Origin of the sequence: Caulobacter sp. Root343 (assembly GCF_001425745.1) — a bacterium.
Classification (GTDB): domain Bacteria; phylum Pseudomonadota; class Alphaproteobacteria; order Caulobacterales; family Caulobacteraceae; genus Caulobacter.
The window spans coordinates 165190-273690 of record NZ_LMDF01000001.1; the positions used below are offsets into that span (position 1 = coordinate 165190).

General features: G+C 67.9%; 114 protein-coding genes, 2 tRNA genes and 5 pseudogenes (2 of these 121 cut by a window edge). 63 read left to right on the plus strand and 58 right to left on the minus strand.

Annotated features, from left to right (window positions below):
* From ASC70_RS00830 to ASC70_RS00850, 5 genes are all read right to left on the minus strand, one after another.
* On the minus strand, positions 1-1718 hold the 5' portion of the coding sequence (locus ASC70_RS00830) for a TonB-dependent receptor (RefSeq protein WP_056045475.1). It extends 1180 nt beyond the left edge of the window; only the first 1718 of its 2898 coding nucleotides appear in the window; it begins with the start codon at positions 1716-1718; its stop codon lies beyond the left edge, outside the window.
* Between the two features lie 840 nt (positions 1719-2558).
* Positions 2559-3497: a prephenate/arogenate dehydrogenase family protein gene (locus ASC70_RS00835; RefSeq protein ID WP_047412646.1), complete on the minus strand. Its 939-nt coding sequence runs from the start codon at positions 3495-3497 to the stop codon at positions 2559-2561.
* Entirely contained in the window at positions 3498-4619 is a 1122-nt protein-coding gene (gene hisC, locus ASC70_RS00840; RefSeq protein ID WP_056045478.1) for a histidinol-phosphate transaminase, read from the minus strand.
* 44 nt (positions 4620-4663) lie between these two features.
* Positions 4664-5464 carry a chorismate mutase gene (locus tag ASC70_RS00845; protein WP_056045481.1) on the minus strand — a complete coding sequence of 267 codons (801 nt, stop codon included), beginning with the start codon at positions 5462-5464 and terminating at the stop codon, positions 4664-4666.
* 103 nt (positions 5465-5567) lie between these two features.
* Positions 5568-6590, minus strand: coding sequence for a DUF2125 domain-containing protein (locus ASC70_RS00850; protein WP_056045484.1), 1023 nt, complete (start codon positions 6588-6590; stop codon positions 5568-5570).
* 29 nt (positions 6591-6619) lie between these two features.
* On the opposite strand from ASC70_RS00850, the gene ASC70_RS00855 reads away from it, so the two are divergent.
* Positions 6620-7168 carry a gamma-glutamylcyclotransferase gene (locus ASC70_RS00855; RefSeq protein ID WP_056045487.1) on the plus strand — a complete coding sequence of 183 codons (549 nt, stop codon included), beginning with the start codon at positions 6620-6622 and terminating at the stop codon, positions 7166-7168.
* On the opposite strand, the gene ASC70_RS00860 is transcribed toward ASC70_RS00855, so the two are convergent.
* From ASC70_RS00860 to ftsE, 5 genes are read right to left on the minus strand one after another with little or no spacing between them, the layout of a single operon-like run.
* Positions 7165-7506 (minus strand): hypothetical protein, encoded by a 342-nt coding sequence (locus ASC70_RS00860; RefSeq protein ID WP_056045490.1) that lies wholly within the window; start codon positions 7504-7506, stop codon positions 7165-7167. The two genes, ASC70_RS00855 and ASC70_RS00860, sit on opposite strands and share 4 nt — an antisense overlap.
* Before the next feature lie 2 nt (positions 7507-7508).
* Positions 7509-8213: a 1-acyl-sn-glycerol-3-phosphate acyltransferase gene (locus ASC70_RS00865; protein WP_056045494.1), complete on the minus strand. Its 705-nt coding sequence runs from the start codon at positions 8211-8213 to the stop codon at positions 7509-7511.
* The gene (locus ASC70_RS00870; RefSeq protein WP_056045497.1) at positions 8210-8830 is read right to left on the minus strand and encodes a YdcF family protein; all 621 of its coding nucleotides are present in this window, start codon (positions 8828-8830) and stop codon (positions 8210-8212) included. Before ASC70_RS00870 ends, ASC70_RS00865 begins: the two co-directional genes overlap by 4 nt.
* A gap of 13 nt (positions 8831-8843) precedes the next feature.
* Complete coding sequence (locus ASC70_RS00875) at positions 8844-9737, minus strand: ABC transporter permease (RefSeq protein WP_056045500.1); 894 nt, start codon at positions 9735-9737, stop codon at positions 8844-8846.
* Positions 9734-10441 (minus strand): cell division ATP-binding protein FtsE, encoded by a 708-nt coding sequence (gene ftsE / locus ASC70_RS00880; RefSeq protein WP_162247163.1) that lies wholly within the window; start codon positions 10439-10441, stop codon positions 9734-9736. The genes ASC70_RS00875 and ftsE overlap by 4 nt, the downstream gene beginning before the upstream one ends.
* 58 nt (positions 10442-10499) lie before the next feature.
* Between ftsE and ASC70_RS00885 the strand changes: the two genes are divergently transcribed.
* Both ASC70_RS00885 and ASC70_RS00890 read left to right on the plus strand, forming a co-directional pair.
* The gene (locus ASC70_RS00885; protein WP_162247164.1) at positions 10500-11447 is read left to right on the plus strand and encodes an MJ0042-type zinc finger domain-containing protein; all 948 of its coding nucleotides are present in this window, start codon (positions 10500-10502) and stop codon (positions 11445-11447) included.
* Positions 11389-11970, plus strand: a complete 582-nt coding sequence (locus tag ASC70_RS00890; RefSeq protein WP_162247165.1) for a phosphoribosyltransferase — start codon at positions 11389-11391, stop codon at positions 11968-11970. The genes ASC70_RS00885 and ASC70_RS00890 overlap by 59 nt, the downstream gene beginning before the upstream one ends.
* 139 nt (positions 11971-12109) lie before the next feature.
* Here ASC70_RS00890 and lysA read toward each other — a convergent pair whose 3' ends face one another.
* Genes lysA through argH form a run of 3 tightly spaced genes read right to left on the minus strand, consistent with a single transcriptional unit; the run spans position 12110 to position 15108 of the window.
* Positions 12110-13375 carry a diaminopimelate decarboxylase gene (lysA, locus tag ASC70_RS00895; protein ID WP_056045509.1) on the minus strand — a complete coding sequence of 422 codons (1266 nt, stop codon included), beginning with the start codon at positions 13373-13375 and terminating at the stop codon, positions 12110-12112.
* A gap of 9 nt (positions 13376-13384) precedes the next feature.
* Complete coding sequence (locus ASC70_RS00900; RefSeq protein ID WP_056045512.1) at positions 13385-13708, minus strand: hypothetical protein; 324 nt, start codon at positions 13706-13708, stop codon at positions 13385-13387.
* Positions 13687-15108 (minus strand): argininosuccinate lyase, encoded by a 1422-nt coding sequence (argH, locus tag ASC70_RS00905; RefSeq protein ID WP_082539661.1) that lies wholly within the window; start codon positions 15106-15108, stop codon positions 13687-13689. Before argH ends, ASC70_RS00900 begins: the two co-directional genes overlap by 22 nt.
* Between argH and ASC70_RS00910 the strand changes: the two genes are divergently transcribed.
* From ASC70_RS00910 to ASC70_RS00930, 5 genes are all read left to right on the plus strand, one after another.
* A complete protein-coding gene (locus tag ASC70_RS00910; protein WP_056045516.1) occupies positions 15109-15741 on the plus strand; it encodes a TlpA disulfide reductase family protein in 633 nt (210 codons plus the stop codon). It begins immediately after the preceding gene.
* On the plus strand, positions 15738-16466 hold the full coding sequence (locus ASC70_RS00915; RefSeq protein WP_056045518.1) for a GNAT family N-acetyltransferase: 729 nt from the start codon (positions 15738-15740) through the stop codon (positions 16464-16466). Before ASC70_RS00910 ends, ASC70_RS00915 begins: the two co-directional genes overlap by 4 nt.
* Before the next feature lie 110 nt (positions 16467-16576).
* A complete protein-coding gene (locus ASC70_RS00920; protein WP_056045521.1) occupies positions 16577-17794 on the plus strand; it encodes an acyltransferase in 1218 nt (405 codons plus the stop codon).
* A gap of 32 nt (positions 17795-17826) precedes the next feature.
* Complete coding sequence (locus ASC70_RS00925; protein WP_082539662.1) at positions 17827-18459, plus strand: hypothetical protein; 633 nt, start codon at positions 17827-17829, stop codon at positions 18457-18459.
* Positions 18460-18465: 6 nt separating this feature from the next.
* Positions 18466-18777 carry a transcriptional regulator gene (locus ASC70_RS00930; protein ID WP_056045526.1) on the plus strand — a complete coding sequence of 104 codons (312 nt, stop codon included), beginning with the start codon at positions 18466-18468 and terminating at the stop codon, positions 18775-18777.
* Here the strand turns inward: ASC70_RS00930 and gluQRS are convergent.
* Both gluQRS and ASC70_RS00940 read right to left on the minus strand, forming a co-directional pair.
* The gene (gene gluQRS, locus ASC70_RS00935) at positions 18774-19613 is read right to left on the minus strand and encodes a tRNA glutamyl-Q(34) synthetase GluQRS (protein ID WP_056045529.1); all 840 of its coding nucleotides are present in this window, start codon (positions 19611-19613) and stop codon (positions 18774-18776) included. The genes ASC70_RS00930 and gluQRS overlap by 4 nt on opposite strands.
* 18 nt (positions 19614-19631) lie before the next feature.
* On the minus strand, positions 19632-20261 hold the full coding sequence (locus ASC70_RS00940) for a TetR/AcrR family transcriptional regulator (protein WP_047412690.1): 630 nt from the start codon (positions 20259-20261) through the stop codon (positions 19632-19634).
* Between the two features lie 169 nt (positions 20262-20430).
* Here ASC70_RS00940 and ASC70_RS24240 point away from each other — a divergent pair, with 169 nt between their 5' ends.
* The 5 genes from ASC70_RS24240 to ASC70_RS00960 all read left to right on the plus strand — a co-directional run bounded on the left by ASC70_RS24240 (position 20431) and on the right by ASC70_RS00960 (position 23207).
* Entirely contained in the window at positions 20431-20541 is a 111-nt protein-coding gene (locus ASC70_RS24240) for a hypothetical protein (RefSeq protein ID WP_082009412.1), read from the plus strand.
* Positions 20542-20738: 197 nt separating this feature from the next.
* Positions 20739-21221 carry a transcription elongation factor GreA gene (gene greA / locus ASC70_RS00945; RefSeq protein ID WP_056045532.1) on the plus strand — a complete coding sequence of 161 codons (483 nt, stop codon included), beginning with the start codon at positions 20739-20741 and terminating at the stop codon, positions 21219-21221.
* A 51-nt stretch (positions 21222-21272) separates the two neighbouring features.
* Positions 21273-21914 (plus strand): DNA-3-methyladenine glycosylase, encoded by a 642-nt coding sequence (locus ASC70_RS00950; protein ID WP_056046172.1) that lies wholly within the window; start codon positions 21273-21275, stop codon positions 21912-21914.
* Between the two features lie 189 nt (positions 21915-22103).
* Positions 22104-22667, plus strand: a complete 564-nt coding sequence (locus ASC70_RS00955) for an HNH endonuclease (RefSeq protein ID WP_082009413.1) — start codon at positions 22104-22106, stop codon at positions 22665-22667.
* Between the two features lie 255 nt (positions 22668-22922).
* Positions 22923-23207: a hypothetical protein gene (locus tag ASC70_RS00960; RefSeq protein ID WP_056045535.1), complete on the plus strand. Its 285-nt coding sequence runs from the start codon at positions 22923-22925 to the stop codon at positions 23205-23207.
* 9 nt (positions 23208-23216) lie between these two features.
* Here ASC70_RS00960 and ASC70_RS00965 read toward each other — a convergent pair whose 3' ends face one another.
* From ASC70_RS00965 to ASC70_RS00990, 6 genes are all read right to left on the minus strand, one after another.
* A complete protein-coding gene (locus ASC70_RS00965; protein WP_056045538.1) occupies positions 23217-23741 on the minus strand; it encodes a hypothetical protein in 525 nt (174 codons plus the stop codon).
* Positions 23742-23842: 101 nt separating this feature from the next.
* On the minus strand, positions 23843-25615 hold the full coding sequence (locus ASC70_RS00970; RefSeq protein ID WP_056045541.1) for a M1 family metallopeptidase: 1773 nt from the start codon (positions 25613-25615) through the stop codon (positions 23843-23845).
* 61 nt (positions 25616-25676) lie between these two features.
* Positions 25677-26237, minus strand: coding sequence for a demethoxyubiquinone hydroxylase family protein (locus ASC70_RS00975; RefSeq protein WP_056045545.1), 561 nt, complete (start codon positions 26235-26237; stop codon positions 25677-25679).
* The gene (locus ASC70_RS00980) at positions 26237-26797 is read right to left on the minus strand and encodes a disulfide bond formation protein B (protein WP_082539663.1); all 561 of its coding nucleotides are present in this window, start codon (positions 26795-26797) and stop codon (positions 26237-26239) included. Before ASC70_RS00980 ends, ASC70_RS00975 begins: the two co-directional genes overlap by 1 nt.
* On the minus strand, positions 26794-27402 hold the full coding sequence (locus ASC70_RS00985; protein ID WP_047412712.1) for a YqaA family protein: 609 nt from the start codon (positions 27400-27402) through the stop codon (positions 26794-26796). The genes ASC70_RS00980 and ASC70_RS00985 overlap by 4 nt, the downstream gene beginning before the upstream one ends.
* A 108-nt stretch (positions 27403-27510) precedes the next feature.
* Positions 27511-29730: a TonB-dependent hemoglobin/transferrin/lactoferrin family receptor gene (locus tag ASC70_RS00990; RefSeq protein WP_056045551.1), complete on the minus strand. Its 2220-nt coding sequence runs from the start codon at positions 29728-29730 to the stop codon at positions 27511-27513.
* Between the two features lie 159 nt (positions 29731-29889).
* Between ASC70_RS00990 and ASC70_RS00995 the strand changes: the two genes are divergently transcribed.
* The 8 genes from ASC70_RS00995 (at position 29890) to ASC70_RS01030 (ending at position 34420) form a co-directional block, all read left to right on the plus strand.
* Positions 29890-30687 (plus strand): DUF4198 domain-containing protein, encoded by a 798-nt coding sequence (locus ASC70_RS00995; RefSeq protein ID WP_056045555.1) that lies wholly within the window; start codon positions 29890-29892, stop codon positions 30685-30687.
* An 8-nt stretch (positions 30688-30695) separates the two neighbouring features.
* Entirely contained in the window at positions 30696-31163 is a 468-nt protein-coding gene (locus ASC70_RS01000) for an EF-hand domain-containing protein (protein ID WP_056045557.1), read from the plus strand.
* Between the two features lie 101 nt (positions 31164-31264).
* Positions 31265-31513 carry a DUF3297 family protein gene (locus tag ASC70_RS01005; RefSeq protein WP_056045560.1) on the plus strand — a complete coding sequence of 83 codons (249 nt, stop codon included), beginning with the start codon at positions 31265-31267 and terminating at the stop codon, positions 31511-31513.
* Between the two features lie 35 nt (positions 31514-31548).
* On the plus strand, positions 31549-31791 hold the full coding sequence (locus ASC70_RS01010) for a hypothetical protein (protein WP_047413012.1): 243 nt from the start codon (positions 31549-31551) through the stop codon (positions 31789-31791).
* Positions 31792-31877: 86 nt separating this feature from the next.
* Positions 31878-32639, plus strand: a complete 762-nt coding sequence (locus ASC70_RS01015; protein ID WP_056045562.1) for a hypothetical protein — start codon at positions 31878-31880, stop codon at positions 32637-32639.
* A 251-nt stretch (positions 32640-32890) separates the two neighbouring features.
* Positions 32891-33412: a MarR family winged helix-turn-helix transcriptional regulator gene (locus ASC70_RS01020; protein WP_047412727.1), complete on the plus strand. Its 522-nt coding sequence runs from the start codon at positions 32891-32893 to the stop codon at positions 33410-33412.
* A 76-nt stretch (positions 33413-33488) separates the two neighbouring features.
* A tRNA-Leu gene (locus ASC70_RS01025) sits at positions 33489-33573 on the plus strand.
* Between the two features lie 31 nt (positions 33574-33604).
* Positions 33605-34420 carry a hypothetical protein gene (locus ASC70_RS01030; protein WP_056045565.1) on the plus strand — a complete coding sequence of 272 codons (816 nt, stop codon included), beginning with the start codon at positions 33605-33607 and terminating at the stop codon, positions 34418-34420.
* Here the strand turns inward: ASC70_RS01030 and ASC70_RS01035 are convergent.
* Together ASC70_RS01035 and msrB are read right to left on the minus strand one after the other, a co-directional pair.
* Entirely contained in the window at positions 34417-35019 is a 603-nt protein-coding gene (locus ASC70_RS01035; protein WP_056046174.1) for an alpha/beta hydrolase, read from the minus strand. The genes ASC70_RS01030 and ASC70_RS01035 overlap by 4 nt on opposite strands.
* 123 nt (positions 35020-35142) lie before the next feature.
* Positions 35143-35622: a peptide-methionine (R)-S-oxide reductase MsrB gene (gene msrB / locus ASC70_RS01040; RefSeq protein WP_056046176.1), complete on the minus strand. Its 480-nt coding sequence runs from the start codon at positions 35620-35622 to the stop codon at positions 35143-35145.
* A 53-nt stretch (positions 35623-35675) separates the two neighbouring features.
* On the opposite strand from msrB, the gene ASC70_RS01045 reads away from it, so the two are divergent.
* Entirely contained in the window at positions 35676-36254 is a 579-nt protein-coding gene (locus tag ASC70_RS01045) for a type 1 glutamine amidotransferase family protein (RefSeq protein ID WP_056045568.1), read from the plus strand.
* On the opposite strand, the gene ASC70_RS01050 is transcribed toward ASC70_RS01045, so the two are convergent.
* Together ASC70_RS01050 and ASC70_RS01055 are read right to left on the minus strand one after the other, a co-directional pair.
* The gene (locus ASC70_RS01050) at positions 36247-36747 is read right to left on the minus strand and encodes a heme-binding protein (RefSeq protein ID WP_056045571.1); all 501 of its coding nucleotides are present in this window, start codon (positions 36745-36747) and stop codon (positions 36247-36249) included. The genes ASC70_RS01045 and ASC70_RS01050 overlap by 8 nt on opposite strands.
* A complete protein-coding gene (locus ASC70_RS01055) occupies positions 36744-40658 on the minus strand; it encodes a LamG-like jellyroll fold domain-containing protein (protein WP_056045574.1) in 3915 nt (1304 codons plus the stop codon). Before ASC70_RS01055 ends, ASC70_RS01050 begins: the two co-directional genes overlap by 4 nt.
* Before the next feature lie 22 nt (positions 40659-40680).
* Between ASC70_RS01055 and ASC70_RS01060 the strand changes: the two genes are divergently transcribed.
* The 4 genes from ASC70_RS01060 to ASC70_RS01075 all read left to right on the plus strand — a co-directional run bounded on the left by ASC70_RS01060 (position 40681) and on the right by ASC70_RS01075 (position 44205).
* Positions 40681-42687: an acetyl/propionyl/methylcrotonyl-CoA carboxylase subunit alpha gene (locus ASC70_RS01060; RefSeq protein WP_056045576.1), complete on the plus strand. Its 2007-nt coding sequence runs from the start codon at positions 40681-40683 to the stop codon at positions 42685-42687.
* 4 nt (positions 42688-42691) lie between these two features.
* Positions 42692-43180, plus strand: coding sequence for a DUF805 domain-containing protein (locus ASC70_RS01065; RefSeq protein WP_056045580.1), 489 nt, complete (start codon positions 42692-42694; stop codon positions 43178-43180).
* Between the two features lie 43 nt (positions 43181-43223).
* On the plus strand, positions 43224-43718 hold the full coding sequence (locus ASC70_RS01070) for a DUF805 domain-containing protein (RefSeq protein WP_056045582.1): 495 nt from the start codon (positions 43224-43226) through the stop codon (positions 43716-43718).
* Positions 43719-43800: 82 nt separating this feature from the next.
* Positions 43801-44205 carry a DUF805 domain-containing protein gene (locus ASC70_RS01075; RefSeq protein ID WP_056045585.1) on the plus strand — a complete coding sequence of 135 codons (405 nt, stop codon included), beginning with the start codon at positions 43801-43803 and terminating at the stop codon, positions 44203-44205.
* Here ASC70_RS01075 and lipB read toward each other — a convergent pair.
* On the minus strand, positions 44202-44927 hold the full coding sequence (gene lipB, locus ASC70_RS01080) for a lipoyl(octanoyl) transferase LipB (RefSeq protein WP_056045588.1): 726 nt from the start codon (positions 44925-44927) through the stop codon (positions 44202-44204). The genes ASC70_RS01075 and lipB overlap by 4 nt on opposite strands.
* A gap of 12 nt (positions 44928-44939) precedes the next feature.
* Between lipB and ASC70_RS01085 the strand changes: the two genes are divergently transcribed.
* From ASC70_RS01085 to ASC70_RS01105, 5 genes are all read left to right on the plus strand, one after another.
* Positions 44940-45251, plus strand: a complete 312-nt coding sequence (locus tag ASC70_RS01085) for a FliM/FliN family flagellar motor switch protein (RefSeq protein ID WP_082009414.1) — start codon at positions 44940-44942, stop codon at positions 45249-45251.
* A gap of 86 nt (positions 45252-45337) precedes the next feature.
* Positions 45338-45422 (plus strand) — tRNA-Leu (locus tag ASC70_RS01090).
* Positions 45423-45567: 145 nt separating this feature from the next.
* Positions 45568-47037, plus strand: a complete 1470-nt coding sequence (gene mgtE / locus ASC70_RS01095; RefSeq protein WP_056045590.1) for a magnesium transporter — start codon at positions 45568-45570, stop codon at positions 47035-47037.
* A 94-nt stretch (positions 47038-47131) separates the two neighbouring features.
* Positions 47132-48448: a lysozyme-family localization factor SpmX gene (gene spmX / locus ASC70_RS01100; RefSeq protein ID WP_056045593.1), complete on the plus strand. Its 1317-nt coding sequence runs from the start codon at positions 47132-47134 to the stop codon at positions 48446-48448.
* Between the two features lie 83 nt (positions 48449-48531).
* Positions 48532-49692, plus strand: a complete 1161-nt coding sequence (locus tag ASC70_RS01105; RefSeq protein WP_056045596.1) for an isovaleryl-CoA dehydrogenase — start codon at positions 48532-48534, stop codon at positions 49690-49692.
* A 110-nt stretch (positions 49693-49802) separates the two neighbouring features.
* Here the strand turns inward: ASC70_RS01105 and ASC70_RS24720 are convergent.
* Positions 49803-49888: pseudogene (locus ASC70_RS24720) on the minus strand (hypothetical protein).
* Positions 49889-50261: 373 nt separating this feature from the next.
* Between ASC70_RS24720 and ASC70_RS01110 the strand changes: the two are divergent.
* Positions 50262-51035: a methyltransferase domain-containing protein gene (locus tag ASC70_RS01110; RefSeq protein WP_056045598.1), complete on the plus strand. Its 774-nt coding sequence runs from the start codon at positions 50262-50264 to the stop codon at positions 51033-51035.
* Here the strand turns inward: ASC70_RS01110 and ASC70_RS01115 are convergent.
* Positions 51013-52788: a patatin-like phospholipase family protein gene (locus ASC70_RS01115; protein WP_156396089.1), complete on the minus strand. Its 1776-nt coding sequence runs from the start codon at positions 52786-52788 to the stop codon at positions 51013-51015. The two genes, ASC70_RS01110 and ASC70_RS01115, sit on opposite strands and share 23 nt — an antisense overlap.
* A 170-nt stretch (positions 52789-52958) precedes the next feature.
* Between ASC70_RS01115 and ASC70_RS01120 the strand changes: the two genes are divergently transcribed.
* From ASC70_RS01120 to ASC70_RS01135, 4 genes are read left to right on the plus strand one after another with little or no spacing between them, the layout of a single operon-like run.
* The gene (locus ASC70_RS01120) at positions 52959-54551 is read left to right on the plus strand and encodes a carboxyl transferase domain-containing protein (RefSeq protein ID WP_056045603.1); all 1593 of its coding nucleotides are present in this window, start codon (positions 52959-52961) and stop codon (positions 54549-54551) included.
* 25 nt (positions 54552-54576) lie between these two features.
* A complete protein-coding gene (locus ASC70_RS01125) occupies positions 54577-55416 on the plus strand; it encodes an enoyl-CoA hydratase-related protein (protein WP_056045606.1) in 840 nt (279 codons plus the stop codon).
* Between the two features lie 28 nt (positions 55417-55444).
* On the plus strand, positions 55445-56716 hold the full coding sequence (locus ASC70_RS01130; RefSeq protein WP_056045608.1) for a DUF3667 domain-containing protein: 1272 nt from the start codon (positions 55445-55447) through the stop codon (positions 56714-56716).
* An 8-nt stretch (positions 56717-56724) separates the two neighbouring features.
* The gene (locus ASC70_RS01135) at positions 56725-58689 is read left to right on the plus strand and encodes an acetyl/propionyl/methylcrotonyl-CoA carboxylase subunit alpha (protein ID WP_056045611.1); all 1965 of its coding nucleotides are present in this window, start codon (positions 56725-56727) and stop codon (positions 58687-58689) included.
* A 528-nt stretch (positions 58690-59217) separates the two neighbouring features.
* On the opposite strand, the pseudogene ASC70_RS25375 reads toward ASC70_RS01135, so the two are convergent.
* A pseudogene (locus ASC70_RS25375) lies at positions 59218-59307 on the minus strand (hypothetical protein); the annotation flags it as partial.
* Between the two features lie 91 nt (positions 59308-59398).
* Between ASC70_RS25375 and ASC70_RS01140 the strand changes: the two are divergent.
* Positions 59399-59995: a hypothetical protein gene (locus tag ASC70_RS01140; protein WP_156400865.1), complete on the plus strand. Its 597-nt coding sequence runs from the start codon at positions 59399-59401 to the stop codon at positions 59993-59995.
* 105 nt (positions 59996-60100) lie between these two features.
* Here ASC70_RS01140 and ASC70_RS01145 read toward each other — a convergent pair whose 3' ends face one another.
* Positions 60101-61054, minus strand: coding sequence for an amidohydrolase family protein (locus ASC70_RS01145; RefSeq protein WP_056045613.1), 954 nt, complete (start codon positions 61052-61054; stop codon positions 60101-60103).
* A 307-nt stretch (positions 61055-61361) separates the two neighbouring features.
* Here ASC70_RS01145 and ASC70_RS01150 point away from each other — a divergent pair, with 307 nt between their 5' ends.
* A complete protein-coding gene (locus tag ASC70_RS01150; protein ID WP_047412779.1) occupies positions 61362-61763 on the plus strand; it encodes a DUF1489 family protein in 402 nt (133 codons plus the stop codon).
* A gap of 75 nt (positions 61764-61838) precedes the next feature.
* Positions 61839-61925 (plus strand): hypothetical protein, encoded by an 87-nt coding sequence (locus ASC70_RS24725; protein ID WP_156396102.1) that lies wholly within the window; start codon positions 61839-61841, stop codon positions 61923-61925.
* A 10-nt stretch (positions 61926-61935) separates the two neighbouring features.
* Here ASC70_RS24725 and panC read toward each other — a convergent pair whose 3' ends face one another.
* Entirely contained in the window at positions 61936-62787 is an 852-nt protein-coding gene (gene panC, locus ASC70_RS01155) for a pantoate--beta-alanine ligase (RefSeq protein ID WP_056045615.1), read from the minus strand.
* A 220-nt stretch (positions 62788-63007) separates the two neighbouring features.
* Here panC and ASC70_RS01160 point away from each other — a divergent pair, with 220 nt between their 5' ends.
* From ASC70_RS01160 to ASC70_RS01170, 4 genes and pseudogenes are all read left to right on the plus strand, one after another.
* Complete coding sequence (locus ASC70_RS01160) at positions 63008-63844, plus strand: division plane positioning ATPase MipZ (protein ID WP_047412784.1); 837 nt, start codon at positions 63008-63010, stop codon at positions 63842-63844.
* A 72-nt stretch (positions 63845-63916) separates the two neighbouring features.
* Positions 63917-64351: a DnaJ domain-containing protein gene (locus ASC70_RS01165; RefSeq protein WP_056045618.1), complete on the plus strand. Its 435-nt coding sequence runs from the start codon at positions 63917-63919 to the stop codon at positions 64349-64351.
* A gap of 14 nt (positions 64352-64365) precedes the next feature.
* Positions 64366-64425 carry a hypothetical protein gene (locus tag ASC70_RS24730; protein ID WP_024265769.1) on the plus strand — a complete coding sequence of 20 codons (60 nt, stop codon included), beginning with the start codon at positions 64366-64368 and terminating at the stop codon, positions 64423-64425.
* A gap of 4 nt (positions 64426-64429) precedes the next feature.
* Positions 64430-65748: pseudogene (locus ASC70_RS01170) on the plus strand (PLP-dependent aminotransferase family protein).
* Between the two features lie 149 nt (positions 65749-65897).
* Here ASC70_RS01170 and ASC70_RS01175 read toward each other — a convergent pair.
* The gene (locus ASC70_RS01175; protein ID WP_056045622.1) at positions 65898-67217 is read right to left on the minus strand and encodes a D-alanyl-D-alanine carboxypeptidase; all 1320 of its coding nucleotides are present in this window, start codon (positions 67215-67217) and stop codon (positions 65898-65900) included.
* Between the two features lie 301 nt (positions 67218-67518).
* On the opposite strand from ASC70_RS01175, the gene ASC70_RS01180 reads away from it, so the two are divergent.
* From ASC70_RS01180 to ASC70_RS01195, 4 genes are all read left to right on the plus strand, one after another.
* A complete protein-coding gene (locus ASC70_RS01180; RefSeq protein WP_047412794.1) occupies positions 67519-67953 on the plus strand; it encodes a phasin family protein in 435 nt (144 codons plus the stop codon).
* Between the two features lie 151 nt (positions 67954-68104).
* Positions 68105-68566, plus strand: a complete 462-nt coding sequence (locus ASC70_RS01185) for a RidA family protein (protein ID WP_047412797.1) — start codon at positions 68105-68107, stop codon at positions 68564-68566.
* Positions 68566-69339, plus strand: a complete 774-nt coding sequence (locus ASC70_RS01190; RefSeq protein ID WP_047412800.1) for a glycerophosphodiester phosphodiesterase — start codon at positions 68566-68568, stop codon at positions 69337-69339. Before ASC70_RS01185 ends, ASC70_RS01190 begins: the two co-directional genes overlap by 1 nt.
* Complete coding sequence (locus ASC70_RS01195; RefSeq protein ID WP_082539664.1) at positions 69336-70508, plus strand: GNAT family N-acetyltransferase; 1173 nt, start codon at positions 69336-69338, stop codon at positions 70506-70508. Before ASC70_RS01190 ends, ASC70_RS01195 begins: the two co-directional genes overlap by 4 nt.
* Before the next feature lie 123 nt (positions 70509-70631).
* On the opposite strand, the gene ASC70_RS01200 is transcribed toward ASC70_RS01195, so the two are convergent.
* The 3 genes from ASC70_RS01200 to ASC70_RS01210 all read right to left on the minus strand — a co-directional run bounded on the left by ASC70_RS01200 (position 70632) and on the right by ASC70_RS01210 (position 72838).
* A complete protein-coding gene (locus ASC70_RS01200) occupies positions 70632-71120 on the minus strand; it encodes a pyridoxamine 5'-phosphate oxidase family protein (protein WP_047412806.1) in 489 nt (162 codons plus the stop codon).
* Between the two features lie 72 nt (positions 71121-71192).
* Positions 71193-71765 carry a DUF4287 domain-containing protein gene (locus ASC70_RS01205; protein WP_056045628.1) on the minus strand — a complete coding sequence of 191 codons (573 nt, stop codon included), beginning with the start codon at positions 71763-71765 and terminating at the stop codon, positions 71193-71195.
* A complete protein-coding gene (locus ASC70_RS01210; RefSeq protein ID WP_056045631.1) occupies positions 71762-72838 on the minus strand; it encodes an alpha/beta fold hydrolase in 1077 nt (358 codons plus the stop codon). Before ASC70_RS01210 ends, ASC70_RS01205 begins: the two co-directional genes overlap by 4 nt.
* A gap of 51 nt (positions 72839-72889) precedes the next feature.
* Between ASC70_RS01210 and ASC70_RS01215 the strand changes: the two genes are divergently transcribed.
* Together ASC70_RS01215 and ASC70_RS01220 are read left to right on the plus strand one after the other, a co-directional pair.
* Positions 72890-73324 carry an HIT family protein gene (locus ASC70_RS01215; RefSeq protein WP_056045633.1) on the plus strand — a complete coding sequence of 145 codons (435 nt, stop codon included), beginning with the start codon at positions 72890-72892 and terminating at the stop codon, positions 73322-73324.
* A 125-nt stretch (positions 73325-73449) separates the two neighbouring features.
* Positions 73450-73896, plus strand: coding sequence for a BLUF domain-containing protein (locus ASC70_RS01220; protein WP_056045636.1), 447 nt, complete (start codon positions 73450-73452; stop codon positions 73894-73896).
* Here ASC70_RS01220 and ASC70_RS01225 read toward each other — a convergent pair.
* From ASC70_RS01225 to ASC70_RS01255, 8 genes and pseudogenes are all read right to left on the minus strand, one after another.
* Entirely contained in the window at positions 73893-74249 is a 357-nt protein-coding gene (locus ASC70_RS01225; protein WP_056045639.1) for a hypothetical protein, read from the minus strand. The two genes, ASC70_RS01220 and ASC70_RS01225, sit on opposite strands and share 4 nt — an antisense overlap.
* A gap of 107 nt (positions 74250-74356) precedes the next feature.
* Positions 74357-76687, minus strand: coding sequence for an ATP-dependent Clp protease ATP-binding subunit ClpA (clpA, locus tag ASC70_RS01230; RefSeq protein ID WP_056045640.1), 2331 nt, complete (start codon positions 76685-76687; stop codon positions 74357-74359).
* A 10-nt stretch (positions 76688-76697) separates the two neighbouring features.
* Positions 76698-77027 (minus strand): ATP-dependent Clp protease adapter ClpS, encoded by a 330-nt coding sequence (gene clpS / locus ASC70_RS01235; protein WP_013079900.1) that lies wholly within the window; start codon positions 77025-77027, stop codon positions 76698-76700.
* 26 nt (positions 77028-77053) lie between these two features.
* Positions 77054-77191: pseudogene (locus ASC70_RS24250) on the minus strand (hypothetical protein); the annotation flags it as partial.
* A gap of 211 nt (positions 77192-77402) precedes the next feature.
* Positions 77403-77885 (minus strand): DUF3224 domain-containing protein, encoded by a 483-nt coding sequence (locus tag ASC70_RS01240; RefSeq protein WP_082539666.1) that lies wholly within the window; start codon positions 77883-77885, stop codon positions 77403-77405.
* 51 nt (positions 77886-77936) lie between these two features.
* Positions 77937-79193, minus strand: coding sequence for a DNA polymerase IV (locus ASC70_RS01245; RefSeq protein ID WP_056045642.1), 1257 nt, complete (start codon positions 79191-79193; stop codon positions 77937-77939).
* A 10-nt stretch (positions 79194-79203) separates the two neighbouring features.
* Positions 79204-80094, minus strand: a complete 891-nt coding sequence (locus ASC70_RS01250; protein WP_056045645.1) for an ROK family protein — start codon at positions 80092-80094, stop codon at positions 79204-79206.
* Positions 80091-80738, minus strand: a complete 648-nt coding sequence (locus ASC70_RS01255) for a hypothetical protein (protein ID WP_056045647.1) — start codon at positions 80736-80738, stop codon at positions 80091-80093. The genes ASC70_RS01250 and ASC70_RS01255 overlap by 4 nt, the downstream gene beginning before the upstream one ends.
* Positions 80739-80859: 121 nt before the next feature.
* Here ASC70_RS01255 and divK point away from each other — a divergent pair, with 121 nt between their 5' ends.
* The 4 genes from divK (at position 80860) to ASC70_RS01275 (ending at position 84696) form a co-directional block, all read left to right on the plus strand.
* Entirely contained in the window at positions 80860-81240 is a 381-nt protein-coding gene (divK, locus tag ASC70_RS01260) for a cell-cycle response regulator DivK (protein ID WP_047412827.1), read from the plus strand.
* Complete coding sequence (locus ASC70_RS01265) at positions 81237-82601, plus strand: PleD family two-component system response regulator (RefSeq protein ID WP_056045650.1); 1365 nt, start codon at positions 81237-81239, stop codon at positions 82599-82601. Before divK ends, ASC70_RS01265 begins: the two co-directional genes overlap by 4 nt.
* Positions 82602-82702: 101 nt before the next feature.
* Positions 82703-84364 carry an alkaline phosphatase family protein gene (locus ASC70_RS01270; protein WP_200939230.1) on the plus strand — a complete coding sequence of 554 codons (1662 nt, stop codon included), beginning with the start codon at positions 82703-82705 and terminating at the stop codon, positions 84362-84364.
* Between the two features lie 134 nt (positions 84365-84498).
* Positions 84499-84696 (plus strand): hypothetical protein, encoded by a 198-nt coding sequence (locus ASC70_RS01275; RefSeq protein ID WP_235519193.1) that lies wholly within the window; start codon positions 84499-84501, stop codon positions 84694-84696.
* Between the two features lie 192 nt (positions 84697-84888).
* On the opposite strand, the gene rpmG is transcribed toward ASC70_RS01275, so the two are convergent.
* The 3 genes from rpmG to ASC70_RS01290 form a co-directional block, all read right to left on the minus strand.
* Positions 84889-85056 (minus strand): 50S ribosomal protein L33, encoded by a 168-nt coding sequence (gene rpmG / locus ASC70_RS01280; protein ID WP_010920317.1) that lies wholly within the window; start codon positions 85054-85056, stop codon positions 84889-84891.
* A gap of 95 nt (positions 85057-85151) precedes the next feature.
* Positions 85152-85619, minus strand: a complete 468-nt coding sequence (locus tag ASC70_RS01285; protein ID WP_056045654.1) for a DUF6265 family protein — start codon at positions 85617-85619, stop codon at positions 85152-85154.
* 31 nt (positions 85620-85650) lie between these two features.
* On the minus strand, positions 85651-86379 hold the full coding sequence (locus ASC70_RS01290) for an NUDIX hydrolase (protein WP_056045656.1): 729 nt from the start codon (positions 86377-86379) through the stop codon (positions 85651-85653).
* A 119-nt stretch (positions 86380-86498) separates the two neighbouring features.
* On the opposite strand from ASC70_RS01290, the gene ASC70_RS01295 reads away from it, so the two are divergent.
* Entirely contained in the window at positions 86499-87797 is a 1299-nt protein-coding gene (locus ASC70_RS01295) for an amidohydrolase (protein WP_056045658.1), read from the plus strand.
* A gap of 102 nt (positions 87798-87899) precedes the next feature.
* Here the strand turns inward: ASC70_RS01295 and ASC70_RS01300 are convergent, their stop codons facing one another.
* The gene (locus tag ASC70_RS01300) at positions 87900-89048 is read right to left on the minus strand and encodes a pyridoxal phosphate-dependent aminotransferase (protein WP_056045661.1); all 1149 of its coding nucleotides are present in this window, start codon (positions 89046-89048) and stop codon (positions 87900-87902) included.
* Positions 89049-89097: 49 nt separating this feature from the next.
* On the opposite strand from ASC70_RS01300, the pseudogene ASC70_RS25850 reads away from it, so the two are divergent.
* Positions 89098-89182: pseudogene (locus ASC70_RS25850) on the plus strand (hypothetical protein); the annotation flags it as partial.
* A gap of 37 nt (positions 89183-89219) precedes the next feature.
* Entirely contained in the window at positions 89220-90239 is a 1020-nt protein-coding gene (locus tag ASC70_RS01305; protein ID WP_056045663.1) for an SGNH/GDSL hydrolase family protein, read from the plus strand.
* Positions 90240-90282: 43 nt separating this feature from the next.
* On the opposite strand, the gene rnr is transcribed toward ASC70_RS01305, so the two are convergent.
* Positions 90283-92574 (minus strand): ribonuclease R, encoded by a 2292-nt coding sequence (gene rnr, locus ASC70_RS01310; protein WP_056045665.1) that lies wholly within the window; start codon positions 92572-92574, stop codon positions 90283-90285.
* A gap of 130 nt (positions 92575-92704) precedes the next feature.
* Here rnr and ASC70_RS01315 point away from each other — a divergent pair, with 130 nt between their 5' ends.
* Positions 92705-93802, plus strand: coding sequence for an alpha/beta fold hydrolase (locus tag ASC70_RS01315; protein WP_156396090.1), 1098 nt, complete (start codon positions 92705-92707; stop codon positions 93800-93802).
* Position 93803: 1 nt separating this feature from the next.
* On the opposite strand, the gene ASC70_RS01320 is transcribed toward ASC70_RS01315, so the two are convergent.
* The gene (locus ASC70_RS01320) at positions 93804-94172 is read right to left on the minus strand and encodes a hypothetical protein (protein ID WP_047412853.1); all 369 of its coding nucleotides are present in this window, start codon (positions 94170-94172) and stop codon (positions 93804-93806) included.
* Between the two features lie 54 nt (positions 94173-94226).
* The gene (gene topA, locus ASC70_RS01325) at positions 94227-96929 is read right to left on the minus strand and encodes a type I DNA topoisomerase (RefSeq protein WP_056045672.1); all 2703 of its coding nucleotides are present in this window, start codon (positions 96927-96929) and stop codon (positions 94227-94229) included.
* A 179-nt stretch (positions 96930-97108) separates the two neighbouring features.
* Between topA and ASC70_RS24735 the strand changes: the two genes are divergently transcribed.
* Both ASC70_RS24735 and ASC70_RS01330 read left to right on the plus strand, forming a co-directional pair.
* Positions 97109-97279: a hypothetical protein gene (locus ASC70_RS24735; RefSeq protein ID WP_156136875.1), complete on the plus strand. Its 171-nt coding sequence runs from the start codon at positions 97109-97111 to the stop codon at positions 97277-97279.
* 98 nt (positions 97280-97377) lie between these two features.
* A complete protein-coding gene (locus ASC70_RS01330; protein ID WP_056045674.1) occupies positions 97378-98172 on the plus strand; it encodes a hypothetical protein in 795 nt (264 codons plus the stop codon).
* Here the strand turns inward: ASC70_RS01330 and dprA are convergent.
* The 5 genes from dprA to ruvX all read right to left on the minus strand — a co-directional run bounded on the left by dprA (position 98169) and on the right by ruvX (position 103166).
* Positions 98169-99266: a DNA-processing protein DprA gene (gene dprA, locus ASC70_RS01335; protein WP_056045677.1), complete on the minus strand. Its 1098-nt coding sequence runs from the start codon at positions 99264-99266 to the stop codon at positions 98169-98171. The two genes, ASC70_RS01330 and dprA, sit on opposite strands and share 4 nt — an antisense overlap.
* Complete coding sequence (gene plsY, locus ASC70_RS01340; RefSeq protein ID WP_056045679.1) at positions 99263-99919, minus strand: glycerol-3-phosphate 1-O-acyltransferase PlsY; 657 nt, start codon at positions 99917-99919, stop codon at positions 99263-99265. The genes dprA and plsY overlap by 4 nt, the downstream gene beginning before the upstream one ends.
* 220 nt (positions 99920-100139) lie before the next feature.
* The gene (gene pyrC, locus ASC70_RS01345) at positions 100140-101441 is read right to left on the minus strand and encodes a dihydroorotase (protein ID WP_056045681.1); all 1302 of its coding nucleotides are present in this window, start codon (positions 101439-101441) and stop codon (positions 100140-100142) included.
* Positions 101442-101616: 175 nt separating this feature from the next.
* A complete protein-coding gene (locus tag ASC70_RS01350; protein WP_056045683.1) occupies positions 101617-102615 on the minus strand; it encodes an aspartate carbamoyltransferase catalytic subunit in 999 nt (332 codons plus the stop codon).
* Between the two features lie 71 nt (positions 102616-102686).
* Positions 102687-103166 (minus strand): Holliday junction resolvase RuvX, encoded by a 480-nt coding sequence (gene ruvX / locus ASC70_RS01355; RefSeq protein ID WP_056045685.1) that lies wholly within the window; start codon positions 103164-103166, stop codon positions 102687-102689.
* 82 nt (positions 103167-103248) lie between these two features.
* On the opposite strand from ruvX, the gene gatC reads away from it, so the two are divergent.
* Positions 103249-103536 carry an Asp-tRNA(Asn)/Glu-tRNA(Gln) amidotransferase subunit GatC gene (gatC, locus tag ASC70_RS01360; RefSeq protein WP_056045688.1) on the plus strand — a complete coding sequence of 96 codons (288 nt, stop codon included), beginning with the start codon at positions 103249-103251 and terminating at the stop codon, positions 103534-103536.
* Positions 103536-105008, plus strand: coding sequence for an Asp-tRNA(Asn)/Glu-tRNA(Gln) amidotransferase subunit GatA (gatA, locus tag ASC70_RS01365; protein WP_056045692.1), 1473 nt, complete (start codon positions 103536-103538; stop codon positions 105006-105008). Before gatC ends, gatA begins: the two co-directional genes overlap by 1 nt.
* Before the next feature lie 71 nt (positions 105009-105079).
* Here gatA and ASC70_RS01370 read toward each other — a convergent pair whose 3' ends face one another.
* A complete protein-coding gene (locus ASC70_RS01370; protein ID WP_056045695.1) occupies positions 105080-105673 on the minus strand; it encodes a hypothetical protein in 594 nt (197 codons plus the stop codon).
* 190 nt (positions 105674-105863) lie between these two features.
* Here ASC70_RS01370 and ASC70_RS01375 point away from each other — a divergent pair, with 190 nt between their 5' ends.
* Positions 105864-106256 (plus strand): endonuclease domain-containing protein, encoded by a 393-nt coding sequence (locus ASC70_RS01375; RefSeq protein WP_056045700.1) that lies wholly within the window; start codon positions 105864-105866, stop codon positions 106254-106256.
* 3 nt (positions 106257-106259) lie between these two features.
* Positions 106260-107762 carry an Asp-tRNA(Asn)/Glu-tRNA(Gln) amidotransferase subunit GatB gene (gatB, locus tag ASC70_RS01380; RefSeq protein WP_056045703.1) on the plus strand — a complete coding sequence of 501 codons (1503 nt, stop codon included), beginning with the start codon at positions 106260-106262 and terminating at the stop codon, positions 107760-107762.
* A gap of 75 nt (positions 107763-107837) precedes the next feature.
* On the opposite strand, the gene ASC70_RS01385 is transcribed toward gatB, so the two are convergent.
* Positions 107838-108188 (minus strand): hypothetical protein, encoded by a 351-nt coding sequence (locus ASC70_RS01385; RefSeq protein WP_047412888.1) that lies wholly within the window; start codon positions 108186-108188, stop codon positions 107838-107840.
* A 193-nt stretch (positions 108189-108381) separates the two neighbouring features.
* Positions 108382-108501: the end of an RcnB family protein gene (locus ASC70_RS01390; protein WP_082539667.1), read on the minus strand. 399 nt of this gene lie beyond the right edge of the window; only the last 120 of its 519 coding nucleotides appear in the window; the start codon falls outside the window, past its right edge; the stop codon is at positions 108382-108384.

The window sequence follows — 108501 nt, forward strand, 5'->3', positions numbered from 1 at the left end:
CCGAAGCCGCTGACCACCTTGGTCAGGTTCTTCAGCTCGCTGGACGTGAAGCTGGGGACCAGGAAGTTGTTGGCCCGCTGGAAGGCCGAGGTGTCGAACGAGAACTCGTCATAGTGGCCGCCGACCTTGATGGTCAGGTCGTCGTCGACCGCCCAGGCCAGGTTCAGGTCGGCCGTCTTGTAGATGTTGGTCGTGAAGATCTGCTGCAGCCGCACCTCGGCATTGGGGGCCGAGAAGCTGTACTGCGTGGCGTCGGTGACGTCGAAGCCGTGAGTGATGGTCGGCTGGTCGCGGTTCTTGCGGAAGTCGATCGTCATGCTCGTGTTCGGCCGCTGGAACATGATCGTCGTGGTCATCGGCTGGTCGTAGTCGGACTTCGAATAGCCGATCAGGCCCTTGACCGTGATCCGGTCGGTCAGCTCGTGGGTGCCGGCGAAGGTGTATTGCTGGAAGACGTTCTGGAACTCGTCGTGCTGGGTGTCCGAGCGCAGGTCGACGCCGTCGAAACGGGCGAAATCGACGTCGTAGACGGTCTGGCCGAAGTTGACGCCGGCGGTGTGGCTGGTCCCGGCATTGCGCAAAACGAGCTCGCGCACGGCCGTCTGCGGCTTGCCGTTCTGGCTGATGGCGCGGGCGAACGAGAAGCCCTCCAGCCAGTTCTCCTCGCGCTTGACGTCATAGTTCGAATAGAGGGCGTCGAAGCTCAGCGACGTGCGCGAGGTCGGCTTCCATTGCAGGGCCAGGGTGGCGCCGGTGCGCTCCTGGTCGTGGTGGAACCGGCCGTAGCGCGGCAGGCGCGGGAAGAACACGGTCGAGCGGTTGGCCTGGTCGAACACGGTGTCCGTGGCGGCCGGACGGGCCACGCCGGTCGCGCAGTTGAAGGCGTCGGTGCCGTTGGCGGCGTTGTCGACCGGGTTCTGCACCGGGCGGCCCACGGGCGTGCAGAAGCCGCCGTCGACCGTGGCCGGGTTCCAGCCGCCCGAGCCCCACTGGTCCTCGAGGAACCGGCGCTTGCTATAGGCCAGCGAGGCCTGGGCCCCGAACTCGCCCCAGGCGGTGTCCCAGCGGTTGCCGGCCACGGCGGTGAACTTGGGGTCGACGTTCTTGGCCAGGTCATTCCAGCCGGCCGCCGCGCCCAGGACGAGGGTCAGGCCCTTCTGGTCCAGCGGCCGGGCGGTTTCCAGGTCGACGGTGGCGCCCAGCGAGCCTTCGATGACCTCGGCCTGGGCGGTCTTGCGCACCGTGATGCCGCTGAACAGCTCCGAGGCGAAGGTGTTGAAGTCGAAACCGCGGCCCAGGTTCGCGCCCCGGTCGCTGGTGGTGGCGCCGCTGGTCGACTGGGCTTCCATGCCGTTGATGCGCACGCGGGTGAAGGCGGGCGGCAGGCCGCGAACGGTGATGGTGCGGCCCTCGCCGGCGACGCGGGTGATCGAGACGCCGGGCACCCGCTGGATCGACTCGGCCAGGTTTGCGTCGGGGAAGTCGGCGATGTCCTCGGCCTTGATGGCGTCGACCACGCCCGAGGACTGGCGCTTGATGTTCAGGGCGCTCTTCAGGCTCTCGCGGAAGCCGGTGACCACGACCTCGTCGACGGTGTTGTCAGGGGCGGCCTGGGCGCCGGTCGTTTGGGCTTGGGCCCCGGTGGCCGCCATCGCGCCGACAAAAGCCAGGGCCAGCAACGAGCAACCCGAATTCCAGCCATGCTTGGACGACGACATGAGGACCTCCTGACCGGGGCGGCCCCGCCGCGCCCTTGATGTTTCCAACCCGAGGCTCCCGGTTGATCCGGTTCAGCGCTCTATCCTGGCGACTCCCACATGCTGAGAGTGAGTCTCACAAGATAGATAATATATGTCGGACAAATCTGGGCGCTGCAAGCTCCGGTAATCGGAACTCTCGCGGAGGTTCGCGGAAAGGCCCCGTCTGGGCCGTCGGCGGACGGGAGGAGAAATCCCTCTCTCWYRGAGAGAGGGATTCACGGGGATTGAGCACGCTGTATCCCCGGCGTTCGCGAGATCGAAGTCAGCGATTTCAACGCCTTCTCACTTTTACGCGCCGCTGAATGATCCGCGTTCAGAACCACGGCACAATCATAGCTGTCCCCGTCGCAAGGGGAGGGCGCTTGGATCCGGCCCGAAGCGGCGATGGGGATAGGTTGAGCGGGGTCGCCGTTAGGTCCCCGGCTGGCTCGTCAGGTCGCGTGGCTTACTCTTTAGGAGCGCACGTGGGTGGCGGACTTGTCGGGACAAGGCCGAGCGGCGAAACGACGGGCGGTGATCGTACAAGCCGCCTATCGTGGATCGCCGAGCTGGAGACGGAATAGCCGATCCAGTTGGTCCACGCCCGTCCGGGGGTAGCGGAGGCCCGCCCGCCGTCCTCACGGCAGAGAACAGCCTGGCGGAGCGGACGACGAACCGAAACGCACACAAATACTCACGGTCATCCGGGTTCGCCCGGCCGCTCCGTCGCCTCCCCACAGACTTCAGCGGTAAACCGCGTGAAGCGGCGAAGCCGTGCGCCCCAAAATCCTCCCCCTAGCGGGGGAGGATTTGAGAGGGCTAGTGCTTGCCGCGATCCCGTCCGAAGTTTGGCTCGGCGCTTTCCTGGCCGGCGGCCACGATGCCTCGGCGGATGGCGCGGGTGCGGGTGAAGTGGGCGTGCAGGGTGTCGGCGTCGCCCCAGCGGATAGCGCGGCTCATGGCCTGGAGGTCCTCGGTGAAGCGGCCCAGCATCTCCAGCACCGCGTCCTTGTTGGCCACGAAGATGTCGCGCCACATGGTCGGATCGCTGGCGGCGATGCGGGTGAAGTCGCGGAAGCCCGAGGCCGAGTACTTGATGACCTCGTTCTCGGTGACGTTCTCGAGGTCGGCGGCGCTGCCGACGATCGTGTAGGCGATCAGGTGGGGCAGGTGGCTGACGACGGCCAGCACCAGATCGTGGTGCTTTTCCTCCATCAGCTCGACCTGGGCTCCGAAGGCGCGCCAGAAGGCCGACAGCTTGGCGACGGCGGCGGCGTAGTGCTCGTCGTCGCTCTCGAACGGGGTCAGGATCGTCCAGCGGTTCTCGAACAGCTCGGCGAAGCCGGAGTCCGGCCCCGACTGCTCGGTGCCGGCGATCGGGTGGCCGGGAATGGCGAAGATCTTCGACGGGTCTTGGGCGCGGAAGGCCTCGGCGACATTGGCCTTGGTCGAGCCGACGTCGGTCAGGGTGGCGCCGGCCTTCATGGCCGGGATCACGACGGCGGCGAGCTCGGGGATCGACAGCACGGGGGTGGCGATGACGACGAGGTCGGCGTCCTTCACGGCCTGGGCGATGTCGCCGGTGACGTGCTCGGCGATGCCCAGCTCGACGACGCGGGCGCGGTGGGCCTCGCTGGCGTCGGCCACCGTGACCTCGCCGACCACGCCGTGCTCACGCGCGGCGCGGATCACCGAGCCGCCGATCAGGCCGCAGCCGATGACGGTGAGCTTGGGGTAGAGGATCCCGGGAGCCGACATCTATCGCCCCATGAACTCGGAGAGCAGGTCGACCACGGCGCGGTTCTGCTCTTCCAGGCCGATGGTGATGCGGATGGCGTCGGGCAGATTGTAGTTGCCCACCGCCCGGACCAGATAGCCCCGCGACGCCAGGAACGCCTCGGCCTCGCGGGCGGTCTTACCCGGCGTGGTCGGGAAGGTCGCCAGCACGAAGTTGGCGGCCGACGGCGTGACCTCCAGGCCAAGGCCGCCCAGCTGTTGGGCCATCCACGGCCGCCACTGTTCGACCAGGGCCAGGGAGCGGGCCTGGAATTCGTCGTCGAACAGGGCCGCGATGGCGGCTTCCTGGCCGGGGATCGAGGTGTTGAACGGCGGACGGATTCGCTCCAGCGGCTCGATGATATGGCTGGGCGCATAGCCCCAGCCGACGCGCAGCGCGGCCAGGCCGTGGATCTTCGAGAAGGTCCGGGTGACGATCACGTTCTCGGCGGTGCGGGCCAGGTCGAGGCCGTCCTCGAAGCGCGGGTCGCTGCAGAACTCGGCATAGGCGCCGTCGAGGACCAGGATCACCGACGGCGGCAGGGCCGCGTGCAGGTCGCGGATCTCCTCGCCGGTCAACCAGGTGCCGGTCGGGTTGGCGGGGTTCGCGATGAACACCAGGCGCGTGCGCTCGTCGACGCACTTGACCACCTCGTCGATGTCGATCCGGTGGTTCACTTCCTTGGCCATCCGCACCTCGCCCTGGCAGGCGCGGGCCCCGATGGCGTAGGCGGCGAAGCCGTGCTCGCCCTGGACGATGTTGTCGCCCGGCTCGAGATAGACCTGGTTCAGCAGGGCGAAGATCTCGTCGCTGCCGTCGCCGAAGGTCAGGCGCTCGGGCTCCAGGTTGAAGCGCTCGGCCACGGCGGCGCGCAGCAGGTTCGACTTGCCGTCCGGATAGATGTGCAGGCGGTCGACCGCGTCGCGATAGGCCTGCTTGGCCTTGTCGCTGCTGCCCAGGATGTTCTCGTTGCTCGACAGCTTCACCGGGTGGGCGATGCCCTCGACCTTCGACTTGCCGCCGACATAGGCGTGGATGTCCATGATCCCGGGCTTGGGGACAGGACGGGGCGCGGCGAAGCGGTCGGTGGGGGCGGCGGTCATCGGACTACTCGGTTGACGGACGTCTCAAACGTGACGGGCGTCTCTTACACGTCGAACTGTTCGGGCGCAGCCCCGATGACGCCGGTCAGCTGGCCGGGCGCGCGGGCCAGGCGCGCGTCGTGCGACTGGAAGAAGCCCGACAGCGAGAACAGCTTCAGCCCGCTGGCCTCGGCGATCAGCTCGGCGGCGATGTCGGTCTGGCTCAGGGTCTCGACGATAGCGGCGGCGCTCTTGGGCGCGTCGGTGACCCAGAAGGTCTGGTCGCCGCCGGTCGGCTCGACCTCGACCTCGGCGACGGCGAGCGCCGCCTGCGGACCCCACGAGGCCAGACAGGGCAGGGCGGCGAACACTTTCAGCTTCGGCTCGGCCAGCAGGCGACCCCACCAAGGCGTGTCGGCGGCCAGCGGCAGGACGGCCACGCCCCACGGCGAACGGGCGATGGCCAGGGCGTCCTGGGCGCTGGGCACGATCGACAGGCGCGGGGCGGTTCCGAAGCGCAGCCGGGTCAGCTCGACGGCGCGAGCCGGGTCGCGGCCACCGAAAACGGCCAGATGGTACGGGCCCTGGCGCGCCAGGTTGTCGGCCATGATCTCGCGCCAGATGCGGATGACCAGAGCGTCGGACGCGCCCTTGCGGGACGTGTCGAGCAGCTTGCGGACGATATGGGCCTCGCGGCCGGGGCGCAGGCCAAAGCCCGTGTCGCCCGAGGCGCGCTTGGCGGCCGCGACGGCGCTGGCCAGGCTGGCGCGCTCGTCGATCAGCTTCAGAAGTTCACCGTCGATGGCGTCGAGCCGCCATCGGACCTCTTCGAGAGACGGTGTGGCGTCCGTCGCGTCGCTGCCCATGTTCTTCCCCGAAATTGGAGGCGGGACCATAGTCCTTGCCGCCGAACACGCAATAGCCAGGCGTCACGGCAAGAAAATTGCGTCTCCGGCGATCGAAGACCAATCAGTAGAGCTTCGGCGCCGGGCCGGTGTCGAACAAGCCCAGCCGCGTGCGGCCGTCCTGGAACCTGAGATCGGCTTCGATGACCGGCTCCTGGCCCACGGCCTGGGCGGCGGCGGCCAGGGCCTGCTCCGGCGTCTTGATCGGCTGGGAGAGGTCGGCCCGTTCCTTGATCACCACCTGCAGCAAGCCGGTCATCCGGCCTCCGGAATCGACCGACAGCACGCCCGACTTGGCCTTGCCCTCGGCGTCGCCGGCCAGGATCTGGCTCTGTTGCAGCGTGATCTGGCCGCCGGCCTCGCTCCAGCGCTTGACCGCCGCCTCCCAGTTGCGGCCGCGCAGATACGAGACGTGCGACAGGCGGGTCTCCAGGATCATCGAGGCGGTCTTGTCCTGGGCCAGGCGGCCCAGCAGGCCCGTGAAGGCGGTCTTGGCCCCGCCGGCCTTGAAGAAGATCGCGCCCTGGTCGTCCGGACCCGAGCGCAGGTGCAACTGCATGTCGTCGGCCGAGACCAGCTGGAACGGCTTGGCGCCGGGCGCGGGGACGAAGGTCAGCTTGGCGCCCTCGACCGAGACGCGCGGTGGATATTCCGTGACGTGCGAGATGCTGGCCCGCAGCGCCTGGCCGGTGATGGTCACGTCGCCGGCTTCCGGACGGGTCAGGACCACGCCTTGCGGCGCGACCAGCACCCAGTGGGTCAGGTCATAGATCTCGGCCTCGCCCTTCAGCAGCGGCGCGCGGACGGCCCAGCCGGTGGGCTCGGCGACGCGGGCGTCGGTCAGCTCGACGTTCATCCGGAACGGGAAGCCGTGGAAGGTGCGGGCGCTCCAGGACAGGTCATAGCCGCGCGACTTCAGGTCGGCCGACTGGGCGTCCATCCGCTGTTCGGCCTGGCCGCGCAGCCAGTACCAGCCATAGCTCCAGCCGCCCGCGACCAGGGCGGCCAGGATGAAAGGCGTGAACAGACGGCCGCGCCTGGCTTTCCGGGGGGCTTTGCGGGACGGGCGGGCGTCGTTATGGGTCATGTATAGGGCGCGTCCAGTCGGGATCGGTGATGAGCTTAGAGGGCGGCGGCGAAGATCGCTGGGTGTTCGGGTACGGATCGCTGATGTGGCGACCCGGGTTCCCGTTCATAGACCGAAGAACCGCCGTGCTCCACGGGCGGCGGCGGGCCTTCTGCATCTATTCGGTGCATCACCGCGGCACCTACGAGCGGCCGGGCCTGGTGCTGGGCCTGGCGCCGGGCGGTTCGGTGCGCGGCATGGCCTATCGCGTGGCGGCCAGCGAATGGGAGGGCGTCTACGCCTACCTCCGCGAACGCGAGCAGCCGACCGAGACCTATTTCGAGACCTCGCGCGAGGTGAAGATCGACGGGAACGGAAAAGTGCCGGCGCTCGTCTTCCTGTCGGACATGAAGCACAGCCAGTGGGCCGGAGCCCTGACGCTGGACGAGCAGGCGCGGCTGATCGCCGGGGCCACGGGCCTGTCGGGTCCGAACATCGACTATCTCCGCGACCTGGTCTCTCACCTGCGCGAGGACGGGGTGCGCGATCACGCGATGGAGAAGCTCTTGAGGATGGTCGAGGGGATCGAACCTGGCTAGTCGTCGGCCCATTCCAGCCAAACCTGAAAGACGACGATTTCGCCCGACGCGTTGGCGGCGGCGCCGATCTCGCTGACGATGGCGTGGGAATCCTTGGCGCGATCCGGCCAGGGACGTTCTTCTTCCTCGGGATCCTGGCCGAAGAGGGAAAACTCCATAGCCAGGTACTGGAAGCCGTCCTTGAGAACGAAGCCCTCGATCGTGTGGATGATGCGGTCCAGCGGCAGGCATCCTTCCGACAGCAGAAGAAGCTCAGTGCCGTTCAGATGGGATCGAGGATCCGAGAGGCCATCTGCGAGGACCTTGGCGACCTTATCTTCGGCGGGGCGCCTCGTCATGGCTAGACGCCCTCGTCCTCCAGCGCCTTGGTCGCGGTGTCGATGCGGGTCTGCAGCTCGCGCATGAACTCGCCGCGCTTCAGGCCGGCGGGGATCGGTTCGAGATATTCGAAGACGATCGTGCCCGGCTTGACGACGAAGCCCTTGTTCCAATGGACGCCGCAGTTCAGGGCCAGCGGCGTCACCGGCATGTCCAGCTCGCGATAGAGCGCGGCGATGCCCGGCTTGTAATCGCCCGGCTGGCCGACCGCGCCGCGGGTGCCTTCGGGGAAGATCACGATCTGGCGGCTTTCCTTCATGCGCTCGACGGAGTCGCGGACCAGCTTCTTCAGGGCGGTCGAGTGGCCGGCGCGATCGACGACGACCATGCCCGCCTTCAGCCCGTGCCAGCCGAACAGCGGCACCATCAGCAGCTCCTTCTTCATCACGAAGCAGGCGTCGGGCAGCAAGGCGAACTGGCTGAAGACGTCGAACATCGACTGGTGCTTGGACGCGACCAGGGCCGGACCGGTGGGCCGGTCGCCGCGCACCTCGACCTTGACGTCGGCCAGCCAGCGCAGGCCCCAGATCAGGCCCTTGGCCCAGGTCGACAGCGACCAGGTGTTGGCGCCACGCGGCAGGGGGTAGGTCAGGATCATGCCGACCGCCCAACCGATCGACCACAGCCAGAAGAACAGCTGGAACAGCAACGAACGCAGATAGATCAAGACGCTTCCTTCGCCGCCGGGGCGGGCTTCTCTTTCGGTCCCAGCCCTAGGAACGCTTCGCGGCCCAGGATCGCCAGGTACTTGCAATATTCCACAATCATCCGCCGGGCGCTCGGGCCGGTCTTCCACCAACGATGGGCGTTCAGGCTCTCGGTCTGGACGGGGTAGGGGAACAGCTTCACGCCCGGCATGGCGGCCTTCAGCTCCAGCATCGAGCGCGGCATGTGATAGTCGGCCGTCACCACGATCAGGCTCTTATAGCCCTTGGACTTGGCCCATTCGGCCGTTTCCAGGGCGTTGCCGACCGTGTTGGCGGCCGTGAAGCCCAGGTCCACGCAGCAATCATAGATCGGCTTGACCGCCTTGGTCACGGTCTGGACGTCGGCGCGGGTGGCCTCGCGGTTGACGCCGGAGATCAGCAGGCGCTGGCCCTTGCCTTCTTCCAACAGCTTGGTGGCGGCTTCCAGGCGGATATTGGAGGCGCCGGTCAGAACCACGACACCGTCGGCGATCGGCGGTTCGGGCGCGGGGGTCGACTGGTCCACGCGGCCGGTGAAGGCCAGCAGACCCAGCCCCCAGATCATCAGGGCGATCAGCAGCGCGGCCAGCGTCTTCATGGCGTTCGGGTCTTCACGGCATCTCCCCCACGATGCGCGACGCGGCCAGACGGGCCGAAAGGCCGGCGATCAGGGCGGCGACCACCGGCGCGGGCAGGGCGGCGACCAGATCGATCCAGGCCAGCGGCAGCACCGGCGCGACCCCCGCGCCGCCGCCGAAATAGCGCGCGATCGCGCCGATGATCGCCGCGCTCGCGCCGCCCAGCAAGCCCGCCAGCGCGCCCATGGTCGCGAAGCGGTTCTGGAACAGGCTGGCGATGAAGCCCTGCTCGGCCCCCGAGAAGTGCAGCACCTCGATCACGTCGCGTCGTGCGGCCAGGCCGGCGCGGGTGGCGAAGGCGATGACGGCGGCGGCGGCGGCGGCGATCAGGGCGAAGACCCCCAGGGCCGCCAGGCGCGCCAAGTCGGCGGCGCGCTCGATGTCGGCGATCCAGCGACTGTGATCGTCGACCGTGGCGTCGACCCCGGCGGACCTCAGGGCCTTGTCCAGGGTCGCGGCGCTGGGCGGCGCCTTGGGATCGAGGTCCAGGGTGACCAGGCGCGGCGTAGGCAGCTCGTCGACCAGGGCCTCCTTGCCGATCCAGGGCTCCAGCAGGGCCTCGGCCTTTTCACGGGGCAGGGCCTGGGCCTCGACGACTCCTTTGATCCCGGCCAGGGTCTCGGCGGCGCGGGCGGCGGCGCTGTCGGGGGTCTCGCTGGCGCGGGCTCGAACCACCACGGTGGCCGAGCCGGTCAGCTGCGAGGTCCAGCCGTGGGCGGCGCGGTTGGCGGCCAGGGCGGCGAAAGCGGTGAGAACCGCCAGGAAGCACAGCACCGCGACCACGAAGACCAGCGCGCCGTCCCGGGCGTCGCGGGGCGGCAACAGCGGGCCGGGCTTCCACTTGGCGACCTGGAAGAACTCGCTCATCCGCCGCCTCCCGCATCGACCAGGCGGCCGTGCTCGAGGTGCAGGGTCGGCCGCGCGGCGCGGGCCACCAGGTCCTCGTCGTGGGTGGCGATCAGGACCGTGGTGCCCAGGCGGTTGAGCTCGACGAACAGCCGCAGCAGGCGCAGCGACATGGCCGGATCGACATTGCCGGTCGGTTCGTCGGCCAGCAGCACGTCCGGGCGATCGACGACGGCGCGGGCGATGGCCAGGCGCTGCTTCTCGCCGCCTGACAGGGTGGCCGGCAGGGCGTGCATCCGCTCGCCCAGGCCCACCCAGCTCAGCAGCTCGGCGACGTCTTCACGATACGTGGCCGGTTTGCGCTTGAGGATCCGCAGGGGCAGGGCGGCGTTGTCGAACACCGACAGATGCTCCAGCAGGCGGAATTCCTGGAACACCACCCCGATCCGCCGGCGCAGGAACGGCAGGTCCGAGCCGTGGGTCAGGCTGACATCGCGGCCGAAAAGCTCGACGCGACCCCGTGACGCACGGTGGGCCAGGTAGATCAGTTTCAGCAGCGAACTCTTGCCCGCGCCCGAGGCGCCGGTCAGGAAATGAAACGACCCCTGATCGAGGGAAAAGCTTATGTCCCTTAGGGTTTCCGGGGCTCGGCCGTAGCGCATCGAGACGCCTTCGAAGCGGACCACCGGTAGGGCGTCATCGCCCTGTTCTGTGTCGATCCGCAAGGCGCGTCACTTGGGTTTCTGGACATCAGGGTTAAAATCAGCGACCCCCTTAAGGCATGTGGGGAGCGTTCGATTCGCGGCCATGATACTGACCTGTCCGGAGTGCGCCAGCCGCTATTTCGTCGACGACTCCAAGGTCGGTGCGGCGGGGCGTGTCGTGCGTTGCGCCTCGTGCGGGAACCGTTGGACGGCCCGTAACGAGGAGGCGAACGACCTCTTCGACGAGCCCGAAGCGCCCACCCTCGCCAGCCAATTGGACAACGCCGAGCAGATCGCCGGCGCGGGGGGCGAAACCGACGAGCCGCCGGTCAGCGCGCTGCCGGGCGAAGAGCTGCCCAAGGTCTTCCGCGCCCGGGCCGACGCCGAGCGTCGCCTGCGCGAAGCCACCGCCACTGGGGTCATCTGGGCCGGCATGGCCGCGGCGATGGCCGTGGTCGTGGTCGCCGCCCTGATCTTCCGCATTGACGTCGTCCGGATCATGCCGGGCTCGGCCGGGGCCTATGCCGCCGTCGGCCTGCCGGTGAACACGGTGGGCCTGGTCATCGACCGCGACAGCATCAAGGCGATCCCCTTGATGCAGGACGGCCACGCGGCCGTGACCATCACCGGATCCATTCGCAACATCACCGAGCACGAGGTGGTTTCACCGCCGCTGCGGGTCGAGCTGCTGAACGAGAAGGGCAAGCGCGTCGCCGGCCAGCTGGCCGCGGCCGCCGACGCCAAGATCCCGCCCGGCCAGGTGCGCCATTTCTCGATCACCTTCCTCGACCCGGCCCGGACCGCCAAGGATCTGCAGATCGGCTTCGCCACCGAACCGGGCGCGGCCAGGGCGGTGAAGACTGCTTTGAAAAAGCCGGAAGACCACGGCGGCGAGCCTGAACTGGCCCTGCGCGGGGTCCAGGACGCGGCCGCCGAGCACGAAGCGGCTGGACAGGAACCCCCGGGACATGAGAGCGGGGACGCAACCGTCCCCTCTGACTCTCACGAACCCGCGCACCATGAATGACACCAAGAAGCCCGAAGTCCTGATCTCGGAAGCCGAGATCGCCGAGCGGGTTCAGAAGCTGGCCGAGGCCATCGCGCCGCGTATTGACGACGACACCGTCGTGGTCTGCCTGCTGACCGGCGGCCTGTGGTTCGCCGCCGACCTGACCCGCGCCCTCTACAAGGCCGGCCGCAACGTGCGGTTCGACGCCCTGTGGCTGGCCTCGTACCATGACGAGCGCAAGAGCACGGGTCGTTGCGAGGTTCGCGCCGACCTGCAGCGTCCGCTGATCGGCCGCCGCGCCCTGGTCGTCGACGACGTGTTCGACACCGGCCTGTCGCTGTCGGAAGCCGCTCGCCTGGTCAAGGACGCCGGCGCCAGCGAAGTGCTGACCGCCGTCTTCGCCCGCAAGCCCTGGCCCAAGGATCGTGGCATGGAGCCCGACTTCGTCGCCTGGGAAGCGCCCGCGCGCTACCTGGTCGGCTACGGCCTCGACGACGAGGGCAAGAGCCGCGGCCTGCCGTACATCGGCGCGCTGGACTGATATGATTTTGGCTTCCTTCTCCCCTTGCGGGAGAAGGTGTCGCCACAGGCGACGGATGAGGGGTTGAATGGCCTGTCCGATAGGACGGCCCAACCCACTACGTGGGCCACCCTCTCCCGCAAGGGGAGAGGGGTTTCGATCACACCCAGTCCGGCACCAAGTCCCGCGCCAGCATCTCCTCATACGTCGGCCGCTTGCGGATCACCGCGTAGCGGTCGCCGTCGACCAGGACCTCGGGAACCAGCGGTCGGGTATTGTACTCGCTGGCCATGGCCGAGCCGTAGGCGCCAGCCGACATGAAGGCCACCAGGTCCCCGGCCGCGAACGGCGGCAGGGCGCGATCGCGGGTGAAGGTGTCGCCCGTCTCGCAGACCGGACCGACCACGTCATAGACCGTCTCGCCGGCGCGCTTCACCACCGGCCGGATGTCGTGGAAGGCGTCGTACATGGCCGGACGGACCAGATCGTTCATGGCCGCGTCGATGACCAGGAACTTGCGGCCTTCCGGGCGCTCGTGGACGTGGATCACTTCCGACACCAGCACACCGGCGTTGGCGGCGATCACCCGGCCCGGCTCGAAGGCCAGTCTGACGTTCAATCCTCCGGTGACCTCGCCGACCATGGCGGCGAAGTCAGCGGGCGAGGGCGGTTCGGGATGGTTGAAGTACGGCACGCCCAGGCCGCCGCCCAGGTCGAGGCGCTCGACCGACAGGCCTTCGCCCAGCAGTTGCTCGACCAGGCCCCGCATCTTGGTGAAGGCGGCGCGCATCGGCGTCAGGTCGGTGATCTGGCTGCCGATGTGGCAGGCCACGCCGATGGGCTCGAGATTGGCGTTGTTGCTGGCGTTGGCGTAGAGGCGCGCGGCCTCGGCGAACGAGACGCCGAACTTGTTCTCGGACTTGCCGGTGGCGATCTTGGCGTGGCCGCCGGCCGCGACGTCCGGATTGACCCGGAAGGCGACCTTCGCCTTCAGGCCCAGACCCGCGGCGACGTCCGCGATCAGGTTCAGTTCCGGTTCGGACTCGACATTGATCTCGGCGACGCCGGTCTTCAGCGCGAACTCGATCTCGCGCCGCGCCTTGCCGACGCCGGAGAAGACGATGCGCTCGGGCGGGATGCCGGCGGCCAGGGCGCGGCGGACCTCGCCCTCCGAGACCGTGTCGGCTCCGGCCCCCAGGTCGCCCAGCACCTTCAGCACCGCGACGTTGGAGTTGGCCTTGACCGCGTAGGCGACCAGCGGATCGATGACACCCGCTGCCGCCAACGCGTCGCGGAACACCGTGAAGTGCCGCTCCAGGGTGGCGCGGCTATACACATAGACGGGCGTGCCGACCTCGGCCGCGATCTTGGCCAGGGGCACACCCTCGCAGGCCAGGCCCTCGGGGCCGTATTCGAAGTGATTCAACGGAGTGCCTTAGTTGGGCGTGGCGCCGGGGAAGCCGGCCGCGGACGGACCGCCGAACGGATCCTTGGTGCCCGGCAGCGGGGCGGCGCGGATGGTGCGGCTGCTGGAGGCCGGGTCGCGGATCTCCTGGGCGCCGCCGGCGCGGGCGGGCTGGTTGGCCTGGGCCGAGGCGGCGCGGCGCTCGGCCTGCCAGGCGGCCTTCTTCTGGGCGTCCCACAGCGGCGCGGGACGTTCCAGAGCGCCTTGCTTGCCGCAGGCCGAGGCGGTCATGGCGAGCGCCGCCAACGCGAGCAGAGTTACGGAACGCGGGTTCATGCGAGCACTTCCTTCCAACGCGCGATCTGGGCGCGGACCTGGGCGGGGGCGGTCCCGCCGTAGCTCATGCGGCTGGCCGCCGAGGCGGCCGGAGTCAAAACGGCGTAGACGTCCTGGGTGATCCGCGACTCGATCGCCTGGAATTGCTCCAGGGAAAGATCCGCCAGGTCGACGCCCAAGCCCTCCGCCGTCTTCACGGCCGAGCCTGTCACGTGGTGGGCGTCGCGGAAAGGCATGTTCAGCGTCCGCACCAGCCAGTCGGCCAGGTCCGTCGCGGTCGAGAAGCCCGCGCCGGCCGCCTTGGCCATGGCGTCAGTGTTCGGCGTCAGGTCCGAGACCATGCCGGCCATGGCTAGCAGGCTCAGCTCCAGGGCGTCGAACGCCTCGAAGGTCGGGACCTTGTCTTCCTGCATGTCCTTCGAATAGGCCAGCGGCAGGCCCTTCATGACCACGGTCAGGGTGGTCAGCGAACCCAGGATGCGGCCGACCTTGGCGCGGATCAGCTCGGCGGCGTCGGGGTTCTTCTTCTGCGGCATGATCGAGCTGCCGGTCGTGAAGGCGTCGGTCAGCTTGATGAAGCCGAACATCGGCGTCGTCCACAGTACGATCTCCTCGGCCAGACGCGACAGGTGCGTGGCGGTGATCGAGGCCGCCGACAGGGCTTCCAGCGCGAAGTCGCGGGCCGAGACGCTGTCCAGCGAATTGGCGGTCGGGCGGTCGAAGCCCAGAGCGGTCGCCGTCTGCTGGCGGTCGATCGGGAACGGCGAACCGGCCAGGGCCGCCGCGCCCAGCGGGCACTCGTTCATGCGCGCCCGGGCGTCGCGGAAACGCGAGGCGTCGCGGCCGAACATTTCGACATAGGCCATCAGGTGGTGGCCGAAGGTCACCGGCTGGGCCGGCTGCAGATGGGTGAAGCCCGGCATCAGGGCGTCGGCATAGGCTTCCGCCTGGGCCAGCAGCGCCTTCTGCAGCGCCTCCAGCTGGCCCGCCGAGCGGTCGCAGGCGTCGCGGACCCACAGGCGGAAATCGACAGCCACCTGGTCATTGCGCGAGCGGGCGGTGTGCAGACGGCCGGCGGTCGCGCCAATCATCTCGCGCAGCCGCGCCTCGATGTTCATGTGGATGTCTTCGTACTCGTCACGGAACGGGAAGGTCCCGGTCGTGATCTCGTCCTCGATCCGGGCGAGGCCGCCGAGGATTTCCTCACCATCGCTGCTTGAAATCACGCCCTGGTTCATCAACATCCGCGCGTGGGCGCGGGAACCCGCCAGGTCTTGCGCCCAAAGGCGCTTGTCGAAGCCGATGGAGACGTTGATCGCCTGCATCAGTTCCGCCGGCTTGGCCGTGAACCGACCGCCCCACATGGCTTGACCCTGGCCTTTCACTGGCTTGGGCGTATCGGAGGCGTTGTCGGTCATATGAACGAAGTCCACTTGGTCGAAGACGGCAAGGCCGCGCCGAAGCGCAACCCCCTGAAATGGGCGATCTCGGGCGTCGCCTTGGTGGGCGCCGCGGCGGTTCTATACGTCATCGCCACCGCTTCGTTCAAACCCCATGGCCCCGCTGATCTGAGAGAATTCAAGAAGGCCTCGCTGGAAAAGCTCGACGTGCCCGCCATGCCGCGCGCCGCGCCCGATACGGTGTTCACCAGCCTGGATGGCAAGCCGGCGACCTTGGCCGATTTCAAGGGCCGCGTGGTGGTGATGAACCTGTGGGCGACCTGGTGCGCGCCCTGCAAGGCCGAGATGCCGACCCTGGCCAAACTACAGGCGGCCTACGCCACCCAGCCGGTCACCGTGCTGCCGATCAGCGTCGACCGCGACAGCGATCTGAACCTGATCAACGAAGAAATGGCCGCCAACCCGCCGCTGAAGACCTATCGCGATCCGGGCTACAAGCTCTCGTTCGCCATGGAGCCGCGCGCAGCGGGCTATCCGACGACGGTCATCTATGACCGCCAGGGCCGCGAGCGCGCTCGGATGGCGGGCCCCGCCGACTGGTCCAGTCCCGAGGCCAAGGGAATCGTCGAGAAGCTGTTGGCCGAGAAGTGATCGATCCCCGGCTTCTCGAACCTCTCGCCGACGACGCCTGGCCGGCGCGCGAACGGGCTCGGCTGGGCGGTTGGCGGCTGAACGCCTCGTCCGGCCGCTCGATGCGGATCAACGCTTGCTGGCCGCTGGCGGCGCCCGACCGAGACCCTGAGACGGCCCTTGATGCCGTCGAGGCTTGGTTTGCAGAGCGGGGCCTGCCGCCGCGCTTCAAGCTGACCGACGGCGTGTTCGCCCCTGACGACCTGCCCGAGCGCCTCGCCGCGCGGGGCTATGCGCCCTGCAAGGAGACGGTGGTCATGCTGGGCTCGACAGGCGGGGAGGGCGATCCCGAGGTTCGGGTCACGGCAGCGCCGGATGCGACGTTCGAGGCGGTATTCACCGCCACGGCCGGCGATCCGGAAGACGGCCGCGAGCGCCTCGACGCCCTGGGTCGCATCCCCGCGCCGGCGCGCTTCGTCCGGCTCGACATCGACGGCGCGCCGGCGGCGATCGGGGCCAGCGCCATCGGCGGCGGCTTCGCCGGCGTCTTCGGCATGCGCACCGCGCCCGACCATCGCCGCAAGGGCCTGGCCCGCCGGGTGCTGCGCGGCCTGCTGGCCGAGGCTGGGGCCCTGGGCGCCGCGCGCGCCTGGCTACAGGTCGAGGCCGACAACGCCCCCGCCATCGCCCTCTATGCCGACGAAGGGTTCGAGCCCGCCTACGCTTATCGCTACTGGGTACGCTGAACATCGAGGCGCCTTTGCGGGCATCGTCCGCGACGGCTCTTTTATAGACAAGTTTACAAAACAAACTTGTTGATGCATCGTGTGACTGTCTCAAGAGGGGAGCCAAGCCCATGCACGCGCCGCTCAGCGCCACCGAACGATCGACCGTCGCCCGGATCGGCGGCCGCAACGCCCCGATCGGCGCCTTGCGCGCCTTCGTCACCTTGCTGGTGATCGCCCATCACGCGGTGCTGACCTATCACCCGTACGCGCCGCCCCCGAAGGCGTTCGGCGCCCCGCCGATCCTGTGGACGGCCTTCCCGGTGGTGGATCCGCAGAGATTCGGCGGGTTCGGGATCCTGACCCTGGTCAACGACATGTTCTTCATGTCGCTGATGTTCTTCATCTCGGGCCTGTTCGTCGCCGACGGCCTGCGGACCAGGGGCGCGGGCGGTTTCCTGAAGACGAGGGCGCTGAGGCTGGGGATCCCGTTCGTCCTCGGCGTCGGCCTGTTGGCGCCGCTGGCCTATTTCCCCGCCTGGCTGCAGTCGGGCGGCGCGCCGTCCTTCGCGGCGTTCGCGAACGCCTGGACCCACCTGCCGTTCTGGCCCAGCGGCCCGGCCTGGTTCCTATGGGTGCTGCTGGCGTTCGGCGCGATCGTCACGGCGGCGTACGCCCTGTTCCCCGGCGTGACGGATGAGCTGGGTCGCCTGGCCCAAGGGGCGGATCGCAAGCCAGCCCGGTTCTTCTGGGGGCTCGTGATCGCCAGCGTGCTGGCCTACCTGCCGCTGTCGATGACAACGCCTTTCGGTCACTGGACCACGGTTGGACCGTTCGTGGTCCAGACCGCCCGCGTGGGTCACTACTTCGTCTATTTCCTGGCCGGGATCGCCGTCGGCGCGGCGGGCGTCGGCCAGGGCCTCACGGATCCGGAGGGCAAGCTGGCCAAGCGCTGGTGGCTTTGGCAGCTAGCGCCGGTCCTGCCGATCGTCGGCGGCGTGGCCGCGATGATCATGGCCTTCTCGCCCAACCCGCCGCCTCGGATGTTCCTGGACCTGTTCGGCGGCGTGAGCTTCGCCCTCGCCTGCGCGACCCTGTCGTTCGCGGCCCTGGCGACCTTCCTGCGCTTCGTCCGCGAGACCGGTCCGGTGGGCAAGAGCCTGCAGGCCAACGCCTACGGCATGTACCTGACCCACTATGTCTTCACCGCCTGGCTGGGCTGGATGCTGCTGCCGCAGAGCTGGGGCGGCCTGGCCAAGGGCTGCGCGGTGTTTGGCGGGGCGGTGGCCCTGAGCTGGCTGACCACCATGGTCCTGCGCCGCATGCCGCTGTTGGGACGAATCCTATGACCGTCCATGATGGCGCTGAAGGGGGCCGGCCCATGAACGACAAGCTGAAGACGGTCCAGGACGACCTGGCCTTCCTGCGGACCATCGCCGAGGGTGGCGGTGAGCGGGGCGGTCTGGGTGTGGCCGGTGGCGCGCTGTATGGCGCGGCGGGGCTGATCTACGGGATCCAGACCCTGGGCCATTTCGCGCAGGTGAAGGGCGTTCTGGTCTTGCCGCCGTTGGGCAGTCTGGTCCTGGGCTGGCTGCCGACCGTGATCTTCCTGATCCTGATGATCATCGTGATCATCATCGATCGCAAGAAGCCCCAGGTCGGGGTCGCCAACCGCGCCGTCAACGCCGCCTTCTCGGGCGCCGGCGTGGCCAATCTGGCCCTGATCCTGGTCTTCGCCACCGCCGCCGCGCGCCATCACGACTTCCGCTACTGGTTGTTCCATCCCGCGGTGGTGTTCGTGATCCAAGGCGCCGTCTGGTTCGTCATCTTCGCGTTGCGCAAGCGGCCCTGGATGGCGCTGGTCTCGGTCGGCTGGCTGGTCTGCGGCGTGGCCATGGGCATGTTGATCGACCGGGCCGACGTCTATCTGCTGATCGCGAGCTTCGGCCTCTTCGCCTTCATGATGGCTCCGGGCTTCTTCATGATGCGCCAGGCCCAGCGGTTGGCGCCTTAAACGATCGTGGCGGGCAAGTTCGACATCAGCGGGCTGGACGACGTCATCCACGGCCGGGTGCGGCTGGGGATCGTCGCCTATCTGGCCAGCGCCGAGGTTGCCGACTTCACCGAGCTGAAGGCGCTGCTGGAGGTGACCCAGGGCAATCTGTCGGTCCATCTGCGCAAGCTGGAGGAGGCCGGCTATGTCGCCATCGACAAGAGCTTCGTCGGCCGCAAGCCCCTGACCCGCGTGCGCCTGACCGAGGCGGGGCGGGCGGCCTTCGGCAACTATTTGAAGGCCATGGGACGATTGGTGGAGCAGGCGGGCGGAGGCTAGAAGCCGAGTTCGGTTCGGAGCTCATCCGCCGTCACCCCCGCCGCCCGCAGTTCCCGCAGCGTCTCCGCTCTGTCGCGTTTGGCGTAACGCCGGCCGTCCGGACCGACCAGCAGCCCGTGATGGCGATAGCTCGGCGTCGGCAAGTCCAACAAGGCTTGCAGCAGGCGCTGGATGTGCGCGGCCTCGAACAGATCCTGACCCCGGACGACGCGGGTGACGCCCTGCAGCGCATCGTCGTGGACCACGGCCAGGTGGTATGCGACGCCGACGTCCTTGCGCGCCAGGACGATATCGCCAGCGGTCTCGGGCATGGCCTGGATCAGGCCGGTCTCGCCGTGGGGACCGGCGCCCTCTTCCAGAAAGGTCAGCGTCTCGAAGCCGCCCAGCGCCTCGCGCGCCGCCGCTAGCGACAGCCGCCAGGCGAAGGCCTCGCCGCGCGCCAGTCGTTCGGCTTCGTCGTCCGCGTCCAGGGGCGCGCCGACATAGGGGACCGCCGGTTCATGGGGAGCGCGGCCGATGTCGAGCTCCTTGCGGGTCTTGAAGCAGCGATAGACCAGGCCACGCCGGCGCAGGGCCTCGATGGCCGCGTGGTAGTCGGCCAGGTGCTCGGACTGCCGCCGGACTGGCTCTTCCCACTGCAATCCCAGCCAGGTCAGGTCCTCGACGATCGCCGCGTCGTATTCGGGCCGGCAACGGGTGGCGTCGATGTCCTCGATGCGTAGTAGGAAACGGCCGCCGGCCTCCCGCGCGGCCTGGAAGGCGGTGAGGGCCGAGAAGGCGTGACCGCGATGCAGGTAGCCCGTCGGCGACGGGGCGAACCGGGTGACGAAGGTCACGCTCAGCCTCGGTCCCACTTAATCTTGGGCGGGCGCGGTGAACTTCGCGAACATGCCCAGGTGCTCGAACACGGCGCGGAGAAAAGCCTCCTCGCCGCCCAGAAGCTCCTTCAGCGGAGCGAACTGCTTGAAGCCGATCATCTCGGCCAGGCCATGGCCGGCGCACCAGGCGGCGATGGTGGCGAGCTCCAGGTCGATTTCGGTGGCCTGGCCGCCGGCGTTCTCGTCGATGGTGTTACGGACCTGGCAGTAGGCGCCGTCGTCCTTCAGCTGGTCGGGCAGGGCGTCCTTGTCGCGCGAGCGGTCGTACATCACGCGGTAGAGAGCCGGGTTGTCGCGGGCGAAGCAGACATAGGCCACGCCCAGGTTGGTCATCCGCACCCGCGCATCCGGCGTCGAGGCGCGGGCCGTGGACAGGGCCACGTCCAGCTCGTGCCAGCCCTCGTGGGCGACGGCCTCCAGCAGCTCGGCCTTGTCCTTGAAATGGTGATAGGGCGCGGCGGGACTGACCCCGGCCTCGCGGGCCACGGCCCGCAGCGACAGGGCGGAGGGACCCTCGCGCTCGAGGATCGCGCGCGCGGCGTCGACCAGGGCTCGGCTCAGGTCACCGTGATGGTAGGGGCGGGATTCGGCGGTGGCGATGGTCATCGGGCCTCACTGTAACCGCACCTTTCTAAAATTTCATCCAAACGCTGTAAAGATGATCTTGACGGCGTTTAGATTTGCGATATCTAAGCACTGTCCAGATTGGTTCTGCCCTCAGGGAGGCCAATGACCCATCGGGGGTTGGGACACGACCAAGAGAGGGACCATCATTATGCAACGGACGCTCAACGCCTTTGAAAACGCCTTCGACCGCCTGGCCGCCGGCTACTTCCTCGTGATCGCCCTGGGCGTCGCCGCCGCTGTCGCCGGCGTGGTGCTGTAAGGACTGATTGCTCGCGCTCGGCGGGCTGGCTCGTCAGATCTCCCGTCTTCGGGAGAGGAAGCCGCCCGCCGCCGCGTTCGGTCCGCTTGAACCTTCCCGGATGGGGAGCTAACTGGACCAGAACGCGTTAGCCTTTCGACGCCGTTTCTTCCGTATGCGTCGCAGGCTTCTTCCATGATCCAAGACATTTCCCGGCCATGAGCGTCGCCTTCACGAAAGAGGGCGACAGTGAAGCCTTCGCGGCGGATCTGCCCGATCGCCCAGTCTCCACCCATCCCAATCTCGTCACACCTGAAGGCTTGGCCCAGATCGAGGCCGAGCTGGCGTCGGCTCGCGCGGCCTATTCGGCCGCCCAGAGCGCCGGCGGCGCGGCCGACGGCGACCGCACGGCCATGGCCCGCGCCACCCGCGATCTGCGCTACTGGTCCGCGCGCCGGGCGACCGCCCAGCTGTTGGAGCGCGATCCGGCCAAGACCGTCGTGCAGTTCGGCGACCGCGTGACCTTCGAGCGCGAGGACGGCCGCGTGCAGACCTTTCGCATCGTCGGCGAGGACGAGGCCGATCCGGCCCAGGGCTCGGTGTCCTATGTCGCTCCGATCGCCCGCGCCCTGTTGGGCAAGGTCGTCGGGGATGTCTCGCCCGCGCCTGGCGGTGAGATCGAGATCACGGCGATCGGATAGTTCAGCAAGAACCGGATTGTCATTCGGGGCGGGCTACGCCACCTGCGAATGATGTTCGTCCCGCCGACCGCCGAAGCCCTTCTTGAAGCTCGCAAGCATCTGGCCGCCATTGATCCGGCCCTGGCCGCGATGGAAGCCCTCACACCGCCGTTCGAATGGCGCGTGAGCACGGGTGGCTTTCCGGGCCTGCTGAAGATGGTCGTGCAGCAGCAGGTGTCCCTGGCCTCGGCCGCCGCCATCTGGGCGCGGGTCCAGGCGGGGCTGCCGGAGATGACTCCGGACATCGTGATGGGCCACGACGAGGCCTATCTGCTGTCCTTGGGCCTCTCGCGCCCGAAAGCGCGCTACGCCCGCGCCTTGGCCGAGGCCCACGTCACTGGCGCCTGCGACTTCGACGCCCTGCCGGACCTGTCGGACGACGAGGCCGTGGCGGCCCTGACCGCCATCACCGGCATCGGCCGCTGGACCGCCGAGGTCTATCTGATGTTCACCCAGGGCCGCATGGATATGTTCCCTGGCGGCGACATCGCCCTGCAGGAGGCCATGCGCTGGGCCGACAAGGCCGAGGTTCGGCCGACCGAGAAGCAGGCTTACAAACGCGCCGAACTCTGGCGGCCCTATCGCGGCGTGGCCGCTCACCTGCTGTGGGCCTGCTACGGCGCCGTGAAACGTCGCGAGATCGCGCCTTTCTAAGTTCCGTCAGTGAGATGTCTTGGTTCTGTCGCCGACTTGGACCATGCTTTCCTTGCGTTCGGGAATGGATGGCGATTCCCAGAATTGCGTAGGAAGGAGGCCCGTCTTCAGTCCTGTCGCGTACTTCATCGGCCGAGGCCTCATGCGCCCAGGCTCCGAGCGTTCCGACGCTCGCTTCAAAGGGGGGATCTGATGCAGGTCCTCACACGTCCGCCCTCGGGCATGCCAGCCCTGGTGCTCAACGCCGATTTCCGGCCGCTCAGCTATTATCCGCTCTCCCTCTGGCCCTGGCAGGAGGTGATCAAGGCGGTGTTCCTGGACCGGGTCGACGTGGTGGCCAGCTACGACCAGGTGGTCCATTCGCCGTCTTTCGAGATGCGCCTGCCCAGCGTGGTGTCGCTGAAGCAGTACGTCCCTCAGGACCGGCCGCCGGCCTTCACCCGCTTCAACCTGTTCCTACGCGACTCGTTCAGCTGCCAGTACTGCGGCTCGCCCGAGGACCTGACCTTCGACCATGTGATCCCGCGCTCGCGCGGCGGCCGGACCACCTGGGAGAACATCGTCACCGCCTGCGCGCCGTGCAATCTCAGCAAGGGCGGCCGCACGCCGCGGGAAGCAGGGATGCAGCCGTTCCACCACGCGCGGCGGCCGTCGATGCACGAGCTGCAGGATCGCGGACGCAGGTTCCCGCCGGGGCGCCTGCACGTCAGCTGGCTGGACTATCTGTACTGGGACATCGAGCTGGAGGCCTGAGGCGCTCCGATCGAGACAGCAAAACGGCCCGGGCTGGCGTTTTGAGGAATGGCATCCCGGGCCGTCGGCTATGAGGCGGAAGGGGATCTGACCGCCAAGCTGAGCCTAAAATGCTGGCCTACGGCGAAGGTTCCGGGCCCTCGCGAAAAATATTACAGCGCCGAGGCGAGCCCGCGAATGGGGACGGCGCCGTGCAACCCGAACCTGAGCCGGCGGGTTTTATCATTCGAGGCAAAAAGCCACGGGAGATACGCCATGACCCGACACCAGACCGATGACGGCGACCAACGCCACTTCACTCACGGCACCGCCGCATCGACGGCCGACATGGCCGCCGAAGGCAAGATCCGGCCGGAGGACAAGCACATCGACGCCCCGCACGCTCGCGAGGCCAAGCGTCCGTTGCAGGACGGCGAAAAGCACGACCAACTGGCTGGCAAGGTCGCCAAGTCCGAGAACCGTCAGGAAGCCTTGCTGGACGAAGGCCTGGAAGAAAGCTTCCCGGGCAGCGACCCGGTCAGCGTCAAGCGGATCACCTGACGCGCCGCCTTATTGGGCTGGAAAACGACGCGCGGCCCGTTCCGCGAAGCTGACCACGCCGTCCATTTCACCAAACGAAGGTTCCGCCGTCGCGGGTTCGAACGCCGTCGCCTGACGGCGGCGGCCGCGGCGGCGGTCCATGGCGGCGATCTGAACGAAGGTCAGGTCGCCTTGCTCGCGGGCCATCTTGCGCACGGTCTCGATCATGCCGGCGCCATAGACCGTCAGGACACCGGCCGCGTCGGCCAACCAGTCGGGGATGTTGCCGTCGCGGTGGGCGATGATCTGGGCCACTTCGACCGCCGCGCCCATCGCCAAGGTCGCGATCGCCAGGTCGTTGCGGCGCATGCGGGGAAAAGCCAGGAACGAGACCGCCAGCAGGCCGCCGAACGCGATCGCGTGGGCGGCCTTGTCGCTGAGCCCGAACACCTGCTCCAGTCCCTGGAACGGCCCGAGGGTCAGCACCGCCACGGTCAGGGAGCCGACCAGCAGCGCGAGACGCGCGGCGGCGACGAAGTGGACGGGCTTGAACATGGAACGCGATCTCCGGGACGTCACCGTCCTAACAGTGAAGGTCGCGCCATTCGGTAAACGGGCAGGGTCAACGAGAGGTGACCGCGCCCGCCGAGCCAGGCCTATTTCTTCTCCGCCTCGGCCTTCTTCTTGGCTTCCGCTTCAGCCTTGGCGGCGTCGTCCTTGGCCTTCTTCCAGGCCTGGAAGACTTCCAGATAGGGTTGGCGGCGCAGGACCTTCGAGGCCGGATCGACGATCACCGGGACGGTATCGCCGACCGCCACGCGACCCGTTCCATCGGCCATCGGCACGCTGACGACCTTGTCGCCGACCTTGACCTCGATCGGCATCGGAAACGGCTTGTCCTTCGGCGTCTTCCAGCGCAGCACGAGATCGCCGCCCTCGCGGGTCTCGATCAGGTCCGGTTGCTGGGCTTCATACAGATAGACGTCGAAGAACCAGCCGTAGTCCTTGCCGGTCACCTGGTTGACGATCTTGATGAAGTCCTTGGTGCCCAGGTAGCGGGTCGTGAAGTTGCCGGGCTTGGGGTCGTCGCGGCCGTAAACGGCGATGCGGGTGATCTTGAAGAAGGCTTCGTCGCCGATCAGCGTGCGCAGGGTGTGCAAGATGTTGGCGGCCTTGAAGTAGATGTCGTTCCCCGGCCCGCGGTCGGCGTTATAGACGTCGTCTTCCTTCAGCTGCTTGCCCGAGACGATCGGGAACCGGTTCTTGGTGTCGACCCGCATCTGGTTCAGGCGCGCCATGTACTCCATGTCGCCATGCAGCCATTGCGACATCAGCGGCTGCATGTAGCTGCCGTAGCCCTCGTGCAGCCACATGTCGTCATTGTCGGTGTTGGTCAGCTGGTTGCCGAACCACTCGTGGGCGAACTCGTGCTGCAGCAGCCAGTCGAAGCCATAGGCCTCCTTGGCGTACTTGTTGCCGTAGGCGTTGATGGTCTGGTGCTCCATGCCCAGGTGCGGGGTCTCGACGACGCCCATCTTCTCGTCGCGGAACGGGTAGGGACCGATCATCTGCTCGTAGAAGTCCAGCATCGGCGCGAACTCGGCGAAAAGGCCCTTGGCCTTCTCGGCATTGCCCTTCAGGTACCAGAACGACATCGGGAAGCTGTCGCCGAAACGGCTCTTGTAGCTGGCGGTCAGCTCCTCGTAGGGGCCGATGTCCAGGGCGATGGCGTAGGTGTTGGGGTTCCTGGCCCGCCAGTTGTAGGTGCGCCAACCGTCTTTCTCGGTCATGCCCAGGAACACGCCGTTGGCGGGCGCGACCAGCGGGGCGGGAACGGTGATGTGCAGGTCGACCAGCTTCGGCTCGCCCGTCGGATAGTCGATGCAGGGCCAGAAGATGTCGCAGCCGTCGCCCTGGACGGCGGTGGCGATCCACGGCTCGCCGGTCTCGGTCTTGCTCCAGACGAAGCCGCCGTCCCACGGCGCGCGCTTGGCTTCCAGCGGGACGCCGTCATAGGTCACGGCCACGGTGACCTGCCGGCCCTTGGCGACCTTCTTCGGCAGGGCGATGGTCATCCGGCCTTCGGGATTGCTCCAGGCCGAGGGCTTCAGCGCCTTGCCGTCTACAGTCAGCTCGCGGATCGTGAAGACGCGGTCGAAGTCCAGCACCAACTTGTCCAGCGGGGTCTTGGCCGTGAAGGTCAGGACGGCCTCGCCCTCGATCGCCTTCTTGTCGGGCAGGATCTTGAACTTCAGGTCGGCGTGGTCGAAGCCCAGGGCCCGCTGCTCGGCGGGCATCGGGCCGCCGGTGCTGAGCGACAGTTCGCTGGTCTTGAGCGCTTCCGCCGCGTGAGCGAAACCCGTGGAGAGCGCGAGCAGCGACGCCGCGCAGGCGGCGAGGGTACGGAAGGACAAGGAGCGACTCCCCAACACGAAGATCTCGTTGGGGCGTATCGGTAGGCCGGCGCGGGACGGCCGCCAAGCTCTGGCTTTAGATCTTCTCGCTGATCTTGATGGCCGCGCGGCAGCCGGCCTGGATCACGGCGGTCAGCAGCGGATAGGCGGTCGCTTCGTGAGCGCCTTCCTCGATCGCCAGGTCGCGATGCGCCAGCTCGTCGTCGCGGAACTGGGTCAGCTCGGCGGCCAGGGCCGGATCGCGGTCCTTCAGCTCCTCGATCTGGCCGGCATAGTGCTGCTCGATGACGTTTTCGACGGCCTCGGTGCAAGCGTGAGCGGCTTTGTCGCCCAAGAGGGCGGTGCCGGCCCCGAGGGCGAAGGCGGCCGCGCGCCAGACCGGCGACATCAGGGTCGGACGCACCGCGCGCTCGGTCAGCAGTTCGTTGAAGCGGGTCAGGTGGACCTGTTCGTGGCCCTCCATCTCCTTCAGCTGGTCGGCGATGCGCTCGCGGCCGGGGCTGGCGCGCATCACCGCCGCCTGGCCGCGATAGATGTGGACGGCCGCCAGCTCGCCGGCCTGGTCCACGCGCAGGATCTCGGCGAGACGGGCGCGCAGGGCGCCTTGGCCAGGACGGGGCGGGACCGGCTTGGTCATCAGAGCGTCTCCGCCTTGCGCAGGCCCGCCAGGATCGACCAGACGGCCAGTTTCAGGGACACCAGCGCATTCCAGCCGGCCATCGACAGGCCCAGGAACACCCAGGCGGCCTTGTCGCACATCGGCGGCTTGATCTTCATCGTGCCGTTCAGCATGGCCGTCAGGTTGGCCGCGCTGGCCACGCCGCTGCCCGTGCAGGTCGTGGGGCCCGGCCACCACTTCCATTCGACGCCGGCGTGGAAGACCGCCAGGCCGGTCCCGTACAGGAAGATCGCCGCCAGCAGCAGATTGGCGGGCGCGCGCAGCCGGCCGGCCAGCGGCGTGCGCTGAAGGGCGAAGGCGACCAAGCCGACGGTCCCGGCGACCCAGTAGACTTCGCGGGCCTTGAGGCACAGATGGCAAGGCGCGAGGTGGCCGAACGTCTCGAACCCATGGGCGATGGCCAGCATCGCGGCGCTGCTCAGAAAGGCGATCAGCGGCCAGTGGCGAGTCACCAGGTCATAGACCTGGCCGATGAAGGTCCGGCTAGCGACGCTCGTCTTACGCTCTTCGTTCGTCATGCGGCGCAAGCTCCACCATGTCCGCCCCCACCGATGAAGTGGCTGGCGGTTAGGCCAATGACAAGGAGCGCGATCAAAATTCCGGCGAAGAGCGCTAGGCGACGCTCGACGATTGGCAGCAGGGTCGGGCCGAACTTCTTGATGATGAAGGCCACCAGGAAGAACCGCGCGGCGCGGGTGGCGGCCGAGGCGGCGATGAAGATCGGGAAGCTGAACGCGGCCAGGCCCGAGGCGATGGTCACCAGCTTATAGGGGATCGGGGTCAGGCCCTTGGCCAGGATCACCCAGACGCCGTACTTGCCATACCAGCACTGGAACTGCTCCAGGCCGCCGGCGTGGCCCGTGGCGGCCATCATCCACAGGCCGAAGTCGCGCAGGAAGTAGCCGATCGCATAGCCCAGGCAGCCGCCCAGCACCGAGGCGATCGTGCAGATCAGGGCGTAGCGCCAGGCCTTCTCGGGCTTGGCCAGGCACATCGGCGCCAGCATCACGTCCGGTGGGATCGGGAAGAACGAGCTCTCGGCGAACGACACCGCGAACAGGCTTAGCGGAGCGTGACGGGAAGCGGCCAGGCCCATGACCCAGTCGTAGAGGCGACGCAGCATGCGGACTCCGAGAAACGTGTAGCCCCGGTAGCTAGCAGGGCGCGACGAGCTTGTCCGCAAGGATGTCGGCGCGCGCGGCTTCCCGCCCGCGCGCGCCTCCAATCCAGCCTAGAACTTCAGCGACAGGGAGACGCTGTAGTTCCGGCCAGGCTGGGAATAGCCGTCCTTGACGGTCGAGTTGTCGGCGAGACCGCGAGCGTCGCTCCACCACCAGTACCGCTCATCGGTCAGGTTGAAGACGCCGCCGCGTACGGTCACCGCGTCAGTCACCGCCCACCAGGCCGTCAGGTCGGCGACGGTGAACGACGGCGGCATGAAGCAATTGTCGGCCGAACTGCCGCTGGCGCCGGCGCAAGACAGGCCCGAGCGGCCGGCGGTCTTTCGGTCCGAATGGATCACGCTGAGGTGGCCGCCGAACCTGCCGGTCGGGGCGCGATAGGCCAGGCCGGCGGTCAGCTTCACCGGATCGATCGAGGTCAGAGGGGTGTTGATCCCGTTCGTGCGCGAGGCGCCGCGGGCGTAGGAGGCGGCTGCTCGAGCCGTGAAGCCCGCGCCCAGCTCGAACGCGCCCTTGGCCTCGGCCCCGCTGATCTTCACGCCCGACAGGTTGACGTATTGATAGACCGCCGGATTGGCGGCGGTGAAGTTCCCGCTGACCTGCACCTGCTCGATGAAGTCGTCATACTCGCCGGTGAAGCCCGTCACCGCCACGCGCCAGCCGCTTCGTTGCATCCGGAAACCGGCTTCCAGGGTGCGGCTGGTCTCGGGCTTCAGGTCGGGGTTGGAGATCGACCGGTAGTTCGAGACCAGGTTGGCGAAGCCGGTGTTGACCTGTGACGGGGAGGGGGCCTTGAAGCCGGTCGCGACGTTGGCGAACACGGTGACCAGCTCGGTGGCGTCCCAGACCAGGCCCAGTTTCGGCGAGACATGGCTGTCGCTCTGGCCCGAGGCGGTGGTCGTGAACAGCGGGTCGGGCTTCGGGTCCAGCTTGTAGTAGTCGAAGCGGACGGCCGGATAGATGGTCAGCGGACCGGCCGTGATCTCGTCCTGCACATAGAGGCCGGCCAGGGTGTAGTCGGTGGTTGGGAAGGCCTTGGCGGGAAAGGTCTCGCCCACCGGCGGGACCGTGCCGTCGCGCGTGCCCTGCTGGCGGGTGATCGAGGCGTCGCCGCCCCAGACCACCTCGTGCTTCACCGATCCGCTGTCGAATACGCTGTGCAGTTCGACGCTGGCGCCGAACACCCGGTTGTCGAAGGTGGCGTCGCGGGTGCGGTCGGCGGCGGTGTTGCGATCCTCGGCAGAGAACTGGCGGGTCTTGCTCCTTTGCCAGTAGAGCGAGGTGCGAGCGGTGCTGATCAGGCCTTCGCCGTCGAAGCGGTGATCGAGCGTGGCGCGGTCGCGGCGCAGCTTGTCGAAGGCGGTCAGGCCGATCACGCTGGTCGCGGCCAGCGTCGGCTTGGCGATGGCCGACAGCACGGTCCAGTCGACGTCGCGGTCCAGGTGGTCGAGCGTCAGGCGGAAGCGGTTCTTGTCGTTCGGGCTGTAGACCAGCTTGCCCAGGACGGCGTTGGACTGGTTGTCCTCGGGATTGGCGGTGGTGCGGTCGATATTGGCCGAGTCGTTGGTCCCGGCCGTCTTCTGGCCGTCGCCGTCGCGGCGGGTGTAGGCGACCAGGGCCTCCCAGCGATCGGACTTGCCGGCCAGCACCAGGCTCTCGGTCCAGCTCTTGTCGGCCGAGGCGTAGCCGACCCGCGCGCGGCCGGCGAAGGTGTCGCCGCCCTTCAAGAGGTCCGACGGGTCCTTGGTGATGAAGCTGACCGAACCGGCCAAGCCGTCGGCGCCATAGAGGGCTGAAGCGGGACCGCGCACGATCTCGACCGACTTCAGAAGATCCAGGTCCACCTGATCGCCGCGACCGACCGATTGCGCGCCGAAGGCGAAACCGTCCGGCACGCGCACGCCGTCGACGACGATCAGCACGCGGTTACCTTCCAGGCCGCGGATGTTGAAGCCGGCGTTGCCGTCGCGACCGGTCGAGGCGCCGGCGGCGGTGAAGCGGGCGGGGGCGCTGCGCACCGACACGCCGGGTTCGTCGCGGACCAGGTCCTTGATGTCGCGAACCAGCCCGTCCTCGATCTCGTCCGACGAGATAACGCTGACTGTCACCGGGGCCTCGGACACCGTCTTTTCGGAGCGGGTGGCGGTGACGGTGACCTTATCCAGCTCGACCGCGTCGGCGGCCGCCGTCGGCTCGGCGGCGTGCCCGGTAGTCGCCAGCAGGGCGGCGGTCGAGGCGGCCGCCAGGGCGGCCAGCTTCAGGCGAGACATCGATATCCCCTTCGATGGTGTAGATGCGAGTGGTTCGCAGTTTGTGGCGTTGGCCTAAAGCTGCCTGCCCAACCGGTCAAGCTATTTGCAATTGATTCTCAGAACTAATCGCAATATGCCGAGTCCGCCGCGACTGGAGCGGCGGCTGGGGTGTTCCCGATGATCCGATCTCTCCGCGCGGGCCTGATGGGCGGCGCGCTTCTGCTCAGCTTGGCCGCTTCGCTGGCCTCCGGGGCTGCCCAAGCCCACTCGCCCTATCTGCTCCCCAGCGTGTTCGACGCCTCGGACCGCAAGGTCGTCACGGTGCAGGGCTCGTTCACCGAGAGCTTCTTCACGCCCGAGGTGGTGATGAAGTCCGACGCCTGGGCCGTGGTCGGCCCCGACGGCGTGCGCGCGCCGCTGACGCCGACCTACCTGCGCGAGCTGGCGCTGGTGGAGGCGGTCACGGAGAATCCAGGCACCTATCGCATCACCACCGGCCAACGCGCTGGCCGCACCGCCAAGGCGGCCCTGGTGAACGGCGAGTGGAAGTTCTTCGAGGGCGAGAAGGCTCCGGCCGACGCTATCGACATGCAAAGCATGACCCTGGCCGAGGTCTATGTGACGCGCGGCGCACCGAACGACGCGGCCCTGGCTCCGATCGGCAAGGGTCTCGAGTTCAAGGCGGTCACACATCCCAGCAAGATCGTCACCGGCCAGGACGCGATGTTCGAGGTGCTGTTCGACGGCAAGCCAGTGGCCAACCAGCCAATCACCCTGCAAGGCGCCGACGACCGCTACGCCGATAGCAAGAGCGCGCCGAAGACGGTGACCAGCGACGCCAAGGGCCGCTTCGCCGTCAAGGTCGACAAGTCGGGGGTCTACCAGATCCAGAGCCGCTACCGCGTCGCGCCCGCCGCCGCTGGCCAACCCGGCCAGAGCTTCACCTACGCCCTGACCTTCGAATCCCTCCGCTAGGACATCCCATGAAGCCCCGCACGATCCTCGCCGCCGCCCTGATCGCCTCGTTGAGCGCCGGCGCCGCCCATGCCGCCTCGCACGCCCGCGACACCTTCATCAAGGAGCAGGATCAGAACGGCGACGGCGTCGTCTCCAAGGACGAGTTCGCCGCCACCCGCGCGATCCAGTTCGCCAGGACCGACGCGGACAACAATGGCTCGTTCTCGCAGGCCGAATATGTCGGCGAGTTCAAGGCGCGGCTGGAGAAGACGCTGGCCGCCTCGGACCGTACAGCCGCGGACAAGGAAGAAGAGCGCGTGCGCCAGATGCGTCAGGCCAACGTCCGCTTCGGCGTCCTGGACAGTGACAAGAGCGGCGCCATCACCCGCGCCGAGTTCGACTATTCCGGCTGGCGGATGTTCAACCACCACGACACCAACAATGACGGGACGGTCTCGGCCGCCGACCCCGTCAAGGAAGACCCGCAGGACTAGGTGGAGACGGAGGCGCCTCGCCGCAGTTGGATTTTCGGCGTTTCGTGGCTATGACCGCCGGCCAGACATAGGCCGTGCGGCCTGGACGAAAGCTGAAGACCATGAGCGACACGCCTCCCGACCGCCTCTCCGTCAATCCTGACAGCCCGTATTACGACGCCGACCTGCTGGAACGCGGCATCGGCATCCGCTTCAAGGGCGTCGAGAAGACCAATGTCGAGGAATACTGCGTCAGCGAGCGCTGGGTGCGGGTGGCCGCCGGCAAGACCCTGGACCGCAAGGGCAATCCGATGACCATCAAGTTGCAGGGCGACGTCGAGGCCTATTTCCGCGACACGGCCGAAGCCTAAGACGCGTGAGCGATCCCGACCCGGACCTCGAGGCCATGGCGCGCGACGAGCTTTCGCGCGCCGTGACCCTGCGTTGGCAGGACCTGAAGGCGGTCGTCCCCTGGGGCGACACCTTCGAGGGCATCTCGCCCGCGGGCCGCTATGTCGAGGTCGAGCGCAGCTACATCTGGGCCTCGGAGGCGGGCGGCGACATCCTTTGCGAGGTGACCGTCTATGGCGGGCCGTCGCGCTATGACAGCGGCGCCCGCGCCAGCAAACTCATTTCCCGCCCGTATTGAGCAGCTTGGCCGTGCATCGATAACGCTGTTGCGTTAACCATGAGGCGCGCCGTCGATGGCGCTTCGCGTGGACCGAGGGGGCTCCGGTGTACCAGTCTGAATTTCCGGTCGATCAGCCGGTGCCGGTGTTCGACCCGACTCTGGTGTTCCTGCTGATCCTGGCGGGTCTCGCCATCGCGGGCCTGGCCTTCTTCGCCGGTCGGCTGACCGGGCGTGGCGACAAGGGCGAGAAGCGCGGCGACGTTCCGAAAATCATCCATGAAGCCGTGAAGGCCAAATGCGTTTCGGCCAGCAGCGCCCATTCCGGCGAGCTGGTGGTCAAGGCCCAGGACCTGATCGACGAGATCAAGCTTCGGGTCGGCCCGGTGCTGGCATTCGGCGGCCCGAGCGCCAAGGCGTTCGAGCACCTGGCCAAGGCCATGAAAGGCGATCCGCCGGAAGAGAAGAAGGACGACAAACACGGCGGCGGTCATGGCGGCCACGGCCACGGCAAGGACCACGACAAGGCCCACGGCCACGATTCGCACCGCCCGGGCGATTCCAAGGAGCACGGCGCCGAAGTCGGCGTCCTGACCCGCAACGTGACGATTCTCGCGCCGCAGACGGTGATCATCGCCCAGCCGTCGAAGCCCGACCCGCACGGTCATGACGACCACGGCCGCAAGGACGAAGGGCCCAAGCCCTTGGATCACAAGGAGTATATGCAGCAGCTGCGTCTGGCGGTCGCCGAGTTCTCGGACTTCTGGAATCGCCCGAACTGTCTGCGCGAGATCCAGGACTGCCAAAAGGCCCTGACCGAGACCAAGCCGCTGCCGAAACTCAAGCTGGGTCTGTCCGAGCGCGATTGATCGGCCGGCGAAGGCGGCTGGGGCATAAGAACGCCGTTCAGGAAGGCGAGACGACTATTCTCTGCCCAAGCGGCGTGCGAAACTGATCCTTCGTTCGAGCGAACTCGCCGAGGCGTTGAGCCCGCGGCGCAGGGCGCTCACACCAAGATAACGCGTGGGCCCAAACGCCAAGGCCCGGAAACGCGAAATGGATTGGCGAAGGCCGCTCCTCCTCGAAGGCGGTCACGCCCGGGAGGACGAAAGGAAGGGATATGACCGCGACGGTCTCTCCGATCACCCCTGGCGCGTCCGAAGCGCCCGAAACGGGCGTCAGCCTGATTGAATATGTGCCGTACAAGCTGGCCACGGCCTCGGCGGCGGTCAGCCGCCTGATCGCCCGAGCCTACGAGGACCGCTTCGGCTTGACCATTCCGCAATGGCGGCTGATGTCGGTGCTGGCTGAGGGCAACCTGACCCAGCATACCGCTGTCACGCGCACGGCCATGGACAAGGTCCGGGTCAGCCGCGCCGCTCAGGAACTGGTGGTCCGGCGTCTCGTGGCCCGCACCACGGTGCGCTCGGACCGTCGCTCGCACACCCTGGAGCTGACGGCCGCGGGCCGGCGCCTGTTCGCCGAGATCGCGCCCCTGGCCCTGGCCTACGAGGCGACCCTATTGGCGGGACTGGCGCCCAGCGAGGTGGCGATGTTCAAGCGCCTGCTGGACCACCTCGAGACCGCCGCCATCCAGCTGACCGGCGGCGAAACGATCTCGCCGCCGTCGGAAACGGCATGACAAAGAGCAGGGTCGCGGCACTGGAATTCGTCCGCGACGCCTGCTAGGAAGACCACCCTTCGCGGAAGCGAAGCGCGCGGGCGTGGTGAAACTGGTAGACGCGCCGGACTCAAAATCCGGTTCCGAAAGGAGTGTCGGTTCGACCCCGACCGCCCGCACCAACTCTCTCTTCTTCACACCGAGATAGGCCCTATGAATTGGACCCAGTCTGTCTCGATCGAGCTTCCCCCAGCGGAAGCTTCTCTGAACAGGCGAGCGATCCTGTTCTTCGGACACTACGATTGCCGGGTCTATCTGACGCCGACCGCCTATCTCGACGTCGGAGCGGGCTCGCTGACCTGCGCGCTCAGCGTCACCCAGTTGCGGGAAGGCTATGTCGGCAGCCTGGGTCGCATCGGGCGTTTCTGTGAATTCGCCTCCTGCGAAATCCAGTCCGCCGGCGAGCACAACAACAGTTTGCCGGTGAATATCGGCATGTCGCAGGCGCCGATGCTGGCCCGGGTGGTGCGCCAGGCCGGAGCCCAAGCCTTGGCGGGCGCACGGCCAATCGACATCGGGTCGGGCGTTGTGATCTCCGCCGGCGCCAAGGTGCTGGCGGGGGTGTCGGTCGGCGATGGCGCCGTGGTCGGAGCCTCGGCGGTGGTCACTCGGCCCGTCGAGTCGTTCTCGATCGTGGGCGGGGTGCCGGCGCGAAAAATCCGCGACCGCTTCGATGAGGCGACGAAGGAGAAGGTCGCGCTCGGGCGTTGGTGGGACCGGCCAGCCTCCGACCTGCTATCCCAGGCCGGCCGTTTGCAGGATCTCGCCCTCGAGGCTCCATCCGCGCCGAGGCCGGAGCGGCCCCGGTTTGTCTTCCATGCCGAGACGCCGGAGACTTTAAAGTTCGTCGGGGTGGCTGACGGCGAGGAGATCAAACGGGTCACGGTCGCGCCACCCGCCGTCCAGCGATACGTCGAACAGGCCTATGGGCCGGGCCCGTTCCATTGGTTAGCCGACTGCTGGGCTTAGGTCCTTGCCTCTCCCGCAATCCGTTGGGTTAAGCCCCGCAGCAGCCCGCGTCCCTTCACCCAAGGTCCATGCCCGGACTCGACGTTGATGTGGCCCGCGCGGCCCAGGTCGACGAATTCCGACCCCCAGCCGCGGGCGAAGGCCTGGGCGCGGTCGATCTCGACATAGGGATCGTCGCGGCTGGCCACGACCAGGCTGGGGAAGGGCAGGCGCTGGCGGGGAATCGGCGAGAACCCCACCAGCAGGCGGCCGGCCGGACCTTCGCGATTGACGTCGGCCGGCGCCACCAGCATCGCGCCGCCGACCCCGCGTCCGCCCGTCACCTGGGCGAAGTGGGCGACCAGCGCGCAGCCCAGGCTATGGGCAACCAGGATCGCGCCGGGCCGTTGGCGCACCGCCTCGGCCAGGCTGATCGTCCAGTCGCCCAGCAGCGGGCGCTCCCAGTCCTGCTGGTCGACGCGCTCGGCGCGCGGGAGTTCGCGCTCCCAGTGGCTCTGCCAATGATCAGGGCCGGAGTTGTATAGGCCCGGCACGATCAGGATCGGCGGGTCGTCGCGATCCCGGCGACGAGTTTCGGAGGCGTGTGGAGCGGGGGTCATCATGCGAACTCTGGGCTTCAAGCCGTCGAGCCGCAGATAGGCCCGGTCCGCCCCTCCGCTCAATTCATATCAACTGGATAGGAATTCAGAAAAGCTGAGGTGAGACCGGGGTTTCCGAGGCGCTTAGCCGATCCGGTCGCCGCGATGCAGCGGATCGGGCAGGGGATCGCTAGCCTTCACGAACTGCAGCGATACCGAGTTGATGCAGTAGCGCAGTCGCGTCGGCGCCGGCCCGTCGGGAAAAACGTGGCCCTGGTGGCTGTCGCAGCGGGCGCAGCGGGTCTCGATGCGGACCATGCCGTACGAGTCGTCGCGCACGCCGACCACGTGGTCCTCGGCGAACGGGGCGTAGAAGCTGGGCCAGCCGGTGCCGCTCTCGAACTTGGTCTCGTGCTTGAACAGCGGCAGACCGCAGAGGCGGCAGCAGTAGACGCCGGGGCTCTTCTCGCCCAGCAGGCCGCCGCAGAACGGCGCCTCGGTGCCGTGATGCAGGAGAACGCGCGCCTCCTCGGCCGTCAGGTCGGCCTCCAGGCGTTCGCGTTCGGGCTCGGTCGGCGGCGTGAGATCGAAGCCGACGGTTGAAAGGATGGCTGCGTCTGTCATGAACGCCAATGTAAGCGCTCGCGCGTTGATCCGGTAGTGAACTGGGAGGCCCAATGACCGTTGCCGTCGCCTTTTTGCAGCCAGGCTGGGCCGATTGGGAGGCCGGCGCGATCCTCGCCCTGCTGCGCGAGTATGTGAAGGTGCAGATCGAGGTGGCGACGCCGACCGGCGATCCGGAGACCTCGATCGGCGGCGTGCTGGCCGCGGCCGACTATCGGTTCGACGATCCGGTTTTGAGCGACGCCGACCTCTACATCCTGATCGGCAGCGACGAATGGTCGAAGGGCGAGACCCCCGCGATCACCGCGCTGATCCGCCAGGCCGTCGCGGACGGCAAGATCGTGGCCGGGATCTGCGCCGGTACGACGGCGCTGGCCCGCGCTGGCCTATTCGAGGGACGCAGGCACACCTCGAACGGCAAGGACTGGCTGGAAGGTGTCGTGCCGGGTTACGCGGGCTCCGAGCACTACGTCGACAGCGCCAAGGCGGTGACCGACGGCAAACTCGTCAGCGCCTCGGGCCTGGCTCCCGTCACCTTCGCCGCCGCCGTCGCGCGCCTGGTGGCACCCGAGGCGGAGGAGATGATCGCGGGTTACGAGGCGATGTTCGCCCGCGAGTTCGCGACTACTTGAGCGCCGCGGCCCCCGCGCGGGCCACCTGGCCGTCCTGGGCGCCGGAACCGCCGGAGACGCCGATCGAGCCGACGATCTTGCCGTCGACCAGCAGCAGTTCGCCGCCCTCGACCGCCGTGGCGCCGGTGAAGATCGAATTCAGCGTTCCGGCCTTCACCGCGTCCTGGAAGTAGGAGGTAGGGCGGCGGAAGTTGGCCGAGGTATGGGCCTTCTTCAGCGCCACCTCATTCGAGCCGTACTGCGTGCCATCCATCTTTTCGGCGAACACCTGCTGGCCGTTCGACTCCAGGATGACGATGACCATGGTCCAGCCGTTCTTGCGCGCCTCCGCTTCGGCGGCCGCGACGACGGTCTTGGCCTCGGCCAGGGTGACCACGCGGCTGGAATAGGACGGCGCGGGCGCGGGCGTCGGGGCAGGCGCCGCCGTCTGGGCAAGGGCCGGGCCGCCGGTCAGGACGAGGCCGGCGGCGATCAGGGCGAGAGAGTTTCTCATGGCAGCACGACCTCGTCGTTCAGAGCGGTGTTCTGGGGCTGGGCGGATACGATGCGGACCCTCAGGCCCGAGGCCTTCACGCCGGCGGGGATCTTCAGCTTCACCGAAGCGGTCTTGGGCAGCAAGTCCAGCGGCGCCTTGAGGGCCGGGATCGCCGTGCTGTTCAGGGTCTTGCCCGAGGCGTCGACCAGTTCCAGCCTAGCCGCCGCCGCGTCCTGGGCGCCCAGGCTATGGACCTTGGCGGTGACCGCCGAGCCCTTCACCGTCACGTCGCCGCGGCCGACACCGAGGTCGGCGCGCTTGGCCGGATCGTCGCCGGCCTTGACCAGCTTCATGTCGATGACCGTGGTCTGGCGCGGGGCCAGGGTGACCTTGGTCCCCAGGCTGCGCTCGAATGGCACGGCGCGGCTCTCGCCGGAACCGTCGATCGCGTCGTCGCCATTGGCGTCGGGGCCTTGGACCAAGCTCCATTGGCCGGACGCAACGTTCCAGCCGGTCATCGTCGCGGTCACCGGCTTGTCGGTGGTGTTGTAGGCGATGACCTTGAAGCCGGTCTTGGCAGCGTCCTTGACCAGCAGCGCCACGTCCGCGCCGTCGGCGTTATCGAAGCGCCACGAGACGACATGGCCCGGGGTCATCTGGCCGCGCTTGTTGGCGATGCCGCCGAGGCGCGAGCGTTGCAGGACGTCAGACGGCAGCTCGACACGGTCGGACCACCAGTGGCCTTCCGTGTGCATGTACATGTGCTGGGCGTTGAACTGGATCTCGTCCGCATAGAGCGCCTCGAGATACTTCTTGTCGCCGGTCAGGCTCCAGGCCGCGTAGCGTTCCAGGGCGCCGCCCTTGGCCGCCAGCTTGACGATGGCGTCCTTGTTGGGCTCGCCCAGGTTCATGGCCGTTAGGGCGTTCTCGTTGATGCTGCCCAGCGACTTGATGCCGTTCTTGGAGATCCGCCAGGTGATCGGCGCCAGATACTTCTTGTCGCCGGTCAGGCGCCAGGCGGCCCAGAACACCTGGAACGGACCATCTGCGCCCGAGCCCTGAAGCACCGTGCCGCCGCGCTCGGCGTCGCTGCGCCAGTTGATCTCGTTGGGATAGGAGCCGTCCTTGGCCACGTGGGCCAAATAGCCGTCAGCCAGGCCGATGACCGTCGCGCGGGCGGTGGGATCGCCGTTGTAGTCGCTGATCAGGATCGACGGGTGGACGACGCCGAACGAATACGGCTTCTGCCACTCCCACGGACCTTCGCGGTACGAGATCTTGCCGTTGTACCAGTTGGTGTTGAAGTGGACGTGGCCCGCCGGGTTCTTGTCGACGACGCGGGGCAGGGCTTTCACCGTCGTGAACAAGCGCTCGACCGCCAGCGGGTCGCCGTAGTTGACGTACATCGCCTCGGAGTTGGAATTGATGCCTTCCTCATAGGCGTGCAGTTCGTCGGTCACGATGGTCGAGAGACCGTCGGTGAACATGCCGTTCTTGTAGACGGCGTCGGTCAGGCGGTTCAGCGAGGTCGTGATCTTGTCCGGCTGGACGCCCATCAGGGCCAGCCCGGGCCATTGCTGCAGCAGGTCGGTGTCGTCCGACAGGCCGCCGCCGAAGTCGCCGTAGTCCGCCTGGCGCTCGTCGATCCACCAGTCGACGAACTTGGTGACCAGTTTCAGGTCCTCGAGTTGGCGGAAGGCCCACAGCGGCGTCGCGTCGGCCGGCTTGGGCTGATCGAAGGCCGGCCAGCCCTGGCTGCCATAGGTGATGTCGCCCCAGTACTCGCGGCCGACCTGGTTGTCGGGATCGACGCGCAGCAGGTCCGAGATGTCGGCGTACAGGCGGCGATAGAGGCCCTGGCGCTTTGAGGTCGTGTGCTCCTCGACCAGGAAAGCCCAGTTGTCCTTCACCTGGTTCAGGCGGTCGGCGACGTGCTCGGCCTTGGCCTTGTCGCGGTCCTTGAGCACCAGGCGGATCTTGGCGCCGTCCAGGGCCTTGGGGCCGAACTCGGTGCTGTCGGCGGCGATGGTCAGGTACAGGCTGTCGGACGTCAGGATGCGGTCGCGCATATCCAGCCAGACGGTGCGGGCCTCGCCGGCCTTCACCGAGACGCTGACATCGATCATGTTGCGGCCTGGCCAGATCGGATCCTTGACCTGGATGTTCAACGGGATCGTTGATCCGGCCGCGCCAGGCAGGGCGGGGATGTCGATGGCGAGGCCGTCGAGGCCGTCGCGGGCGTTTTCCCAGCCATAGGCCCAGTTGCGCGCCAGCGGCTTGGCGGCCGGGGCGTCGCCGAAGCCGGACGGGATCAGCACGTGGACGATCGGCAGCCCCTTGGCCGTCAGGTCAGTCGCTGGGCGCGGGCGCGTCGGCGCGCCCTCTGGAATGGCCACGACGGTGGCGCGCTCGCCCGCCGGATGGCGGCCGGCGATATAGGCGTTGAGGCTGGTCAGGTTCAGATAGTCCGGCGCCACGTCGGCGCGGACCGTGTAGCTCATCTTGAATGCGTCCTTCGGCTCGGCGCCGGCGGTCACGTTATAGGCCCAGATCTCCTGGATCGGGGTCTCCTGGGCGACGTTGGTGAAGGTCAGGACGCCGCCCTTCAGCGGCTGAGCCAAGGTGTTGACCGTGCGCTCCTGGTCCTTGGCGCGGGTCCCGACGCTGGCGCCCTTGTCGCCGGCCTTGGCCGCCCACGATAGGTCGCCATAGGCCGGGCCCTGGATCTCGATGCGGTTCACCGGCTCGTCGGGCAGGGACAGGGTCAGCGCCTTGCCGCCGTCGACATAGACGTTCCAGTCCGGCAGCTGGAAATAGTCGTTACGGCCGGGCAGGCGCGAGCGGTTGTAGACGCCGGGCCAGGTGGTCTCCTGGATGCCGTCCGTGCCCTTCCACATCCATTCCTTGAGGTCCTTCACGTCCGCGAACTCGACCTTGCGGATCGTGGTCTGGGCGTCGGCCAGGACGGGCGGCAGGTCCTTGTTCCAGCCGTAGCGTTGCTTCCAGGCGGCGTGCACGACCGGGTCGTCCAGGGTCGCCACCGGCGCGGCGGCGGCCGGCGCCTCATTGCGGGCCAGGGCGGCGATGGCGTCGGCGGCCAAGGGGCGGTCGTAGACGCGCAGCTCGTCCAGGTCGCCGCCGCGGGTGAAGTTGTAGCGGCTCTGCACCTGGTGCGGGGCGATCACGCGACCGGCGACGCCGAACTGGTCGAGGCCGGCGTCATAGACCGCCTTGGCCTCGGTCTTGGCCGCCAGTTTGCCGTCGACGAACAGCTGGACGCCGGTTGTCTCGTCCCAGGTGAAGGCCAGGTGGGTCCAGGCGTCGGCGGCCGGGTTCTTGTCGACCTTGAACGAGACGCGGGTGCGCGCCAGGCCGTTGTCGGTGACGAAGGCGTCGAAGCCGTGGCCGTTCCAGTCGACGCGCAGGAACGCCATGTCCCAGCTGGAGTGGTCGGCGTAGCCGACGCGGAAGATCACGAACGGGGCGACCCCGACCGGATAGCCCGAGCGCCAGAAGAACGACAGCGTGCCGCGCTGGGCCTGGATGTTGCCGGGCGCGTTCCACGAGACGACGCCGTCATCCTCGGCGTGGAAGCCCTTGCCGGCCTTGCCGCTGTCTATCGGCGTGACCTTGTCGGCGAAATTGGGGACCGGGTCGCCGGTGGCGACGTCCGCCACCAGGCCCTTGTCGCCCGAGACCTTGAACAGCAGGGCCGGCTCGGAACCCGGCGCCGCAGCGGCCGCGTTGGCCAGGATCAGCGCGCAGGCCGACCCAAGGAAAATCGCCTTCATATGGACTGTCTCCTCCCGATGGCGGACATCTCGGACCCTACTCTTGGTAACCGGTGTCATGCCTGGGTGTTGGTGTAGCGCCGTAAGGGCATGCTTGCAAACCCGCGAAGGCCTGATAGGCCATGCTGCAAAGCACAAAAACGATGGGCGGAAGTTGCCGATGTTCACGAAGATCCTGATCGCCAATCGGGGCGAGATCGCTGTGCGGGTGATCAAGACCTGCCGCCGGCTGGGGATCAAGACGGTGGTCGTCTATTCGGACGCCGACGCGGGCAGCCTGGCCGTTGAAATGGCCGACGAGACGGTGCACATCGGGGCTTCGCCGGCCGCTCAGAGCTATCTCGTGGCCGACAAGATCATCGCCGCCTGCAAGCAGACCGGCGCCCAGGCCGTGCACCCGGGCTTCGGCTTCCTGTCCGAGAACGCCAGCTTCGCCCAGCGCTGCGCCGACGAGGGGATCGTGTTCATCGGTCCCAATCCCGGCGCCATTTCGGCGATGGGCGACAAGATCGAGAGCAAGAAGTTCGCCCAGGCCGCCGGCGTCTCCTGCGTGCCAGGCCATATCGGCGAGATCGCCGACACCACCGAGGCGGTGAAGATCTCCGAGGAGATCGGCTATCCCGTGATGATCAAGGCCTCGGCCGGCGGCGGCGGCAAGGGCATCCGCGTGGCCTGGACTCGCCAGGACGTCGAGGAAGGCTTCCCAGCCGTGCGCGCCGAGGCCAAGGCCAGCTTCGGCGACGACCGGATCTTCATCGAGAAGTTCATCGAGAGCCCGCGCCACATCGAGATCCAGGTGCTGGGCGACAAGCACGGCAACGTCGTGCACCTGTTCGAGCGCGAGTGCTCGATCCAGCGCCGCAACCAGAAGGTCATCGAGGAAGCCCCGTCGCCGCTGCTGGACGAGGCGACCCGCCAGGCCATGGGCGCCCAGGCCGTGGCTCTGGCCAAGGCTGTGAACTACGACAGCGCCGGCACGGTCGAGTTCGTGGCCGGCCAGGACAAGAGCTTTTTCTTCCTGGAGATGAACACCCGCCTGCAGGTCGAGCACCCGGTCACCGAGCTGATCACGGGCCTCGATTTGGTCGAGCAGATGATCCGCTCGGCCGCAGGGGAAAAGATGGCGTTCGGCCAGGGGGACCTGAAGATCAACGGCTGGGCGATCGAGAGCCGCATCTATGCCGAGGATCCTTACCGCAAGTTCCTGCCCAGCATTGGCCGGCTCGTGCGCTACGACCCGCCCGAAGAGGGCGAGCACGATGGACCCCATGGGGGCTACATCGTCCGCAACGACGCCGGCGTCCGCGAGGGCGATGAGATCTCGATGTTCTACGACCCGATGATTTCCAAGCTGTGCGCTTGGGCCCCGACCCGCCTGGCGGCGATCGACGGCATGGGCCGGGCGCTGGAGGACTTCCACATCGAGGGCCTGGGCCAGAACATCCCGTTCCTGGCGGCGGTGATGGACCAGGAGCGGTTCCGGTCCGGCAAGATTTCGACCAACTACATCAAGGACGAGTTTCCCGACGGCTTCGCCGGGACGCGGCCCACGGCCGAACAGCTGGACATCCTGACGGCTGTCGGGGCGGCCATGCAGCGGGTCTACGCCGCCCGCGCGCGCTCCTACGCCAACGGCCTGGCCGGCGCGCCGCGCGCCGAGTGGGTGGTCGCGGTAGGCCACACCAAGCGCCGTGTGAAGGTCAGTGGCGAGGGCGACGTCACGGTCGAGATGCTCGACGAGGGCCGCGTCCTCTCGCTGACCGATATCGACTGGCGCCCGGGCAAGCCGGTGTTCAGGGCGGCCCTGGGCGACAAAGCCTTCACGGTCCAGGTCGCGCCCGCCGCCGAGGGCTTCGACATCCGTCATCGCGCTGCCAAGGCCCGGGTTCTGGTCCTGACCCCGCGCAGCGCTGATCTGCACGACAAGCTGCCCGAGAAGCAGGCCGCCGACACCTCCAAGCTGGTGCTGTCGCCGATGCCGGGCCTGGTGGTCTCGATGGACGTCACCACCGGTCAGCAGGTTCGCGAGGGCGAGGTCGTCTGTGTGCTTGAAGCCATGAAGATGCAGAACATCATCCGCGCCGAGCGCGACGGCGTCGTCAAAGCCGTCAACGCCAAGGGCGGTGACCCGGTCGCGGCCGACGAGGTCCTGGTGGAGTTCGCCTAGGCGCATGGCGAACACCTTTCGGATCTCGGTCCCCAGCCTGCTCAGCTTCAAGGGGCGTCTTCGGCGCTCGCACTATTGGGTGACAAGCTTCGCCCTGGGCGTCGTCAAGGCGGTGCTGACGGTCATTCTGGCGGCCGCGCTTGGACAGATCGAGACCAAGGACGGTGGCTTCGCCGCCAGCATCATGGAGGTGCTCTTCCTGTGGCCTACCCTGGCGCTGTTGGTGAAGCGGGGGCACGACCGCAACCGGTCGATCTGGTTCAGCCTCGGCCTCATGGCGCTCGCCATTCTGATGACCGTGGGCGTGGCGGTGGCCGATGGCTTCCACGAAGAGGTGTTGATGATCGCATGCGTTGTCGTCGTCATCGGGTGTTTCGGATTCCTGATCATCGACTATGGCTTCATCGACGGAACGCAAGGACCCAACCGCTACGGGCCTTCATCGAAGGGGATCGGCGCCGAGAGCCACGACGTGGCCGCGGCTTTCGACTGAAGCTCGCGCTTGCCACCTCCGGTCGAGCCGTTAACTTGATCGGATGGCGAAGAAGAATCAGTTCCTGCTAGACGGCCTGTTCGGTTTCGATGGCCGGTTTCGGCGCTCCGAATACTGGATCGCGAGTATCGGCGTCGGGGTTGTGCGTTTCGTAATCATGCTGGCCGCCGGCGCGGCTCTGGGCATGGGGATAACGGAGGTGTCGAAGACGCTGCCGTTGCGTGTTGGCCTGGATCTGCTCTTCCTCTGGCCCTCGGCGGCGATCGCCATCAAGCGCGGACATGATCGCAACCGCTCGGCGCTGTTCACCGGCGTCATGCTGGCGATCATCTATGTTGTCGCCGAGGTCTCCACCGCCTTGACCGGCGCTGGCCAGATGGTGGCCGGCGGCGTGGTCGCGCTTCTGATGTTCCCGGTGATCATCTACATGTTCATCGACTACGGCCTGATCGACGGCGCCAAGGGTCCGAACCGCTATGGTCCCTCGCCGAAGGGGCATCAGGGCGTCGGCGACGAGGTGGCCAAGACCTTCGACTGAGGCGGCTCTTTCTCCGGCACGGCGCAGGCTCTAGATTGGGCCTGTCGGCGGATGGCCGACTCGAAGGGCTGCAAGGGCGGGCATGAGCGATCGTAGCGAATGGGCGGAACTGTTCCTGTCGGCGAACGGCAGGCTGTCGCGCACGCCGTTCCTGATCGCGGCCGCCGTGCTGATTGGCTTCGCAACGTTTTATGAGGCGCTTGCCAACTACACGCTGCACTGGCTGACCGGCTGGTTCGTATACCCGATCCTGCTGTTCTCGGGCGCCTGTCTCTTGTCCAAGCGCCTGCATGATCGCGGCCGGTCCGGATGGTGGTCGCTGCTGATTCTGGTGGCGGTGGTCGCGGTGTGGCCGCAGCCCGAGCACTTCCTGGATTTCCTGTTCTCGCTGGTGCTCATCTGGGCGATCGTCGAGCTGGGCGTCATGGGCGGCGAGCAGGGCGCGAACCGCTATGGGGCCAACCCAATGAAGGTAGTTTCGGTCTAAACCGGCGCCGCCGTTTCCTCGACGGGCCCGAACACCCTCCCGAAGCTGGCCCGCAGCGCCGCGTCGGCCTCGTCCAAGGTCACCGGCAGACCCAGGTCGACCAGGCTGGTCACCCCATGCTCGGTCTGGCCACAGGGGACGATGCCGGAGAAGTGGGAGAGATCCGGCTCCACGTTCAGGCTGATCCCGTGGAAGCTGACCCACTTGCGCAGCTTGACGCCGATGGCGGCGATCTTGTCCTCGCGGCTCCAGCCCGGGCCCTTGCGCTCGACCCAGACGCCGACCCGGCCGTCGCGCAGCTCGCCGGTGACGTTGAAGGCGGAAAGGGCGTCGATGATCCACGCCTCCAGCGCCGCGACGAAGGCGCGCACGTCGCGGCCGCGCCGGGTCAGGTCCAGCATTACATAGGCCACCCGCTGACCGGGGCCGTGATAGGTGAACTGCCCGCCGCGCCCGCTCTCGAACACGGGGAAGCGGTCAGGCTCGATCAGGTCGCCGTTTTTGGCCGAAACCCCGGCTGTATAGAGCGGCGGATGCTCCAGCAGCCAGACCAACTCGCCCGCCATTCCGTCGGCGATGGCGGCGGCGCGAGCCTCCATGGCGGCAACCGCTGCCGGGTAATCCACGTAGTCGGTCGAAACCGCCCACCCCACCGGCGCGGCGTCGTCGCGCCTCATGGTCGGAAGCCCAGTATTTTCAGGGTTTAACGGGAGAGCAAGCATACGGCCCTAATCTTGCAATCGAGACGTGGCGACCCGGTCGGTCGTTTGAGTCAGTTTCAGGGGCCTTACTTCGTGAGCCAGGTCAACGCCGTCAATGTCGAGATCTCCGTCCTACTGGGGCGCTCGATCTTGCCCATGCAGCAACTGCTGCGCATGGGCCGCGGCGCGGTGATCCCGCTGGACGCCAAGACCAACGACGAAGTGTGGATCCTGGCCAACAACCACCCGATCGCGCGCGGCGAAATCCAGATCAGCGACGACCGCATCGCCATCCAGGTGACCCGCGCGGCCGACGTCTACGACTACATGGCCGGCGGGACCTAAGAAGCCGCAGGCTGGAACTTCGCACATAGCGAACTTCCGACTTCCCAAATCCGATTCAGTTTGCTACCTGCCGCCCCTCACCACGAGCGGTCGTGGCGGAATTGGTAGACGCGCAGCGTTGAGGTCGCTGTATCGCAAGATGTGGAAGTTCGAGTCTTCTCGACCGCACCAGTGTTGAACACGGAATAGAGCGCTCCCGGCGAAATCGGTTTCCGACTCGCTAGGGGCGCTCTAATCGTTTCTGGCCTTGGTTTCGCCCCAAGCGCGCTTCACGGACCCAGCCTTACGAAACCAGCCTAGAGCTCAGGAGGCCCCCATGACCCGGGACACCGCCGAACTGACCGACGACGTGCTGGACGACATCCCGCTGGCCCAGATCCCGCTGCCCAAGTCCGAGACCCCCGAGGAGCTGGAAGATCTCGCCCTCGGCGACGACTACGCCCTCAATCCCGAATATGTCGAGATGGTCGTCGACGCCGCCGACAGCGGCGACACCAAGCGCCTGCGCGAGCTGGTGGGCGCCCTGGACCCGGCCGACGTCGCCGACCTGATGGGCTTCCTGACCGCTGACTACCGCGAGGAGATCATCCCGCTGCTCGACCCCGAGGCGCTGGGCGAGATCATCTCGGAGCTGGAGGACAACATCCGCGAGGAGGTGCTGGAGGCGACCCCGTCGGTCACCCTGGCCCGCGCGCTGGAGGAACTGGACACCGACGACGCCGCCGACGTCATCGACGACCTGGACGACACCAAGCGCTTCCAGGTGCTGGCCGCCATGGGCGAGATCGACCGCGCCGCCATCGAGACGACCCTGTCGTACGAGGACGAGACCGCCGGCCGCCTGATGCAGCGCGAGTTCTTGGCCGCGCCGGAATTCTGGACCGTCGGCCAGACCATCGACCACGTCCGCGAGGCGGGTGACCAGCTGCCCGAGCTGTTCTTCGACGTCTATGTGGTGGATCCGACCTTCAAGCCGGTGGGGGCGATCCCGATCAGCATCCTGCTGCGCAGCCGCCGGGAGACGCCGCTGGCCGAACTGATGGAGGCGGTCACCGAAATCGACGTGGCGATGGACCAGGAAGAGGTCGCCTACATCTTCGACAAGTACCACCTGATCAGCGCCCCGGTGATCGAGCCGGGCGGGCGGCTGGTGGGCCAGATCACCGTCGACGACATCGTCGAGGTCATCCGCGATGAAGCCCAGGAGGACATCCTGGCCCTGGCCGGCGTGTCCGACGCCGGCCGCGACGCCTCGGTCATCGAGATCGTCAAGTCGCGCCTGCCGTGGCTGATGCTGAACTTGGCCACCGCCACCCTGGCGGTCAGCGGGGTCGCCATCTTCCAGGCCGAGATCGCCCAGCTGGTGGCCCTGGCCATCCTGATGCCGATCGTCTCGTCGCTGGGCGGCAACGCCGGCACCCAGACCCTGGCCGTCGCCGTCCGCGCGCTGTCCAGCAAGGAACTGACCACCGCCAACGCCCGCCGCATCGTAATGCGCGAGCTGCTGGTCGGCCTGGTCAACGGCCTGTGCCTGGCCCTGGTGATGGGGACGGCGACCTATTTGTTCTTCGGCGCCAAGGACCATCACGGCAAGCTGGCGATCATCGTCGGCGCGGCGCTGATCGCCAACATCTTCACCGCCGCCCTGGGCGGCATCCTGGCGCCCCTGGCGCTGGAGAAGATGGGACGCGACCCGGCGGTGTCGTCGTCGATCTTCGTGACCTTCCTGACCGACTTCACCGGCTTCTTCGCGGTGCTGCTGATCGCGGCCCTGCTGCTGCACTGACACGTTTCCAGCCGTTATAGGGGAAACTGGCGCCGACCTTGCGCCGGGACAGACGAACGCATCCGCGTCTGTTTCAAACTGGGTCAACTAGGCGATGAAACCGCGTCATCAGGTCACCCGGACGGCCGTCGATCTCATCAAGAGATTCGAAGGTTACCGTCAGAAGGCCGCTCAGCTCCCCGACGGACGCTGGACGGTCGGCTATGGCCACACCCTGACCGCTCGCGCGGGCGCCTCCGTCTCGGAAAAGGACGCCGAGGCCCTGCTGCTGTACGACCTGATCTCGGTCGCGCACTCGGTCAACGAGCACACCTATACGCCGCTGAACCAGAACCAGTTCGACGCGCTGGTCTGCTTCGCCTTCAACATCGGCCTCGACAACTTCCTCCGCTCGGGCGTGCTGCGCCGGATCAACGAGGGCTCGCTGTTGCAAGCCGCGTGCGCGATGGAGATGTGGCGCAAGGCCGACTTCGAGGGCGAGCGGATCGTCATCGACGCGCTGGTCCGCCGCCGCTCGGCCGAGAAGACCCTGTTCCTGACGCCGGCCAACGGCGAGTGGGTGCCCGCGCCCAGCCCGGTGCTGCGTCCCAAGGTCGACTACGACGCCAGCTGCGCGATCCCGAAACAGACGCCGATGGCCGTCAACACCCGCACCGAAGGCGACCGCGTCGTCACCGAGCGCGAGGAAGGCCTGCCGCTGAACGTGGTTGTCCCGGAAGAGGACGGTCCCAGCGCCACCGAGCAGTCGGCCGCCGCCGTCAGCGCGCGCCTGGAAGCCATCCTGTCCGACGCGCCGCCGGTCGCCACGACCACCAAGCCGGAGGTCCGCCAGGACGACCTGGGCCTGCCCGAGCCGCCAGAGCCCGTGCAGCCGGCCCCGGTCCAGCCGGCCGTGACCGAACCAGCCCCCGTCCTGTTCCAGGACGCGCCGACGACGACCCCGGTCGAGCCTATCAAGCCCGCCGCTCCGGTCGAGTTCACGCCGTTCCGCCTGACGCCGCAGCCGGAAGAGGTCGAAAAGCCCCGGGCCGTCGAGGCCTTCGCCCCGGCCCCGAAAGCGTTCTCCAGCGAGCCGACCCTGTTCGGCGCGCCGGCGGCCGGTCCGTCGGTGTTCAATCTGGGCGGCTTCTCGACCAGCGACGAGGTCTCGCTGGGCGCCATGGATGTGCCGTTCGTCGAGACCGAGCAGCCGCGCTTCGGCAATCTCAGCCTGCTGGTCAGCCTCGGCATCCTGGGCCTGGCCCTGTTTGGCGGCGGCGTGCTGTGGATCCTGACCGTGGCGGCCGGCTCGGACAGCGGCGTCAAGCTGTTCGGCTATGGCGCCAGCATGATCGGCGCGATCTGTTTCGTGGTCGCGGCCTACCTGCTGCTGCGCCGCCTGGCCGGCCCGGACGTCGCCGACGAAGAATAGTTTTCTTTGCTTCCCTCGGGGAAGGTGAGCAAGAACGCCCGCGGGTCTCAGGATCCGCGGGCGTTCGTGCTATGGGAGCAGCCATGATGACCAATTTCGCACCCTCGATGGATTTCGCGCTGGGCGAGACGGCCGACGCGATCCGTGAAACCACCGCCCGCTTCGCCGCCGACAAGATCGCGCCGCTGGCGGCCAGGATCGACGAGACCAACGTCTTCCCGCGCGAGCTGTGGGTCCCGATGGGCGACCTTGGGCTGCACGGCATCACGGTCGAGGAGGAGTTCGGCGGCCTGGGTCTCGGCTATCTCCAGCACGTGATCGCCATGGAGGAGATCTCTCGCGCCTCGGCCTCGGTGGGCCTGTCGTACGGCGCCCACTCGAACCTTTGCGTCAACCAGATCCGCCGCTGGGCCACGCCGGACCAGAAGCAGCGCTACCTGCCCAAGCTGATCAGCGGCGAGCACGTCGGGTCGCTGGCCATGAGCGAGGTCGGATCGGGCTCGGACGTCGTCTCGATGAAGCTGCGCGCCGACCAGGTCGGCGATCGCTACGTCCTCAATGGCACGAAGTTCTGGATCACCAACGCCCCGCACGCCGACACCCTGGTGGTCTACGCCAAGACGGGGGAGGGGAGTCGCGGCATCACCGCCTTCATCGTCGAGAAGGGCATGAAGGGCTTCAGCGTCTCCAAGAAGTTGGACAAGATGGGCATGCGCGGATCGGACACCGCCGAACTGGTGTTCGAGGACTGCGAGATCCCGGAAGAGAACATCATGGGCCCGGTGGGCGGTGGGGTCGGGGTGCTGATGAGCGGCCTCGACTATGAACGGGCCGTGCTCTCGGCCGGGCCGCTGGGGATCATGCAGGCCTGCCTCGACGTCGTCCTGCCCTATGTCCGCGACCGTAAGCAGTTCGGCCAGGCGATCGGCTCTTTCCAGCTGATGCAAGGCAAGATCGCCGACATGTACGTGGCCCTGAACTCGGCCCGGGCCTATGTCTATGCGGTGGCGCGGGCCTGTGACGCGGGCAAGACCACCCGCTTCGATGCGGCCGGCGCGATCCTGATGGCCAGCGAAAACGCCGTGAAGGTGTCGCTGGAGGCGATCCAGGCTCTGGGCGGGGCTGGCTACACCAAGGAATGGCCGGTCGAGCGCCTGCTGCGCGACGCCAAGCTGTATGACATCGGCGCGGGCACCAACGAGATCCGCCGCTTCCTGATCGGCCGCGAGCTGATCGGGGCCTAGGCAAGCTCCAGAGCCGCAATTGAAAAGGGCCGCCCCGGTTTCCCGGGACGGCCCTCCATCGTCGTGGCCGCTTTCGCAGCGCGTGACTTAAAACCTTGGGCGCTCAACGCCTAGGCGGAGACCTCACTCTTAAGGCTCCAGGTCACGACTTGCGACCGCGGTTGGAGACAATGAGACACTGGTCACCTCCTTTCAGTTGGTTGAACAACACAAGAGAAACATGGGGTCTGATCGCACGGTTGAAAAGAGGAAACCGTGCGCGACGCGACGTCGCAGGCGATCAGACCGCCAGAAGGCGTAGGCCCACCAGGATCGCCGCCCAAAGCACGAGGGCCGCGCCGATCGCCAGAGGGCGGTTGAAGTTGAATCGACGAACACCGGGAGACGGCGCCGAAGGGCCGCTCGGGACAAGACGTATGTGCGTGGGCATTCCGCGTGAATCCTTCCCTAGTGGTCCCTCTGTCGGAGACCTGACTCAGACCGTATGATGAATCTTCGCCTATGAGAAGAATTCTTCACAAAGAGTCAGGTTGCATCCACGCGGATTGTCGCAGGGGGAGAAAACTCGCATGACCACCTGGGATCCGGACGTCTACGCCCTCTATCGCCGCTACCGTGAGCGGCCTGCTCTGGACCTGTTGACCGCTATTCCCCGCGACCTGGATCCGCGCGAAATCTGGGACCTGGGCTGCGGCCTCGGCGAGCAGGCGGCGCTGCTGGCGGCGCGCCATCCGGACGCGCGGGTGAGGGGCCTGGATTCCAGTCCGGAGATGCTGGAGCGGGCCAAGGCGCTGCCGGGGCGCGTCGAGTGGGTGCTGGGCGAGATCGGCGGCTTCTCGCCTGACGTTCCGGCCGATCTGATCTTCACCAATGCCGCCCTGCAGTGGGTCGACGACCATGCCGGCCTGATCCCGCGCCTGGCCGGGAACCTGGCGCCCGGCGGCGTCCTGGCCTGCCAGATGCCGGTGGTCGAGGGGCTGGGCTGGCGGGCGACCCTGCTGGAGATCGCCGCCGACGGTCCTTGGGCCAAGCGCTTCAGCGGCGTCGAGGGCGTACGCGCCGCCCACGAGCCCCAGGACTACTATGCCTGGCTGGCTCCGTACTGTCCCGAGATCGACATCTGGACCACCACCTACTTGCACGCCCTGCATGGTCAGGACCCGATCGTCGACTGGACCATGGGCACGACCCTGCGGCCCTATCTCGACGCCCTGCCGGATGACGAGAAGAAGCCGTTCCTGGACGCTTGGCGTGCGCGGCTGGCGCGGGACTATCCGCGTCGCGAGGACGGCGTGACGCTGTTTCCATTCAAGCGGCTGTTCATCGTCGCGCGCCGGGGATGACACCCGCCCGGCGCTCGGCCAGGCTCGGCCGGCGGCGCAATTCCGTCACCGCCGTGTGCAGCCCCTCCAACGCGAAGCTGGCGGCGACATAGCCGGCCTTCACGGCGGGCTCGAAGGCGCGCCAGTCACGGATGTCGATACCCTCCAGGTTCGGGGTGATCAGGACGTCGGTGGCCTCGCGGGCGGCGGCCAGGTCGCGGCCGGTCGTCACCGTCGCCGCGCGCATCAGCAGGGCCACGATCGGCGGGCCCTTGCGCCATTCGCCCGAGGTGATCCAGTTCCACAGCGATGGCGGCGCGACAATGTCCTCGGCGGTGATGCTGCGGCCCCGCGTGACATCGACGCCGACGATGGGGCCAAGCTGGAACGATCGCATCACGTCGGCCGGGAAGTTCTTCATCACCGCCCCGTCGACCAGCACCGCCCCGTTCTCGGTCGCGGGGGGTAGGACGCCGGGCAGGGAGATCGTCGCCCGCAGGGCGTTCTGCAGATCGCCGGTGCGATGCAGCTGGTAGGCGCCCGAGGTCAGGTTCGACGAGACACAGAAGAACGGCAGCCACAGGTCGCTGATGTCGACCGTGCCGAAATGCTCGTCCAGCCGCGCCCTGACCTTCTCGCCCCGGGTCATGGCGATCATCGGGAAGGCGATGTCGTCCAGCGGGCTGGTGTCGACGAAGGCCTTGTGGATGCGAGCCTCCAACTCGCCGTCGTCCCAGCCCATGGCGATGCCCGCGGCCACGATCGCGCCCATCGAGGCACCGCCGACGAAGTCGATCGGGATCCCGCGCTCGCGCATCGCCTGGATCGCGCCGATGTGAGCGTAGGCGCGCGCGCCGCCGCCGGACAGGACGAGTCCCACCGACTGGCCGGTCAGCACCCGCGCCAGCCGCTGCATGTCGGCCAGGCCGTTCTCGCGCAGGTGGAACAGCCGCGCGGCCTGGGTGGCGGCCATCCAGGCCTCCGAGCCCGTAGGCCGCGACAGGTTGGCTGACTGCAGCAGGATCAGGTCGACCAGCCGCTGGGCCTGCAGCGGGCCGGAAGCGTAGCTCGGGATGCTGGCCGGGGGAACGCGTTCGCCACGCCCGACCCGGAACAGTCGGTCGACCTGCCGGCCGACGACATGCTTCCAGGCCGTCTCGTCGGCCTCGGCGACATAGAGGACGAAGTCGTGCTCGCGCTCGACATTGCCGAACCATTCGGTGGGCGCCAGCAGGGACTCGCCGCCTTCGACGGTGACCGAGTATCCCAGGATTTCGATACAGCGGGCCAGGCGCTCGATGACCGGCCGGATCGCCGCGCCGGGCTCGACGGCGATGAAGCCGAACACCGACGGGTCGCCGATCGCGGCATGGGTCTGCGCTTGACGGGCGCGGCGGATCATCAGCCGCGACAGCTCCAGCATCACGGTCGGGTCGCTCTCGGCCGCCTCGAAGAAGTCCTCGCGGCGAAGGGACAGCACCTCGCTGTCGCGCAGGGCCACCATGTTGGCTGAGTGGGCGGTGCCGCCGACCAGCGCCATCTCGCCCGCCGGCTCGCCAGGACGAATGACGCCCAGGAACTGCGGCTCCTGACCCTCCTCGCGGCGGAAGGCGCCGAGGCGGCCGGTCTTCAGGAAATAGAGCTGGTCGGCGTCCTCGCCGGGCTCGAACAGGGTCGCGCCGCCGGGCAGGGAAAACCAGGCCGCCGCCCCGGCTCGCCGCTCGCGGGCGAAGAGGCGCGCTAAGGCCGAGTCGTCAGGCAGGGGCGTTTCCACGGCGCGGACGCTAACCCGATCGGGAAGGCTTGACCACGGGGAGCCGTTCGGGCGCAACTGTTGCTCGCCGAGGTGAAATAGAAGAGACCGGTTTTGGCTCTGAACCTTCGTGTTCGGGGTCCAAAAAACTCCGACTTCCGGGCCAGGGTGGAAAAGGCTAAGCGTCATTCATGCCGAAGTTGAACTCCGTTATCGACGCGTCCGGTGATGCTTTCGCCCGTAACGCCGCCCACAATCGCGCTCTGGCCCAAGACCTGCGCGCAAAGGTCGCGGCGGCGGCGCTGGGTGGTCCGGAGAGTTCGCGCGAACGCCACGCCGCCCGCGGCAAGCTGCTGCCCCGCCAGCGCGTCGAGCGTCTGCTGGATCCCGGCTCGCCCTTCCTGGAGATCGGCCAGCTGGCCGCCTGCGACCTCTATGACGGCGAGGCGCCGGGCGCCGGCATGATCTGCGGCATAGGCCGGGTGTCGGGCCGTGAGGTGATGATCGTCGCCAACGACGCCACGGTGAAGGGCGGCGCCTATTTCCCGATGACGGTGAAGAAGCACCTGCGGGCCCAGGAGATCGCCGCCCAGAACCGCCTGCCGTGCGTCTATCTGGTCGACAGCGGCGGCGCGAACCTGCCGCACCAGGCCGAGGTCTTCCCCGACCGCGACCACTTCGGCCGCATCTTCTTCAACCAGGCGCGGATGAGCGCCGCGGGCATTCCGCAGATCGCCTGCGTCATGGGCTCATGCACCGCCGGCGGCGCCTATGTCCCGGCGATGAGCGACGAGACCGTCATCGTCCGCAACCAGGGCACTATCTTCCTGGCCGGTCCGCCGCTGGTGAAGGCCGCCACGGGCGAGGTCATCTCGGCCGAGGAGCTGGGTGGGGCCGACACCCACGGCCGCCGCTCCGGCGTCGTCGACCACGTGGCCGAGAACGACGAGCACGCGCTGGAGATCGTCCGCGCGATCGTCGCCAACCTGAACACGACCAAGCCGCAAGAGCTGGTCATCGCCGACGCCGAGCCGCCGGCCTATGATCCGGAAGAGCTGTACGGCATCGTCCCGACCGACGTCCGCGCGCCTTACGACGTGCGCGAGGTGATCGCCCGCATCGTCGACGGCAGCCAGTTCGACGAGTTCAAGGCGCTGTACGGCACGACCCTGGTCTGCGGCTTCGCCCGCATCTGGGGGCAGCCGGTGGCGATTCTGGCTAATAATGGCGTGCTGTTCAGCGAGAGCGCGCTGAAGGGCGCGCACTTCATCGAACTGGCCTGCAAGCGTAAGATTCCATTGGTGTTCTTGCAGAACATCTCGGGCTTCATGGTCGGCGGCAAGTACGAGGCCGGCGGCATCGCCAAGGACGGCGCCAAGCTGGTCACCGCCGTGGCGTCGGCCGAGGTTCCGAAGTTCACCGTCCTGATCGGCGGCAGCTTCGGGGCCGGCAACTACGGCATGTGCGGCCGCGCCTACAGCCCGCGCTTCCTGTTCACCTGGCCCAACAGCCGCATCTCGGTGATGGGCGGCGAGCAGGCCGCCAGCGTGCTGGCCACCGTCCACCGCGACGCCGCCAAGTGGACGCCCGAGGAGGCCGAGGCCTTCAAGGCCCCGATCCGCCAGCGCTATGAGGACGAGGGCAATCCCTATCATGCGACGGCGCGGCTCTGGGATGACGGGATCATTGATCCGGCTCAAACCCGCGACGTCCTGGGTCTGGCCATCTCGGCAAGCCTGAACGCACCGATCCCGGAGACCACCTTCGGCGTTTTCCGGATGTAGCGTCGATAAAGAGAAAGAGCCCGCCATGACCAACCCCATCGCCGATCCCATCGTCGAAGTGCCCGACACCGACGCGATGAGTCCGCTGGTCCACATGGACAGCACGCCCGAGGGCGCGGTCACCGTGTGGATCAACCGCCCGGACAAGAAGAACGCCTTCGACGCCGAGACCATCGCGGCCCTGCGCCAGACCTTCGAGACGCTGCACGGGGCCGAGGGCGTGCGGATCGTGTTCCTGCGCGGCGTCGGCGGCGCGTTCAGCGCCGGGGCCGATCTGGAATGGATGGGCGCGGCCGTCGACTGGGACGAGGACGACAACCGCGACGACGCGCTCGAGCTGGCTCACATGCTCAAGGCCCTGCACGACATCCCGGCCCTGACCGTGGCGCTCGTGGAAGGTCCGGCCTACGGCGGCGGCGCGGGCCTGGTGGCGGCCTGCGACCACGCCCTGGCCCTGGTCGACGCCAAGTTCGCCTTCTCCGAGGTCAAGCTGGGCCTGACTCCGGCGACGATCAGCCCCTATGTCATCCAGGCGCTGGGGCCGCGCACGGCCAAGCTGCTGTTCGCCACCGGGCGGGTGTTCGACGCCGGCGACGCCTGGGGCTATGGCCTGGTCGACGAGGTGTTCGACGACGTGGCCAGCCTGGAAGCGGCCCGCGACGCCCTGATCGAGGAAATGGCCCCTTGCGCCCCCGGCGCGATCGGCGACGCCAAGGCCCTGGTCAACGACTTCGCTGGTCAGAAACTCGACAGGGGCCTGATCGAGGAGAGCGCTCGTCGCATCGCGCGGCGCCGCGTCTCCGAAGAGGGACAAGAAGGCGTGCGCGCCTTCCTCGGCCGTCGTAAACCGTCCTGGGCTGAGTAGACTCAACTTCAGGCGTTAAGGGGGCGTGATGACGGCGGCGGATCTGGAAGCAGGGGCGGCGGACTCGGCGGCGAGTTTCATTCGCCCGAGGAAGAAGCCCTTCACCCACCAGGGCGAGCCCTGCAAGAATTGCGGGACGCCCCTGGAGGGCTGGTACTGCTATTCGTGCGGCCAGAATGCCGACACTCATCACCGCTCGATCCTGCACCTGATCTGGGAAGCCATCGAGGGGATGTTCCACCTCGATGGTCGCCTGGCCAACACCTTGCCGCTGCTGTTCTTCAGGCCTGGCAAGCTGGCCAAGGACTATATGGAAGGCCGGATCGTGCGGCACGTGCCGCCGTTCCGCACCTTCCTGGTGGCGCTGCTGCTGTTCATCTTCGCGGCCGAGCACGCGATCCACAACATCAAGCACGGCCAGGAGCTGAAGGAAGAGAAGGAGGCGGCCCAACTCGCGACGCCGCAGGGCCGCAAGGCCAAGGCCGACGAGATGCGCAAGGACGCTGTCGTCGATCGCGACGATCGCCTCAAGGACGCCGCCGAGACGCGCGACGAGGATCTCAAGGAAGAGGGCGCCGACAAGGCCAAGATCGCCGAGCGTTACGACGCCAAGGTGAAGAAGGCCCAGAGGCGCTACGCCGAGAAGATCGCCGACGCCAACGCCCTGGAAAACAATCCCAACGCCGCCGCCGAAGCCCTGGCCAAGATCAAGGACAAGAACAGCAAGGCCGCCGAACAGATCCGGGGCATCGACTTCAAGAACGGCGTCGACATGGTGCAGATCACCAGTGACGACGCCGCCAGCGGCCAGACGACCACCAACAATGTCCGCGTCGTCGCGCCCGACGAGCACAGCGCCAACCGCCACATCGGCGGCTGGTTCAAGGAAGGCCTGGCCAAGGCCGTCGAGAACCCCGACTACTACATGGTCGTGATGTTCGGCTGGGCGCATCGCCTGGCGGTGCTGCTGCTGCCGATCATCGGCCTTTCCCTGGCGCTGGTCTATATGAACAAGCGTCAGTACTTCATCTACGATCATCTTCTGGTGGCCACCAATCTGCTGTCGTTCTCGTTCCTGGTGAACGCCATCGGCATGGTGCTGCCGGGCTTCCTGGTCGCCGCCTGGCTCGGGATCGTGTCGCTCTGGACGCCGATCAACCTGTTCCAGACCCTGCGCGGCGGCTACGGCTCCAGCATCATCGGCGCCCTGTTCAAGACCCTGGTCGTCTGGATGATCAGCGTGACTTCGTTCGGCATCCTGGTCGCCGGCCTGATGCTCTTCTCACTTGCCCAGATGTAGGTTCCGCCTTGCTCTCCTCCGTCCTGATCGCCAATCGCGGCGAGATCGCCCGCCGCATCATCCGCACCGCCCGTGAGCTGGGCGTGCGGACGATCGCCGTCTATTCCGAGGCGGACGCCAACGCGCCGTTCGTGATGGAGGCGGACGCGGCGATCCTGATCGGGCCGGCCCCGGCCAAGGAGAGCTATCTCGACCCGAAGAAGATCCTGGCGGCCGCCAAGCAGATGGGCGCCGACGCCATCCACCCCGGCTACGGCTTCCTGTCCGAGAACGCCGACTTCGCCCAGAGCGTGATCGACGCGGGCCTGACCTGGATCGGTCCGCCGCCCTCGGCGATCCGCGCCATGGGCCTGAAGGACGCCGCCAAGGCGGTGATGATCAAGGCCGGCGTGCCGACCACGCCGGGCTATCTCGGCGAGGACCAGTCGGCCGAGCGCCTGGCCCTCGAGGCCGGCAAGATCGGCTATCCGGTGCTGATCAAGGCCGTGGCCGGCGGCGGCGGCAAGGGCATGCGCAAGGTCGAGCGGGCGGAAGACTTCGAGGCCGCCCTGAGCTCGTGCCGCCGCGAGGCCTCGGCGGCGTTCGGCGACGACCGGGTGCTGCTGGAGAAGTACGTCACCCGTCCGCGCCACATCGAGGTGCAGGTGTTCGGCGACCAGCACGGCAATGTCGTCCACCTGTTCGAGCGCGACTGCTCGCTGCAGCGCCGCCACCAGAAGGTCATCGAGGAAGCGCCGGCCCCCGGCATGGACGAGGTCACGCGCGCCGCCGTCTGCGCCGCCGCGGTCAAGGCCGCCCAGGCGGTCGGCTATGTCGGCGCCGGTACGGTCGAGTTCATCGCCGACGCCAGCGAGGGCCTGCGCGCCGACCGCATCTGGTTCATGGAGATGAACACCCGTCTGCAGGTCGAGCACCCGGTCACCGAGATGGTCACCGGCCAGGATCTGGTCGAGTGGCAGCTGCGGGTCGCGTCCGGTGAGGCGCTGCCGTTGGAGCAGGACGAGATCACCCTCGACGGCTGGGCCATGGAAGCCCGCCTCTACGCCGAGAACCCGGCCACGGGATTCCTGCCGTCGACCGGCAAGCTGAAACACTTCCGCCTGCCCGAAGGCGACGTCCGCGTCGACAGCGCGGTCGAGGAGGGCGGCGAGGTCACGCCCTATTACGATCCGATGATCGCCAAGCTGATCGCCCATGGCGTCGATCGCGAGGACGCCGCCGCGCGCCTGGCCGAGGCCTGCGGCCTGGTCGAGGTCTGGCCGGTCAAGACCAACGCCGCCTTCCTGGCCAAGTGCGCTAGCCATCCTGATTTCATCGAGGGCCGGATCGACACCGGCTTTATCGAAGCGCGGCTGGACGAACTGACCGAGCGCGTCTTCAGCGACGCGCCGACCTTGGCCGCGATCGGTCAGAGGCTGGAAGCGTTCGGCGAGGCCGACACGCCGCGCGCCGACCCCTGGGCCAGCGCGCCGTCGCGCCTGCTCGGCTTCCGCATGAACGCCCCGCGCGCGGCCATGGACCTGCCGTTCAATGTCGACGGACAGCGGACGCCGCTGCGGGTGGCCCTGGTGGAGGGCGTGGATGACGACTGGTCCTGGGACATCACCGTCGAGGACGGCCGCGCCCTGGACGACGTCGAGGTCCTGCCGGGGATCTACGGCAAGGGCCCGTTCCACGCTTTCGAGGGCGGCGACGTCCGCGAATTCGACTTCACGGCCAAGGTCGGCGGGGCGGGCGAGGGGGCGGCGTCGGACGGCGCGATCCTGTCGCCGATGCCCGGCAAGATCGTCTCGGTCGCGGTCCAGGCCGGTCAGACGGTGACCAAGGGCCAGACCCTGCTGACGCTGGAAGCCATGAAGATGGAGCACGCCCTGGCCGCGCCGTTCGACGGCGTGGTGGCCGAGCTCTCCGCCACCTCTGGCGGCCAGGTCAGCGAGGGCGTGGTGCTGGCGCGGCTGGAAGCGCAGGGCTAGGCCGTCCATGGGATCTCCGCTTCACGCGGCTTGCCGCTGAAGTTTAGTGGGGAGGCGACGGAGCGGCCGGGCGAACCCGGAGACCGTGGGTGTTTGTGTGCGTTTCGGTTCGTCGTCCGCTCCGCCAGGCTGTTTTTGTCCGTGAGGATGGGGGGCGTGAGCGTCTTTCAGCTCGGGACCCCACTAGCCCCCGGACGGGCGCGGACCAAGTCGATCGGCTACATCCGTCTCGACCCCGACGATCCACGATAGGCGGCTTGTACGATCACCACCCTGTCGCTCCGCTGTTGGCTTTGATCCCGGACGATCCCGCCACCCGCACGCGCTCCTAAAGAGTAAGCCGTGCGACCTGGCGAGGCCGCCGGGAACCGCCAGCGGCCCCGCTCAACCTATCCCCATCGCCGCTTCGGGCCGGATCCAAGCGCCCTCCCCTTGCGACGGGGACAGCGATCATTCAGAGACGCGTAAAAGTGAGAAGTGGTTGATTTCGCTGGGTTCGATCTCGCGAACGCCGGGGATACAGCCCGCTCAATCCCCGTACTTGCCCCCTCCGCGCCTGCGGCGCTCCTCCCCCGGAGGGGGAAGAAGGTTACCCTTCCGCCCCCTCCGGGGGCGGACGACCACGCGACGCGTGGTCAGGTGGGGGCTCTGCGGCGTTGGCCGGAGTGACCTTACCCAGGAAGCTCCGCCCGTTGGGTCCTGGTCTGGCTTGCGTGACGGCAACTCGTGGTTGATGCTGATCGTCGGACGCTGGAGCCTGGGTTGCGCTGCGCCCAAGCCGCCATCGGACTCCGTCGCGAAAGAGGGAGTGACCATGCCGCGACTTCGCCACGCACTCTGGATCGCCGCCTTGATGCTCCCGGCCGCCGCCGTCGCCGACGGCCGAGAGCCCTATATCTCCTGGGGCAAGGCGGGGGTCCCCTTTGAACGGTATCGCGAAGACTCGATCACCTGCGGGGCCAAGGGCGCGACGCGCGATATGCGCGAGCAGACAGCCTTCAAGGACGTAATCCACGGCAAGAATTTCCAAGACAGCGCTCTCGATCGCGGCGACGCCGTCGAATATGTCATGATCTACCAGCGTAATTTCCGGGGCAACGTTCCGAAATTGCAGCGGTTTCTGGTCAATGGCGTGGAAGAATGCCTGATGGGGAAAGACTACGCGCCGTTCGCGCTTACGCGTGGGCAGGCGGAGCAATTGTCCAAATATGAGAAGGGGTCACAAGATCGCTTCCATTACCTGCATCAACTCTCGAGCGATCCAAAAATCCTGCAGGCGCAGGCGCTAGGAATTGCTCGAAAGTAGAGCGGCGGCGGCCGGACGCGGGCGGGCCATCCCGTCGCCGGGTTCGTCCGCGATCCGCCGCGATATGGGCCTTCAGGGGTGGTCCCCAAACAGAACCGCCGCCGCCTAGGTCTCCGCCAGCTTGTAGAAGCGGACCGCGTTGTCGTGGAAGATGTCCTGCTTCTGCGCCTCCGTCAGGAACGTGGCCGCCTCGACGGCCTGGACCGAAAGGCCGATCGCGTCGGGCCAGAACATGTGATCCGATCCGAACATGATCCGCTTGCTGAAACCGGCCTCCACCAGCTGGCGCAGGATCCCGTGGAAGGCGGGGCGAGGCATCAGCCAGGCCAGGGCGCCGGTGTCGAGGTTCACGTTCGGATACAGCATCAGGATGGCGATCGTCTCTTCGAGATAGGGCCAGCCGCCATGCATCAGGTTCAGGCGTAGCTTCGGATGTTTGTTGAGCGCCTCCTCGACATATTCGGGATTGCCGAGACGCGCCCGGGCCGTGCGGCAGCAGGGGTCGAAGGTGGTTCCGCCGGGCATCGAGCCGGTGTGCAGCGCCACCGGGATGTCGAACTCCTCGGCGAGCGACAGGTAAGGGTCGTATTTCGGGTCGCCGAGCGGCAGGCCGGCATATTGCGAGGTCACCTCGCCCAGCACCTTGATGCTGCCGTCGGCGAACGCCTTGCGCAGCGTGTCGAGCGGCGGCAGCGGCGTGTCGTCGGAGCCGCGGACGCCCGCACCGGCGACGAAACGGGCAGGATCGCGATCATGCCAGTCGGTCGCAGCCTTCAGCCGATCGCCGTCGCCGCCGCTGACGACGCCCTTGACCACATTGTGCCGCTTCATCTCGGCGATGCAGGCTTCCATGTGCTCGGCGCCATTGCGTATGGGGCTCTTGGCGCCGGTGATCGGATTGACGATCGGATCGGTGAAGGCGGTCGAGGCCGGATAGGCGTGCATGTGCACATCGATGATGCGGCGCGGCTTGGCGGGCGCGGCCAGCGCGCCTGGCGCGACCGTCGCGGCGACGGCGCCGCCGCCCAGCCTCAGGAAGTCCCTGCGTCCAATAGGCATCTGTTCGCTCCCACGGTCATGCTGCCGAGCGCTGTTGATTAGAGCAGGCGATGAAGCGGAGAAATGATCTGGGAGGTCATGGCGGGGAGGAAGGCGCGGCCTTGGCGGCGTCCCCGAAACAGAACCGCCGCTGCGGACGGCCCCCCACTAGGCGTCCGTAACGGCGGCGCCGGGCGCAAGCCCGTCCGCGCCCCCACAAGAACGCGATGACCTATTCGATAACGTTGTCATGCGAGGCGTCGATCGGTTTCGCTCGCCGGGCGAGCCGACATGTTGCCTCGCCCCGAATGCGCGCTATCTAGCGCCCATGGCGTTGCACATCATCAAACTGGTCGTCGGCTGCGATACGATCGAAGATCTCCTGGCCTGGCACAAGGAGGCGGACCGCCCCTGGATCATGCACACCCGCATGACGCCCAAGCGGATCGACGAGGTGCTGGACGGCGGCTCGCTGTATCGGGTGATCAAGGGCCAGATCCTGTGTCGCCAGAAGATCCTGGCCATCGATACGGTCGGCGCCGGTCCAGCCTCGCGCTGCGAGGTGACCGTGGATCCGCCGATCATCCGAGTGGCGCCGCAGCCGCGCCGGGCCTTCCAGGGGTGGCGCTATCTGAAGCCCGAGGACGTCCCGCCCGACCTGACGGAGGCGGAGGCCGCCGATCTGCCGGTCGAGCTCGCGCGGCAATTGCGCGAAATCGGCGCCTGGTGACTTTTAGGCGAGTTGTTAGTCAAATGGCAACCAGGGCGGGCGTCATCTTGTCGCAGGCAAGCGGAGATAATGACGATGAAAGCCGGTTACGCCGCCCTGGGAGTGGGCATGCTGTTCGTGGGCATGATCGTCGGGCTGCTGATCGCGCTGAAGCCCATCTAACGCGGCCGATTTATCCGACGTCCATATTGTCGATCAGCCGCGTCTTGCCAAGCCACGCGGCGATCAGGATCCGACCTCTGGCCTCGCCGATCGGGCCAGGACCCAGGCGCGACAGCTCGCTGGCCTCGCGCACCTCGACATAGTCCACCTGACCGAAGCCGGCCGCCTTCAGGGCGGCCGTCGCCGTTTGCTCTGCCTCGTCGATCCGTCCTCCGGCCGCCACGTGAACGGCCGCGGCCTTCATGGCCGTCGGCAGGGCGACGGCCGCCGCGCGCTCTTCCGTCGAGAGGTAGGCGTTGCGCGAGGACAGGGCCAGGCCGTCCTCGGCGCGCGCTGTCGGGGCGCCGATGATCTCGATCGGAATGTCGAGGTCGCGCGCCATGCGCTTGACCACCTGCAGCTGCTGATAGTCCTTCTCGCCGAACACGGCGACGTCGGCTTGCGACTGGATGAAGAGCTTGGCGACCACCGTCGCGACTCCGCCGAAGAACTGCGGACGCGCCGCGCCCTCCAGGGGTTCGGAGACGCCCGAGACCGTCACCGTCGTCGAAAAGCCCGGCGCGTACATCTCGGCCCCGTTCGGCGCGAACATCAGGTCGCAGCCGACCGAGGCCAGCTTCTCGGCGTCGATCGCCTCGCCGCGGGGATAGGCGTCGAAATCCTCGTGCGGGGCGAACTGCTTGGGATTGACGAAGACGCTGGCGATCACGCGCTGGGCCTTTTCCTGGGCGATGCGGATCAGCGACAGGTGGCCCTCGTGCAGGGCGCCCATGGTCGGGACCAGGGCCACGCGCTGGCCGGCGGCCTTCCAGGCGCGCACGTGCTCGCGCATCTCGGCGACGGTGCGGACGATGCTGGTCATGGCCTTGAGCCTCCACGCGGACAGGCCGCGCTTATGACGCCGGGGCGCTCGCAGGTCCACCATGCCCTTGGGAGAGCCCGCCCACGCTCAGTGGGCTCCGGGGCGGGGTGCGACAATTAAGCTTGTGGATTGAACCGGTTGACCCGCTAGGGCGGGGGTAACATCGTGTTAACCTTCAGTCCAAGGTCGCGCGAGTCGCGATGCATCAAGGATCGATCACATGGCCGAAACGCGCGTCATCGTCGTCGGCAACGAGAAGGGTGGAGCGGGCAAGTCCACGATCGCCGTCCACCTGGCCACCGCGCTGCTGTACGGCGGCGCCAAGGTCGCCGTGCTCGACCTCGACCTTCGCCAGCGCACCTCGGGCCGGTTCTTCGAGAACCGCCGCGCCTGGCTGGCCAGCAAGAAGCTGGATCTGCCGGAGCCCTTGTCGCTGAGCCTCAGCGACAACGACATCGTCCTCGCCGAGAAGGGAGACGACGAGCAGGTCGCCGGTTTCGAGGCCGCCTTCGCGCGGGGCCTGGCCGAGTGCGACTTCGTGCTGATCGACACCCCCGGCGGCGACAGCGCCATCACCCGCCTGGCCCACGGCCGCGCGGACCTGGTCGTGACGCCGATGAACGACAGCTTCGTCGACTTCGACATGCTGGGCACCGTCGACCCGGTGACCCTGGAGCTGACCAAGCCTAGCCTTTACTCGCTGACCGTCTGGGAAGGCCGCAAGCAGCGCGCCCTGTCGGGCCAGCGCCAGGCGATGGACTGGGTGGTGCTGCGCAACCGCCTGGCCACCACCGAGGCCCGCAACCGCAAGCGCCTGGAGGACCGGCTGACGGCCCTGGCCAAGCGGGTCGGCTTCCGCATCGGCCCCGGCCTGCGCGACCGCGTGATCTATCGCGAGCTGTTCCCGTTCGGCCTGACCATCGCCGACCTGTCGCCGCAGGTGCGGCCGGTGCCGGTGTCGCTGCAGCACCTGGCGGCGCGCCAGGAACTGCGCGCCCTGATGCACAGCCTGGGCCTGGCGGCCTATTCCGGCGAGACCCTGCTGGCGGCGCAGTAGGCGCTCGTCTAAGTTCGTGACGAGGCGGGCGGCCGGGGTGACCTTGCCGCCCGTTCTTTGTCTGGAGTTGCGATGCTGTACCTGCTGCTGGGCGCGGCCATCCTGGTTTTCCTGCTCTGGCCGCGCGGCCGGTCGCTGCTGAAGGGCGACGGCTGGCGGGTCGGGGCGGGCGCGGCCTCGATCGCCGCCTTCGCCGGGGCCGCCTACGCCACGATCCGAGGCTCGTGGGGCACGGGCATCGTCCTGGGCGTCATCGCCCTGTGGAGCGTCACCGAGGCTCGCCGCCGGCCGATCATCCGCCGCGAACTGGTTCGGCCGCCCAAGTCCGAACTCAGCCTGACCGAGGCGCGCGCGATCCTCGGCGTCAGTGCTGACGCCAGCCTGGCCGAGGTCAAGGCGGCCTACACCCGCCTGATCCAGCTGGCCCATCCCGACAAGGGCGGCACCGAGGGCTTGGCCGCCCAGCTGAACGCCGCGCGGGATCGTTTGATCAAGCGGCGCGGCTGAGCTAGGACAAGAGCATGATCAATCGCGAACGCTTCTGGCGCCGCCGCTCGTCGGGCCAAACCTGCTCGGTATGACGCCCTGACCTCGTTCAGGACGAGCCGTTTCGCGCGGCTCCAGGCGTCATCTTCAGTTCGGACTTCGATCATCCCATGACCACCCAAGACACCGACCGCGGCCAAGACTGGGCCGCGCGCTTCAGCGACCGCATGGCTCGCGTCCGCGCCAGCGAGATCCGCGAGCTGCTCAAGCTGCTGGACCAGCCCGACATCCTGTCGTTCGCCGGCGGCATTCCCGATCCCGGCCTGTTCCCGGCCGACCGGATCCAGGCTGGCTACGACGCCATCCTGGCCGACCCGGTGCTGTCGCGGCAGGCGCTGCAGTACTCGGTCAGCGAGGGCTACCTGCCGCTGCGCCAGTGGATCGCCGAGCGCATGACCCGTGACGGCATGCCGTGCGAGCCGCACAACATCATGCTGACGGCGGGCTCGCAGCAGGCGCTGGACCTGATCGGCAAGCTGTTCATCAGCAAGGGCGACACGGTGATGGTGGCCCGCCCGACCTATCTGGGCGCGCTGCAGGCCTTCAACGGTTATGAGCCGGCCTATCTGGATTTGCCGGAGACGGCGCTGAGCCAGGGCGTCGACGAGGAGGCCCTGATGGCCGGCCGCGCCCCGCGTCCGCTGGGCTATTTCGTGCCCGACTTCGCCAACCCGACCGGTGTCAGCCTGACCGGCGAGGAGCGCGAGGCGCTGCTGGCCCTGGCCGACCGCCTGGACATGACCCTGGTCGAGGACGCGGCCTATCGCGAGCTACGCTTCAGCGGCGAGCCGACCCCGACCCTGCTGGCGCTGGACATCGCCCGCGCCGGCGGGATCGACAACGCCCGGACCCTGTTCCTGGGCACCCTGTCCAAGACCCTGTCGCCGGCCTTGCGCATCGGCTGGGTCTGCGGGCCCAAGCCGGTGATCGAGAAGCTGGTCCTGCTGAAACAGGGCGCGGACCTGCATGTCTCGACGATCAACCAGATGGTCGCTCACCGCGCCGTCTGCGAAGGCTATGACCAGCACCTGCACCGCCTGCGCGGCGCCTATGGCGGCAAGGCGCGGGTGATCCTGACGGCCTTGGAGCGGCTGATGCCGGCCGGCGTGACCTGGTCGCATCCGGAAGGCGGCATGTTCGTCTGGGTGGACCTGCCGGAAGGGATCAACGGCGCGGCGCTGCTGGCGCGGGCGATCGAAGAGGAGCGCGTGGCCTTCGTGCCGGGCGCGCCGTTCTTCGCCGAGGTTCCGACGACCAACGCCATTCGCCTGAGCTATTCGCTGCCGACCGACGCGCAGATCGAAGAGGGCGTGGGGCGGTTGGCGCGGCTGATCGCCAAGGTGATGGCGGGCGCGTAGGCTCTCCACATCCGACCTCCCCGGCGAAGGCCGGGGCCCAGATCCACCCAGAGCGTCAGCCGTGAATGCGAAGAGCGCCGCGCGAAGCCGCACGGCGCTCTTGGGTTCGATCTGGACCCCGGCCTTCGCCGGGGAGGTCGGGGTTCTAGTTACCGCGGCGACAGCACCATGCACGGCACGCGCTTGGCCTTCAGGGCCGAGCAGGCGCCGCGGGCGGCGTCGGAGGTCATGCCTTGGAACTGGGCGCGGAACGTGCCGCCGGCGCCTTCGACCGCGGCCTCGGCGTCCGAAACCACCTTGGCGAAGCGACCGCGCACCAGCTTCAGCTGATCGTTGGCCAGCGACTTGGACTTGAACGCGCCGACCTGGACGCTCCATTCGCCCTTTGGCTTTTTGGCGGCGGTCTTGGCCGGCTTGGCCGATTCTTGCGCGGCGCGCAGGGTGGGGGAGACCTTCACCGGCGCCGGGGTGCGCGGATTCTCGGTCAGGACGATCCGCAGGCCGGCCTGGTCGCCGTCGCCCTGTTCGATCGAGGGACGTTCGATCGGGCCCGAAGGCTCTTCCTCGTAGATGTTGGCGGCGATGGTGGTGCGCTCGCCGCGCGACCGGCGCTTGATCACGTCGAAGCCGGTCAGCAGCAGGTCTTCCATGTTGTTGTCGCGCCAGGCGGTCGAGGGGCCGCCCAGGACCACGGCGATCAGGCGGCGACCGTCGCGCACGGCCGAGCCGGCGAGGTTGAAGCCCGAGGCGTTGGTGTAGCCGGTCTTGAGGCCGTCGAAGCCGTCCATGCTGTCCAGCAGGCGGTTGTGGCCCTTCACGTAATTGCCCCGGAAGTAGAAGCCCTTCACCGAGAAGTAGCTGTAGTACTGCGGGAAGTCGCGCATGGTGGCGCGCGAGAGAATGGCGAGGTCGCGGGCCGTCGAGATCTGGCGGCTGTCGGGCAGGCCCGAGGCGTTCACGAAGCGGCTGTTGCGCATGCCCAGTTCCTGGCCGCGCAGGGTCATCAGGGCGGCGAAGCGCGACTCACTACCCGCGAGTCGCTCGGCCATGGCGACGGCGACGTCATTGGCCGACTTCACGGTCATGGCCTTGATCGCCTCGTCGACGCTCAGGCTGTCGCCGGGCGAGATGCCGATCTTGGTCGGGGCCTGGGCGGCCGCGCGGGGCGACATGACGACTCGGTCGGTCAGCTTCAGGCGGCCTTCGCTCAGCGCCTCGAAGGTCAGGTACAGGGTCATGACCTTGGTGACCGAGGCAGGATAGCGGGGGCTATCGGCCCGCTTGTCGTAAAGGACTTCGCCCGAATTGGCGTCGATCACGATCGCCGCGTACTTGGGCTCGGAAGCGTTCAGCTGCAGATAGGGTATGGCCGCCGACGCGGTGGTCGGGGCGGCGGCGCCGAACAGGCACGACAGCGCCAGGCCGGCGGCGGCGAGCAGGGAACGGGCGAAGGTAAGCTTGGCGAACATCGAGCAGCGTCCGTCACTAGGAACTGAAGCGGTTTCGCACCGCCACACGCGTGAACCGTAACATGATGGAAGCGGCCTTTCGCTAAAGTAAACAACTGGTGAGCGATCTTGCCGCAGGCGCGAAAAAATCGAGCGCGTGGTTCCAATGCTGCAGCTTGGGCGCTGTCCCTGCGTCATGGTGCGCTGCACAATTTTGTTGACTGCTGCACTGCAACATGGCAAACCGACGTTGTTCCAAGCGCAATGGACGGTTGCAGCCGTTCCATCCGCCCCGCCTCCGACCCTCCCCAGGAGACTTCCCATGGCCGCCGCCGAAACCATCAAGACCTCTGTCGAACAATTCAGCACCGCCTCGAACCAAGCGTTCAAGGACGGCGTCGAGAAGTCGCTGGCCGCTCTGGCCGAAGCCAACACCCATTCGAAGAAGAACCTGGAAGCCGTGGTCGCTTCGGTGACCGCCGCCACCAAGGGCGCTGAAGCCCTGGGCGCCCAGACCTTCGCCTATTCGAAGAAGGCCGCCGAGGACCAAGTCGCCGCCGCCAAGTCGCTGGCCGCCGCCAAGAGCGTCCAGGAAGCCGTCGAGCTGCAGACCGCCTGGGCCAAGACCGCCCTGGAAGCCTACATCGCCCAGGTCAGCAAGGCCTCGGAGATCGTCTCGGCCTCGATCAAGGACTCGGTCAAGCCGCTGAACGAGCGCATGACCGCCGCCGTCGAGAAGTTCCAAGCCGCTCGCTAAGAGCCGCTTCGGGTTTTGGGAGCGTCCCGCCGACGCTCCCATACAAGCCCAGCCTAAAGGTCCGGACCGCGAGGTCCGGGCCTTTTTTCTTTTGCGCTCCAGCGGGGCGCGTTAAGCATGACCCCCACTGAAGTTCGGTTGGAGCGCGTGCATGTCGAAGGTCGAGGAACGCCTGAAGGCGATTGGTGTCGAGCTGCCCCAGCCGGTGGCGCCGGTGGCCAATTACGTGACCTTCGTTCGGACCGGCAACCTCGTGCACATCTCCGGCCAGATCTCCCTCGACGCCGATGGCGGGATCAAGGGCACGGTCGGGGTCGACGTCGATCTGGAGACCGCCCAGAAGGCCGCGCGGATCTGCGGGATCAACCTGCTGGCCCAGATGAAGGCCGCCTGCGACGGCGACCTCGATCGCGTGGTCCGCGTCGTCAAGCTGGGCGGTTTCGTCCAGGCCGGCCCGGACTTCATCGACATTCCCAAGGTCATCAACGGCTGCTCGGACCTGATGGTCGAGGCGCTGGGCGACAAGGGCCGCCACGCCCGCTCGGCGGTCGGCGTCTACAAGCTGCCCCTCGGCTTCGCGGTCGAGGTCGACGCGGTGGTGGAGATCGCCTGATGCGCCCGCGCGAACGCCCCTCGACCGATGTCTTCGGCGAGGCGTGGGAGCGCCTGTTCGACCCGCCGGTGGCTCACCGTGGTCTTTGGACCCCTGACGGCGCGCCGGAGAACTCCCTGGCCGCCTTCCAGGCCGCCTGCGCCGGCGGCTACGGCATCGAGTTGGACGTACAGCTGACCGCCGACGGCGAGGCTGTGGTCTTCCACGACGATCGCCTGGAGCGGATGACCGGGCTGGAAGGGCGCGTGCGCGACCACACCGCCGCCGACCTTGGGACAATGACCCTCAAGGACACCGAAGAGACCATCCCGACCCTGGCCGACACCCTGACCATGGTCGGTCACCGCGCCATGGTGTTCATCGAGCTGAAGACGCCGTTCGGCGACGTCGGCCCGCTGGAGAAGCGGGTCACCGAGGTGCTGGTCGACCACAACGGCCCGACCGCCGTGATCGGCTTCAACCCGTACTCCCACGCCTGGTTCGCCGATCATCACCCGCAGATCTTGCGCGGCCTGGACAGCTACACCTGGAACGACGAGAGCGCCCGCAAGCTTGCGCCCGAAATGCGCAAGTCGCTGGCGGCGCTGGAGCAGGTCGAGATCGCGCGGCCTGATTTCCTGGCCCTGGGCCTGGACATGTTGCCCAGCCCGCGCGCCGACCTATATCGCGCCAAGGGCATGCCGATCGTCGCCTGGACGATCCGGTCGCCCGACCAGTGGGAAGGCGTGCGCGACCATTGCGACAATCTGATCTTCGAGGGCTTCACGGCGTGAAGCCAAGTGGACCGGGGGTCCAGTCGGCGGTGCGCGTCCATCGCGCCATCGCCGAGATCGGCCAAGACGCCTGGGACGCCTGCGCCGGCCATACGGGCGATCCGTTCGTCGGCTATGATTTCCTGTCGATCCTGGAAGAGAGCGGCTGTGTCGGCTCTCGCACCGGCTGGGCGCCGCAGCACCTGTCGGTGCTGGACGAGGTCGGCGACGTGGCGGGCGTTATGCCGCTCTATCTGAAGTCCCACAGCCAAGGCGAATATGTCTTCGACCACGCGTGGGCCGACGCCTACGAGCGGGCCGGCGGGCGCTACTATCCGAAGCTGCAGTGCTCGTCGCCGTTCTCGCCGGTGACCGGCTCGCGGCTGATCCTGCGGCCGGACATCGACCCGGACGAGGGGCGCTCGGCGCTGCTGGGCGGGGCCCTGACCCTGTGCGAACGCATGGCCGCCTCGTCGCTGCACGTGACCTTTCCGCTCGAGGACGAGTGGCGCTGGATGGGCGAGCGCGGGATGCTGCCGCGCCAGGACCAGCAGTACCATTGGGAAAACCACGGCTACGCCACCTTCGACGACTTCCTGGCGGCCCTGTCGGCCAACCGCCGCAAGACCATCCGCCGCGAACGCCGCGACGCCCAGGCGGGGCTTGAGATCGTCGCGCTCACCGGCGACGAGCTGACCGAAGCCCACTGGGACGCCTTCTTCGCCTTCTACATGGATACGGGCAGCCGCAAGTGGGGGCGGCCCTACCTGAACCGGCGCTTCTTCTCGCTGCTGAATGAGCGGATGGCCGACAAGGTGCTGCTGATCCTGGCTCGTAGACCGGGCGGGCCGTGGATCGCCGGAGCGTTGAACCTCCTGGGCCGCGACTGCCTTTACGGCCGCCACTGGGGCTGCACCGAGGACGTGCCGTTCCTGCATTTCGAGCTCTGCTACTACCAGGCCATCGAGCACGCCATCCGGCTGGGCCTGCCGCGCGTCGAGGCCGGCGCCCAGGGCCAGCATAAGATCGCCCGCGGCTACCTGCCCAGCGCCGTCTACTCCGCCCACTGGATCGCCGACCCCGCCCTGCGCGAGCCGGTCGCCCGCTATCTCGAGCGCGAGCGCGAAGCGGTCGAGAGCGACATGGCGATGCTGGCGGAGGAATATTCGCCGTTCCGGGAGGAGCGGTAGGCCATAAAAACTGTCATCCCGGACAAGCGCGAAGCGCGCCGATCCGGGACCGCCGGAAACGCTGAGTTTGCCGCGGTCCCGGCTCTCCGCTGCGCTGCGGCCGGGATGACAGTTTTAAAAGGCTCAGTGCAGCCGCACCTCGCCCACCTTGTCCTTGTAGGTCTTCTTCGGATCGGCCCCGAGCATCATGCGCACCCCGGCGAACAGGCTGTTCTCGTTCAGCCAGATCTGGGCGTCGGCCGGTTCGAAGCGCAGCAGGCGCAGCTTGGGATCGTCCTTGCCTTCGTACCAGGCGGCGATGAACGGGTTCCAGAGGCGGTTGATGGTCTCGTAGTCGTTGTCGATCCGCAGATGGCCGTCGACCGCCGCGAACAGGTGGTGGCCCTTGTCGGCGAAATGGATGAAGGCGTCGCGGCCCTGGCCCTCGACCTGCCGCACCAGGTCGACGTCGACGGCGCTGAAGATCCAGATCGGGCCGGAATGGTCGCCCTCGATGACGGCGGTCATCGGCTGGGCGCGACCGCCGTCGACGTCGGGCAGGCCCAGCATCACGGTGCGGTCGGACTTGAGGGCCTTCCAGAACTTGGCGGCCAGATCAGCTTCCTTGGACATCGCGGTCTCCCTTGATTGGCGAAGACCCAACGGAGACCGAAGGCGCGCGTTCCTAGGGTGGAGCTTCGCCAGTCAAGACCGGTCCCAGGCTGCCTTCAGTAGCGTCCTGACCTCGTCGTCGATCTCGGCCGGGGAGGCCAGGGCCAGCTTGGCCTTCAGGCGTTCGGACCAGCTCTCGTTCTTCGGTTCGGACAGGCGCGGGGCGGCGTCGGGCGTCAGGGCCAGGCCCAGGGACACGCCGCCGCCCTTGACCGGCTTGGCGGCTGCGAACTGCACCTTGTTGGACCAGGCGGTGAAGGCCTTGCGCTGGCCGGTCACCAGGCCCGGGAAGTCGGCGACGGCGGCCTCGATCGCTTCCAGGATCGCGGTGGAGGCCGGATCGGTCCACAGGGTCTGGCGCAGGGTGTCGGCGTCGTCCCAGCCGCCGGCTTCAGGATAGGCGACGGCGAAGATGTGGGCGGCGCGGTTCTGGCCGACGCCGTATGTCGCCTTCAGCCATTCGGCGCGCGCCTTGGGCTTGGTTTCCTTGCACTCGGCGCGGACGATCTCGACCCACTGGTCGATGGTCTTGCCGGTGTCGCGCTCCAGGCTGGCCTGGACCGAGGCGAACCACTTCTGTTGGCGTTCGGTGAGACCTTGGCTCATGCGGGCGTTCCTTCGAAATGCCGGACCAAGGCGTCGATCAGACGATCGCGGCCGCGTTCGGGTCGGTCCAGGTGGACGAAATGGGTGGCGTCTGGGATCTCGACGGTCGTGATGTTGGCGCTGCGTTCGGCGTCGGCGGCGAAGGCCATCAGGTCGGCCGGGCGGCTCCAGAAGTCGTTCCCCGACCGCAGCAGCAGCACCGGCGCGGTGATCGAGCCGGCGTCGTAGAGCCGACGACCACAGGCTTGGTGGAAGCTGTCCTCCAGCGCCCCCAGCGGCGCGCGGAAGCGGGGCGGGGAGAGGGCGGCGGTCTTCGGATCGCTGGCCAGGGCCGCGGCGGCCAAGGCCTGGGCGACGGCCGGATCGCGCCAGGCGTCCTTGTCCGCAATCGGGATGTTCGTATTCCAGCGGTCCAGCAGCGAGGTCCCGGGATAGAGGGCATAGCCGCCGGTCGCCGGATCGAAGCGGCGCGGCTGGCCGGGTTGGGCGAAGGCCGAGCCAGGACCGAGCATCGGATGGACGTCCGACCCGCCGTAGAGCGCGTTCAGGGTGGCGAGGCCGGAGACCGCTTCGGGGCGCAGGGCGGCGTACCAGCCAGCCCACAGGCCGCCGGTGGCCCAGCCGAGCAGGCCGACTCGCGCGGCCTCGTTGCGCTTCGAGGCCAGCTTGACCACGGCGTCCAGGTCGCGGACTACCTCGTGGGCGCGCGTCAGGGGGCGACTTTGCTCCGGAGGCAGATCCATGGCGGCGGGGCGTTGGGAGCCGCCATAGCCGCGCGCGTCGGGCAGGTAGATGCGACGGTTCAAGCGCAGGGCCAGATCAGCGGCCAGGGAACCGCCGGGGACGGTCAGGTCGAATGAGGTGATCCCCGGCGCCCGGGCCCCATGGACCAGGATCAGCGGCGCCCCGCGCGGAGCCGGCGGCGCGACCTCGCGGACATGGATGCGTATCCCGTCGCCGGTGGTCGTGAAAAGCTCGGTCCGGGCCAAGCCGTCGGCGCGCGCGGTGCTCGCCATCAAGGCCGGCGCGGCGGCCAATACGGCGCGGCGGGACCATCCCGCTCTGGTCGACATTTGCGCGAGCCTCCCCGTTTGCTACGACCGGTGCGTCAGAAGGAGACGGTCATGAGCCTCGACGGACGCTACGACACGGGCAACATCTTCGCCAAGATCATCCGGGGCGAGATCCCCAGCGTGAAGGTGTTCGAGGACGATCGGGTCCTGGCCTTCATGGACGTCTTCCCGCAGTCGCGCGGACATGCCCTGGTGATCTCCAAGGTCAGCCAGGCGCGCAACCTGCTCGATGTCGAGCCCGAGGTGTTGGCCGAGCTGGCCGCCGCGACCCAGACGCTGACCCGCGCCGTGGTCGCGGCCCTGAAGCCGGACGGCGTGGTCGTCACCCAGTTCAACGGCGCGCCGGCCGGCCAGACGATCTTCCACCTGCATTTCCACGTGATCCCCCGCTTCGAAGGCGAGGCTCTGGGGCGACACGGCGAGGGCGGCATGGCCGACGTAGAGGACTTGAAGGCGCTGGCGGCGAAGATTTCGGCGGCGCTGTAGGCTCTGGTTTCGATGGATGATGAGCGCGCGAGATTAAACCCGCATCGCGAAATCCCGGGCTAGGGGACGGGTCTGTTCCGGGCTAGCGTTGGCCGCACGGCAATCGCACCGCGCCCGAGGACCGCATGCTTGAACTCGAGAAAGGCCGCGAAGGCTTGCGCCGCCTGATCTATGCCAGCCGTTTCTCCGGCCCTGGCGATCCGGACGAGACCTTGCGAACCGTCGTCGCCGCTTCGATTCAGAACAACCGGCTGGTCGACGTGACGGGCTTTCTGCTGGCTGGCGAGGGGCGCTTCTTGCAGTGGCTGGAGGGGCCGGCGGCCAGCGTCCGCGAGACCTTCGAGCAGATCTCCAGGGACACCCGCCATACCGACCTCACGATCATCGGCGATGACCCGGCCGAGCGTCGCTGGTTCCGCGATTGGAACATGGGGCAACACCGCCTGGGGGCGCAGGACCAGGCCTTGCTTTCCGAGGTGGGGCTGGAGCGCTTCGAACCCGCCGGCCTGGACGCCGATCGCGCCGAACGCCTGCTGACCCGCGTCGGCGAACGCCACCTGAGGGGCGGTTAGGGGACGAGCTTGATCAGGGCGGTTGAAATGGTCATCAAGACCGCGACGCCGCTGAGGATCGCCCAGCCCTGCAGCCGGATCTTTTCGCTGAGGTCAGCGCGGAGGCGGCTTTCCATCAAGGCCATGTCGGCACGCACCAAGGCGACCTCGCTCTTGAGCTCAGCCTTGGTTGCGCCGAGCTCGACCTTGGACGCCAAGTCACTAAGGTCAGTTTTGGTCGCCAATCCGCTGGTATCCGGAAGCATGGTTGTCTGCTGCACCAGTTCGACGATCGCTTCGGCCATGGGTTGGTCCATGCCGGCTTCGCGAAGCCGTCTTGAAGCGCCAAGGGTGTCGAAGCTGATAGCGGTCATGAGCACACGCTAATCGTTTGTTCCCGTTTCGTCCACAATTTTCGCGTGCGCCAAAACGAAAAGGGCCCGGATCGCTCCGGGCCCTTCGTTAGATCTTTTGATCCAGCCTATTCGGCCATCGCCGGTTCGGCTTCGTCGGCCTTGCCGGCCTTCGGATCGGCGTTGCTGTCGATCGAGAACTCGATCTTGCCGTTCTCCAGCACCACCTTGACGTGGCCGCCGCGCACCAGACGTCCGAACAGGATGTCGTCGGCCAGGGGCTTCTTGATGTGCTCCTGGATGACCCGGGCCAGCGGACGGGCGCCGTAGAGCTCGTCGAAGCCGTTCTTGGCCAGCCAGTCGGCCGCGTCGTCGCTGAGTTCGATCGTGATGTTGCGGTCGGCCAGTTGGGCCTCCAGCTGCATCACGAACTTCTGCACGACCTGGCGGATGATTTCCGGCGTCAGCGGCTTGAAGGCCACGACGGCGTCCAGGCGGTTGCGGAACTCCGGCGTGAACAGGCGCTTGAGGGCGGCCTCTTCCTCGCCTTCGATCTTCGAGCGGCCGAAGCCGATCGAGTTGCGCTGGGCGTCCGAGGCCCCCGCATTGGTGGTCATGATCAGGACCACGTTGCGGAAGTCGACCTTCTTGCCGTTGCTGTCGGTCAGGGTGCCGTTGTCCATCACCTGCAGCAGGATGTTGTAGACATCCCCGTGGGCCTTCTCGATTTCGTCGAGCAGGACGACGGCGTGCGGGTGCTGGTCGACCGCATCAGTCAGCTGACCGCCCTGGTCGAAGCCGACATAGCCGGGAGGGGCGCCGATCAGGCGGCTCACGGTATGGCGCTCCATATATTCCGACATGTCGAAGCGCAGCATCTCGATGCCCAGGGTTTGGGCCAGCTGCTTGGCGGCTTCGGTCTTGCCGACGCCGGTCGGGCCGCTGAACAGGTACGAGCCGATCGGCTTGTTCGGTTCACGCAGGCCGGCGCGAGCCAGCTTCATGGCGGCCGACAGCTGCCCCAGGGCCTCTTCCTGGCCGAACACCGCGCGCTTCAGGTCGGTCTCGAGTTCCTTGAGGGCCTCGGTGTCCGACTTGCTGACCGACTTCGGCGGGATGCGGGCGATCTTGGCGACGACCGTCTCGATCTCCTTGACGCCGATGGTCTTCTTGCGGCGGCTTTCCGGCAGCAGCATCTGGCTGGCGCCCGCCTCGTCGATCACGTCGATCGCCTTGTCGGGCAGCTTGCGGTCGGTGATGTACTTGGCCGACAGCTCGACCGCGACCTTCAGGGCCTCGGCCGTGTACTTCAGCTTGTGGAAGTCCTCGTAATAGGTCTTCAGGCCCTTGAGGATCTTGATGGTGTCTTCCACCGTCGGCTCGTTCACGTCGATCTTCTGGAAGCGACGGACCAGGGCCCGATCCTTCTCGAAGTGCTGGCGGAACTCCTTGTAGGTGGTCGAGCCCATGCAGCGCAGGGTGCCCGAGGCCAGGGCCGGCTTCAGCAGGTTGGAGGCGTCCATCGCCCCGCCGCTGGTCGCGCCGGCGCCGATCACCGTATGGATCTCGTCGATGAACAGCACCGCGTTGGGGTGGCTCTCCAGTTCCTTGACCACCTGCTTGACGCGTTCCTCGAAGTCGCCGCGATAGCGGGTGCCGGCCAGCAACGCGCCCATGTCGAGCGAGTAGATGGTGGCGCCCTCCAGGACCTCGGGGACCTGGTGCGTGACGATCTTGCGGGCCAGGCCCTCGGCGATGGCGGTCTTGCCGACGCCGGGATCCCCCACGAGCAGCGGGTTGTTCTTGGTGCGGCGGCACAGGATCTGGATCGCGCGTTCCACTTCGTTCGCGCGCCCGATCAGCGGGTCGACCTTGCCCTGGCGGGCCTTCTCGTTGAGGTCGACGCAGTAGGCCTCGAGGGCCTCGCCGCCGGTCTTGGTGTTGGGCTTCTCGCCGTCTTCCTCGGTGGCGTTCGAGCCGGCGCTGGCGCCCTTGACGCTCTTGGCTTCCGAGGCGCCGGCCTTCTTGGCGATGCCGTGGGCGATGAAGTTCACCGCATCGTACCGCGTCATGTCCTGCTCCTGCAGGAAGTAGGCGGCGTGGCTTTCGCGTTCGGAGAAGATGGCGACCAGCACGTTGGCGCCGGTCACTTCTTCTCGGCCCGACGACTGGACGTGGATCACCGCGCGCTGGATCACGCGCTGGAAGCCAGCGGTCGGCTTGGCGTCCTCGTCGTCGTCGACGACCAGCGAGGCCAGCTCGACGTCGAGATAGTTGGCGAGGCTCTTCTTCAGCGCGGTGAGATCGACGTCGCACGCGCGCATAACTCCGGCGGCGTCCTCGTCGTCGGTCAGGGAAAGCAGGAGATGCTCCAGCGTCGCGTACTCGTGCTTACGCTGGTTCGCGTAAGCGACGGCGCGATGCAGGGACTCTTCCAGGGGGCGCGAAAAAGAGGGCAATGTGGGCTCCTCAGTCCTTTTCCATGGTGCACTGCAGGGGGTGCTGATGGCGTCGCGCCGAGTCGATGACTTGGGCGACCTTGGTTTCTGCGACTTCGTAAGTGTAGACACCGCACACCCCCACGCCGTTCTGATGGACGTGGAGCATGATACGCGTAGCGTCTTCACGCGACTTGTTGAAGAACCGTTCGAGAACGTAGACGACGAATTCCATCGGAGTGTAGTCGTCGTTGAGAATCAGAACTCGATAAAGCGAAGGCTTCTGCGTCTTCGGCTTCACTTCCGTGACGACCGACGACCCAGCGCCGTTGCTTTGTCCGCCTTGCTTCCGCTCGGCCATCGACTTGTTCTCTCCTGGCGAGCAAATCACCCGCCTACTTGAATTAGATATGGAAACGCGCCGGCATTGGAAGAGGCCGATGCGCCGCTGCGCCGCTTTAACACAGGGGCGCCTCGGAAATCGGCTTCACGTTTGGGAGAGCGAAGACCGCGCGCGAACGGTTCCCAGAGTCTGACCGGCCGAAAACCATTGACGGTTTCGGTGTCTGCCAAGCTCTGATGTCTAGAGGTTGGGACCCGGGCGCTCCCGCTGACGGGGCGACTGGGTCGGGACGAGAAGCCCAAATGGTAACCGTCCTGACGCCGCGCAAGAGGGGCGGTCGCGTCTCGCGAAGGGGACCGTTTCGGCGACCTCCGGGGAAGGCGGGGCCGGCGCCTAGTCGGGCAAGACGTAGTCCAGCGCGTACTGGTGCTTGCCCTCGACCACGGTGATGACCAGTCGGCCGGTGATGCCTTTCAAGGCGCCCGAGCCGGAATCCGGCACGATGTCGATGACCATGCTGACGTCCTTGCCCTGCATCGCGCCGCGATGGACGAGGGCGAAACTCCCCGCCTTGCCATCGAGCGTCCCGACCACCCGTTCGGTGGCGACATAGGCCGCCGAGCCCGGAACCTCGGTGCCGACCGTCAGCATCTCGCCCTTGCCCGTGGCGTCCAGGGCGCCGTGATAGGTCTTGTCCAGGGCGAAGCGGCCCAGGGTCGAGCCCTCGGCCTTGTCCTGCTCGACCGGCTTGGTGCTGACGTCGAAGGAGCCCTTGGCGTGGCGCATGGCGGTCTGCTCGGCGATGGGGGAGGCGGAGGAAGCGGTCGCCAGCGCGGCCGCCACGACGGCGGGGATGATGATACGCAGCGCGGGCATGGCGGACGGTTCCCTCGAACGTCGCAATGAGAACATAATGAGAACTTTTGGTCAACGTCCCTTCAGCGCGCGCCCGCTGACCACGGCCGCCGCGCCGAACTTGCCGCGAAGGGCGTCGATGGCCGTCTCATTCTTGAGGGTGCGGCGCTCGTCGTCGGCGAACATGTCCGAGCCCGCTGTCTCGGCGTCGACGAACTCGGTCAGGCCGGCGCCGATCAGGCGATAGGAGAGGCCCTTGGGCTCGGCGGCCAGCAGCTCTCGGGCTACCTGGAACAGGGTGCGGGCGGTCTGGGTCGGCACGGCCAGGGTGCGGCGGCGGGTGTGGATCTTGAAGTCGGGGGTGCGCAGCTTCAGGGTCGCCACCCGGCCGGCGACGCCTTCCTTGCGGGCCTGCTTGGCGACCTTTTCGCAGAGCGGCCAGAGCTCGTCCTCCAGCGCGTCGCGCTTGTACAGGTCGTCGTTGAAGGTGGTCTCGGCGCTGATCGTCTTGCGGGATTGGTCCGGGTCGACCAGGCGGCTGTCCTGGCCGTGGGCCAGGCGGTGCAGGCGCAGGCCGCCCGAGCCCAGGCGGTTGGCCAGTAGCTTGAGGTCGGCGGCGGCGATGTCGCCGACGGTGCGCAGGCCGATCTCGGCCAGCGACGACACCGTGGCCGGACCCACGCCCGGCAGGATGCTTACGGGCTTGTTGGAGAGGAAGGTCTGGGCCTCGACCCGTCCGATCGCCGAGAAGCCGCGCGGCTTGTCCAGTTCCGAGGCGATCTTGGCCAGGAACTTGTTGGGGGCCAGGCCGATCGAGACGGTCAGGCCGATGTCGCGTTCGATCTCGGCCTGCAGGCGGGCCAGCATCTGAGCCGGCGTCGCGCCATGCAGGCGCTCGGTGCCGGTCAGGTCGATCCAGGCCTCGTCCAGCGACAGCGGCTGGATCAGCGGCGTCAGCTTGTCGAGCTTCTCATGGATGCGCCGGCTCTCTTCCTTGTACTTGGCGAAGTTCGGCTTGATGACCACGGCGTCGGGGCACAGCTTCAGCGCCTTGTACATCGGCATGGCCGAGCGGGGGCCGCTCATCCGGGCGATGTAGCAGGCGGTGGTCACCACCCCGCGCTTGCCGCCGCCGACGATGACCGGCTTGTCGCGCAGGGACGGATCGTCGCGCTTCTCGACCGAGGCGTAGAAGGCGTCGCAGTCCAGGTGGGCGATCGACAGCGTCCCCAGCTCTTCATGAAAGAGCGTGCGCGGCGAATGGCAGGACGGACAGCGCGGAGCCTTGGCCTCGCCCGTCCATCCGCAGTCGCGGCACAGGGACTTCATGGGATCGCTCTTAGCCTTCGGGCGGCCACAGCCAGACCGCGCCGCGCACGCCGGAGCTGTCGCCGTGGACCGCCTTCTTCACCGGCGTCTCGAACATGTCGGAGAACACGTGCGGGGCGATGGCGGCGGGCAGGCGGTCGTACAGGGCCTCGACGTTGGACATGCCGCCGCCCAGCACGATGACGTCGGGGTCGATTAGGTCGCAGACCACGGCCAGCGATCGGCTCAGGCGGTCGACATAGCGATCCAGGGCCGCCAGGGCCGCGGGATCTCCGGCGGCGACCGCCTGCATCGTGGCGTGGCCGTCCGGATAGCCGGCGTCGCGCGAGAAGCTCGGGCCGGCGATCCAGGTCTCCAGGCAGCCCTTGCGGCCGCACCAGCAGTCGGGACCGGGATACTCTTCGGGCTTGGGCCAGGGCAGGGAGAAGTGGCCCCACTCGCCGGCGACGCCGTTGCGGCCCTCGACGATCTGGCCGTCCACGACCACCCCGCCGCCGCAGCCGGTGCCCAGGATGGCGGCGAAGACCACGCGCTCGCCGGCGCCAGCGCCGTCGGCGGCTTCCGACAAGGCCAGGCAGTTGGCGTCGTTGGCCAGGCGCACGGGGCGGACCAGGCGCTTTTCCAGGTCCTCGCCGAAGCGCTGGCCGTTCAGATAGACGCTGTTGGCCCCGCGGATCAGGCCGCTCCGGGGCGAGATCGAGCCGGGCAGGCCCACGCCCAGCCGCGCACACGTCGCGCCGGCCATGGCCTCGGCGTCGGCCACCAGGCCGGCCACCACCTCCAGCGCCGCCTCGTAGCTGCCCGGGTTGGGCTTGCGCACCCGCGCGACGAACTCGCCCGCCGCGTTGAGGGCCGCCGCCTCGATCTTGGTGCCGCCGAAGTCGATGCCGAACCGGATCATATGAACAGGCGCTCCTCTATGGCGGCCTTGAGGACGGGCCACTCGTCTATGCGGACGTGACGGTCCGGGGCGCTGGGCGCGAACGGGCGCAGGCGCTCGTCGCTGACCATCTGGAACCGGCCGACACGCGGAGCTTTCTCCGCCACCGATTCGAGCTGCGGCAAAAGGTCATCGATGAACACGGCCGGACCGGAGGTGCGGGCCGCCAGCGCCGCCGCCGGTGGGCCCTTGGGACCGCTGTTGATGATCAGCGGATAGTCGAAGCCGTGGGTTTTCAACCATTTGATCCGCGCCAGCCGCCCGTGCTCGGGCGCGTTGGTCAGGATCACGACCTCGGCGCGCGTCGAAAGATCGGCCAGGGCCTCGGCCGCGCCGATCGCCGGAACCAGGTCGTCGGCCCCGTCGCGGAAGAAATCGTCGAACAGGGCCTTGCCCGCGATCAGATCGAGGTGTTCCGTCTCCCCAGGCCGATAAATGTTCTGGAACAAGGCGAAACGATCGACCCGCAGCTCGAAGCCATGGCGTTCTATGAAGGCGCCGAAGCCGCGCATGAACTGGGCCAGCACCTCGTCGACATCGACGATGACCAGCGGCGCGGCGGGCGAAATGGCGCAGGCCTGAAGGTCGGAGTAACGCGGTTCCATGATCTCGGATCGTTGGGTCTTAACGCGATTAGCGCGGGCTTAAGGATATTCGTGTCATCAGGTTCTGGAAGACGGCGCGAATCCCTAGGCGTCGCCACGTGACCGTTTGGTCGGGGTAAGGATGACGAAGAAGGTCCTCATCGTGGAGGATAACGAGCTGAACATGAAGCTCTTTCATGATCTGCTCGAAGCCCAGGGTTACGAGACCCTGCAGACCCGTGAGGGTCTGTCTGCGCTGTCCATTGCCCGTGACAACAAGCCCGATCTGATTCTGATGGACATCCAGTTGCCCGAGATCTCGGGCCTGGAAGTCACCAAGTGGCTCAAGGAAGATGACGAGCTGGCGCACATCCCGGTCGTGGCCGTGACGGCCTTCGCCATGAAGGGCGACGAGGAGCGGATTCGCGAGGGCGGCTGCGAGGCCTACATCTCCAAGCCGATCTCGGTGGTCCACTTCCTGGAGACCATCAAGCGCCTGCTGGACAAGGTCCCCGCCGCATGAGCGCCCGGATCCTGGTCGTCGACGACATCGAGGCCAATGTCCGCCTGCTCGAGGCCAAGCTGTCGGCCGAGTACTACGAGGTCTCGACCGCCATGGACGGCCCGACGGCCCTGGCTATGGCCGCGCGCGACCTGCCCGACATCATCCTGCTGGACGTCATGATGCCCGGCATGGACGGCTTCACCGTCTGCCGGAAACTCAAGGAAGACCCGACCACCCGCCACATCCCGGTGGTGCTGATCACGGCCCTCGACGGGCGCGGCGATCGTATCCAGGGCCTGGAATCGGGCGCCTCGGACTTTCTGACCAAGCCGATCGACGACGTCATGCTGTTCGCCCGCGTGCGCAGCCTGACCCGCTTCAAGCTGGTGATCGACGAGCTGCGCCAACGCGAGGCCTCGGGCCGTCGCATCGGCGTGATCGCCGGCGCCGCCGCCCGCCTGGACGGTCTGGGCGGCCGGGTGCTGATCGTCGACGACAACGAACGGCAGGCCCAGCGTCTCGCCGCCGAGCTGGGCGTCGAGCACCGCCCGGTGATCGAGAGCGATCCCGAAAAGGCCAAGATCAGCGCCGGCGGTCCGGTCGACCTGGTCATCGTCAACGCCGTGGCCAAGAGCTTCGACGGCCTGCGCTTCACCGCCTCGCTGCGGTCGGAAGAGCGCACCCGCCAGCTGCCGGTCCTGGCCATGGTCGATCCCGACGACCGCGGCCGCATGGTCAAGGCGCTGGAAATCGGCGTGAACGACATCCTGCCGCGTCCGATCGACCCGCAGGAGCTGGCCGCTCGGGTGAAGACCCAGATCCAGCGCAAGCGCTACACCGACTATCTGCGCAACAACCTTGATCACTCGCTGGAGCTGGCCGTCACCGATCAGCTCACCGGCCTGCACAACCGCCGCTACATGACCGGCCAGCTCGACTCGCTGGTCAAGCGCGCCGGCCTGGGCGGCGACCCGGTCTCGGCCCTGCTGATCGACATCGACCACTTCAAGAAGATCAACGACACCTTCGGCCACGACGTGGGCGACGAGGTGCTGCGCGAGTTCGCCCTGCGCCTGGCCTCCAACGTCCGGGCCATCGACCTGCCTTGCCGCTACGGCGGCGAGGAGTTCGTGGTGATCATGCCCGACACCGCCCTGGCCGACGCCCTGCGTATCGCCGAACGGATCCGCAACCACGTCGCCGGCTCGCCCTTCAAGGTGGCCCAGGGGCAGGAAATGCTGACCGTGACCATCTCGATCGGCGTCTCGGCCACGGCCGGCGAGAGCGACAGCCCCGAAGCCCTGCTGAAGCGGGCCGACGAGGGCGTCTACCAGGCCAAGGCCTCGGGCCGTAACGCGGTGGTCGGCAAGGCCGCCTGAAATTGAGGCCTCGAGCGGCTTCAAGCTCTACATTTCAGCGCTGAAACCGTTCCTTCCTTGCACGGACGAACCGTTCGGGTGAAATCGCTCGGATGAAGAAGATGCTTACTTGCGGCGTCCTCGCCGCCGCCCTTTCGACCGGTCTTGCCGCTCAGGCGTCCACCATCGCGACCAAGCCCGAGCCGAAGCTGGTCGTGGTGATCTCGGTCGACCAGTTCAGCGCCAATCTCTACGCCCAGTATCGCGGCGCGTTCGTCGGCGGCCTGGCGACCTTGAGCCAGGGCGTGGTCTATCCGAACGGCTACCAGTCGCACGCCTTCACCGAGACCTGCCCGGGTCACTCGACCTTGCTGACGGGCAAGCATCCCAACAAGACGGGCATCAGCGCCAACGACTGGTACGACCGCGCCACGGGCAAGACGGTCTACTGCCTGGCCGATCCTACCGTGACCCTGGCCGACGATCCGAAGGGCAGGGCGGTCAGCCCGGTGAACATGGTCGCCACGACCTATGGCGACTGGCTGAAGGCCGTCTCGCCCAACAGCCGGGTGTTCGGCGTCTCGGGCAAGGATCGTGGCGCGATCACCATGTCGGGCCATCAGGCTGACGGGCAGTTCTGGTACCAGCCCGGCTTCGGCTTCACGACCTTCGTGCGCGAGGGCCAGACGGCGGAGGGGCGCCTCAAGCCCGTCGCCGCGTTCAACGCCAAGCTGGCGGCCGACCTGAAGAAGCATCCGTTCACCTGGGACTACGACAAGGCCTCGGCCAAGCGCTGCAAGACGCTGGAGGCCGACTACGAGACCGGCGGTCGCAAATGGCGCTCGGCCCTGCCGATCCCGGCCGCCGCCGACGAGGCCGGCAAGCAGCGCGACCTCTATGCCAGCCCCTATACCGACCAGGCGACCCTGGAGCTGGCCCAGGCCCTGCGCGAGACCTACGGCCTGGGCGACGGGCCGCAGGTCGACGTGCTGACCGTCAGCCTGTCGGCCACCGACTTCATCGGTCACCGCTACGGCACGCGCGGTCCGGAGATGTGCGATCAGATCGCCCGTCTCGACGACCGTCTGGGCGCGTTCCTGAACAGCCTGGACAAGGTCAAGGGCGGCGTCCTGGTGGTGCTGGCCGCCGACCACGGCGCCGCCGACTTCGCCGAGCGCCTGCACGACGAGGGCTACGGGACCGAGCGTGTGCTCGGCAAGCCGTGGATCGCCAAGCTGAACGCCCAGCTGCGCGCCGACCTGGGCCTGTCCTGGGATCCGCTGATCGCCGACGGCGGCGTCGACCAGATCTACGTCGTCGGTCCCGACCGCAAGACGCCGTCGCTCGCCGACCGGGCCCGCGTCACCGCCGCGGCCGTCGCCTTGATCAACAAGGACCCGGCGGTGGCCGAGGCCTTCGATTCCAACGTCCTGCTGACCATGGCGGCCGCGCCCGCCGACGCCTCGCCCGAGGAACTGTCGGTGGCCGAGCGCCTGCGTCGCAGCGTCTATCCCGGCCGGGTCGGCGACATCGTCGTGGCGTTCAAGCCCAACCGCGTGCCGGCCACGGCAGGGGCGACCTACGTCTCCACCCATGGCAGCCCCTGGGACTATGACCGCCGCGTGCCGATCCTGTTCTGGTGGAAGGGCGCGACCCCGCACGAGCGCGTCCTGCCGCTGGACACGGTCGACATCGCCCCGACCCTGGCCGCCGTCACCGGCGTCACGCCGCCGGCCGATCTGGACGGCGTCTGCCGCCCCCTGGTCTACGGCCAGCATTGCTAACAACAGTTAGGGCGCCTTCTTAAGCTTCTCGACACTTCTCCCGAGCATCCTCCTGCATACATCCTATGCGGGAGGGCGTGGCGATGAGATCAAGAGTGGGCGTTAAGCAGCGGTCGTTTCCAACCGGCTTGTTCATGCTGGGGCTTTTGACCTGCGGAATCTTGTTCTGGATGGGCGGCCTGGCCGCCGACCAGCTGTCCGGCGGACTGTCCATCGTCGCGATCCTGGCGGCCTTCGTCGCCGTGTGCGTCGGGCCGGTCCTGCTGGTGATCACCGTGCTATGGGGCGGCTTCGCCTTCTTCCGCTGGCTGTGGAGCGGCGGACGGGAGTGATCTCCTCCCCCGCGATGCGGGGGAGGTGGCCCGGAGGGCCGGAGGGGGCCAACGCGGCCTAATTCCAGCTAGCCCCCACAGTCGCTCCGCGACAGCTCCCCCGCGAGCGGGGGAGCAGCTTTGACCCTCGGAATCAAAAACGCCCGGCTATCGCTAGCCGGGCGTCTTGATGTCGTAGCGCGAAAAGCGATCCTACTTGATCTTGCCTTCGCGGAATTCGACGTGCTTGCGGATGACCGGATCGTACTTCTTCAGCACCATCTTCTCGGTCTTGGTGCGGGCGTTCTTCTTGGTGACGTAGAAGAAGCCGGTGTCCGCCGTCGAGTTCAGGCGGATCTTGATGGAAGCCGGTTTGGCCATGGTCGAATCCCTGCGGTGGTCGCGCAGGTTCCCGCGCGTTGGAAATGAGAGGCGCGGAACATACTCATCGGCGGCTCAAAGTCAATTGCTGGAGTTCAGTTGCCAGCGGGGCACCGTTTATAAGGAAAATCCGCCGAACGGGCCTGACCGCCGACGGAACCCTCGATCCGGGCCACCAAGGTGTCCTTGTCGACCCGGCGATAGAGGATCCGCTGGGGGAAATCGTGCTCGGGGTTCTCGAAGGTCACCGCGCCGTCGGCGATCTCCTTCACCGGGAAGGTCGCCTCGGGCTGGCCCGAGGGAATCGCCACGTAGCGCAGCTTGCCGTCGTCACCGGGCACGATGCGCATGAACTCGAACTCGCGCAGCTTGCCGTCGCGAACGCTGCGGCTCAAGCCGATCATCGCGCCGCCGGCCGGGGCCAGCCACTGCTCCTCGATCTTCGTGCCGTTGGGTCGGACCAGCGTCCAGCAGCCGCCGATGAAACCCAGCTTGTCGATCTCGGACGGAACCGCCGCCGGCGGCGTTGACGCCAAAGCCAGAGCCAGAATTGAACCGATCATGCGAACCTTCCTCCCCCGAGGAACCCGCCCGCTAGAGGTGGGTCAGATGCCGCTTACCGTTCAGGAAACGCATGAAGGGGGCGGGACGTCCAGTGTCGGCGAGTCTTTGTCCCACTTCGTGCAGTACGAAACGGGTGATGTTGGGCAGGTCCAGGGCCATGGCCTCCTGGAAGTCGACCCAGGCGATCTCGTCCAGCTCGCCGCAGTCGGGACGGCGCTCCAGCGAAAGCAGGGCCTCGGCGGGGGCCATGAAGAAGCGGGCGTCGAAGCGGCGCGGGCGATAGGGCGGGGTGATGGCCCGGGCCACGAAGCTGAGCGGCGCCAGGTCGGGCAGGGCGCCCTGGGCCAGGAACGGCCGCCAGGGCCCCGCGCCGGGGCGCTGAGGGGCTTCCCGGGCCAGCAGCAGGCCTGTCTCCTCGAAGGCCTCGCGCACGGCCGCTATGGCCAGGGCGCGGGCCAGGCGTGCGGGCCTGGGGTGGCGGGACTCCAGGCCGAGGCGCGTGGCGACCTCGGGGATGAGTTCGCTGGCGCTGGGCGCGTCGTAGTCGGTGCGGTCGACCCGTCCGCCGGGAAACACCCACTTGTCGGGCATGAAGGCGTGGCCGCCGTTCCTGCGGCCCATCAGCAGGCGCGGGGCGGGGCCGTCGGTGCGGACGATGATCACGGTCGCCGCGTGCTTGGGCTTCAGCGCCGCGCCGGTCTCGCGCACGGCGCCGTCGTTGATCGTGTCGAATTTCGCGTCGATCGGCGGCAGGCTCATGGCGGAAGGGTAGCCCCATTCCGTCGTCTGCCTAGGGGGACGCGGCGTCAGCCTCGGCATGCTTGACCGCGCTGCGCGACGCGCCCCAAGCTCGCGCCGCTTTTATGAGGGGATATCGGATGCTTGGACGGGTTTCGACGCTGGCGCTGGTCGCCGGCCTGGCTGTCGCCGCGCCAGCGGTCGCCGCGCCCTCTCAGGCCCAGGTGGCCGCCGCGGCCAAGGCGATCCAGCCCAAGGTGATCGCCTGGCGGCGCGACATCCACGAGCATCCGGAACTGGGCAACCAGGAGGTCCGCACCTCGTCCCTGATCGCCAAGGAGCTGAAGGCCCTGGGCTTCGAGGTTCGCGAGAACGTCGGCAAGACCGGCGTGGTCGGCATCCTGAAGGGCGGCAAGCCCGGCAAGGTCGTCGCCCTGCGCGCCGACATGGACGCCCTGCCGGTCGAGGAAAAGACCGGCCTGCCGTTCGCCTCCAAGGTCACCGCCACCTGGGAAGGGCGCACGGTGCCGGTCATGCACGCCTGCGGTCACGACACCCACGTGGCCATGCTGCTGGGGACCGCCACGGTGCTGGCCGGCATGAAGGCCGACATCAAGGGCACGGTCGTCCTGATCTTCCAGCCCGCCGAGGAAGGCCCACAGGCCGGCGAGGAGGGCGGCGCCAAGCTGATGATCCGCGACGGGGCGCTGGACCAGCCCAAGGTCGACGCGATCTTCGGCGTTCATATCGGCCCGGCCGACGCCCACCTGCTGAACTATCGGCCCGAGGGCTTCTACGCCGGCTCGGACCGGATCACGATCACCGTCAAGGGCAAGCAGACCCACGGCGCCCGCCCGTGGGCCGGCATCGACATGGCCAGCATCGCCGCCGACATCGTCCAGGCCATGAACCAGATCGCCGCCCGTCAGGTCGACGTCGGCGCCTCGCCGTCGGTGGTGACCATCGCCATGATCAACATGGGCATGCGCCAGAACATCATCCCCGAGGACCTGTCGATGCAGGGCACGATGCGGACCTTCTCGCCCGAGCGGAAGGCCCAGTTGGTCGACAAGATCACCCAGGCGGTGACAGCGATCGGCGACCGCTACGGCGCCAAGGCCGAGGTGAAGTTCACCCAGCCCTATCCGGTGACCTACAACAATCCGGACCTGTCCAAATGGGTGAAGGCCAGCCTGGAAAAGGCCTCGCCCGGCAAGGTCGACGACAACGCGCCGCTGGTGACGGGGGCCGAGGACTTCTCGATGTACGCCCAGAAGGTCCCGGCCGTGTTCGTCCAGCTGGGCGGGAGGAAGGCCGACGTGCCGGCCGCCACCGCCCCGGCCAACCACTCGCCGTTCTTCGATGTCGATGAAGCGGTGCTGGAGACCGGCGTGAAGGCCGAGGTGTTCATGGCGCTGGATTATTTGGAGACGAAGTAGGGGGTCACTTGCCCCCTCCGCGCCTGCGGCGCTCCTCCCCCGGAGGGGGAAGAAGGTGTCACCTTCCGCCCCCTCCGGGGGCGGACGACCTGCGTGAGCAGGTCAGGTGGGGGCCTGCTGAGCCTGCCGCTCGAACCACGGCGTCATCCGCCGCAGCGCCTCCTCGACCTCCGCCGTCGAGACCGCGAAGCTGAAGCGGATGAAGTGGCGCCCCTCGACCGGGTCGAAGTCGACGCCCGGCGCGGTCGCCACGCCGGTGTCGCGCAGCAGCTGCTGGCAGAACCCCAGCGAGTCGTCGGTCAGGTGGCCGATGTCGGCCCAGATATAGAAGGCGCCGTCCGGCGGAGCGATCTTGCGCAGGCCCAGGGCCGGCAGGGCGTCCAGCATCAGCTGGCGGTTGGCGCGATAGACGTCGATATGGCCTTCCAGCTCGTCGAGGCAGTCCATGGCCGCCAGGCCGGCGTGCTGCGAAAGCGACGGCGCGGTCAGGAACAGGTTGCCGACATAGGCCCGCGCCCGCTCCAGGTCCTCGCCCGCCGGCGTCAGCAGCCAGCCCAGCCGCCAGCCGGCCATGCTGAAGTACTTGGAAAAGCTGTTCACGATCAGGGCGTCGGGGGCGAACTCCAGCATCGACGGCGTGCGGCCCGTGTAGCTGAGGCCGTGATAGATCTCGTCGCTGATGATCCGGATCCCGCGCGCGCGGCAGACTTGCGCGATCTTCTCCAGCTCCTCGGGCGCGATGATCGTGCCGGTCGGATTGGCCGGGCTGGCGACGACGACGCCGGCCGGGGCGGGATCGAGTTCGGCCAGGTGCGCGGCGGTCAGCTGGAAGCGGTCTTCCGGCCCGCAGGCGATCTCGACCGGCTCGAGGTGCAGGGCCTTGAGGCTGTTGCGGTAGGCGACGTAGCCGGGCCGGGCCAGGGCGATGCGGTCGCCGGGCGTGAACAGGCTAGACAGCGCCAGCACCAGGGCCGGCGAGGCGCCGCAGGTCAGGACGATCCGCTCGGGCTCGACGGTCACGCCGTAGAGGGTCTGGTAGCGCTCGGCGATCCGCTGGCGCAGCAGCGGGCTCTCCCAATAGCCCATGGCCTCGGCGTCGAGGATCTCGTGGGCCTTGGCGATCGCCTTGCTCGGCGCGCCGGTCGAGGGCTGGCCGAACTCCATGTGAATGATTGAGGCGCCTTCCATCTTCAGCTGATGGGCCAGGCGGCTGATGGCGATGGCGTGGAAGGGTTCGATCTCGGCGCGCATGGGGCTTGCATAGCCAGGTTTGAAACGCCGCGCAGCCCCCACCTGACTTGCTCCGCAAGTCGTCCGCCCCCAAAGGCGGGCGGAAGGCGTTCCTTCTTCCCCCTCCGGGGGAGGAGCGCCGCAGGCGCGGAGGGGGCTTTTCCAGCCGCGCGCGGCATGGGAAGCAGAGCCATGCGCTCCATCCTCTTCGCCGCCGCTCTCCTCGCCGCCACCCCCGCCCTGGCCCAGACGCCCCTGCCGTTGAACATCGGCGGCCGCGTCGCGCCGGCGGCGGGCGAGGCTTACGACTTCGGCTGGCCGGGGGTCTATTTCGAAGGACGGTTCACGGGGCCCTCGGTCGAGGTGGCGGTCGACACCGGCGCCGAGCACCTGGCGATCAGCGTCGACGGCGTCCGCAAGGCCGAGCTGACCAAGTCCGGCGAGACGCGCCTGAAGCTCGACCATCTGAGCCCCGGCGAGCACGTGGTGCGGCTGGACAAGCTGACCGAGAGCCAGGCCGGTTCGTCACGGTTCGAAGGCTTTTTCGTCGGCCCGCGAGGCAAGCCGCTGGCCCCGCCGTCCCGCCCGCGGCGGATCGAGTTCATCGGCGACTCCCACACCGTCGGCTACGGCGTCCGCTCGACCAGCCACGACTGCACCGAGAGCCAAGTCCACGACCTGACCGACACCAGCCTGGCCTTCGGTCCGACCCTCGCGGCGCGGCTGGACGCCGACTACCGCATCGTCGCCTTCTCGGGACGCGGAGTGGTCCGGAACTACAACGGCGTGGCGGCCGGCGAGCCGCTGCCGGTGCTGTTTCCCCGCCTGATCCCGGGCCAGGCCGAGCCGCGCGTCGCCGCCAACGATCCGTGGAAGCCCGACATCGTGGTCATCGGCCTGGGGACGAACGACTTCTCGACGCCACTGCACGCCGGCGAGGCCTGGGCCGACGAGGCGGCGCTGCGCAAGGACTATCGCGACAGCTATGTCGGCTTCATCCAGGGGCTGAAGGCTAGCCGCCCCGGCGCACGGATCTTCCTGATCGCCGGCGACACCTTCGCGGACGACGTCGCGCAGGTCGCCGGCCGCGGGGGCGCGACGGCGGTGCGGATCACCAACATGGACCGCGGCGCCTGCCACTGGCACCCGTCGGTCGCGGATCAGAGAATGATGGCCGATCGGCTGGAGGCGGCGATCCGCGGCGCGCCATGAATCTCCTCCCCCGCATCGCGGGGGAGCATCTTTGGCGCCAAGCCTACCGCCGCTTGCCCCGCCGCACGCCCTTCGGCAGGCCACCGCGCGGCTTCACCGCCGCCTGTCGCCTTGCCCCCAGGCGAGGACGCGGCGCGTTCGGATCGGGCGCCACGGGCTCGCTGAGCATTTCGAACAGCAGGCCGCCGGTGACCGGCGTGGCCTCGACCAGCTTGACCTCGACGCTCATGCCCAGCGGCCAGCGCTTGCCGGTCCGCTCGCCGACCAGGGCGTGCATCCGGTCGTCGTGGACGAAGAACTCCGCGCCCAGGGTCGAGACCGGCACCAGGCCATCGGCCCCGGTGTCGGCCAGCTTGATGAACAGGCCAAAGCGGGTGACGCCGGTGATCCGGCCCGCGAAGGTCGCGCCCACCCGGTCGGCCAGGAAGGCGGCGATGTAGCGGTCGGTGGCGTCGCGCTCGGCGGCCATGGCCCGCCGCTCGGCGTGGGTGATGACCTCGGCCGTGTCCTTGATCTGGGCGATGTCCTGGTCGGTCAGGCCGTCGGTCCCCAGCCCCAGGGCCCGGATCAGGCCCCGGTGCACGATCAGGTCGGCATAGCGGCGGATCGGGCTGGTGAAGTGGGCGTACTTGGCCAGGTTCAGGCCGAAGTGGCCGATGTTGTCGGCGCTGTAGTGGGCCTGCATCTGGGTGCGCAGGACCACCTCGTTGATGATCGTCGCGTTCGGCCCCTCGCGGGTCTCGTCCAGCAGCTTGTTGAACCGCGACGTCTGCGGAGCCTGGCCCTTGTCCCAGCGGATCTCCAGGGTCTGCAGGAAGTCGGCGAGGTTCTGGACCTTCTCCAGGCTTGGCGTGTCGTGCACCCGATAGATCAGGGGCGAGCGCTTGGCCTCCAGGCTCTCGGCGGCGCAGACATTGGCCTGCACCATCATCTCCTCGATCAGCTTGTGGGCTTCCAGGCTGGGGCGCTTGGTGATCGAGAGGATCTCGCCCTCGCGGATGATGATCCGGCGCTCGTCGCTTTCGATGGCCAGCGGAGACCGCGCGTCGCGGCCGATCTTCATCGTCCGATAGGCTTCCCACAGCGGTTGCAGGATCGGCTCCAGCAGCGGGCCGCTCTTGTCGTCGGGCTGGCCGTCGATGGCCGATTGGGCTTGTTCGTACGAGAGCTTGGCGGCCGAGCGCATCAGGCCGCGCACGAACTTGTGGCCCTTCTTGCGGCCCGACTTGTCGAACACCATCCGCACGGCCAGGGTCGCGCGGTTCTCGCTCTCACGCAGGCTGCACAGGCCGTTGGACAGGGTCTCGGGCAGCATCGGCTCCACCCGGTCGGGGAAGTAGACGCTGTTGCCCTTCTCGCGAGCGTCGCGGTCCAGGGCCGAGCCGGGGCGCACATAGGCGGCCACGTCGGCGATGGCCACCCAGACCACCCAGCCGCCCTTGTTGGTGTCGTCCTCGTCGGGATGGGCGTAGACGGCGTCGTCGTGGTCGCGGGCGTCGACCGGGTCGATGGTCACGAACGGCAGGTCGCGCAGGTCCTCGCGGCCGGCCAGGGTCGGCTCGACGGCGGCCTTGGCCTCCCGCTCGGCCTCTTCCGAGAAACCGGTCGGAATGCCGTGGCTGTGGATGGCGATCAGCGAGGCGGCGCGCGGATCGTTCTCGTTGCCGACCACCTCCAGCACCTTGCCGGGCTTGGGCCCATAGCGGCCGCCGTGCGTGCCGACCTGGGCGACGACCAGGTCGCCGTCCTTCAGGTCATGGGCGACGCTGGGGTCGAGGATCAGGCTGTCCTTGGACTTGCGGTCGACCGGCTCGACGCGGATCTCGCGGCGCAGCTTGCGGATGACGCCCAGGATCTTGTGGGCGCTCTGGCCCAGCTTTTTAATCAGCTTGGCTTCGAACTCGCCGGTCTCCAGCCGCTCGAAGCGGACCAGCAGGCGGTCGCCCAGGCCCGGCGCGCCGGCCGCGGCCTCGTCCTTGCCGGGGGCCAGGCGGACGTTCGGCACGTCGTCGTCGGACTTGGTCAGCTTCACATAGAGGTCGCCGTCGGCGTCGCGCTCGACCACGTCGGCCACCCCGACCGGCGGCAGGGAGCCAGATTCCGCGAAGCCCTTGCGGCCGCGCTTGGCCAGGGCGCCCTGAGCTTCCAGCTCGCGGATCATCTCGCGCAGGGCCCGGCGGTCGCCGCCCTTCAGGCCGAAATGGCGGGCGATGTCGGCCTTCCCCGTCTCGCCGGCGTCACGCAGGAACGCCAGCAGCGTCTCGCGGTCGGGCAGGCCGGCGGCGGGCTTGGAGGTCTTTGCCTTGGAGGTCTTGGGCGGGCGAATTTTGGCCATGTCCTGCCTTAACCCGTTCGAGGGGCGGATGGCCAAGGGAAACGCGTTGGACCGTTGGACGGCTGCTTGACTGTGGAATTTACGCGTGTAGTCCTATCGTTCAACCTACAAACGTAAATCAGGATGAGGCATGATCAAGCGAGCAAAGCTTCTACATGGCGTTTCGGCCGGCTTGGCCATGGCGGCCTGCTTGACGCTTCCGGCCTTCGCCCAGGCGCCATCCGCGCCTAGCCCATACGCGATCACCACCCCAAACGGCCTCGACGAGGAGGACTTCGTCCAGATCGGTGGGATCAGGCAGTGGGTGACGATCCGGGGGACGGATCGCGCCAATCCGGTGCTGCTGATCCTGGGCGGGACCCAGGTCGATGGTCCGGGCGCGATCCTCAGTCCCTATGTCCGCACCTTCCAGCCCTGGGAGAAGGACTTCACCGTCGTCCAGTGGGACCCGCGTGGCGCGGGCAAGACGTTCGTCGCGGCGGGCAAGTCGATCGGGCCGGACCTGACGCTCGACCGCCTGGTGCAGGATGGCCTTGAGCTGACCGACTATCTGCGCGGCCGATTGGGCAAGCGGAAGATCGTGCTGCTGGGCGTCAACTTCGGCTCGACCCTGGGCGTGAAGATGGTGATGGCCAAGCCCGAGTTGTTCTCGGCCTACGTCGGGGCCGGCCAGATCGTGAAGCCTCGCGCCGAGCGCGAGCGCTTCGGCTATGAGCGCCTGGTGCGACTGGCGACGGCGGCGAAGGACGAGGCGGCGCTGGCCGACCTGAAGCTCAGTGGGCCCGATCCCTTCCGCGAGCCCCGCGATCCCGCCCGAGTCGCGGCTTTCCAGCGCGCCTTCGTGAAGTATCGCGGACCTGTGCCCGCCAACCCGATGCAGGAGGCCCTCAGCGCGCCGCACTGGACCATGGCGGACCTCGGCGCCGCCCAGGCCGCCGCCGCGCTGAACGAGCAAGCGCTGGGCCGCGCCTGGGGCGAAAGCTTCGACTACGGCTCGCTGGGGCCGCGCCTTGCCGTGCCCGTGTTCGTGATCCAAGGCGAGGAGGCCAGCAGCGCGCCGGCGCCGATGGCCAAGGCCTGGCTGGACGGACTGACGGCGCCGAAGAAGCTGTTCGTCACCATTCCGGGCGCGGGCAACCACGCCTTGGAGACCCATACGGCCACCTATCTCGAGCTGCTGGACAAGCACGTTCGGCCGGTGGCGCTCGCCGCCGAGCGCAAGCGCTGATCTAATACAGATCCTCGATCGACTTCGGCGGCGGAGGATCGGCGGGCCTGGGCGCGGCCTCCGGCGGTGGGGCTTGGGTCGTCGGCGGCGCCTCGATCATCGGCGCGGGCGGGGCTTCCTGCTCCGCCGTCTCGACCTCGACGGCCTTGGGCTTGGGTTTCTCGACCGGCGGCGGCTCATAGGCGAGGGCCGGGGCGGCGTCCTTGACGGGGACGCCGGAGACCTCGGCCAGCGGCTGCTTGGAGGTCTCGGGCCCGCCGCGATCGATCTTCATCGCGTTGGTCAGGCCCATGGCGAAACCGCCCACGCAGCACAGGATCAGCGCGGACACCACGACGTGCAGGGGCAGGGGGCGTTCCAGCGTCGTCATGCTCGAAGTTTACTCCCCTCCCGCTCGGCTGAAAAGATCAGCCGACTGAACAGCTTAGGTATCGTCGTCCCACGGCGCGGCGCCGTCGTCCGAAGACGCGGCGACCGCGGCCTTGGCCTTGGGCGCCGCCTTCTTGGCGGCGGGCTTCTTGGCCGCCGGTTTCTTCGCCGCCGTCTTCTTGGCCGGAGCATCGCCTTCAGCCTTGGTCGCGGCCTTCTTCGGCGCGGCCGCCTTCTTGGCGGGCTTCTTGCCGCCACCCTTGGCGGCGCGTTCGGCGATCAGAGCCACGGCCTCGTCCATGGTCAGGGACGCCGGATCCTTGCCCTTGGGCACATTGGCGTTGGTGTCGCCGTGCTTGATGTAGGGGCCGAAGCGCCCCGACAGCACCCGCACCGGCTTGCCGTCCTCGGGGTGGTTGCCGAGTTCGGCCAGGGCCGCGGCCGAGGCCCGCTGCGGACGTCCGCCGCCGGCCCGCTTGTCGGCCAGGATGGCGACGGCGCGGTTCAGGCCGACGTCGAACACCTCGTCGGCATTTTCGAGATTGGCGTAGGTGCCATCGTGCAGCACGAACGGCCCGAAGCGCCCCAGGCCGGCGGTGATGACCTTGCCGTCGTCCGGGTGCTTGCCGACTTCACGCGGCAGCGAGAGCAGGCGCAGGGCCTTCTCCAGGTCCATGGCCGAGGCGATCCAGCCCTTGGGCAGGGACGAGCGCTTGGGCTTGTCGCCGCTGTCCTGCGCGGCGAGTTCTTCAACATAGGGACCAAAACGCCCGTTCTTCAGCCACACGGCGCGGTCGGTCGCGGGATTGACGCCCAGTTCCTTGTCGGCGTTCTCGGCCTCGCCGTCGCCTTCCGACACGCCCAGTTGGCGGGTGTAGCGGCATTCCGGATAGTTCGAGCAGCCGATGAAGGCCCCGAACTTGCCGGTCTTCAACGACAGCTGGCCGCTATGGCAGGTCGGGCACAGGCGCGGATCGGAGCCGTCGCCCTTGTCCGGGAAGATGTGCGGGCCCAGGGCCTCGTTCAGCGCGTCCAGAACGTTGGTCGTGCGCAGCTCGGCGATCTCGCCGACGGCGGCGTGGAAGTCCTTCCAGAAGTCGCGGAGGAACTGCTTCCAGTCCAGCTTGCCGTCCGAAACGAGGTCCAGCTGCTCTTCCAGGGCGGCGGTGAAGTCGTATTCGACGTAGCGCTTGAAGAACTGCTCCAGGAACGCCGTGACCAGGCGGCCCTTGTCCTCGGGGACGAAGCGCTGCTTCTCCATCTTCACGTATTCGCGGTCGCGCAGCACGGTCAGGACCGAGGCGTAGGTCGACGGACGGCCGATCCCCAGCTCTTCCATCTTCTTGACCAGGCTGGCTTCCGAATAGCGCGGGGGCGGTTCGGTGAAGTGCTGGTCGGCGCGGGCCTCGATGACCTTGGCGGCCGCGCCCTCCTCGATCACCGGCAGGCGGGCGCTGTCCTCGTCGCCCTCGTCGTCACGGCCTTCCTCATAGACGGCCAGATAGCCGGGGAAGAGCACGACCTGGCCCGTGGCGCGCATGCCGGTCTGGCCGTCTGCGCTTTCCAGGTCGACCGTGGTGCGCTCGATGCGGGCGCTTTCCATCTGCGAGGCGATCATCCGCTTCCAGATCAGCTCGTACAGGCGACCCAGGTCCGGCTCCAGGCGCAGCGAGCCGGGATTGCGGCCCAGGCTGGTCGGTCGGATGGCTTCGTGGGCCTCCTGGGCGTTCTTGGCCTTGGCCTTGTAGTAGCGCGGGGTCTCGGGGACGTAGGGCGCGCCATAGACGTTGCCGATCACGCTGCGCGCCTCGGCGATGCCTTCCGGCTCGACCGACACGCCGTCGGTCCGCATGTAGGTGATCAGGCCGACGGTCTCGCCGCCGATGTCGATGCCCTCGTACAGCTTCTGGGCGGCCTGCATGGTGCGCTGGGCCGAGAAGCCCAGCTTGCGCGAGGCTTCCTGCTGCAGGGTCGAGGTGGTGAAGGGCGGGGCGGGCGAGCGCTTGCCCGGCTTCTTCTCGACGGCGGCGACCTTGAACACGGCGCTCGCCACGGCGGCCTTGGCGGCCAGGGCCGAGCCCTCGTTGCCGAGGTCGAACTTGGTGAGCTTCTTGCCCTCGTGCTTGACCAGGCGGGCCAGGAACGGATCGGCGCCGGCCGAGACGTCGGCGTCGACGGTCCAGTATTCCTGGGTCTTGAAGCGCTCGATCTCCATCTCGCGCTCGACGATCAGCCGCAGGCAGACCGACTGCACGCGGCCGGCCGAGCGGCTGCCCGGCAGCTTGCGCCACAGCACCGGCGAGAGGGTGAAGCCGACGAGATAGTCGAGGGCGCGGCGGGCCAGATAGGCCTCGACCAGCTCCATGTCGACGTCGCGCGGATTGGCCATCGCCTCCAGCACCGAGGTCTTGGTGATGGCGTTGAAGGTGACGCGCTGGACGGTCTTGTCCTTCAGCGCCTTCTTCTTGTTCAGGACTTCCAGCACATGCCAGCTGATCGCCTCGCCTTCGCGATCCGGGTCGGTGGCCAGGATCAGGCGGTCGGCCTTCTTCAGGGCGTCGACGATGTCGGCGACCCGCTTGGAGGCCTTGGCGTCGACCTCCCAGCTCATCGCGAAGTCGTTGTCGGGCTCCACCGAGCCGTCCTTGGACGGCAGGTCGCGGATATGGCCGTACGAGGCGAGAACCGTGTAGTCGGACCCGAGGTACTTGTTGATGGTCTTGGCCTTGGCCGGGCTCTCGACGACGACGACGTTCATTATGACTCTGGGCTGGAAAGCGGATCGCCCTGGAGGCGAGCGCCGGGAAAGTGGGGGCTTGTATGGGGGTCTGTCAACGCGGCCCCCTATAAACAGTATCGCTTGGGCGCCGAGTAGGCGGTTGTTAAGACCCTTGCGCGATAGTGCGAAGGCTATTTTTACGACCGCAGTGACCGCTGATGGATATGACCGTCAATCGGATCGCCACCGAGGCCCACGTCTCGCCGATCCAACCGATCAAGGCCGTGACGTCGAATGCCGAACGGGCGGAGATCGCCGATCGGCTGAAGCAAGCCGTGCGCGCCGCCCCGGCCGCCGGCACGGGCCTGCTGGTCGATCTGTCGGTCTGACCCGACTTCCAAGCTCTACCAATCGCCACGTTCCTGACGCGGGGGCGTGATTGCCTGAGTCCCTGGGTCGGCGCTTCGGCCCGTAGCACGGCGGATTGATGTCGCACTGGAGACGACGCGGCGCGAAGGGCGCGGCCCTGGCCGTGAGCATCGGCGCGCATGTGGCGGCCCTGGTGGTCCTGCTCGCCGCCCATGTAACACCGCCGACGCCCGAGCCGCCGTCGATCATGGTCTCGTTGGTCGATCCGCCGCCGCCCCCTCCGCCACCGCCGCCCCCTCCACCGCCGCCGGCCCCCCATGACGCGCCCAAGTCGCCGGTGAAGGCGCCGAAACAGCCGCCATCGCCCGAGAAGCCCAAGGCGGCCCCGAAGGCCGCGCCGCGCTCGCCCTTGCGGGTGTCGAAGCGTCCGCCGCCCAAGGACGTGACGCCGCTCCCCGCCAGCCGGAACCCCGGGCCCAGCCTCGTGATGGGTCTGGGCGAGTCGGAGCTCATGGGCGCGGCCACCGCCGGCTCGGGGTCTGGCGGCGGCGGAGGCGGGGAGGGGTGCGACATGGTCCGCCTGCTGCAGGAGGGGTTGCGCAAGAACCCGCGCGCCCGAGCCTCGCTGATGCGGGCTCACGGCGAGACCGTCGGCGCCGGTCGTGCGCCCCTGGTCTGGAGCGGTGACTGGGCCCGCGTCACCGGCGAGGAGGGCGACGGCCTGGCCGGCTTGCGCGAGATGATCATGATGGAGGTCGCCTTCGCCCCGGCGGCCTGCCGCGCCGAGCCGATGCGCGGCCTGGTCCTGATCTCCCTGAACGACGGCCCCCGCTCGGCCCGCTTCGCCCTGGGCGGCGGCCGGTGGAAGTGGTCGGACCTGCTGTTCGCCAAGGGCGCGCGGCGCGGGGGTTAGAGCCCGGCGACCAGCCCGCCGTCGAGGATCTCCGCCCGCCCGGCCAGGCTCAGCTCGACGAGCGCCGCCATCACCGCCGAGGCCGGGGCGGCGGCGGCGCGGACCAGGTCATTGCGCGAGACGGGGGTGGGCGACAGCAGGGCGGCGACCTTCTCGCGCAGGGCGTCGTGGTCGATGTCCAGGTCCGGCTGCGCCTCGTAGCCTCGCTCGCGTTCGCGCAGATGCGCCTGGCCCGACAGCGAGCGCAGCACGTCCTCGGCCCCTTCGCACAGGATCGCGCCCTGGCGGATCAGGTCGTTCGTGCCCTTCGAGCGCGGATCCAGCGGCGAACCGGGCACGGCGAAGACGTCGCGGCCCTGCTCGGCGGCGAGGCGGGCGGTGATCAGCGAGCCGGACTTCAGCTCGGCCTCGACCACCACCACGCCCAGGGACAGGCCAGAGATGATCCGGTTGCGGCGCGGAAAGTCCTTGGCCTGGGCGCGGCGGTCGGGCGCGCTCTCGGACACCACGCAGCCTTCGGCGGCCAGGCGGGCGTGCAGCTTGCCGTGCTCGGGCGGATAGACGTCGCCGACCCCGCCGCCCAGCACGGCCACGGCCCCGGTGGTCAGGGAGCCCTCGTGCGCCGCGCCGTCGATGCCGCGCGCCATGCCCGAGACGACGACATAGCCGGAGGTCCCCAGGTCCGTCGCCAGCTGGCGGGCGAAGCGCTGGCCGGCGGCCGAGGCGATGCGCGCGCCGACGATGGCCAGGCTGGGTTCGGACAGCAGCTCGGCGCGACCCAGGGCCCACAGGACAGGTGGCGGCGGATCCAGGGCCGCCAGGCGGGGCGGGAAGTCGGGCTCGCAGCCGCAGATCAGCCGCGCGCCCAGTTTCGCGCCAGCCTCCAGCTCCTGCTCGATCGCCTCGCGGGGTGGCAGCGACAACGGCACGGCGCGGCCACCGCGTCTCGACAGGTCGGGCAGGGCGGAAAGCGCCCGCTCGGGCGTGCCGTAGCGGGTCAGCAGATGGTCGAAGGCGACGGGGCCGACCGTCTCGGTGCGCGCCAGGCGCAGCCAGGCGAAGCGCTGGATGTCCGAGAGGCGGCCCGGCGTCACGGCGCGTCGGCTACGGGAGGGGCTTCCTCCGCGCTCTTCTTCTTGCCGATCTTGGGCTCCTGGGCCTTGAGCAGGCGGGCGATGTTCTCGCGGTGGCGGATGAAGATCAGCACCGCCATGAACAGGCACAGGGCCAACATCGGATAGGGCTGGTCGGTGGCCAGGGCGAACGGCGCGGCGAGGACGGCGGCGGTCAAGGCGGCCAGCGAGCTGATGCGGAACAGGAAGGCCATGGCCAGCCACGTCGCGCCGGCGGCGATCCCCACCGGCCAGCAGGCGCTGAGCAACACGCCGTAGAAGGTTGCAACGCCCTTGCCGCCCTTGAACTTCAGCCAGACGGGGAATAGGTGGCCCAGGAACGCCGCGCCGCCGGCCAGAGCGACGATGGCGGCGGTGTCGTGGGTCAGCCAGCGCGCCAGCAGCACCGCCACCGCGCCCTTGCCGGCGTCGCCGATCAGGGTGATGGCCGCGAGGTCCTTGCGGCCCGAGCGCAGCACGTTGGTCGCGCCGATATTGCCCGAGCCGATCGTGCGGATGTCGCCGGCCCCGCCCAGCCGCGTGGCGATCAGCCCGAACGGGATCGACCCAAGCAGGTAGCCGCCGACGACGGCGATCGCGAGAGTCAGATAGGCGGTGGCGGCGAGATCTTGCACGGGATCGACCCTAAGGCGAGTTGCGCGCGAATTCAACCGCTACGCAAGCGAGAGTTGTGGATCCCTGGTGTAATGCAGACTCGGGGCGTGTCCAAATCTCCTCCCCCGCGATGCGGGGGAGGTGGCCCGGAGGGCCGGAGGGGGCAAGCTGGACCCATGCCGCATTAGCCCCCTCAGTCGCTCCGCGACAGCTCCCCCGCATCGCGGGGGAGCAGATTCTTTACCCCTCCGCCCGATGCACCACGCGGCCGTCCACCACCGTCATCAGCACCTGGCCCTGCAGCCTCCGCCCGTCGAACGGCGAGTTCTTGGACTTCGACAGCAGGCGCGCCGCGTCGACGATGATCGGGGCATCGATGTCGCACAGCACCAGGTCGGCCGGGGCGCCGGGGGCGATGCGGCCGCCGCGCAGGTTCAAGAGCTCGGCCGGGGCCAGGGTGACGGCGCGGATCAGGTCGACGAGGGCGATGCGCTCGTCGTGGTACAGGCTCAGCAGGGCCGGCAGCAGAGTTTCCAGGCCCACGGCGCCCGGCGCGGCCTCGTCATACGGCAGGCGCTTGTCCTCGGCCGGGGCGGGGCTGTGCGAGGAGACGACGATGTCGATCAGGCCCGAGGCCAGGGCCTCGATCAGCGCTTGGCGGTCGTCCTCGCCGCGCAGCGGCGGGTTCAGCTTGGCGAAGGTGCGGTAGTCGCCGATGTCCAGCTCGTTGAACGACAGGTGGTTGATCGACACCGAGGCGCTGATCCGCAGGCCTTTGCCCTTGGCCCGCGCTAAAGTCTCCAACGCTTGGGCCGAGGTGATCTGGTCGACCAGCAGCTTGCCGCCGGTGGCTTCCAGCAGGGCGACGTCGCGCTCCAGCATGATCCGCTCGGCCATCGGCGAGATCGAGGGCAGGCCCATACGGCCGGCGAACTCGCCGCCGGTCGCCGCGCCGCCCTTGGCCAGCCAGGGATCCATCGGCCGGTGGGCCAGCAGGGCGTCGAAGCCCTTGGCGTAGGTCAGGACGCGCTGCATGACCTTGCTGTCGACGATCGGCTTGCCCGCGTCGGTGATGTAGACGCAGCCGGCCTCGCGCATCAGGCCGATCTCGGCCATCTGCTCGCCGTGCAGGCCCTTGGTCGCCGCGCCGGCGACGAGGATGCGGGCGCTGTCGATGTCGCGCGAACGGCGCAGGATGAAGTCGACGACACTGGGATCGTCGATGGCCGGCGCGGTGTCGGGCTGCACCACGAACGAGGTCACGCCGCCGGCCGCCGCGGCGCGAGCCGCCGAGGCCAGGGTCTCCTTGGTCTCGGCTCCGGGCTCGCCGGTGCGGACGCGCAGGTCGATCAGGCCGGGCGCTAGCAGCGCCCCACCGCAGTCAACAACCCGTACGGCCTTCGAGAGCTTGCCGAACTCACGGCCCTTGGCGACGTCGGCGATGACGCCTTCCGAGACGATGACGCCGCCGGGGCCGTCATAGCCGCTCTCGGGATCGACCAGGCGAGCGTTGACGAGGGCGAGAGGCTGGGCGGACGTCATGGTTGAAGGTCTCGCGTACCGAACACGAACATCCGACCTTCCCGGCGAAGGCCGGGACCCAGATTCATCCGGTGAGTTTGGTGTGGACGCGCCCTGAAGCCTTGCTCAAGTGCGCCCTGCTCGCGGGTTCGATCTGGGCCCCGGCCTTCGCCGGGGAGATCGGAGGATATGGGATTCATCGTCCCACCCCCTCAATCCGCGCGGCCAGGCTGGTCAGCACCGCCATCCGCGCGGCGACGCCCATCTCGACCTGGTCCTGGATCAGGCTGACGGCCGGATCGTCGGCGACGTCGCTGTCGATCTCGACGCCGCGGTTCATCGGGCCCGGATGCATGACCTTGGCGCCGGGCGCGGCGCGGGCCAGCTTTTCGCGATCCAGGCCATAGAAGCGGAAATATTCGCGGGTCGAGGGCACGAAGGCGCCCTGCATCCGCTCCAGCTGCAGGCGCAGCATCATCACCACGTCGGCCCCGGCCAGACCGGACTTCATGTCGTGATGGACCGTGACCCCCCAGCGCTCGGCCTGGGCCGGCATCAGGGTCGGCGGGCCGACCAGGCGGACGCTGGCGCCCAGGGTGTGCAGCAGGGCGACGTTCGAGCGGGCCACGCGGCTGTGCAGCACGTCGCCGCAGATCGCCACGGTCAGGCCCGAGACCCGGCCGAAGGCGCGGCGGATCGATAGGGCGTCCAGCAGGGCCTGGGTCGGATGCTCGTGCTGGCCGTCGCCGGCGTTGACCACGTGGCCGCTGACCTTCTGGCTGAGCAGGGACGCCGCACCCGACGAGGCGTGGCGCACGACCAGCAGGTCGGGGCGCATGGCGTTCAGGGTGACCGCCGTGTCGATCAGGGTCTCGCCCTTGGCCACCGACGAGGTCTTGGGGTTCATGTTGACGACGTCGGCGCCCAGCCGCTTGCCGGCCAGCTCGAACGAGCTTTGGGTGCGGGTGCTGTTCTCGAAGAACAGGTTCATCAGCGTGCGGCCGTGCAGCAGGTCCAGGCTCTTGGACGTCTGCCGGTTGAAGGCGACGAAGGCCTCGGCCAGGTCCAGCAGATCCGTCGCCTGCGGCGCGTTCAGGTCGCCGGCGGAGAGGAAATGGCGTTTTGGGAAGGCGAAGACGCGAGCGCGGATCGCATCGATGGCCGCGCGGGCGGGGTCATGGGCTGAAGCCGTCATGAGCCCGCGTCATAGGCGGCTTTGGCGGGGAAGGGAAGCGCGGGGTCTGAACGGCTGCGTTCGCTCCACAGCTATGGAGCCTGTAGCCCCCGCATCCGCTCCAGCGCGCCTTGCAGGATCCAGCCGGCCGCCATCTTGTCCACGACCTCGGCCCGGCGCTTTCTATTCACGTCATGCTCCTCGATCAGCACCCGGGTCACCGCCGCCGTCGACAGCCGCTCGTCCCAGAAGGTGATCGGCAGGTCGGGTCTCAGGCGCAGCAGGTTCCGGGCCAGGGCGCGGTTGGACTGGCAGCGGACGCCTTCGGTGCCGTCCATGTTCATCGGCAGGCCGATGACGATCCCGACGGCGCCGCGGCTGTCCATCAGCTTGAACAGCGCCTCGGCGTCCTGGGTGAACTTGGTCTTTTCGATCAGGGCCAGCGGGCTGGCGACCGTGCGGGTGACGTCCGAAACGGCCACCCCCAGGGTCTTCTCGCCGGGGTCCAGGCCCACCACGGGAGCGTGCTGGGGCAGGGCGGCGGCGAAGTCGGCGATGTCGAGAACGGGCATGGCTCTCCATATCAGGCGGCGCGCCGCTTGAAACCTTGTCTCCGGCCCGCTAACCCACGCTCTCGAATTTCAGGAGATCCCCATGGCCATTGACGCCGCCACCGTGCGGAAGGTCGCCCGGCTCGCCCGCATCGCCGAACCCGAAGAGCGCATCGAGGCCCTGGCCCAGGAGCTCAACGGGATCATGACCTGGATCGAGCAACTGGCCGAGGTCGACACCGACGGCGTCGAGCCGCTGACCAGCGTCGTGGGCGCCGGCCTGCCGCTGCGCGACGACGTCGTCACCATGGGCGGCGATCCGGCCCGGGTGACCAGCAACGCGCCCAAGTCGATCAACAACTTCTTCGTCGTGCCGAAGGTCGTGGAATAATGAGCAGCCTGACGAAGCTGACCCTGAAGGCCGCCCTCGACGGGCTGGCCGCTCGCGAGTTCACCTCGGTCGAACTCACCCAAGCCCACATCGAGGCCATCGAGGCCGCGCGCGGTCTGAACGCCTACATCCTGGAGACCCCGGACAAGGCGCTGGACATGGCCGCCAAGTCCGACGCCCGCCGGGCGCTGGGTGAGGCCGGGCCGCTGGAAGGCGCGCCGCTGGGCGTCAAGGACCTGTTTTGCACCGAGGGCGTGCGGACCACGGCCTGCTCGAAGATCCTCGAGAACTTCGTGCCGACCTACGAGTCGACCGTGACCAGGCAGCTGTGGCGCGACGGCGCGGTGATGCTGGGCAAGCTGAACCTCGACCAGTTCGCCATGGGCTCATCGAACGAGACCAGCTACTTCGGCCCGGTCACCAACCCTTGGCGCTCGGCCGGCTCGAACAAGGCCCTGACCCCGGGCGGCTCGTCCGGCGGTTCGGCCGCGGCGGTCGCGGCGGACCTGTGCCTGGGCGCGACGGCCACCGACACCGGCGGCTCGATCCGTCAGCCCGCGGCTTTCACGGGCACGGTCGGCATCAAGCCGACCTACGGCCGCTGCTCGCGCTGGGGCGTCGTGGCCTTCGCCAGCTCGCTGGACCAGGCCGGCCCGATCGCCAAGACCGTCGAGGACGCGGCCCTGTTGCTGACCGCGATGTCGGGCCATGACCCCAAGGACTCGACCAGCCTCGACATCCCCGTGCCGGACTTCACGCAATTCGTGGGCAAGTCGGTAAAGGGCCTGCGCATCGGCATTCCCAAGGAATACCGCGTCGACAACATGCCGGCCGAGATCGAGAAGCTGTGGGCCGACGGCGTCGCCTGGCTGAAGGACGCCGGCTGCGAGATCGTCGACATCAGCCTGCCGCACACCAAATACGCCCTGCCGGCCTACTATATCGTGGCCCCGGCCGAGGCGTCCTCGAACCTGGCCCGCTACGACGGCATGCGCTACGGCCTGCGCGAGGACGGCGCCAACTTGACCGAGATCTACGAGAAGACCCGCGCGTCGGGCTTCGGCGACGAGGTCAAGCGCCGCATCCTGATCGGCACCTATGTGCTCAGCGCCGGCTACTACGACGCCTACTATCTGAAGGCCCTGAAGGTGCGCCGCCGCATCGCCGAGGACTTCGACAAGGCCTGGGAAAAGTGCGACGCCATCCTGACCCCGACCGCGCCGTCGGCGGCGTTCGGCCTGGGCGAGAACAGCAACGACCCGATCGCCATGTACCTGAACGACGTCTTCACGGTGACAACGAACCTGGCCGGGTTGCCGGGCCTGTCCTTGCCGGCCGGCCTCGACGCCAACGGCCTGCCGCTGGGCCTGCAGATCATCGGCAAGCCCCTCGACGAGGGGACGGTGTTCTCGGTCGCCGGCGCGGTCGAGAAGGCCGCGGGTTTCACGGCCAAGGCCGAAAAATGGTGGTGATCTAGAAAAGGGCGGCCCCTCGCGGAGCCGCCCTTCTTCTTGGGATCTCTCTTGGGAGGAGAGAGGGGAGATTACATCGGGGCCGACGGCTCGGTCGTGGCCGGGGCCGGGGCGGCCGGCGGCGGGACCACCAGCGGCGCCGGTTCGGCGATGGCCGGGGCGCTCACGGTCGGGGCGGCCGGAACGGTGGCGCTGACATTGGCCGAAGCGCTCGAGACGTCCGGCGCGCTCTCACGGGCGGGAGCGGCGCGACGAGCGGCCGGACGGGCTGCGGGCGCGGCGCGCGGCGCGGTCGAGCGGGCCACCGGCGGCGGGGCCGCCTCGTTGGCGGCGACCTCGGTCGGCTGCGGGATCGGCGACGGTGTCGCAGCGACATTGGCCGGGACGGGCGTGGCAGCCGGGGCCGGGGTCTCGGCGGCGGCGGTTTTCAGCGACTGCGGATCGGTCGGGGCTTCGGCGCGGTTGGCGCTCATGGCCCAGATCAGGCCGCCGGCGGCGATCGCCAGGACGGGAAGGCCGACGAGAAGCGGCAGGTTGTTGGACGCCTTCTTCTTCGGCGTGCGAGCATAGACCGGCTGCGTCGGAAACAGAGCCGAAGCATTGGGGTCAGTCGTCACGACCGGTTCCGGGGCGTCGAAATTAAGCGTAGGGCGAGCGGTGGTCATTTCTACCTCCGAGGGTGAGCTGTTCGGGGAATCGAACGGCGCGATAACTCGACGGTTCCCTTGCCTCGCAATGGCGCCAATGATGACCAGAAAAGGCCATTTTTTCACTCGACCAGCTTACAGCTCCGCTGAATACTTTCCCTCCCCTTTATGGGGAGGGTGGCCGCGAAGCGGTCGGGTGGGGCTCGGCATGACCGTCGTCCGCGCGAGAGCATTGCGAAAGGTCATGAGCCACGCCGAGGTTCGGCTCTGGTCTCGCTTGAAAAAGCTGAGGGGCGAAGGCTTTCACATCCGTCGCCAAGCGCCGTTCCGAGGCTACATCCTCGACTTCGTCTGCTTCGACAGGAGGCTAGCCATCGAGGTGGATGGTCCCCATCACGATACGCTCGAGCAGCAAGAGCACGACGCTATTCGAGACCGAGTTCTGCGCCGAGAAGGCTTCCAAACCTTGCGTTTCCCGGGCCGGGCGGTGCATGAGGAGATCGACGCCGTGATGGATATGATTTGTCATGCCCTGAACGCCGCGAGCCCCACCCGGCCGCTTCGCGGCCACCCTCCCCACGAGGGGGAGGGAGGAAGCTAAGAGATGACTGAAGCAACTTCTTCCAAAGTGATCCAAGGCCGCACCGGCCCCTGGGAAATCGTTCTGGGCCTCGAGATCCACGCTCAGGTGGCCAGCAAGTCCAAGCTGTTCTCCGGCGCCGCCGTCGGCTTCGGCGCGGGGCCGAACGAGCAGGTCAGCCTGGTGGACGCGGCCATGCCGGGCATGCTGCCGGTCCTGAACGGGTTCTGTGTCGAGCAGGCCGTGAAGACGGGCCTGGGCCTGAAGGCGCAGATCAACCTGAAGAGCCGCTTCGATCGCAAGAACTACTTCTATCCCGACCTGCCGCAGGGCTATCAGATCAGCCAATTCGACCAGCCAATCGTCGGCGAGGGCGTCGTCACGGTCGAGCGCGACGACGGTACGACCTTCGACGTGCGCATCGAGCGCCTGCACCTGGAGCAGGACGCCGGCAAGTCGCTGCACGATCAGGATCCGAACGCGACCTATGTCGACCTGAACCGCGCGGGCACGGCGCTGATGGAGATCGTCTCCAAGCCCGACATGCGCACCTCGGAAGAGGCGGCCGCCTACGTCAAGAAGCTGCGGACGATCCTGGTCTATCTGGGCACCTGCGACGGCGACATGGAGAAGGGCAACCTGCGCGCCGACGTCAACGTCTCGGTCTGCCGTCCGGGCGCCTACGAGAAGTTCCGCGAGACCGGCAGCTTCAGCCACCTGGGCACGCGCTGCGAGATCAAGAACGTCAATTCGTATCGCTACATCCAGCAGGCCATCGAGTACGAGGCGCGTCGCCAGATCGAGATCCTGGAAGACGGCGGCAAGATCGACCAGGAGACCCGCCTGTTCGACCCGACCAAGGGCGAGACCCGCTCGATGCGGAGCAAGGAAGAGGCGCACGACTATCGCTACTTCCCCGATCCGGACCTGCTGCCGCTGGTCCTGGATCCCGCCTGGGTGAAGTCGATCGAGGAGACCCTGCCGGAGCTGCCGGACGCCAAGAAGGCGCGCCTGCAGAGCCAGTACGGCCTTTCGGCCTACGACGCCGGCGTGCTGATCATCGAGAGCGACCGCGCCGATTACTTCGAAGCCGCCGCCAAGGGGCGCGACGCCAAGCTGGTGGCCAATTGGGTGACCAACGAGCTGCTGTCGAAGCTGTCGGCCGGCGGCCACGAGATCGCCGCCTCGCCGCTGCCGTCGTCGGACATCGCCCAGTTGGTCGAGCTGATCGAGAACGGCACCATCTCGTCGAAGATCGCCAAGGAGGTCTTCGAACACATGTGGGCCGGCGAGGGCCGTCCCGCCGAGATCGTCGAGAAGCGCGGCTTGGTGCAGATCAACGACACCGGCGCGATCGAGAAGGCCATCGACGACCTGATCGCCGGCAATCCCGACAAGGCCGAGGCCGTGAAGGACAAGCCGCAGGCCCTGGGTTGGTTCGTCGGTCAGGTGATGAAGGCCACGGGCGGCAAGGCCAACCCCGGCACGGTCAACGAGCTGCTCCGCAAGAAGCTCGGCGTCGAATAGCGCCGATCAGATCCCCGAACGACGAGGGCCCGCGGCGGAAGCCACGGGCCCTTCTTCGTTGATGCGAACTTTTTCTTATTGAGGCTGGGTCGGAGAGGTCGAAGACTCCTCGCCCGGCTTCTTGTGCTTCTTGTGCTTCTTGGCCGTCTTGTCGTCGGCCGTGGTCTTCTCCTCGGTGGCCGGCGCCGTGGCCGAGGTCGGCGTACCGGCGCTATCGGCCGGAGCGGCGGTCTCGGAGGCGGGCGGGGCGGCCTGGGTCGAGGGATCCGTGGTCGACGGCGTCGTGGTCGTGGCCGGAGCGGTCGACGGCATCGGGGACGGATCGGCCGGGGTCGTCTGCGGCGCCGTCGTCTGAGCCAGGGCCGAGCCCGCATAGGCGGCGGCGGCCAGGGTGAGCGCGGCGGTGGTGAGGCGCAGGGTCTTCATCGGGTCATGACCATGTTGCTGTAGCGTCGGAGTGTGACGCGAGGCGAACGCTGACCCTGCAATGCGTTCGAAATAGCTTCGCAATCGGGCGCTTAGGCCCAATACGCGGCGAGGTTGTGGCGCTGATGGCCGCAAAACGGCGCCCCAGGCAAAGCTCAGGACGCCGTCTCGCAATGGCAAAGCCAGTTCAGGTCTAGTTATTGGCGATGACGTCGAAGATCAGGCCCGTCGCGATGGCGGCCAGGACATAGTCATTACCGGTGTGGTACCAATAGTAGCCGCGGGGCGGCGGGCGCAGGTGATAGCGATAGTA

Coding starts and splice junctions, on each gene's coding strand:
- ASC70_RS00835 (WP_047412646.1), bottom strand. CDS start 3,497: ATGTCGGCTCCCGGGATCCTCTACCCCAAGCTCACCGTCATCGGCTGC.
- hisC (WP_056045478.1), bottom strand. CDS start 4,619: ATGACCGCCGCCCCCACCGACCGCTTCGCCGCGCCCCGTCCTGTCCCC.
- ASC70_RS00845 (WP_056045481.1), bottom strand. CDS start 5,464: ATGGGCAGCGACGCGACGGACGCCACACCGTCTCTCGAAGAGGTCCGA.
- ASC70_RS00850 (WP_056045484.1), bottom strand. CDS start 6,590: ATGACCCATAACGACGCCCGCCCGTCCCGCAAAGCCCCCCGGAAAGCC.
- ASC70_RS00855 (WP_056045487.1), top strand. CDS start 6,620: ATGAGCTTAGAGGGCGGCGGCGAAGATCGCTGGGTGTTCGGGTACGGA.
- ASC70_RS00860 (WP_056045490.1), bottom strand. CDS start 7,506: ATGACGAGGCGCCCCGCCGAAGATAAGGTCGCCAAGGTCCTCGCAGAT.
- ASC70_RS00870 (WP_056045497.1), bottom strand. CDS start 8,830: ATGAAGACGCTGGCCGCGCTGCTGATCGCCCTGATGATCTGGGGGCTG.
- ASC70_RS00875 (WP_056045500.1), bottom strand. CDS start 9,737: ATGAGCGAGTTCTTCCAGGTCGCCAAGTGGAAGCCCGGCCCGCTGTTG.
- ASC70_RS00890 (WP_162247165.1), top strand. CDS start 11,389: ATGAGAGCGGGGACGCAACCGTCCCCTCTGACTCTCACGAACCCGCGC.
- argH (WP_082539661.1), bottom strand. CDS start 15,108: ATGACCGACAACGCCTCCGATACGCCCAAGCCAGTGAAAGGCCAGGGT.
- ASC70_RS00910 (WP_056045516.1), top strand. CDS start 15,109: ATGAACGAAGTCCACTTGGTCGAAGACGGCAAGGCCGCGCCGAAGCGC.
- ASC70_RS00920 (WP_056045521.1), top strand. CDS start 16,577: ATGCACGCGCCGCTCAGCGCCACCGAACGATCGACCGTCGCCCGGATC.
- ASC70_RS00925 (WP_082539662.1), top strand. CDS start 17,827: ATGAACGACAAGCTGAAGACGGTCCAGGACGACCTGGCCTTCCTGCGG.
- ASC70_RS00940 (WP_047412690.1), bottom strand. CDS start 20,261: ATGACCATCGCCACCGCCGAATCCCGCCCCTACCATCACGGTGACCTG.
- ASC70_RS24240 (WP_082009412.1), top strand. CDS start 20,431: ATGCAACGGACGCTCAACGCCTTTGAAAACGCCTTCGACCGCCTGGCC.
- greA (WP_056045532.1), top strand. CDS start 20,739: ATGAGCGTCGCCTTCACGAAAGAGGGCGACAGTGAAGCCTTCGCGGCG.
- ASC70_RS00950 (WP_056046172.1), top strand. CDS start 21,273: ATGTTCGTCCCGCCGACCGCCGAAGCCCTTCTTGAAGCTCGCAAGCAT.
- ASC70_RS00960 (WP_056045535.1), top strand. CDS start 22,923: ATGACCCGACACCAGACCGATGACGGCGACCAACGCCACTTCACTCAC.
- ASC70_RS00965 (WP_056045538.1), bottom strand. CDS start 23,741: ATGTTCAAGCCCGTCCACTTCGTCGCCGCCGCGCGTCTCGCGCTGCTG.
- ASC70_RS00975 (WP_056045545.1), bottom strand. CDS start 26,237: ATGACCAAGCCGGTCCCGCCCCGTCCTGGCCAAGGCGCCCTGCGCGCC.
- ASC70_RS00980 (WP_082539663.1), bottom strand. CDS start 26,797: ATGACGAACGAAGAGCGTAAGACGAGCGTCGCTAGCCGGACCTTCATC.
- ASC70_RS00985 (WP_047412712.1), bottom strand. CDS start 27,402: ATGCTGCGTCGCCTCTACGACTGGGTCATGGGCCTGGCCGCTTCCCGT.
- ASC70_RS00990 (WP_056045551.1), bottom strand. CDS start 29,730: ATGTCTCGCCTGAAGCTGGCCGCCCTGGCGGCCGCCTCGACCGCCGCC.
- ASC70_RS00995 (WP_056045555.1), top strand. CDS start 29,890: ATGATCCGATCTCTCCGCGCGGGCCTGATGGGCGGCGCGCTTCTGCTC.
- ASC70_RS01000 (WP_056045557.1), top strand. CDS start 30,696: ATGAAGCCCCGCACGATCCTCGCCGCCGCCCTGATCGCCTCGTTGAGC.
- ASC70_RS01005 (WP_056045560.1), top strand. CDS start 31,265: ATGAGCGACACGCCTCCCGACCGCCTCTCCGTCAATCCTGACAGCCCG.
- ASC70_RS01010 (WP_047413012.1), top strand. CDS start 31,549: ATGGCGCGCGACGAGCTTTCGCGCGCCGTGACCCTGCGTTGGCAGGAC.
- ASC70_RS01020 (WP_047412727.1), top strand. CDS start 32,891: ATGACCGCGACGGTCTCTCCGATCACCCCTGGCGCGTCCGAAGCGCCC.
- ASC70_RS01030 (WP_056045565.1), top strand. CDS start 33,605: ATGAATTGGACCCAGTCTGTCTCGATCGAGCTTCCCCCAGCGGAAGCT.
- ASC70_RS01035 (WP_056046174.1), bottom strand. CDS start 35,019: ATGACCCCCGCTCCACACGCCTCCGAAACTCGTCGCCGGGATCGCGAC.
- msrB (WP_056046176.1), bottom strand. CDS start 35,622: ATGACAGACGCAGCCATCCTTTCAACCGTCGGCTTCGATCTCACGCCG.
- ASC70_RS01045 (WP_056045568.1), top strand. CDS start 35,676: ATGACCGTTGCCGTCGCCTTTTTGCAGCCAGGCTGGGCCGATTGGGAG.
- ASC70_RS01050 (WP_056045571.1), bottom strand. CDS start 36,747: ATGAGAAACTCTCTCGCCCTGATCGCCGCCGGCCTCGTCCTGACCGGC.
- ASC70_RS01060 (WP_056045576.1), top strand. CDS start 40,681: ATGTTCACGAAGATCCTGATCGCCAATCGGGGCGAGATCGCTGTGCGG.
- ASC70_RS01065 (WP_056045580.1), top strand. CDS start 42,692: ATGGCGAACACCTTTCGGATCTCGGTCCCCAGCCTGCTCAGCTTCAAG.
- ASC70_RS01070 (WP_056045582.1), top strand. CDS start 43,224: ATGGCGAAGAAGAATCAGTTCCTGCTAGACGGCCTGTTCGGTTTCGAT.
- ASC70_RS01075 (WP_056045585.1), top strand. CDS start 43,801: ATGAGCGATCGTAGCGAATGGGCGGAACTGTTCCTGTCGGCGAACGGC.
- lipB (WP_056045588.1), bottom strand. CDS start 44,927: ATGCTTGCTCTCCCGTTAAACCCTGAAAATACTGGGCTTCCGACCATG.
- mgtE (WP_056045590.1), top strand. CDS start 45,568: ATGACCCGGGACACCGCCGAACTGACCGACGACGTGCTGGACGACATC.
- spmX (WP_056045593.1), top strand. CDS start 47,132: ATGAAACCGCGTCATCAGGTCACCCGGACGGCCGTCGATCTCATCAAG.
- ASC70_RS01105 (WP_056045596.1), top strand. CDS start 48,532: ATGATGACCAATTTCGCACCCTCGATGGATTTCGCGCTGGGCGAGACG.
- ASC70_RS01110 (WP_056045598.1), top strand. CDS start 50,262: ATGACCACCTGGGATCCGGACGTCTACGCCCTCTATCGCCGCTACCGT.
- ASC70_RS01120 (WP_056045603.1), top strand. CDS start 52,959: ATGCCGAAGTTGAACTCCGTTATCGACGCGTCCGGTGATGCTTTCGCC.
- ASC70_RS01125 (WP_056045606.1), top strand. CDS start 54,577: ATGACCAACCCCATCGCCGATCCCATCGTCGAAGTGCCCGACACCGAC.
- ASC70_RS01130 (WP_056045608.1), top strand. CDS start 55,445: ATGACGGCGGCGGATCTGGAAGCAGGGGCGGCGGACTCGGCGGCGAGT.
- ASC70_RS01145 (WP_056045613.1), bottom strand. CDS start 61,054: ATGCCTATTGGACGCAGGGACTTCCTGAGGCTGGGCGGCGGCGCCGTC.
- ASC70_RS01150 (WP_047412779.1), top strand. CDS start 61,362: ATGGCGTTGCACATCATCAAACTGGTCGTCGGCTGCGATACGATCGAA.
- ASC70_RS24725 (WP_156396102.1), top strand. CDS start 61,839: ATGAAAGCCGGTTACGCCGCCCTGGGAGTGGGCATGCTGTTCGTGGGC.
- panC (WP_056045615.1), bottom strand. CDS start 62,787: ATGACCAGCATCGTCCGCACCGTCGCCGAGATGCGCGAGCACGTGCGC.
- ASC70_RS01160 (WP_047412784.1), top strand. CDS start 63,008: ATGGCCGAAACGCGCGTCATCGTCGTCGGCAACGAGAAGGGTGGAGCG.
- ASC70_RS01165 (WP_056045618.1), top strand. CDS start 63,917: ATGCTGTACCTGCTGCTGGGCGCGGCCATCCTGGTTTTCCTGCTCTGG.
- ASC70_RS01175 (WP_056045622.1), bottom strand. CDS start 67,217: ATGTTCGCCAAGCTTACCTTCGCCCGTTCCCTGCTCGCCGCCGCCGGC.
- ASC70_RS01180 (WP_047412794.1), top strand. CDS start 67,519: ATGGCCGCCGCCGAAACCATCAAGACCTCTGTCGAACAATTCAGCACC.
- ASC70_RS01185 (WP_047412797.1), top strand. CDS start 68,105: ATGTCGAAGGTCGAGGAACGCCTGAAGGCGATTGGTGTCGAGCTGCCC.
- ASC70_RS01190 (WP_047412800.1), top strand. CDS start 68,566: ATGCGCCCGCGCGAACGCCCCTCGACCGATGTCTTCGGCGAGGCGTGG.
- ASC70_RS01200 (WP_047412806.1), bottom strand. CDS start 71,120: ATGTCCAAGGAAGCTGATCTGGCCGCCAAGTTCTGGAAGGCCCTCAAG.
- ASC70_RS01205 (WP_056045628.1), bottom strand. CDS start 71,765: ATGAGCCAAGGTCTCACCGAACGCCAACAGAAGTGGTTCGCCTCGGTC.
- ASC70_RS01210 (WP_056045631.1), bottom strand. CDS start 72,838: ATGTCGACCAGAGCGGGATGGTCCCGCCGCGCCGTATTGGCCGCCGCG.
- ASC70_RS01215 (WP_056045633.1), top strand. CDS start 72,890: ATGAGCCTCGACGGACGCTACGACACGGGCAACATCTTCGCCAAGATC.
- ASC70_RS01220 (WP_056045636.1), top strand. CDS start 73,450: ATGCTTGAACTCGAGAAAGGCCGCGAAGGCTTGCGCCGCCTGATCTAT.
- ASC70_RS01225 (WP_056045639.1), bottom strand. CDS start 74,249: ATGACCGCTATCAGCTTCGACACCCTTGGCGCTTCAAGACGGCTTCGC.
- clpS (WP_013079900.1), bottom strand. CDS start 77,027: ATGGCCGAGCGGAAGCAAGGCGGACAAAGCAACGGCGCTGGGTCGTCG.
- ASC70_RS01240 (WP_082539666.1), bottom strand. CDS start 77,885: ATGCCCGCGCTGCGTATCATCATCCCCGCCGTCGTGGCGGCCGCGCTG.
- ASC70_RS01245 (WP_056045642.1), bottom strand. CDS start 79,193: ATGAAGTCCCTGTGCCGCGACTGCGGATGGACGGGCGAGGCCAAGGCT.
- ASC70_RS01250 (WP_056045645.1), bottom strand. CDS start 80,094: ATGATCCGGTTCGGCATCGACTTCGGCGGCACCAAGATCGAGGCGGCG.
- ASC70_RS01255 (WP_056045647.1), bottom strand. CDS start 80,738: ATGGAACCGCGTTACTCCGACCTTCAGGCCTGCGCCATTTCGCCCGCC.
- divK (WP_047412827.1), top strand. CDS start 80,860: ATGACGAAGAAGGTCCTCATCGTGGAGGATAACGAGCTGAACATGAAG.
- ASC70_RS01265 (WP_056045650.1), top strand. CDS start 81,237: ATGAGCGCCCGGATCCTGGTCGTCGACGACATCGAGGCCAATGTCCGC.
- ASC70_RS01270 (WP_200939230.1), top strand. CDS start 82,703: ATGCTTACTTGCGGCGTCCTCGCCGCCGCCCTTTCGACCGGTCTTGCC.
- ASC70_RS01275 (WP_235519193.1), top strand. CDS start 84,499: ATGCTGGGGCTTTTGACCTGCGGAATCTTGTTCTGGATGGGCGGCCTG.
- rpmG (WP_010920317.1), bottom strand. CDS start 85,056: ATGGCCAAACCGGCTTCCATCAAGATCCGCCTGAACTCGACGGCGGAC.
- ASC70_RS01285 (WP_056045654.1), bottom strand. CDS start 85,619: ATGATCGGTTCAATTCTGGCTCTGGCTTTGGCGTCAACGCCGCCGGCG.
- ASC70_RS01290 (WP_056045656.1), bottom strand. CDS start 86,379: ATGAGCCTGCCGCCGATCGACGCGAAATTCGACACGATCAACGACGGC.
- ASC70_RS01295 (WP_056045658.1), top strand. CDS start 86,499: ATGCTTGGACGGGTTTCGACGCTGGCGCTGGTCGCCGGCCTGGCTGTC.
- ASC70_RS01300 (WP_056045661.1), bottom strand. CDS start 89,048: ATGCGCGCCGAGATCGAACCCTTCCACGCCATCGCCATCAGCCGCCTG.
- ASC70_RS01305 (WP_056045663.1), top strand. CDS start 89,220: ATGCGCTCCATCCTCTTCGCCGCCGCTCTCCTCGCCGCCACCCCCGCC.
- rnr (WP_056045665.1), bottom strand. CDS start 92,574: ATGGCCAAAATTCGCCCGCCCAAGACCTCCAAGGCAAAGACCTCCAAG.
- ASC70_RS01315 (WP_156396090.1), top strand. CDS start 92,705: ATGATCAAGCGAGCAAAGCTTCTACATGGCGTTTCGGCCGGCTTGGCC.
- ASC70_RS01320 (WP_047412853.1), bottom strand. CDS start 94,172: ATGACGACGCTGGAACGCCCCCTGCCCCTGCACGTCGTGGTGTCCGCG.
- topA (WP_056045672.1), bottom strand. CDS start 96,929: ATGAACGTCGTCGTCGTCGAGAGCCCGGCCAAGGCCAAGACCATCAAC.
- ASC70_RS24735 (WP_156136875.1), top strand. CDS start 97,109: ATGGATATGACCGTCAATCGGATCGCCACCGAGGCCCACGTCTCGCCG.
- ASC70_RS01330 (WP_056045674.1), top strand. CDS start 97,378: ATGTCGCACTGGAGACGACGCGGCGCGAAGGGCGCGGCCCTGGCCGTG.
- pyrC (WP_056045681.1), bottom strand. CDS start 101,441: ATGACGTCCGCCCAGCCTCTCGCCCTCGTCAACGCTCGCCTGGTCGAT.
- ASC70_RS01350 (WP_056045683.1), bottom strand. CDS start 102,615: ATGACGGCTTCAGCCCATGACCCCGCCCGCGCGGCCATCGATGCGATC.
- ruvX (WP_056045685.1), bottom strand. CDS start 103,166: ATGCCCGTTCTCGACATCGCCGACTTCGCCGCCGCCCTGCCCCAGCAC.
- gatC (WP_056045688.1), top strand. CDS start 103,249: ATGGCCATTGACGCCGCCACCGTGCGGAAGGTCGCCCGGCTCGCCCGC.
- gatA (WP_056045692.1), top strand. CDS start 103,536: ATGAGCAGCCTGACGAAGCTGACCCTGAAGGCCGCCCTCGACGGGCTG.
- ASC70_RS01370 (WP_056045695.1), bottom strand. CDS start 105,673: ATGACCACCGCTCGCCCTACGCTTAATTTCGACGCCCCGGAACCGGTC.
- ASC70_RS01375 (WP_056045700.1), top strand. CDS start 105,864: ATGACCGTCGTCCGCGCGAGAGCATTGCGAAAGGTCATGAGCCACGCC.
- gatB (WP_056045703.1), top strand. CDS start 106,260: ATGACTGAAGCAACTTCTTCCAAAGTGATCCAAGGCCGCACCGGCCCC.
- ASC70_RS01385 (WP_047412888.1), bottom strand. CDS start 108,188: ATGAAGACCCTGCGCCTCACCACCGCCGCGCTCACCCTGGCCGCCGCC.